Origin of the sequence: Enterobacter sp. JH25 (genome assembly GCF_021725435.1) — a bacterium.
GTDB lineage: Bacteria > Pseudomonadota > Gammaproteobacteria > Enterobacterales > Enterobacteriaceae > Enterobacter > Enterobacter intestinihominis.
In genome coordinates this window covers 518000-630693 of sequence record NZ_CP091319.1, presented here as the reverse complement: position 1 = coordinate 630693, position 112694 = coordinate 518000, and the positions used below count along the sequence as shown (strand labels likewise).

The window sequence follows — 112694 nt, the reverse complement described above, 5'->3', positions numbered from 1 at the left end:
TTTACCGCAAACGTCCACGCGTATAATAAAATCGCTTGCAATTGTATCGTGCACTATCTATATTCATTTCATGGACGCAAAAACGAACGACACCACCAACGCGCTTCTGCTGGATAACCAGCTCTGTTTTGCCCTCTATTCGGCAAATCTGGCGCTTAACAAGCTGTACCGGCAACTGCTGGCGCCGCTTAACCTGACCTACCCGCAATACCTGGTGATGCTGGTGCTCTGGGAACAGGATGATATTACGGTGTCAGACATTGGCGAGCGGCTGTTCCTGGATTCCGCCACGCTGACTCCCCTGCTGAAACGCCTGGAAAGCGCAGGATTGATCCTCCGCCAGCGTTCCCGTCAGGATGAGCGTCAGGTCGCCGTCACCCTGAGCGACGCGGGTCGGGCGCTGCAACAACAGGCCGTGACGATACCCCACGCCGTGGGCTGTGCAGCGCAGTGTGATACCGACACCATGCTGGCGCTCAAGCAACAGCTCGAAAGTTTGCGCCAACAGCTGCATCGCGCGTAAGGCTGTACTTTACGCGTCTAATTTTAACTTAAAACATCGCGCGCTATTTAATAGCGAATATAAACGTAAGATGAGGAACCTGCCATGTCTTTAGAAAAAGTTGTCTACACTGCCAAAGCCAAAGCAACCGGAGGCCGTGATGGCCGCGCCACGTCTTCCGATGGCGTTCTGGATGTCAAACTGGGTGTGCCAAAAGAGATGGGCGGCATGGGGGGTGAAGTAACCAACCCTGAACAGCTGTTCGCTGCGGGCTACTCCGCCTGCTTCCTGGGCGCAATGAAGTTCGTTGCGGCACGCGATAAATTCGCTCTGCCAAAAGACGCCTTTATTGAAGGCGAAGTAGGGATCGGCCCGCTGCCAACCGGTTTTGGTATCGAAGCGAAGCTGAACATCCACGTTGAAGGGATGGACGCAGCGGAAGCCAAAAAACTGGTGGATGCGGCGCACATCGTCTGTCCGTACTCTAACGCGACGCGCGGCAATATCGACGTGACGCTGAACATCATCGCGTAACCAGCCCCTGTGATTTTAGCCCCGGTAAGCGTAACGCCACCGGGGAAATCCTCTCCTCTCCTTTCCTCCCCTCTCTCTGTGCTACCATAACCCTCAATCACGCCCGTAGTAATCAGTTGAGAAAGTGTTATGTCCTCCAGAATTCTGACCACCAGCATTGCTGGCATTGATGCCTTTATGCGCGATCCTCGCGGTGTGTTGACGCACGCCGAAGGCGGCACGCTCGCGGTATTTGCCGACAACGCCCCGGCGTTTTATGCGGTCACGCCGGAACGTCTGGCGCAGCTTCTGGAAATTGAAGCGAAGCTGTCGCGCCCGGCGAGCGATGTCATGCTGGATAATCAGTTTTTTGACGAACCCGCCAGCGCCCCGGTGGCCGTTCCAATGGGGAAATTTCCCATGTACGCCGGTTGGCAGCCGGACGCCGATTTTCAGCGGCAGGCGGCCTTATGGGGAATAGCCCTCTCGCAGCCCGCAACACCGGAAGAGCTGGCAGCCTTTACCGCATACTGGCAAGCTGAAGGAAAAGTCTTCCACCATGTTCAGTGGCAGCAAAAATTCGCGCGCAGTCTGCAAATCAACCGCGCCAGCAACAACGGCCAGCCAAAACGTGATATCAATGCTTTTTCAGAACCGGACAAAAAAATCCCTGATGGATTCCGAGGTGCGAAATGAAAAACGTCGGCGACCTGATGAAACGTTTGCAGAAGATGATGCCTGCCAACGTGAAGCCCGCCTTCACCACCGGTGAAGAGCTGCTGGCATGGCAAAAAGAGCAGGGTAAAATTCGCGCGGCTGCCCTCGCCCGCGAAAACCGCGCGATGAAAATGCAGCGCACCTTTAACCGCTCGGGCATTCGCCCTCTGCACCAGAACTGCTCCTTCGAGAATTATAAGGTCGAGTCTCAGGGGCAGATGAACGCCCTTAACCAGGCACGCCAGTACGTGGATGAATTTGACGGCAACATCGCCAGCTTCATCTTTAGCGGAAAACCCGGCACCGGGAAAAATCACCTCGCCGCCGCTATCTGCAACGAGCTGCTGCTGCGCGGGAAGTCAGTGCTGATTATCACCGTGGCCGATATTATGTCCGCCATGAAAGACACCTTCAGTAATCGCGAAACCAGCGAAGAACAGTTGCTGAATGATTTAAGTAACGTGGATTTGCTGGTCATCGACGAGATCGGTGTCCAGACGGAGTCCCGCTACGAAAAAGTGATCATCAACCAGATTGTCGATCGCCGTTCGTCGTCAAAACGCCCAACCGGTATGTTGACGAACCACAATATCGACGAGATGACCCGACTTCTTGGCGAGCGGGTGATGGATCGCATGAAGCTGGGTAACAGCCTGTACGTCATCTTCGACTGGGACAGCTACCGCAGCCGCGTCACCGGCAAAGAGTATTAAGATATTTCCAGGGAGCGCCGGAAGAGCAGAGGTATATACTGAACCCACTTCTGGCCCAAAACGGACCTTGTTGAGTAAATCATTATGAAAAAACAATTTCTTATCAGCATCCTTACTGGCGCCCTGCTGGTGACTGGCGCAGCGCAGGCCGCATCATGGCAGGAGTCGCTCTCCAGCGCAGCAAGTGAGTTAACCAAAGAGAGCGGCACGTCCCAGGGCGGGCTGTCAGCCTCGTCCCTCACCGGCCTGCTGGGCAACAGCTCCCAAAGCCTGAGTGCCGGAACGATGAACAACGCCGCGGGTATTCTGGAATACTGCGCGAAGCAGAAACTGGCTTCCGTCACCGATACCGAAAACATCAAAAACCAGGTGTTGGGTAAACTGGGTCTGGACACCCAGGAGCAGAAAGCGGACACCAACTATATGGACGGTATTCAGGGCCTGCTGAACGCGCAAAATGGTCAGCAGCTGAACCTCAGCACCCTTGGAAATTCATCTCTGGCGAAACAGGTGAAAACGAAAGCCTGCGATCTGGTGCTGAAACAAGGCGTTAATTTCCTCTCCTGATCGTCCCCCTTTTTCTGCCAAAACACGCCGCGTTTATTACATTAGTCTTATACCGCGGCGTGAAGTGCGTTTTTTTACCCCCTGACACCACCTCAGCCTCCGTATGCCACGATGCGACTGTATTCAAAAATCCGATTTTATAAACCAAATCCTAACAACAGCACACTTTCGTGACACTAAAATTGCAGCTAAGCGACATCGCAATTACATTGTATTACCCAAAAAATAAGCAATTAGCCGGCTAAGCGTCCGGCATGATGAGGATCTGCTGTTGTCAGAGTTAATGTCCCTTGTCCTTTTCCTGGCTTCCATCGGCGTTTATGCCTGGAAAGCCGGTCGTCACACCTGGTGGTTTGTGGCCACCCTGGTGGTGCTCGGTATTTTTATTGTTTTAAACATTACGTTATATGCCAGCGATTACTTTACCGGCGACGGTATTAACGACGCGGTGCTCTACACATTGACCAACAGTCTGACCGGCGCAGGTGTGGGTAAGTACATCCTTCCGGGTCTGGGGCTGGTGGTCGCCCTGGTGGGCATCTTCGCCGCGCTGGCCTGGGTTCTGCGCCGTCGCCGTCACCGTCCGCATCATCATGGCTACAGCCTGCTGGCGCTGTGCCTGGCGCTGGCCTCCGTGGATGCCAGCCCCGCATTCCATCAAATTACCGAGCTGGTAAAATCCCAGTCGCGCGATGGCGACCCGGACTTTGCGGCCTATTACAAAGAACCCTCGAAGAAGATCGACAATCCCAGACTCAACCTGGTCTATATCTACGGCGAAAGTCTGGAACGCACCTGGTTTGATAACGATGCTTTCCCGAACCTGACGCCAGAGCTTGGCGCGCTGAAAAACCAGGGCCTCGACTTCAGCCACACCATGCAGCTCCCTGGCACGGATTACACCATCGCCGGGATGGTGGCTTCCCAGTGCGGCATTCCCCTGTTCGCCCCGTTTGAAGGCAACGCCTCCGCCTCGATGTCGAGCTTCTTCCCGCAGAACATTTGCCTCGGCGATATCCTGAAAAACTCGGGCTATGAAAACTACTTTATGCAGGGCGCTAACCTGCGCTTTGCCGGGAAAGATGTGTTCCTGAGATCCCACGGTTTCGATCACTTATATGGTTCCGAAGAGCTGAAAACCACGGTCGCCGATCCGGCCTACCGCAACGACTGGGGCTTTTACGACGATACCGTTCTGGATGAAACCTGGAAGAAATTCGAGGAGCTTTCCCGCGCCGGTAAACGCTTCTCGCTGTTTGCGTTGACCGTCGACACGCATCATCCGGATGGTTTCGTCTCACGCACCTGTAAACGTCAGGGCTACGACATTGACGGTAAAAACAACAAGTCGTTCAGCGCTGTGACCTGTAGCCAGGAACATATCGCGGCGTTAATCGAGAAAATCAAAGCGTCGCCGTATTTCAAAAATACGGTCATCGTCGTTTCATCTGACCATCTGGCGATGAAAAACAGCGCCTGGGATGAGCTGAATAAGTTGGATCGCAGCAACCTGTTCTTTGTGCTGCGCGGCGATAAACCGCAGCAGGAGATCATTGCCGCTAAACGTAACTCGATGGATAACGGCGCTACCGTGCTGGATATTCTGGGTGGCGATAACTTCATTGGCCTGGGCCGCAGTACGTTGTCGGGCCAGTCCCTGTCGGAAATCTTCCTCAATATGAAGGAAAAAATCCTCGCCTGGAAGCCGGATATCATTCGCCTGTGGAACTTCCCGAAAGAGATAAACGACTTCACCATCGATCAGGATAAAAAAATGATCGCGTTCTCCGGCAGCCATTTCCGCCTGCCTCTGCTGCTGCGCGTGTCGGATAACCGCGTCGAGCCGCTGCCGGAAAGCGAATACTCCGCGCCACTGCGCTTCCAGCTGGCGGAATTCGCCCCGCGAGATAATTTCGTCTGGGTCGATAAATGCTACAAAATGGGCCAGCTCTGGTCACAAGAGCTGTCACTGTCCACCGACTGGTGCGTCTCACAGGGGCAACTCGGTGGCGAGCAGACCGTGCAACACGTTGATAAACCGCAGTGGCAGGGGAAAACCGCGTTTAAAGATACGGTTATTGATACCGCACGCTATCAGCGCAACGTAGACCTGCTGAAAATCGTCGACAACGACATTCGTTATAAAGCTGACAGCTTTATTTTTAACGTTGCCGGCGCGCCTGAAGAGGTGAAGCAGTTCAGCGGTATTTCACGTCCCGAATCGTGGGGGCGCTGGTCTAACGCGCAGTTAGGTGATGAGGTGAAAATTGAGTATACCCATCCGCTGCCGGAGAAATTCGATCTGGTGATCACCGCCAGGGCATTTGGTCCCAACGCAAACCGTCCTGTGCCGGTGCGCGTCGGCGATAAAGAACAGATGCTGACGCTGAGCAATGATGTCACCACCAGCACGCTGCATTTCGTTAACCCCACGCGCAGCAATACGCTGGTCATTGTGCCGCCCGAGCCGCAGTCCACTAACGAAGGGAATATTCTCGGTCACGCTCCGCGCAAGCTGGGGATCGGCATGGTGGAGATTAAAATTGTGAGCAGCGCTGGCTGATGACGGCGTTCACCCTTCGCCCGACGCGCATCGACGACGTCGCTGCCCTGCCCGCCATTGAACGCGCGGCGGGGCAGCGATTTCGCGACGTTCCTGAGCTGGCCTGGCTGGCAGACAGCGAGGTTATTTCCGTTGAAGATCACCTCGGTTACGCCGGACGCGGATTAAGCTGGCTGGCGCTGGCTGATGACAGGCCCGTGGGCTTTATTCTCGCCGAAGCCGAGCCATCTTCGCTGTTTATTGTGGAACTTTCCGTTCATCTGGACTGGCAGGGACGAGGTCTCGGACGCCGGTTGATTAACCGTGTCGCAGAGCATGCCCGCACGCTGGGGCTAACCTCGCTGACGTTAACGACGTTTCGTGATGTCCCGTGGAACGCGCCCTACTACAGGCGATTAGGGTTTGAAATGATGACGACGCTGACGCCGGAAATGCGCCAGAAACGTGAAGAAGAGACGGCGCACGGTTTAGCGTATGGTTCCCGCTGCGCCATGCGCCTGTCTCTGTAAAATCGCCCGGTGGCGCTGCGCTTACCGGGCCTACAAAACCCAATTCCGCAGGCCGGGTAAAGCGAAGCCACCCGGCAAATTGCACAATACGTAGGCTGGGTAAGGCGCAGCCTCCACCCGGCAAAACGCACATCCCGTAGGCCGGGTAAGGCGTAGCCGCCACCCGGCGAAACGCACATCCCGTAGGCCGGGTAAGGCGCAGCCGCCACCCGGCAAAACGCACATCCCGTAGGCCGGGTAAGGCGTAGCCGCCACCCGGCAAAACGCACATCCCGTAGGCCGGGTAAGGCGTAGCCGCCACCCGGCGAAACGCACATCCCGTAGGCCGGGTAAGGCGTAGCCGCCACCCGGCGAAACGCACAACGTCAGAACGTTTCCCAGTTATCGCCCGCATCTGCGGTCGCCGGTTTACGCGCCACTACCGGTGCGACAACGCTTTTCGCGGAGGCGAACTCGCGCGCCTTCATCTGTTCCTGCTGAATACGGAACACCGCAACGGCCTGCGTCAGACGGCTCGCCTGCTCTTCCAGTGCCGCCGCGGCCGCCGCAGACTCTTCCACCAGCGAGGCGTTCTGCTGGGTCACGCGATCCATCTCCGCCACCGCCAGCCCCACCTGGTCGATACCGCGGCTCTGCTCATCAGACGCAGACGCGATTTCGCCCATGATGTCCGTCACGCGCGTTACCGCATTCACGATCTCACCCATGGTTTCACCGGCGCTTTCTACCAGCGTTGAACCCAATTCCACGCGCCCCACGGAGTCTTCAATCAGGCTCTTGATCTCGCGAGCCGCCTGGGCGCTGCGCTGCGCCAGGTTTCGTACTTCACCTGCAACCACCGCAAAGCCGCGGCCCTGCTCGCCCGCACGTGCCGCTTCTACCGCCGCGTTCAGCGCCAGAATATTGGTCTGGAAAGCAATCCCGTCGATCACGCTGATAATATCGGCGATTTTCTGCGAACTGCCGGCGATGTCGCGCATGGTCTGCACCACGTTATCCACCACTTTCCCGCCTTTCTGCGCGGTTTCGGATGCGCTCAGGGCCAGGTTGCTCGCCTGACGGGCATTCTCGGCGTTCTGCTTCACGGTGGCGGTCAGCTGTTCCATACTGGCGGCGGTCTCTTCCAGAGAGGCAGCCTGCTGCTCGGTACGGGATGAGAGATCGTTATTGCCCATCGAGATTTCGCTCGCACCGCTGTAAATGGCGTTTGCGCCGTTACGCACGTCACCCACGGTACGCACCAGCTCGCCCTGCATATGGCGCAGGGAGTCAGCCAGTTCACCCATCTCGTTGGAGCCTTCCACGTCGATGCGCTTCACCAGGTCGCCGCTGGCGATATGACGAATGCTGTCAATCAGACGGTTCAGCGGCGAAATCAGTGCCTGACGAATACCCAGCCAGACGGCAACAATCACCACCAGCACCGCAGCCAGCACGCTAATCAGCACCCAGATAGCCTGGCGGTAAGAGCTGTTGCTGTCTTCAACCGCGGTCTGATAGAGCGCGTCGTTTTGTTGCAGATAGCTGACGTACTGCTTCTCAAAGCCATCCTGATAGCTCTGGGTCGGCTGGTCGAAGAACTCGTTGATCTTGCCCGCCCCCAGCAGCTGGATCAGCTCGGCCAGCGCGCCGTGGTAGATATCGTAATTACGTTTGATTTCCAGTGCCGCAGCGTCGCTCTGACGCGGGTCACGCGGAAGTGCTTCGTAATCCGCCCAGTTTTTTTCCGCCTGTTTCAGAGACGCAGAGGCAATCTGCATCAGCTCGGCGACGGTTGAGCCGCTGCCGATATTGTTCTGATCCATCATATAGCGGATACCCGCACGGTTCAGGGTGTTACGGGTTTGCAGCAGCGCCACCCAGCTACCGTTCAGGGTGGATTGTTGCTGGCGAATGGTTTGCAGAATGGTGAAATTCTCTTTGTCATGCTTCAGGGCATTGAAGAAAAGACCACCGGATGTGAGTTGTAAAAGGCCAAATATCGCTAAAACCAGCAGTAAGCTGGTGACAATCTTGATACGATTTAACATGTTTTCTCTTTCCTCAGACAGATACAGAATTTTCGGCCTGGAAAGGGAAAACTTTACGAAAATCATCCTGGATTTTAGGGTTTTTACTCTTCGTCCCGCGCGGCAATATGTCGGTTTCCGAGTTCAATAAACTCTTCCAGCAGCGCCGTGAGCTGCTTCATCTTCTCCGGGGTATATTCCGCCTCAATCTGCTGGTACGCCTCTTCCACCTGAGCCTGAGCACGCTGGTACAGCGCGTTGCCTTCTTTCGTCAGCGATACGTACAGCTTGCGCTGGTCATTCACCGGCTTTAAGCGCAGCACCAGACCGTCGCGCTCCATCCGCGTCAGAATGCCGGTCAGGCTTGGGCGCAAAATGCAGGTGCGGAACGCCAGATCGTGAAAATCCATGGAGGGATGCTCGGCCAGCACGCGGACGATACGCCACTGCTGTTCGGTCAGATTATGCCGTTTCACTATCGGGCGGAAGTAGCCCATCGCCGCTTCACGCGCCTGCAACAGCGCGATGGTTAATGAGTCATGCATCACCTTCCCCTTACATCATTAACAAGTAAACAATTTAAAACAGATGCTTTTATAGACAACACGTTGTAACCCAAAAAGTCTAACAGAAACAACGTCATTTTTTTAATGCATTGATTTTAATGATAATTAACCCATTGGTGTAAATTTATTGTTATTCATATCACAAATTATTCACTTCTGATTGCGAAACGAACAGCAAAAGCATAAAACCAGATCATTAACATATTAATGAAATCAAAACTGGACAGTCGGTTTGAGGAGTATGGGAATGAAAGGTACTGTTTTTGCCGTAGCGCTAAACCACCAAAGCCAGCGTGCGGCCTGGGCTGAGGCGTTTGAAAAAGCCCCCTATAACGCGCCGCCAAAAACGGCGGTGTGGTTTATCAAGCCACATAACACCGTTATTCGCGCAGGCGAGCCGATTCCCTTCCCGCAGGGAGAAACCGTGTTAAGCGGCGCAACGGTGGCGCTGGTGGTGGGCAAAACCGCTAGCAAAATCCGCGTTGAAGAGGCGGCGGCGTACATCGCCGGCTACGCGCTGGCCAACGAAATCAGCCTGCCGGAAGAGAGCTTCTACCGCCCGGCTATTAAAGCCAAATGCCGGGATGGATTTTGCCCGCTCGGCGAACCTGTCGCCGTTGATAACGTGGACAACCTGACCATCATCACCGAGATCAACGGTCGCGAAGCGGACCACTGGAACACGGCCGATCTGCACCGCAACGCCGCCAAACTGCTGAGCGCCTTGAGCGAATTTGCCACCCTGAACCCCGGCGATGCGATATTGCTCGGTACCCCGCAAAGCCGCGTCGAAATTCGCCCGGGCGATCGGGTACGCATTCTGGCAGAGGGATTTCCGCCGCTGGAAAACCCGGTGGTGGAGGAACGCGACGTTGCCATCGCTTCGCGCACGCCGCCGCACGCCACGCTGTTCGCCCTCGGCCTGAACTACGCCGATCACGCCAGCGAGCTGGACTTCAAACCGCCCACCGAGCCGCTGGTGTTTATCAAAGCGCCGAACACCTTTAACGGCGACAACCAGACCTCGGTGCGCCCAAACAACATTGAATACATGCATTACGAAGCCGAGCTGGTGGTGGTCATCGGTAAAACCACGCGTAAGGTCAGCGAAGCCGAGGCGATGGACTATGTTGCGGGCTACACGGTGTGCAACGACTACGCCATCCGCGATTATCTCGAAAACTACTATCGCCCGAACCTGCGGGTGAAAAGCCGCGACGGGCTGACCCCCATCAGCCCGAACGTAGTGCCAAAAGAAGCCATCCCTGACCCGCACAACCTTCGTCTTCGCACCTACGTCAACGGTGAACTGCGTCAGGAAGGCACCACCGCCGATCTCATTTTCAGCATCCCATTCCTGATTGCGTATCTGAGCGATTTCATGACCCTGCAACCGGGCGACATGATTGCCACCGGCACGCCGAAGGGGCTGTCCGACGTGGTACCGGGCGATGAGGTGGTAGTGGAAGTGGAAGGCGTAGGCCGTCTGGTAAACCGAATTGTCAGTGAGGAGACTGCAAAATGAAAAAGATTAACCACTGGATCAACGGGAAAAACGTCGCCGGAAGTGAGTACTTCCAAACCACTAACCCGGCCTCCGGCGAGGTGCTGGCAGAAGTGGCCTCTGGCGGCGAAGCCGAAATCCATCAGGCCGTTGCCGCCGCCAAAGAGGCGTTCCCGAAATGGGCCAACCTGCCGATGAAGGAGCGTGCGCGCCTGATGCGTCGCCTGGGGGATCTGATTGACCAGAACGTGCCGGACATTGCCGCGATGGAGACCGCCGACACCGGCCTGCCGATCCACCAGACCAAAAACGTGCTCATTCCACGCGCCTCGCACAACTTTGAGTTCTTCGCCGAGGTGTGCCAGCAGATGAACGGCAAAACCTACCCGGTCGATGACAAGATGCTCAACTACACCCTCGTGCAACCGGTAGGCGTTTGTGCGCTGGTGTCGCCGTGGAACGTGCCGTTTATGACCGCCACCTGGAAGGTCGCGCCGTGCCTGGCGCTGGGTAACACCGCGGTGCTAAAGATGTCCGAGCTCTCCCCGCTTACCGCCGACCGTCTGGGCGAGCTGGCGCTGGAGGCGGGCATTCCGGCGGGCGTGCTGAACGTAGTGCAGGGCTATGGCGCCACGGCGGGCGACGCGCTGGTGCGTCATCATGACGTGCGCGCCGTCTCCTTCACCGGCGGCACCGCCACCGGGCGTAACATCATGAAAAACGCCGGGCTGAAGAAGTATTCCATGGAGCTGGGCGGCAAATCTCCGGTGCTGATTTTTGAAGACGCGGACATTGAGCGCGCGCTGGACGCCGCCCTGTTCACCATCTTCTCCATCAACGGCGAACGCTGCACCGCCGGCTCGCGCATCTTCATCCAGCAGAGCATCTACCCGGAGTTCGTCAAACGCTTTGCCGAGCGCGCCAGCCGCCTGCGCGTGGGCGACCCGACCGATCCGAACACCCAGATTGGCGCGCTGATCAGCAAGCAGCACTGGGAGAAGGTCTCCGGCTACATCCGCCTCGGCATTGAAGAGGGGGCAACCCTGCTGGCGGGCGGCCCGGACAAACCGACCGATCTGCCTGCGCACCTGAAAGGCGGCAATTTCCTGCGCCCGACCGTGCTGGCCGATGTCGATAACCGCATGCGCGTGGCGCAGGAGGAGATCTTCGGGCCGGTGGCCTGCCTGCTGCCGTTTAAGGATGAAGCGGAAGGCCTGCGCCTGGCAAACGACGTGGAGTATGGCCTGGCGTCGTACATCTGGACGCAGGACGTCAGCAAAGTGCTGCGTCTGGCGCGCAACATCGAAGCGGGCATGGTGTTCGTCAACACCCAGAACGTGCGCGACCTGCGCCAGCCGTTTGGCGGCGTGAAGGCCTCAGGCACCGGGCGTGAGGGCGGCGAGTACAGCTTTGAGGTCTTCGCGGAGATGAAAAACGTCTGTATCTCCATGGGCGACCATCCGATTCCAAAATGGGGGATCTGATCATGGGAAAATTAGCGTTAGCGGCAAAAATCACCCACGTGCCGTCAATGTATCTCTCTGAACTGCCGGGCAAAAACCACGGCTGCCGCCAGTCAGCCATCGACGGGCATAAAGAGATCAGCAAGCGCTGCCGCGAGCTGGGCGTCGATACCATTATCGTCTTCGACACCCACTGGCTGGTGAACAGCGCGTATCACATCAACTGTGCGGACCATTTTTCAGGCGTCTACACCAGCAACGAGCTGCCGCATTTTATTCGCGACATGACCTACGACTACGACGGCAACCCGGAACTCGGCCAGCTGATCGCCGACGAAGCGGTGAAGCTTGGCGTGCGCGCCAAGGCGCACAACATCCCAAGCCTGAAGCTGGAGTACGGCACGCTGGTGCCGATGCGCTACATGAACGCGGATAAGCACTTCAAAGTGGTCTCCATCTCGGCGTTCTGTACGGTTCACGACTTCGCCGACAGCCGCAGGCTGGGCGAGGCCATCGTCAGCGCCATCGAAAAATACGACGGCACCGTGGCGGTGCTCGCCAGCGGCTCGCTGTCGCACCGCTTTATCGACGACCAGCGCGCGGAGGAAGGGATGAACAGCTACACCCGCGAGTTTGACCGCCAGATGGATGAGCGGGTAGTGAAGCTGTGGCGCGAGGGGCAGTTCAAAGAGTTTTGCAGCATGCTGCCGGAGTACGCCGACTACTGCTACGGCGAGGGCAACATGCACGACACGGTGATGCTGCTGGGGATGCTCGGCTGGGACAACTACGACGGTAAGGTGGAGTTTCTCACCGAGCTGTTCGCCAGCTCCGGCACTGGCCAGGTCAACGCCGTTTTCCCGCTGCCCGCGTAAGGAGCCACCATGCCGCACTTTATTGCTGAATGTACCGACAACATCCGCGAGCAGGCCGGCCTGCCGGGGCTGTTTGCCAAAGTGAACGAGGCGCTCGCCGCCACGGGTATTTTCCCGCTCGGCGGTATCCGCAGCCGCGCCCACTGGCTGGACACCTGGCAGATGGCCGACGGCAAGCACGATTACGCCTTTGTGCATATGACGCTCAAAATCGGCGCCGGGCGCAGTCTGGAGAGCCGGGAAGAGGTCGGTGAAATGCTGTTTGCGCTGATCAAAACGCATTTTGCAGAGCTAATGGCGGGCCGTTATCTGGCGCTCTCTTTCGCCATGGAAGAACTCGATCCGACGCTGAACTACAAACAAAACAACGTGCACGCGTTGTTTAAGTAGACATCTTTTTCGCCCGGTGGCGCTTCGCTTACCGGGCCTACAACGGCTCGAACGTAGGCCGGGTAAGCGAAGCGCCACCCGGCAACAGCCGCACAAAGGATACGCCATGCTCGACAAACACACCCATACCCTGATCGCCCACCGCCTGCATCAGGCGGAACAATCCCGGGAGCAGATCCGCGCGATCTCGCTTGAGTATCCGGAGATCACCATTGAAGACGCCTACGCCGTCCAGCGCGAATGGGTGAGCCTGAAAATTGCCGAAGGCCGCGTGCTGAAAGGCCACAAGATCGGCCTCACCTCCAAAGCGATGCAGGCCAGCTCGCAGATCAGCGAGCCAGACTACGGCGCGCTGCTGGACGATATGTTCTTCCACGACGGCAGCGACATTCCCGTGGATCGCTTTATCGTCCCGCGCATCGAAGTGGAGCTGGCCTTTGTGCTGGCAAAACCGCTGCGCGGCCCGAACTGCACGATCTTCGACGTTTACAACGCCACGGATTACGTCATCCCTGCCCTGGAGCTGATCGACGCCCGCTGCCACAACGTTGACCCGGAAACCCAGCGCCCGCGCAAGGTATTCGACACTATCTCCGATAACGCCGCCAACGCGGGCGTGATCCTCGGCGGCCGCCCGATTAAACCCGACGAGCTGGATCTGCGCTGGATCTCCGCCCTGCTCTACCGCAACGGCGTGATCGAAGAGACCGGCGTGGCCGCAGGCGTCCTTAATCATCCGGCGAACGGCGTGGCGTGGCTGGCGAACAAACTCGCGCCACATGACGTGCAGCTTGAGCCAGGCCAGATCATCCTCGGCGGCTCGTTTACCCGCCCGGTTGCCGCCAGCAGAGGCGACACCTTCCACGTCGACTACGGCAACATGGGCTCCATCAGCTGCCGCTTTGTGTAAGGAGATGATCATGCAAAACGCATTCAAAGCGGCGCTGAAAGCGGGCCGACCACAAATCGGGTTATGGCTGGGGCTAACCAGCAGCTACAGCGCTGAGCTATTGGCCGGGGCCGGTTTTGACTGGCTTCTGATCGACGGGGAGCACGCGCCGAACAGCGTACAGACCGTTCTGACTCAGCTACAGGCCATCGCCCCTTATCCCAGCCAGCCGGTGGTGCGCCCGTCGTGGAACGATCCGGTGCAGATCAAGCAGCTGCTGGACGTGGGGGTGCAAACCCTGCTGGTGCCGATGGTGCAAAACGCCGACGAAGCGCGGCTGGCGGTCAGCGCCACCCGCTATCCGCCCGCGGGCATTCGCGGCGTCGGCAGCGCGCTGGCGCGGGCGTCGCGCTGGAACCGTATCCCGGACTATCTGCATCAGGCTAACGACGCCATGTGCGTGCTGGTGCAAATCGAAACCCTAAGAGCGCTGAAAAACCTGCCGCAGATCCTGGACGTGGACGGCGTCGACGGCGTGTTTATCGGCCCGGCGGATCTGAGTGCCGACATGGGCTTTGCCGGTAATCCGCAGCACCCGGAGGTGCAGGCCGCCATTGAGCAGGCGATCGCGCAGATACGCGCCGCCGGTAAAGCGCCCGGCATCCTGATGGCGAACGAGCAGCTGGCGAAACGTTACCTTGCACTCGGCGCGCTGTTTGTCGCCGTCGGCGTCGACACCACCCTGCTCGCCCGCGGCGCGGAAGCGCTGGCGGCACGTTTTATCGAACAACCAGTTACGTCAGTTAATAACAATAAATCCGTCTACTAAACGTAAGATCTGGAGCGCAGCATGACGACCTCTACCCTGCAAGATAAGAAAGCTATAGAACATCGCGTTATCAACAAGCTGTTCCGTCGTTTGATCGTGTTTCTCTTTATCCTGTTTGTCTTTTCGTTTCTCGATCGCATCAACATCGGCTTTGCCGGGCTAACGATGGGCAAAGATCTGGGCCTCACGTCGACCATGTTTGGCCTGGCCGCGACCCTGTTTTACGTCACCTACGTGCTGTGCGGGATCCCCAGCAACATCATGCTGGCGAAAATCGGCGCGCGGCGCTGGATCGCCGGGATCATGGTGGTGTGGGGCATCGCCTCTACCTGCACCATGTTCGCCACCAGCCCCGAAACGCTCTACGTCCTGCGCATGCTGGTGGGCATTGCCGAAGCCGGTTTCCTGCCGGGGATCCTGGTCTATCTCACCTGGTGGTTCCCGGCCTATCACCGCGCCCGCGCCAACGCGTTGTTTATGATCGCCATGCCGGTGACCATGATGCTCGGCTCGATCCTCTCCGGGTACATTCTGGCGATGGACGGGCTGTGGAACCTGAAGGGCTGGCAGTGGCTGTTCCTGCTGGAGGGGCTGCCGTCGGTGGTGCTAGGCGTGGTGACCTGGTTCTACCTTAACGACACCCCGGATCAGGCCACCTGGCTGGATGATGACGAAAAGCAGGCACTCAAAACGATGATCGCCCGCGAGCAGGAGCTGGCCATTGCGCATGCCGCCACGCCGCGATCGACGCTGCGCGAGGTGCTGACGCCCGCCGTACTGCTCTACACGCTGGCCTACTTCTGCCTGACGAATACGCTGAGCGCGATCAACATCTGGACGCCGCAGATCCTGCAAAGCTTCAACACCGGCAGCAGCAATATCGTGATTGGCCTGCTGGCGGCGATCCCGCAGTTTTGCACCATCCTCGGAATGATCTGGTGGAGCCGCCGCTCCGACAGGCTGAAAGAGCGAAAAAAGCACACCATCCTGCCGTATCTGTTTGCGGCGGCGGGATGGATGCTGGCCTCGGCGACCGATCACAGCCTGATCCAGCTGCTTGGCATCATCATGGCCTCAACCGGATCGTTTACCGCCATGGCGATATTCTGGACCACGCCGGACCAGGTGATTAGCCTGCAATCCCGCGCGGTGGCGCTGGCGGTGATCAACGCCATCGGCAACGTCGGGTCTGCCGTCAGCCCATTGCTGATTGGTATTCTGCGCGACGCGACCGGCAGCTTCAGCTCGGGGCTGTGGTTCGTGGCGGGTCTGCTGGTAGTGGGCGCGCTGGTGCTGACGCGCATTCCGATGACGCAGCGGGTTCAAAAGAGGAACGATCATGTGCCAGAGCCCTATCGCCAACATTGATATCAGCAAGGAGTACGACGAAAGTCTGGGCACCGACGATGTGCACTACCAGTCGTTCGCCCGCATGGCGGCCTTTTTTGGCCGCGACATGCAGGCGCACCGCCACGACCAGTATTTTCAGATGCATTTTCTCGACACCGGGCAGATTGAGCTGCAGCTCGACGACCACCGCTACTCGGTGCAGGCACCGCTGTTCGTTCTGACGCCGCCGTCGGTGCCGCACGCGTTTATCACTGAATCCGACAGCGACGGCCACGTGCTGACGGTGCGCGAGGATCTTATCTGGCCGTTGTTAGAAGTGCTCTACCCCGGCACGCGGGAGGCGTTCGGCCTGCCGGGGATCTGCCTGTCGCTTGCCGACAGGCCTGACGAGCTGGCGGCGCTGAAGCATTACTGGCAGCTCATTGCCCGGGAATCCACGGAACAGCTGCCGGGCCGTGAGCATACGCTGGTCCTGCTGGCGCAGGCCGTATTTACCCTGCTGCTGCGCAACGCGAAGCTCGACGACCACGCTTCAGGCGGCATGCGCGGCGAGCTGAAGCTGTTTCAGCGCTTTAACCAGCTGACAGATGCGCATTACCACGAGCACTGGACGGTGCCGGAATACGCCAGCGAACTGCATCTTACCGAATCCCGCCTGACCGATATCTGCCGCCGCTTTGCCAACCGCTCGCCGAAACGGCTGATCTTCGACCGCCAGCTGCGGGAAGCCAGGCGCTTGCTGCTGTTTTCCGACAGCACAGTGAGCGAAATTGCCTGGCAACTGGGGTTTAAAGATCCGGCCTATTTCGCCCGTTTTTTCAACCGACTGACGGGGTGCTCACCCAGCGCATACCGGGCGCAGAAAGTACCGGTTTCCTGAACGCATCACGGTTCGTAGGGCGGGTAAGCGCAGCGCCACCCGCCGAAAAGCCGCACAGATCACAAAACAACATCCCACCCGAAAAGTACCTGCCGTTGTCCCAATCGTCCCTTCACGTTCCGCCCCTCTCACGCTTCAATTAAACAACAAAAACAAAACATAAATTTAACAACCATCTTCCGATACGAGGTCCCTATGAAGCCTGAAGATTTCCGCGCTGATGCCAAACGTCCGTTAACCGGTGAAGAGTATTTAAAAAGCCTGCAAGATGGCCGTGAGATTTATATCTACGGCGAGCGCGTTAAGGACGTCACTACCCACCCGGCATTTCGCAATGCGGCGGCGTCCATCGCCCAGATGTACGATGCCCTGCACAAGCCAGACATGCAGGATACCCTCTGCTGGGGCACCGACACCGGCAGCGGCGGCTACACCCATAAATTCTTCCGCGTGGCGAAAAGCGCCGACGATCTGCGCCAGCAGCGCGACGCCATCGCCGAGTGGTCGCGCCTGAGCTACGGCTGGATGGGCCGCACACCAGACTACAAAGCCGCGTTCGGCTGCGCGCTGGGGGCTAACCCTGCCTTCTACGGTCAGTTCGAGCAGAACGCCCGCAACTGGTACACCCGTATTCAGGAAACCGGCCTGTACTTTAACCACGCCATCGTCAACCCGCCTATCGACCGCCATAAACCGGCGGACGAGGTGAAAGACGTTTACATCAAGCTGGAGAAAGAGACCGATGCCGGGATCATCGTCAGCGGCGCGAAAGTGGTGGCCACCAACTCTGCGCTGACCCACTACAACATGATTGGTTTTGGCTCTGCGCAGGTGATGGGCGAAAACCCGGACTTCGCGCTAATGTTCGTCGCGCCGATGGATGCCGAAGGGGTGAAACTGATCTCCCGCGCCTCTTACGAGATGGTGGCAGGGGCGACCGGCTCCCCGTACGATTACCCGCTCTCCAGCCGCTTTGACGAGAACGACGCCATTCTGGTGATGGATCATGTGCTGATCCCGTGGGAAAACGTGCTGATCTACCGCGATTTCGACCGCTGCCGTCGCTGGACGATGGAAGGTGGCTTCGCCCGCATGTACCCGCTTCAGGCCTGCGTGCGTCTGGCAGTGAAGCTCGACTTCATCACCGCTCTGCTGAAGAAGTCACTGGAGTGTACCGGCACCCTCGAGTTCCGCGGCGTGCAGGCGGATCTCGGCGAAGTGGTGGCGTGGCGCAACATGTTCTGGGCGCTGAGCGACTCCATGTGCTCCGAAGCCACGCCTTGGGTAAACGGCGCGTACCTGCCTGACCACGCGGCGTTACAGACCTACCGCGTGATGGCGCCAATGGCCTACGCGAAAATCAAGAACATTATCGAACGCAACGTGACCTCCGGGCTGATCTACCTGCCGTCCAGCGCGCGGGACCTGAACAACCCGCAGATCGACCAGTATCTGGCGAAGTATGTGCGCGGCTCCAACGGGATGGATCACGTCGAACGCATCAAGATTCTGAAACTGATGTGGGATGCCATCGGTAGCGAGTTTGGCGGACGTCACGAGCTGTACGAAATCAACTACTCCGGTAGCCAGGATGAGATCCGCCTGCAATGCCTGCGTCAGGCGCAAAGCTCCGGCAACATGGACAAGATGATGGCGATGGTTGACCGCTGCATGTCCGAGTACGACCAGCACGGCTGGACTGTACCGCACCTGCACAACAACACTGATATCAACATGCTGGATAAGCTGCTGAAATAACGCAGCGGGAGGTTTCAATGCAATCTGAAGAACGCCTGCGTTTTCGCGACGCGATGGCCAGCCTGTCGGCGGCGGTGAATGTGGTCACCACCGAGGGCGATGCGGGCCGCTGCGGCATTACCGCCACCGCCGTCTGTTCGGTCACGGATACCCCGCCCTCGGTCATGGTCTGCATCAACGCCAACAGCGCCATGAACCCGGTCTTCCAGGGCAACGGTAAACTGTGCGTCAACGTGCTGAACCACGAGCAGGAGATCATGGCCCGCCACTTTGCCGGGATGACCGGCATGGCCATGGAGAAGCGCTTTGCTCTCTCCTGCTGGCAGAAAGGACCGCTGGGGCAGCCGGTGCTGAAAGGCGCCCTGGCAAGCCTGGAAGGCGAGATAACCCAGGTGCAAACCATCGGTACCCATCTGGTCTACCTGGTGGAGATTAAGAACATCATCCTCAGCAGCGAGGGGCACGGCCTGATCTACTTCAAACGCCGTTTCCACCCGGTGATAATGGAGATGGAAGCCGCGGTTTGATCCCGTTGCACAAAAAAACGCTAAGGTTTCCGCAAAGGTGCGCCGTTAACTATCCATAAGATAAATTTTTCGGGGCGGCTGACGACGTCGTCAGCCGCCCCCTTAACGCTGGAAAGTCTTATGGCCCCTTCACCCCGAAGCCGCTCGGCTGAACGTCTGGTTGACATCATTATTGCCCTGCACCGCAACGGAAGCGTTAATCGCCGCGATCTGATGCAAAAATTTGGCATTACCGAACGTACGGTGTACCGCGATCTACAGGCCCTTTCCCCAATTATCGAACACGACGGCAAAGGACGCTATCAGCTGCTGCCCGCATATCAGCCCTGCCGCTGCACGCAATGCCCTGATGCGAACGACGAAACCCCGCAGGGCTAGATTATTCTCAGTGATCTCAATCACATATTTTCTCCCGCCGGGGGTGAGCCTTAACCACTCACCCTCGCTTTTGACCGCTCACGCATCGCTTTCAACCACTCACCCATTTACCGTGCTTTACACGCGCGAGGATCTGGCACGATCGCTCCAGCATTAATCAATACCTCCTCACAACGAACCCTGACCCTTTTTTCTTTACATAAAAAACCAGGTCTTACTATGGATACTAAAAAACTACTTAAGCACGTGCCCTGGGCCATCCTCGGGATCATCGGCGCTTTCTGTCTGGCGGTTGTCGCATTACGCCGGGGCGAGCACGTCAGCGCCCTGTGGATCGTGGTCGCGTCGGTTTCCGTCTATCTTGTGGCTTATCGCTACTACAGCTTGTACATCGCGCAGAAGGTCATGAAGCTCGACCCGACGCGCGCCACCCCGGCGGTCATTAACAATGACGGCCTGAACTATGTGCCAACCAACCGTTACGTGCTGTTTGGTCACCACTTCGCCGCCATTGCAGGCGCGGGTCCGCTGGTCGGTCCGGTGCTGGCTGCGCAGATGGGCTACCTGCCGGGTACGCTCTGGCTGCTCGCGGGCGTAGTGCTGGCGGGAGCGGTGCAGGACTTTATGGTGCTGTTTATCTCCTCGCGCCGTAATGGTTCGTCGCTGGGCGAGATGATCAAAGAGGAGATGGGCCGCGTGCCGGGCACGATCGCCCTCTTCGGCTGCTTCCTGATCATGATCATCATCCTGGCAGTGCTGGCCCTGATCGTGGTGAAAGCGCTGGCCGAAAGTCCGTGGGGCGTCTTCACCGTCTGCTCTACCGTGCCGATTGCGCTGTTCATGGGCATCTACATGCGCTTCCTGCGCCCTGGCCGCGTTGGCGAGGTGTCGGTCATCGGTATCGTGCTGCTGGTCGCCTCCATCTACTTCGGCGGTGTGATTGCGCACGACCCGTACTGGGGCCCGGCGCTGACCTTTAAAGACACCACCATCACCTTCGCGCTGATCGGTTACGCGTTCATCTCAGCGCTGCTGCCGGTGTGGCTGATTCTGGCTCCGCGTGACTACCTGGCGACCTTCCTGAAAATCGGCGTGATCGTCGGGCTGGCAATCGGGATTGTGATCATCAACCCGGAGCTGAAAATGCCGGCGGTGACGCAGTACATTGACGGTACCGGTCCGCTGTGGAAAGGCGCCCTGTTCCCGTTCCTGTTTATCACCATTGCCTGCGGTGCCGTGTCTGGCTTCCACGCACTGATCGCCTCCGGCACCACGCCGAAGCTGATGGCCAACGAAACCGACGCACGCTTCATCGGTTACGGCGCAATGCTGATGGAATCCTTCGTGGCGATCATGGCGCTGGTTGCGGCGTCGATTATCGAGCCTGGCCTGTACTTCGCGATGAACACCCCACCAGCGGGTCTCGGCATCACCATGCCAAACCTGCATGAGATGGGCGGCGAAAATACCGCGCTGATCATGGCGCAGCTGAAAGACGCCAGCGCACACGCGGCGGCGACCGTCAGCTCCTGGGGCTTCGTGATTTCGCCTGAGCAGATTATGCAGACCGCGAAAGACATCGGCGAACCATCCGTGCTGAACCGCGCAGGTGGCGCACCGACGCTGGCGGTGGGTATCGCACACGTGTTCCACAAAGTGCTGCCGTGGGCGGACATGGGCTTCTGGTACCACTTCGGTATTCTGTTTGAAGCGCTGTTCATCCTCACCGCGCTGGATGCCGGTACGCGTGCAGGCCGCTTCATGTTGCAGGATCTGCTGGGTAACTTCGTGCCGTTCCTGAAGAAAACCGACTCTCTGGTAGCAGGTGTTCTGGGTACTGCGGGCTGCGTAGGCCTGTGGGGTTACCTGCTGTATCAGGGCGTTGTAGACCCGCTGGGCGGCGTGAAGAGCCTGTGGCCGCTGTTCGGCATCTCTAACCAGATGCTGGCGGCTGTGGCCCTGGTGCTGGGCACCGTTGTCCTGGTGAAGATGAAACGCACCAAATACATCTGGGTAACCGTGGTGCCTGCGCTGTGGCTGCTGCTCTGCACTACCTGGGCGCTGGGTCTGAAACTGTTCAGCACCAACCCGCAGCTGGAAGGCTTCTTCTTCATGGCTAACCAGTACAAAGAGAAGATTGCCGCAGGCGGCGCGGATCTGACTGCGCAGCAGATTGCCAACATGAACCATATCGTGGTGAACAACTACACCAACGCGGGTCTGAGCATTCTGTTCCTGGTGGTGGTGTACAGCATTATCTTCTACGGCATTAAAACCTGGATGAAAGTGCGTAATGCCGATGGCCGTACGGACAAAGAAACCCCGTACGTGCCGGTGCCGGAAGGCGGCGTGAAGACGTCTTCACACCATTAATAAAATGGCGGGTGGCGCTGCGCTGACCCGCCCTACAACGTTACTGTAGGCCCGGTAAGCGTAGCGCCACCGGGCTTTTTCTTATCAGGACACGTTATGTTTGGTAACTTAGGCGAAGCAAAAAAATACCTCGGTCAGGCGGCGAAAATGCTGATTGGCATTCCGGACTATGACAACTACGTTGAGCATATGAAGACCAACCATCCGGATAAGCCGTACATGACCTACACTGAATTCTTCCGCGAGCGTCAGGAAGCGCGCTACGGCGGAAGTAGAGAAGGCGGCGTCCGCTGCTGCTAAAGGAGAAACCATGACCCCGATTGCCGTTACACTTCTGACCGGTTTTCTCGGCGCCGGTAAAACCACCCTGCTGCGCCACATCCTGAATGAACAGCACGGCTTCAAAATCGCCGTCATTGAAAACGAATTTGGCGAAGTCTCCGTTGACGATCAGCTGATTGGCGACCGCGCCACGCAGATCAAAACCCTGACCAACGGCTGCATCTGCTGCACCCGCTCCAGTGAATTAGAAGACGCCCTGCTGGACCTGCTCGACAGCCGCGATCGCGGTGACATCCACTTCGACCGTCTGGTGATCGAGTGCACCGGCATGGCCGATCCCGGCCCAATTATTCAGACCTTTTTCTCCCACGATATTCTGTGCCAGCGCTACCTGCTGGACGGCGTCGTCGCGCTGGTGGATGCGGTACACGCCGACGAGCAGATGAACCAGTTCACCATCGCCCAGTCTCAGATTGGCTACGCCGACCGCATTCTGCTGACCAAAACCGACGTGGCGGGTGAAAGCGAAAAACTGCGTGAGCGCCTGACGCGCATCAACTCGCGCGCACCCATTTATACCGTGACGCACGGCGATATCGACCTGTCTCAGCTGTTCAACACCAACGGCTTTATGCTGGAGGAGAACGTCACCGCGAAACCGCGCTTCCACTTTATGGCAGACAAGCAAAACGACGTAGCGTCGATTGTGGTGGAGCTGGACTACCCGGTGGACATCAGCGAGGTCTCGCGCGTGATGGAGAACCTGCTGCTGTCGTTTGCCGACAAGCTGCTGCGCTATAAAGGAATGCTGTGGATCGACGGCGAGCCGAACCGCCTGCTGTTCCAGGGCGTGCAGCGCCTGTACAGCGCCGACTGGGATCGTCCGTGGGGCGATGAACCGCCGCACAGCGTGATGGTGTTTATTGGAATACAGCTGCCGGAAGAGGAAATTCGGGCAGCGTTTACGGGACTGAAAAAGTAAATCGTCGCTCCCCTTTAAACAGTAAAGGGGGCGTATTTCATTAAGGCAAAATGCGGGTTTCGCCCTTTCTGTTTGCAATATTGTCTGTTAATGTTCTTATCATGAATGAAATCATGCTTTGATTAATATTGGTTACAATATTAATTAATTGGATTCATATAATTTTCATGAATTGGTAGGCGTAATATGGCAATCATTATTCCCACGGTTAGCAGCTGTAGCGAGAAAATTACGGCAGGAGAAAAAAGACTGGCAAGGCTTCTGGAGGGTGGGCTCAGCGAACAATGTACCTGCTGGTATGATACCCGAATGGGAGACAAAGACGATCATCCTGATTTTGTGATTCTGGCCCCCGATAAAGGGCTGCTGTTTATAGAAGTGAAAGACTGGTATATCACAAAAATAAAATCGGCTAATAAAACCCATATTAATTATGAAACCAAAAACGGCATAGAGCCGTTGAAGAACCCACTCGAACAAGTTCGAGAATATACCTTTCATATCATCAATAGCCTGAAAAAAGATCCCCTGCTTCGCCAGAAACAGGGAGAGCATGAGGGCGGTTTTATTATGCCGTATGGATACGGTGTTTATTTGAGCAACATCACTCGGGCACAGCTGGAAAAGAGTTTTACACCTGAGGAGTTGAATGAAATATTGCCCGCCAGCCAGGTGATATGCAAAGACGAACTCAACGAGTTTATGACTCGAGAACAAATCTCTGGCCGGCTCGAATCCCTTATCAAACATCACTTTGTTCATAACACAACACCACAGCAGCTCGACCGCATCCGGTGGCATCTTTATCCCGATGTCCGCATTAACCCATCCGTTACGCGGGTTGACCTGGATAATTTTACTTTCCACACCCCTGATGTGGTATGCATGATGGACAGGAACCAGGAACAACTCGCCAGAAGTATGGGGGCGGGACACAGGGTAATTCATGGCGTGGCAGGTTCGGGCAAAACGCTCATTTTGCACCACCGATGTATTGAGCTTGCCAACAACATTGAAAACACCAAACCGATACTGGTGATTTGCTACAACATTACGCTGGCTAAAAAACTCAAAGCGCAGCTCGAACAGCATAGCCTCAGACTTCCCGTCGAAGTTATCCATTTCCACGCCTGGTGTTATCAGCAATTAAACGCGCATCGGCGTCTTCCCCCCAGGAGCAAAAACTTTATTGAGCTGATGGAAAATGCGCTGACGGTGGCATTTGAAGAGGGAGCAATCAAACCGGAGCAGTACAGCGCCGTTTTGATAGATGAAGGACACGATTTTAAACCGGAATGGCTAAGAATCCTCGCCAAAATGCCGGACAATAAAGATAGCTCCCTGCTGTTTCTGTACGATGACGCTCAGTCAATTTATCAGAAAAAGAAAGCTCTCGATTTTACCCTGTCCAGCGTCGATATAAAGGCTCAGGGCCGTACAACTATTTTGGATACCAATTATCGCAACACCCGGCAAATACTCCATTTTGCCAGCAGCGTAGCATTTAATTATCTCAATAATCACATAGAAGCTTCTCTCAAATACCAGCAGCCTGCCGCAGGTGGCCTGTCCGGGAAGTATCCCGCGCTGGCCAGCTTTGATAATCAGGACGAGGAGATTACGCGCGTCCTCGATTGGGTCACAGAGCAGCGACAGGAAGGTGTTGCGTGGTCAGAAATCGCCATACTGTGCCCCTCAACCTACAGCATTTCAGGCATGCTCGCGCCAAGGCTTGAAGCCCGCAAGATCCCATACCAGATGATTGTCTCCAGCGATGATAAAAAGCACTGGTCCCCGCAGAATGATTACCTCTGCGTCATGCCGCTGCCCAGCAGCAAGGGGCTTGAGTTTAATTCGGTCGCCATTATGGATGCGGCAAAGGAAAGGGACAGTGAAGATCTGAGTGACGATATCAAGCGCCTTTACGTCGGCATTACCCGCGCACGACAGAATCTTCTGGTGACAATGCACGGAACCGGAAGCCTGCGAGATCATCTGGTCGAGACCTGGGAAAAGAGCGTTAAGTCGATCTAACTATTCCGCGTTGAAAAGTATCTGCACCGAACAATCCCCTCTCCCCTGTGGGGAGAGGGCCAGGGTGAGGGGTAAAGTCCAATATTATTTCAACGCCTCCGGCAGCGTCACAATCCATAGCTCGCTGTCGGAATCCGGCTTCTTCAGCGGCTTGACGCTGAGGGTAGTTTCAACCGCTTTGTCATCCAGCGTCAGCTTGCCTTCCGCGTTCACCCGATAATCCTTGAGCTTCTTGCCCTCGGCCGGGTTGTGCATCGCCACCTTCACGCCAAAGTCATTATCGTTCGCCACCGCCAGCGTTTTGTCGTCAATCAGCGCCAGCCCTTCGGCCTTTTCCTGCTGCCAGCCCAGCGCACGCAGATCGACCACCTGCGTTTTTTCCGCAAGTGAAATGCCGCGCTGCGCCAGCGTTTTCTCATCGTCAAATTCCGGGTATTCGCCCGGCTTGTCGAAGGCGGCCAGATCGCTCGCCTTGCTCAGATCCACCCTGTAGATGAGGTTACGCATTACGTCGTTTTTATCTTCGCCCTGTTCAATCAGCAGGATAGTGTGGTTATCCAGCGCCACGATATCGCCGATTTTGGCGTCGCTGTTTTTGCTGTAGGCCGCGCTGTCGACAGGGTAGCCGTACATCGCGGTTTTTCCGGTCGCCGGATCGAAGCTGACCAGTCGCGTAAACAGCGCCTGCTTTTTGCTCTTCCCGTCGATATCCAACGTACTCTGGACAGCGGCGATAATACGTCCGTCCGGCATGCGGGTCAGGCCTTCAAATCCCCGGTTTGCCTGGCGCCATTTGATAACATTTGGCAGACCGCCGGCGATGGATTTCTCCCCTTCCGCCGCCTGTGGGCCGTGGATCGCGAGGATTTTCCCTTTACTGTCAATATTAATCAGGAACGGACCATACTCATCGCACAGCCAGTAGCCGCCCTTCCCGTCCGGCGTGATGCCTTCCGTATCCAGCCCGCGGTTATCGCCTTTCAGCACTTTTAAGGTGTCGCTTAGCGCGATTTCATTGGTGGAACCAATCACGCCACTTTGCAGCGGCAGACCGTTGATTTCGCCTTTATCGTCATGCAAAGGACGCGCGTCCACGGCCTCCGCTTTACCGTTTTGCACGCGGATCGTCATTAGCAGCGGGGCGAAATCCGGGGTAACAAAGATTTTAGCGTCATTTTTCCCCATTTTTGGCGAATCCGCGTTAGGACCGCGATCGGTCACGGTCGTAAACGTCAAGGCATCGCCCTGCTTGCCCGTAAACAGCAGGCCAGAGCCAGTCCCCACAGGCAGCCCGTTCGGAAACGCGCTGGCAAACGCACCGCTGTATTTGACATGCGCGCCTTCGGGAAAACTGAGGACGTAACGCTCCGCGGTTGGCTGTGCCGCCAGGCCAGAGAAAGAGAGCGCACAACCAATTAGCACAGGAATGATTTTTCTTTTCATAGTGTTAGCACCCAGTAAGTGAAGCCAACAACGTAATGAAGAAACGTGTCAGAAAAATGACATGGTGAAAGCGGTTCGGCACAACGGGGCGTATAGCCACCTCCAGAAATGTAAACCTGTGTCTTTATCTGTGACAACTGAAACACTTTTGGAAATTATTAGAAACTCAATTAATTCATCCTGAACTAATTTTTCCGACCCGTTCAGCGTACGTTTAATGAGAATCCTGAACCCTTCCTAAACGCGAATGCATTACGTATTGACTCCTTGCCGGGTCAACATTCGAACAACATTTAAAATTCAAAAACCAAACAAAATCAGCATAAAAACGTGACAAGCATCGCATTTGCAGAGATAAACAGCTCTTGTTAAGGTGCCCTCAGATTAATTTGATGACGAGGAAAAACTCATGAAAAAGCTCAACGTTCTCCTTCTTTCCGCTCTGACTGCCGTATCGGGCTCCGCACTGGCCATGGGCGGCAGCATTGAGCAGGGTAAAAACTTTACCAACCTGAATGTGGAAATGGGGAAATCAACCTCCGGTCTGTACACCGAAGGTAGCTGGCTGAAAAACACCGATGACGGCACCACAACCGGTGGCGTAGGAGCAGGCTACAACTTTGAAGTCGGCCCGGTGATGCTGAACGCAGGCGCTAAGGCCCTCTACGTTGGCCCGAAAAAAGGCGATAACGGCGTGGCGTTCCCGGTCGGCGGCGGTGTGAACGTTGCCCTGACCGACAGCATCAGGGTATTCGGTGAAGGCTACGTTGCGCCAGACGGCCTGAACAACAGCGTGAAAACTACGTTGAAGCGAATGGTGGCGTAAGCTGGACGCCAGTGAAGCCGGTGACGCTGAAGGTGGGTTATCGTCACGTGAGCGTTGATGGTAAAGACGGTCGTCCTAACCACACGCTGATTGACGGCGCATATGTTGGCGGTGGCGTGTCCTTCTAAGCCTGTTTGCCCGTTTCGCCCGGCGGCGCTACGCTTGCACGGGCCTACAATGAAGGGTGCAATTTATGAATATTATTGCACCTTGTAGGCCGGGTAAGCGCAGCGCCACACGGCAAAAAAGGCGATGAGACTGTTAATAAAAAAACCTGCCGGATGGCAGGTTTTTTTATGTCCGACATTACTTGCGAACGACCACCAGCTTCTGGTTCACAAACTCTTTGATCCCCAGGTCCGACAGCTCGCGTCCGTAACCCGAACGTTTTACGCCGCCGAACGGCAGTTCTGCCGCCGTATCGGTGAGCCAGTTGATGTACACCATCCCGGTCTCAATACGCGATGCCATCTTCTTCGCGCGCTCAATATCCTGGCTGAACACCGCTCCGCCCAGGCCGTAGTGAGAGTCGTTCGCCAGCGCGACCGCCTCGTCGTCGTTTTTCACCACGTAAATCTGCGCTACCGGGCCAAAGAACTCTTCAAAGTACGCCGGGTTGTCGCGTGAGATGTTGGTCAGGATGGTCGGCTCAAAGAAGCTCCCGTCTCGCTGCACAGGTTTGCCGCCATAGTGCAGCGTAGCGCCGTTTTTCACCGCCTCGTTAACCTGTTTGGTCAACGTGTCGAGCGCGTCTTTAGAGGACAGCGGCCCCAGCGTGGTGCTTTCGTCCAGCGGATCGCCAATCTTCACCTGCTTAAATGCCTCGGTGAATTTGCTCAGGAAGGCATCAGCAATCTTTTCATGCAGGATAAAGCGCTTCGCCGCGGTACAGACCTGCCCGGCGTTGTTGAGCCGCGCGTTAACGCCGATCTTCACCGCTTTATCCAGGTCCGCATCGTCGAGCACCACGAATACGTCGTTACCGCCAAGCTCCAGCGTGGATTTCTTAATGTGCTTCGCCGCCTGGGCCGCTACCACGCTGCCCGCTTTTTCTGAACCGGTTAGCGCCGCGCCCTGTACGCGATCGTCAGCGATGATGTTCGCCACCTGATCGGACGAGATAAACAGGTTGGTCCACGCCCCTTCCGGCGCGCCCGCCTCACGCACCAGATGGGCGAAGGTTTCCGCACAGTGCGGCACAATGCTGGCGTGTTTAGCGATGACAGGGTTACCCGCCGCCAGGTTTGGCGCCAGAACGCGCATCAGCTGATAGTACGGGAAGTTCCATGGTTCGACGGCCATCAGCACGCCGATGGGGTGATGTTCAACCCATGCTTCCCCGAGTTCAGAGTCATACTTCACCGGGGTCAGGAACTGCTTCGCGTTGTCCGCATAGTAGCGGGCGATTTGCGCGCACAGCTTCACCTCGCCGCGGCTCTGTTCGATGAGCTTACCCATCTCCTGGCTGGCGATTTTCGCCAGCTCCTCCACGCGTTCGTCGATCAGGTCCGCCAGCTTATGCAGTACCGGCAGGCGCTGGCTTATGTCGCCTTTCGCCCAGTCGGAGTGATAGAGCGCATCGGCTGCCTTCAGCGCCGCTTCAACATCTGCGTCAGTGTGGGAGGGATATTCTTTGATGAGCTGGTTAGTGGCAGGATTTACTGTCTGATAAGCCATATCGAATCTCCATGTTTTACCGCTTAGGGTATTAAGGGTAGTCAACATGACTGGCTATGGACGTAAAGTTGGGTATATCCGGAAGGTTCTGAGTAAAGCGATGCCATACCGTGGCTGGCGTGGTATAAAAAACCTTCATAAGGAGTTGCTATGACCGATACCCGCCACATCCGTCAGACCTTTCACCGCGCCTCGGGCCTTGAACTACGCAGCACGTGGCAGAGCATGCAGGCGTACAAACGCCATTGCCACCCTCAGCTCTCCATCGGCGCAATTGTGGAAGGCCAGACATGCTGCGTGTGTAATGGCAGAGAATACATCCTCCAGCCCGGGGACCTGATTGTGATCCCGGCTTATGTCCCACACAGCTGCAACCCTGTTGCCGGGCAGCCGCGTAGTTATCATATGCTTTATATCGATACGGACCTTCCCCTTGCGGTTCAGGTGATTCGCAACGCTACGCTGTTTATGTATTACCGGGAAGTTGTTGAGAGGATGTCCCCTGCGTCCGTAGACAGGCTGCTTACTGCCCTTCCCCATTGCATGGATGAGGCAGAAAAGCCTGGATCAACCAGCCAGCAGGTTCAGCAGGCATTTCTTTCCAGTCTTTCCAGCCCGCCTTCCCTCGACGCACTTGCGCAACGATTCTCGCTGCGAAAGGAGACGCTGATCCGTACCTTCAAGAAGGACACGGGCCTGACGCCTGGCAGCTTCCTCAATATCTCCCGCGTTGAGTACGCCAAAGCGCGGCTGCGTGCCGGGGATGATATCGCCGATGTCGGCTACCAGAGCGGGTTTGCCGACCAGAGCCATTTTCATAAGACCTTTGTGCGCTACACCGCCGCCACACCGCGCCAGTACGCTACGGGCCGATCAATATCAGACAATAAATAGGTTCTGTGTTTTCGTAGTCTGGCCCCAGTTTTGCATTCTGAGGTCGCTATGGAACTGTTCTTCCCTTCCGCTTTTCTCGCCCTGGCGCTGGCGCATTTTGTTGCCCTGTTAAGCCCGGGCCCGGATTTTTTCCTGCTGATGGGCTACGCCGCCCGCTACCGACTGCGCGGCAGCGCCGGATTGTGCATCGGGATAGCGGCAGGAAATGGGCTTTACATTTTGCTGGTCATTATGGGATGGAGCGCGCTGCGTCAGTTCGCGTGGCTGTTCACGTTGATTGAATTATCCGGCGCACTGTATTTGCTCTGGATCGGCTCGCATCTTGTACGCAGCCGACCGCAGACGCTGGCGCTAAATGAAACACATGAGCGCTGCCCCTCGCTGCGTAAGCAGATCCTGCTGGGGCTGGGTTCGGCGCTGTTGAATCCCAAAAACGCGTTGTTCTACCTGGCGCTGATGACGGCGTTACTCGGGCCGGACGTCACGCTGCTTCAGCAGGCGACCTGCGGCGTCTGGATGGTGATGGTAGTACTGGTATGGGATTTTGCGCTGGTGTCGCTGATGGGGTTACCGGCGGTTCAGCGAAAGCTCAGCCGTTCGCTCTGGCTGATAGAGCGCACGGCGGGGGTGGTATTGATGGGGTTTGGTGGGTGGGTGCTGTGGCGGTTTTTGCACTTTTCCCCCGTATCCCTCTATCCTTAACCCATGGAAAAACATACCGAACTCAAACGCGCCAAGCTTCTCGCGCTGTCGCTGCTGCTGATTGCCGCTGCGGCCTTTATCACTACCCTGTTCCTGCCGCAAACCTTCTGGGTACGCGGCGCAAAAGCTATTGCCGAGGCGGCGATGGTCGGCGCGCTGGCGGACTGGTTTGCCGTTGTCGCGCTGTTCCGCCGGGTGCCAATTCCCTTTATCTCGCGCCATACGGCGATTATCCCGCGCAATAAGGACCGCATCGGCGACAATCTTGGCCAGTTCGTGCAGGAAAAGTTTCTGGATACCCAGTCGCTGGTCGCATTAATTCGCCGCTACGAGCCGGCCCAGATGATTGGTGCCTGGTTCAGCAAGCCCGACAACGCCCAGCGCGTCGGGCTGCATCTGATGCAGGTGATGAGCGGTTTTCTTGAGCTGACTGACGACGGGCGCATTCAGCGCCTGCTCAAACGCGCGGTGCATAAGGCTATCGACAAGGTCGATTTAACCGAGACCAGCGCCGTCATGCTGGAAAGCATGACCAAAAACAACCGTCACCAGGTGCTGCTGGACGCCATCATCAACCGTCTGATAACCCTGATTCAGCGAGAGAGCACGCGGGAATTTATCTCTGACCAGATCGTCCACTGGCTGAAGACCGAGCATCCGCGCAAGGCGATGGTGCTGCCCACCGAGTGGCTGGGCGATCAGAGCGCAGAGATGGTGTCGAACGCGGTGAACACGCTGCTGGATGATATCAGCCACGACCGCACGCACCAGATCCGTCGGGCATTTGACCGCGCCACGCTGAAGTTTATCGACAACCTGAAAAACGACCCGGAGATGACGGCCAAAGCCGACAACATCAAGCACTATCTGAAGAATGATGAAGCATTTAACCGCTACCTGGGTGAAATGTGGGCTGACCTGCGCCAGTGGCTGAAAAATGACATGCAGAGCGACGATTCCCGCGTGAAGCAACGTATCGCCAACGCCGGGCTGTGGTTTGGTGAGACGCTGTCGAATGATGCCAGCCTGCGTGCGTCGCTGAACGAGCATCTGGAGCAGGCCGCGCACCGCGTCGCGCCGGATTTTGCGGCATTCCTGACGCGCCATATCAGCGACACGGTGAAAAGCTGGGACGCCAAAGATATGTCACGCCAGATAGAACTCAATATCGGTAAAGATCTTCAGTTCATTCGCGTAAACGGTACCCTGGTAGGCGGAACGATTGGCCTGATCCTGTTTTTACTTTCTCAGTTGCCCGCCGTGCTGGGGCATTAATCCGCTTTTGGCGGCGCGATAACGTAGCGCGTCGCCTCGAAGCGGTTCAGGATCAGGTGCACCAGAAAGACCATCGTCAGCGTGACCACCAGCGCGAAGGTAACGGAGGTGATACGGTACAGATCGCTGAACACCAGATCGCTGTCCGGATGCATGTTTTGCCCGAACATAATGCCGATGGTGGTAATGCTGGAAAATCCCACCCCGGCCCCGACCTTCTCCATCACGTGCAGGCGCGCGCCAAATGCCAGCCCGAGGCCGATCAGCGGCATCATCAGCAGCATATGGCTGCTGTGATCGTACAGAATAAGCTGAACGACGAGGATATAGAGACAGCCCAGCACCACGCCGACCACGCGCCAGATGGAGCTCATGACCGCGCCGCGGTAGTGCATCGGGAACAGGATCAGAATGCCCGCCATCAGTGCCGAGAGCGAATCGCTTAAGTCGCTCATCTGAAATACCACGAAAATCAGCGTCGCCACGGTGCCGGAGAGCAGCGACTCGTGGCGCACGCGGGCATCGTCTTTCTCTATCAGCGGCGGCGGTTTACGTGGCTCCACGTCCGGCAGCAGGTAATTCATCAGCGCGCTCAGACACACCGCCATCACACTCGCTTCAATGTTGGAGAACAAAAGCGTGTGCCAGTTGGTGGTGGGGTAGCTCATAAAGTTGAGCATTACGCTCTGGCACACCACGCCCATCGAACCGAACAGAAACAGCGGCCCCTTGCTCATAAAGCGAAAGCGCATCACGTACAGGGCAAAGACCACCAGCGTCATAATGACCGGCCATTGCGACAGAAAGCCGATGATGATCACCATTTCGACGCAGTTGAGCGATGCGCTGAAGATAAACTGCTTCGCCACGTGGCGGTTAAACACCGGCACCAGCGACAGCAGCATGATCGGATAGACCACAAAAAACACGCCGTAGCTGGTGTTGTAGAAGCTCGAAATACTGAGCGCAATCATCCCGGCAAAGACAATGCGCAGAGTCTGGCGGAAGTCGTTTGCCGTGTAGACGATGTTGCCGTGCGGGGTAAATACCCGCGCCAGGGTGCTAATAGACATAGTGAAGCAGGCTCACCAGATGGATTTGCATCCCGGAGAAGAAGCGCGCAAAGGGCCCTTCGCTGTTGTAGAGCTGCACGGTGGCGCGCGCGCCGGTCGGCAGCGACTTCGGTAAGGCTTCGTCCAGCGCCACGTGAATGCGCATTCGCTGGGCATCGCGCACCCAGCGGTTAGAGGTTTCCGGTTCAGAAAGTTGACCGTTAACGGCTTCCTGACCGGCGAGGATCCCCGCGTCACTGCTGGTCACGTGGGCGCGGAAAACCCGTCCCGGAAAGGCGTCAAACACCACGGCGGCGTCGGTCCCCTGGTGGGTATGACGCAGGCTCTTCTCGCGGAAATCCGCCACAATATCCGTCTGCGTATTCACCAGCGCCAGCGCTGCCGAACCGGACGAGGCGTAAAAACCGGGGCTTAATTGCAGATTACTCACCGTGCCGTCCGCCTCGGCGTAGACCTTCGTCCAGCCAAGATTCAGCTCCGCTTCATCCAGCGCGTTACGGTATTTTTGCAGCGTCACGTTACGGTGTTCATTCCGCTCGCCGCGCTGAATGCGCAGGTTATGAATATTCGCCTGAATCGAGCTGACGGACTGCTCGCTGCTCTGCCAGGTAGTGCGGACCTTATCCAGATCCGCCTGCGACACGTTCTGCAGGGTGCTCAGTTTCTGGTAGCGGTCGAAAGTCACTTTGTCGTTACGCGCGGTCAGCACGGCGGTCTTCAGGCTGGCCTGCGCGGCGGCGATCTGCGCGTCCAGTTGTTCGTTGGAAAGGCGAGCCTGCTCAAACGCGATCTGCGCCGCTTCCACTTTATTGCGAAACGGGGTGTCGTCGAGCTCAAACAGCAGATCGCCTTTCTTCACCTGGCTATTGTTGTGGACATGGACGGCCGCCACATAGCCGGAGACACGGGCAGACACCGGCGTCACCACGCGCATCACGGTGGAATCCGGCGTCAGCGGGATCCAGATATCCGCGACGATAAAGTAGACAAACATCAGCAGGAAAGAGGCAATACTTACCCTTACCCAGCGGGCAAACTTTTGTTCAGGAGTCATTATTTTTCGGTCTTGTTATCTTCTTCGCGGATTGTCCGCAAATTGCAGGCGATTTGATTCAAGGTGGCGCTGAAAATGTCGAGATGTTCAGGCGCGATGTTTTGCGATACGCGCGTCTGAAGCGTCTCAATTACCTGGGTGAGCCTGTTAAGTACAGCTTTTCCCTCAGGCGTCAGCGTCAGAAGCCGGATGCGCTTGTCATACGGCGAGACGGTGCGCAGCAGGTAACCCTGTTTTTCCAGCTGTGTCAGGGTGCGCATTAGCGGCGGCAGTTCAATGCCCTGCACCTCCGCCAGCTCACTTACCGAGACGTTATCCCCGAGCTGATGCAGCTGCATCATCACCGTCCAGCTCGACTGGGTTAACCCGGTATCGAGAATGGCGTCGTCAATGACGGCACGCCACTGGCGCACGATCATCGCCATCCGCATGCCCATCGGCCTGCGGCTAAACAGTTCTTCTTCACTCATGGGGAAACCTCTCGTCACACGCGGTCACGATAATAGTTATCAGGGTAAGTATCAAGAAACGAGAAGTTAAAGCGCAGGAATTGCGAAATGAGATTCTCCCTCTCCCTGTGGGAGAGGGCCAGAGTGAGGGCACAGCCCGCAGCGGAGTTTAGCGGCTAAAATGTCTGGAGATGGCGCCCTGTCCTGAAGCCGTCACAACCACCTCCCTGTACCCCGCCACCCGCTGGATCCACCCTTTGCTTTCCAGATAAAGAAGCAGCGCTGCGCCGGCTTCGCCTCCGAGATGAAACCGCCGCTCGCTCCAGTCCAGGCAGGCGCAGCACGCTTTTCGGCGCGGATGAGCGCTTAACGAAACGCCGAGCTTCAGAAACTGCTCCCGACCATACGGCGTGAGCGCTGAACCGTCTGCCTCCAGCCAGCCTGCTGCCTGCATGAAATCGTAGATCTGCACCGCCACCGCGCCCGCCAGATGGTCATAGCAGGTCCGCGCCTCCCGCATGGCTTTCGGCGCGGTAGTTTCCGGCGGGGTAATGCGGCTCCACGAAAGCCCCATCATCTGTTCCACCAGCGCCGCCACGTCGTGCCCGGCAAGACGATAATAACGATGCCGCCCTTGCGACAGGCAGGTAATTAACTGCCCTTCAACCAGCCGGGCAAGATGCCCGCTGGCGGTCGACGGCGCAACGTCTGCCGCCGCACTCAGTTCGGTGGCCGTCCACGCCCGCCCGTCCATTAGTGCACAGAGCATTTTCACGCGCGACGGATCGGCCATTGCAGCCGCTACAGCGGCAATGGCCTTTTCCAGCATCGCGCTGTTATCAGAGGGTAAGCTCGTCTTTAACATTTGTCGCCCAGGGTGTGGTGATCTCAGCGGCCAGCTTATCATCATCCGTCAGCAGAATAAGGTGATTCGCGTGGTCGCTGTACTGAGTCAGGATAGACACGCCCTTTGCGGCCAGCGCCGCCGCTATCTCGCCCAGCTCGCCAGGACGCTCCTGCTTAAGCTTTCTGATCACCGGCTTTCGCAGCGCCTGCACGGTAAACCCGGCGTCGAGCAGCACACGGCGGGCTTTTTCCCCGTCCTCCACCAGGAAATGGGCATCCGTACCGAAAACGCCGCCCCCCTCCAGCCCCACGCCGTTGCGGCCTAACAGCTGTCCAAAGCGCGCCAGCTCGCCGGGCCTGTCGCTAAAAATCACGTGAACGTCATACATCCGCGTGCCCTCCCGTTTCGGAGCTGTACTCCCGCACCAGCTGCGCCACGCGAATACGGTAGAAAGAAAAAATCGACTCCCGGCCTTCGGCCTGCGCGGTCTGATGGAAGACATTCTGCTTCCAGCGGCGGACGGCCTCTTCATCCCGCCACCAGGAAAGGGACAGGATTTTGCCGTCGATGCTCAGGCTCTGAAAACGTTCTATATCAATAAAGCCGTCGATGTCCGCCAGCAAAGGCTTGAGTTCAGCGGCAAGCTGCAGATAGCGCGCCTGATGATGAGGCTCCGCTTTGGCTTCAAAAAGGACTGCGATCATGGGTGTCTCTCCGTTGTGAGGGTGTGGAGAGAATGCAGGAGGAAAAACCACAATGCTTCGGTATGGAGCGAAGTGTTTGCCGGATGGCGCTGCGCTTATCCGGCCTACGGGCTCATGTAGGCCCGGTAAGCGTAGCGCCACAGGGCAGGGTTTAACCCACCATCGACTTCGACTCCATAAACGCCCCAATCCCCCACTCGCCTGGATTACGGGCGCTGGTGGCGATGATCCGCGAGCGCAGAATTATTCCAGGTTAGCCTTGTTCAGACCGTAAGCCGCATCCAGCGCGCCCGGCTCCATGCGGGAGGTAATGCCCAGGCGATTCCAGGCGTTGATCGCTACGATGGCGAAGTTCAGCTCTGAAATCTCGACATCCGAGAAGTGCTCCGCCACGCTGCGGTACAGCGCATCGCTCACGCCATGTACGCCAATCTGGGTCAGCGCTTCGGTGAAGGCCAGCGCCGCTTTTTCACGGGCGCTAAACAGCGGGGACTCGCGCCAGGCCGCCAGATGGTACAGGCGCAGCTCGCGCTCACCGGCGATTTTAGCCTCTTTCGAGTGCATATCCAGACAGAAGGTGCAGCCGTTCAGCTGCGATACGCGAATGTCGATAAGGTGCTTAAGCGCCGGGTCGATGGAGGTTTTCGCCACCTCCATGCTCAGGGCAGAAAGCGCGTTGGCAAGTGCAGGTGTGGCTTTGTGGTGGTTTACGCGGGTGCTCATTGTCTTTCCTCTTTTTGTGCCGTTTTTTTCATGCGATAAGGCAAATCTACGCCGTTAATGACATAGTAAAAAGACACAAAAATCGTGAAATGAGGTAGGACATGAAGCCGGGCTATCATGAGATTTATTCCCGCTATCGCGACAACATCACGAGTGGCGTGCTGAAGCCGGGCGATAAAGTGCCTGCCATCCGCGTGCTGGCGGAAGAGCTTAAGGTCGCGCGAAAAACCGTCGAGACGGCGTATGCCATTCTGACGGGCGAAGGGTATCTGGTAAGCCAGGGCGCGCGCGGGACGCGGGTGAACCCGGATCTTCTGCTGCCCGCGCAACACGCCCCCGCAGAACAAGCGACCGGCACGCTGCCGGCGTCGTTGATTAGCCAGCGCGAACGGGCCGGTTTTCTGCGCCCCGGCATTCCGGCGCTCGACAGCTTCCCCTATAAAAAATGGCTGCTGCTGGCGGGCCAGGCGACGCGCGCCATGCGTCAGGATGAAATGCTCAACCCGCCGGTGATGGGCTGGTATCCGCTGCGCGAGGCGATTGCCCGCTATCTTAATATCTCGCGCGGGTTATCCTGCACCGCCGAACAGGTACTGATCACCAGCGGCTACAGCGGCAGCCTGCGCCTGATCCTCGACACGCTTGCCAGCCGCAGCGACAAGGTGGTGTTTGAGGATCCGGGCTATTTTATGGGCCAGCAGCTGCTCAAGCGGATCGTGCCCCGCCTGCACACCGTGCCGGTTGATCGCTGCGGCATCGATACGGACTACCTGCTCCGTCATCATCGCGACGCGCGTTTTGCCATCGTGACCCCGTCGCATCAGAGCCCGCTGGCGGTGACGCTCTCACTGCCGCGCAAGCAGCAGCTGCTCGACTGGTCGTCACAAAACGAGGCGTGGATTATCGAAGACGATTACGACGGGGAATTTCACTACACCCGCAAAGTGCTGCCGTCGATGAAAAGCCTCGACCAGCATGACAGGGTGATCTTTATGGGCACCTTCAGCAAAACCATCATGCCTTCACTGCGCATGGGCTACGTGGTGATGCCCGCCAGCACCGTCGGGGCCTTTACCGACTGCGCGGACATTACCACCAGCGGCCAGCCGGTGCTGACGCAAAAAATCCTCACCGCATTTCTCAACGAAGGGCATTTTTTTCGTCATCTGAAAAAGATGCGCGCGCTCTATCAGACCCGCCGCGACTGGATGATTGCCGCCCTGCGTGAGGTCTATGGCGATCTGTTTTTCACCGAGCAAAACGACGGCGGGATGCATATTGTCGCGTTCCTCGCAAAGGGAAGCGCTGACCGGGAGATTGCCCGCTGCTGGCAGGAACAGCAACTACAGGTTAATGCGCTGTCGGAGTGGTATCGCGGGTCGGGCAAACGCTACGGGCTGGTGATGGGCTATAACAACGTGCGGTCATATCAGGAGGCGGTTGAGCTGCTGGAAAGGCCGAAACGGCAGACGCTTGCGCTGTTGAGTTGAAAATAGCCCGGTGTCGCTACGCTTACCGGGCCTACGGGCTCGGAGTAGGCCGGGTAAGGCGTAGCCGCCACCCGGCGACGACGTGGCTTACACATCATATCGCGATAACCCAACGTCCTTGAGCTGCTCGTCGCTCATCTGGCTCAGAATGCGGCGGGTACGGTTGATGCGATACCAGTTACGCAGCGTTTTCGCTACCCAGACAAACGCGATAAACGGACGTTTTGAACGATTCTCGTAGAATTCCATGATGCTCTCCTCGCTGTGCCAGTGGGGTTATCATCATGGAAAACGGCCAATACAATACAGATTCAAAAACTGCTTTTGTTTACCATACAGATCCGCTAAAACGGTATCTGCATGGCGTTTCACCCACCAATCTGTACTGGTTTAATAATCTGTATGGTGAAAACAAAGGATACAGCATGACGCGCTATCAACATCTGGCCAACCTACTGGCGGAACGTATCGAACAAGGGCTGTATCGCAGCGGCGAACGTCTGCCGTCGGTACGCACGCTGAGCCAGGAACACGGCGTGAGTATCAGCACCATACAGCAGGCCTACCAGATCCTCGAAAATCTCCAGCTGATCACGCCCCAGCCGCGCTCCGGCTATTTTGTCTCGAAACGCAAAGCGCAGCCGCCCGTACCGGCGATGACGCGCCCGGTGCAGCGCCCCGTGGACGTCACCCAGTGGGATGAGGTGATGATGCTGCTGGACGCCCGCGCCGACAAAGAGATGATCTCCTTTGGCGGCGGCTCGCCGGACATCAACCAGCCGAGCCTGAAGCCGCTGTGGCGCGAGATGAGCCGCATTGCGCAGCATAACCCTGGCGAAATGCTGAGCTATGACGTGCTCGATGGTCGTCTGGAGCTGCGCGAGCAGATCGCCCGCCTGATGCTGGACGGCGGCTCCACCGTGGCGGCAAACGAGATTGTGATCACCAACGGCTGCCACGGCGCGCTGTCGATCGCCCTGCTCTCGGTGTGCAAGCCGGGGGACATCGTGGCGGTCGAGTCGCCGTCGTTTCACGGCACCATGCAGATGCTGCGCGGATTCGACATCAAGGCGATTGAAATACCTACCGATCCCGAGACCGGGATCAGCATCGAGGCGTTAGAGCTGGCGCTGGAGCAGTGGCCGATCAAAGCGGTGATCCTGGTCCCCAACTGCAATAACCCGCTCGGGTTTATCATGCCGGAAGCGCGTAAAAAGCAGGTGCTGGCGCTCGCCCAGCGGCACGATATTGTGATTGTGGAGGATGATATCTACGGCGAGCTGGCCGCAGAGTACCCGCGCCCGCGCACCATTCACTCGATGGACATTGATGGCCGCGTGATCCTCTGCAGCTCCTTTACCAAAACCGTGGCGCCCGGGCTGCGCGTCGGCTGGATTGTGCCGGGGCGCTATTACGACCGGGTGATGCACATGAAATACGCCGCGGGCGGGTTTAACGTACCGGGCACGCAGATGGCGGTGGCGGCGTTTATTCGCGACGGCCATTACCATCGCCACGTGCGGCGCATGCGCCAGATTTATCAGCAGAATATGGAGACCTACACCTGCTGGGTGCGGCAGTATTTTCCGGCAGAGATATGCGTTACCCGCCCGCAGGGCAGCTTCCTGCTGTGGGTCGAGCTGCCGGAGACGGTCGACATGGTGTGCGTCAGCAAGCAGCTGTGCCGTCTCAAAATCCAGGCTGCGGCCGGGTCGCTGTTTTCCGCCTCCGGTAAGTACCGCAACTGTCTGCGGATCAACGTGGCGCTGCCGCCGACGGATAAACATCGCGAGGCGTTGAAAAAGATGGGTGAGGCGATTGTGATTGCGATGGAGGGGTAGTGCGGCCTGTTGCCCTCACCCCGGCCCTCTCCCACAGGGAGAGGGTGAAAACCGATCCCGTAGGCCCGGTAAGCGCAGCGCCACCGGGCATTGGCTAACGACTCAGAACGTCCACGAAACGCTGCCGACAATGCTGCGCTCTGCACCGAAGTAGCAGTAAGAGAGCGAGTTACACGCCGCAACGTAGCTTTTGTCCGTCAGGTTATTGACGTTCAACTGCGCGCTCACGCCCGTGAGCCCCACTTTCGACAGGTCATACCCCACGACCATATCCACCAGGGTGTATGACGGTAGCGTATGGGTGTTCTGACGATCGCTGGCGATCCCGTTGACATAGCGCACGCCGGAGCCGACGGTCAGGCCGTCCAGCGGGCCGCTTTTGACGTCGTAGCTCAGCCAGGCGCTGGCCATGTTACGCGGGGCATAGACGGCGCGCTTGCCCTCCTCTTCCGGGCTGCTCTTCTTGTAGCGAATATCCGTATAGGTGTAGGCCGCCTGCATGCGCAGGCTGTCGGTCAGCTGTCCAATCGCCTCCAGCTCAACGCCTTCGGATTCGATTTCACCGATGGAACGGTACGGATCGGTCGGCTCCTCTTTAGTGGCAATGTTCTTCTGGTTGATGCGGAACACCGAGGCGCTGAACTGGCTGTTCATCCCCTCCGGCTCATACTTCACGCCCGCTTCCCACTGCTTGCCCTTCATCGGATCCAGGATATTCCCCTGCTCGTCGGCAAAGCTGGTCGGCGTAAAGGCGGTGGAGTAACTGACGTACGGCGCGACGCCGTTATCAAACAGATACAACAGCGCCGCGCGGCTGCTGAAGTTGTTTTTATCCAGATCGCTGCGGGTATGGTTGAAGTTGTCGACGTTCGACACGCTCACCTGGTCGTAACGCCCACCCAGCGTGAGGCGCCAGCGGTCAATGGACATCTGATCCTGCAGGTAGTAGCCGGTCTGGCGCAGCTTATGCTTTTCCCGGCTGTACTGGGTGATATAGTCCGGCTTCGCGCCATAAGCAGGATGGAAAGCGTCAATCGGCGGGAAGCCGCCGTAGTAGCCGGTGACGTTGTTGGTGCGGTCCTGGTAGTCCATGCCGATCAGCACGCGGTGGTTCACCTCGCCGGTATCGAAGCTGCCGTCGACCTGGTTATCCAGGGTGATGGCGTTCATCTTCTCGTCGGAGCCGGAATAGCCGCGGTTCAGCTCGGTGTCGTTCAGCCAGCCTGCGGCATACACCTGGTTCAGCTCGACTTTGGTGTGCAGGTAGCGCAGCTTCTGACGCACGGCCCAGCCGCTGTCAAACAAGTGCTCGATGTTATAACCGACCATGTTTTCCCGACGATCGTACTTGTCGTAATCGTCTTCACCTTCAAAAAAGGTGTTGGAGATTTTCTTACCGCTGTGCGGCACGACGGTGCCCTCATACGGCAGGCCGGAGTGGCTGCCGCCTTCCGGATCGCGGTGCAGGTAGGCCATCAGATCCAGACGGGTATTATCGGTGATACGCCAGGTCAGGCTCGGCATCAGCGCGTAACGCTCTTCTTTGAGCGGATCGAACTGGGAATCGGCATAGCGGGTCATCCCGCTGAGGCGCACCGCCACGCGGTCGTTATCATCAACCGGGCCGGTCACGTCGAACATCGCCCCGCGCTGGTTATTGTTACCGGCGAAGAGCTTGATCTCCCCGCCCGGATCGAACGATGGCTTACGGGAGGTGAGCGCCACGATGCCGCCCGGCGATGAGCGACCGTACAGCACGGAGGCCGGGCCGCGCACGACTTCGATACTGTCCAGGAACCACGGATCAACCACCAGCGAGCTGTGGGAATTGGTGTCGCCCATCATCTTCAGGCCGTCGAGGTAGACGTTGTCCAGGCTGCCGTCCGAGAAGCCGCGCAGCACCATGTAGTCGAAGCGGTTTGATGCCCCAATCTGGTTGCTGTAGACCCCCGGCGTGTAGCTCACGGCCTGACGCACGCTGGTTGCGCCCTGCTCTTCGAACTGCTCGCGGGTGACGATAGAGACCGATTGCGGGGTTTCAATATCCGGCGTTTCAAGCTTGGTGGCCGCAGACTGCATCTGCGAGGTCACCACCACGGTGTCAGTTTTTTGGGCATCCTGCGCCAGTAAAGGAAAAGCGACGCTACCGGTAACCCATCCCACCAGCAGTGCCAGACGCGATTTAGCAAACATAACCCTCTCCAGAGATATTTCTTATTGTTAATAAGAATTATTACCTTTTTGAGGGTGCAAACAGCTATGCGCGCCGCCAGGTTATGTATGCGCGATGCTAAACCGCACGGGATACGTTCGCGCGATGGACAAAATTACGTTAGCGGAGTTTGCGCACGTCACCCGGTGAAATCCCGTAATGACGACGAAACGCGGTGGCGAAGTTGGTGGCATGCTGATACCCGCACATCCAGGCGGCCTGCTGTACGCTATGGCCTTCCAGCAGATAGCGACGCGCCAGCGCAAGGCGACAGTCGCGGAGATAATCGAAGAGTGTGCAGCCGTAGCGTTGACGGAACTTGCTGCGCAGGCTGCTTGGGCTCATGGCAGCAAGGGCTGCCAGCTGCGCGAGTGTATGGTCACGTTCAGGAGACTGTTCCAGCAGGCACCGGACGCGTTCCAGACGCGCATGCTCAGGGCGGCTCGGGCAGGGCAGCTGGCACTGGTTCAGGCCGTGGCCGAGCAGCTGGTACATGAGCCCCTCCAGCAACAGCTTACGCGAGAGCACGCTTCCCCCCTGCCGCTGTGCATGCTGAATGCCTGACATCACAAACTCGGGAACGTGCCAGACAAACGCGGGGGTATTCAGGCTTTGCCATTCCAGCAGCAGCGACTCAAGCAGGGCTTCACGTCCGGCATCGTGCGGGTACACGCCAAACGAGAGCGTTTTCAGCGTGCTGTCAGCATCGTGACGCGCGCTCATCACCTGATCTTCACTCAGACGGGAGCTGAACGCCATGCCCGGGCGGACGGGATAATCGATACCATTGAGCGTGAGCGTCACGCACCCTTCCAGCACCACCAGCATATAAAGCGGGCTGCTGTGGCGAGAGGTGGTTTCATAGGGCTGTAATACACGTACGTCGGAATGGGTCAGTGAAATGCCGGACGAGAGCGTCATCTCTTCAACATTCCCCTGCAACACGGGGCTGCCGCTGACCTGCTCATCTTTTAGCTGCGGGAAACGGTAGTCGATGCCGTAGCGCTCGCCGAATATTTGAAAATCCTCAACAAAAAATATGCGCTTCGCTGATGTATTTTCACTCTGGAGCATAATTCGGAGCCTGCATCGGGGAAAGGACAGGCAAAACAGTACCATTCATTTGCCATGGCAGCAATCACCGGGCGCAGACACTATTACGCTCCGGACGAAGCCGGAGCGAAGGCGTATATTTCTTTACGAGAAATATATTTATGCTTCCTGCCACTCAGCAAAAACCTCTTTATGGTTTTTGGTCAGGACAACTTTATTATCTTCGACCTTATCGACCCAGCCGAGAGGAATAAAGTGGTGCTTGCCGCCTGATTCCGGGTCGCTCTTTGCAAGCTTGATACGCTCACCATCAAGATGGTCCACAACCCCGACATGCGTTCCGCAGCTGGCGACAACCTGAGTGTGATCCTTAATTGCGCTTTTATCTACCATATTAATTCTCCTGTTTCGGTTATTTGCCTGTTGCACGAAATTAACTGTAGCGCATAAATTCGGACCTGAAATGCGTATTAGCATTTTGAAACATCATTGACAGAACCGAATATTATGTCTATTTAGCGCCGAAATGAAAAAATAAGAATGAGATGAATTATTAGCGACTGATTATTTTCCGTTCATAATTAAAGTATCGCAACCAACGAGGAGGTATTTATGACGATTCGCAACAATCGGACAGAAATTTCGCTGGCTCTTGGTGAAGCGGTCTTAGACATCGTGCAAAAAGGCCATGAGGTATCGCGAGAAAATCTCGCCCAGGCGATGAAAATCAAAGCGGAAAAAGAGCGCGACGATGAGCGGCTTCTGAACTACTGGAAGGCCTGTAATATGCTGGTTTGAACGTAGCGGCGTTTAGTCTGACTAAACGCCGCAGTCTGTTACTCGTCGAAGTACCAGTATCCCTGGTTAATCAATCCGGTCAACTCTTCCACAAACGCCGGATTATTCAGCGCTACACCCAGCTCGGCCTGGCCGAGCTGGGTGTAGCGGGACAGCGCGTCCGCCCCGTTCACATCCGCCGTCTCCAGCTGTTCGCTGTTGATAAAGAAGCTGCCGTTGACGTTCAGCACGCGCAGCCCGCTCAGGCGTGAAAGCGTTTCGCCCCCTTGCAGCGCGTCGAGCACCTCGTCTGCGGAATACGGCGGCTCGGCGGCGGCAATATCCAGCTCGTGACGCGGCGTGGAGACGAAGCTGCCGAACCATTTTGTAAAATCATCCGGCTTGCTAATCATGTCGATCATCATCTGGCGAATGCGATCGAGCTCGTACTGCTCCACGCGGCCCGGGTGTTCGCGGCAGGTCAGATCCGGATCGCTGTAGTGCTCGCCACCCAGATCGTTTTCCAGCGCGTAATCGGCAAAGCTGCTAATCAGATCGCGACCGTTCGGCCCGCGGAAACCGACAGAGTAGTTGAGCGCGGTTTCATGGGTGAAGCCGTCATGCGGGAATCCAGGCGGAATATAGAGGATATCGCCCGGGGCCAGATCTTCGTCAATGATTGGCTCAAACGGATCGACGTGCAGCAGGGCCGGATGCGGACAGAACTGACGCATCGGCAGCTTGTCACCCACGCGCCAGCGACGGCTACCCATCCCCTGAATAATAAACACATCGTACTGATCGATATGCGGCCCAACGCCGCCGCCCGGGACGGAGAAGGAGATCATCAGGTCATCGAGACGCCAGTCCGGCAGGACGCGGAACGGACGCACCAGCTCTGCGGCGGGCATATGCCAGTGGTTCACCGCCTGCGCCAGCAGAGACCAGCCGGTTTCACCGAGGTTATCGAAATGCTCAAACGGGCCATTGCTCGCCTGCCACTTGCCGTTAGCATGGCTTACCAGGCGGCTGTCGACTTCCGGCTCCATCGCCAGACCCGCCAGTTCATCAGGGGTAATGGGGTCGACAAAATTCGGGAAGGCATTTTTCAGCACAACGGGTTGTTTTTGCCAGTATTTCTCAAGAAATTCCGGCCAGTCGAGGTTCAGTTGATACGCCATGGTTAGCACCAGTGAGAGGGGAGACAGGCGCGATTATAGAAGAGACAGCCAGGGGGGAACTTGTCATGGGTCAATCGAGCGCGCGTAGGTCGGGTAAGGCGAAGCCGTCACCCGACGCACGCGCGGGCTAAAACTTAATCCAGGTTCAGCTCGTCATAATGGGTGATCAGTTTGCCCACGATGCCGTAGTCCAGCGCTTCCGCCGGTGACATCCAGAAGTTACGGTCGGTGTCCTTCTTCACTTTCTCCAGCGGCTGGCCGGTGGCGTCAGCAATCAGTTTGTTCACGCGTTCCAGCATGCGGATAATCTCGCGCGCTTCGATTTCGATATCCGTTGCCTGACCGCGCACGCCGCCCAGCGGCTGGTGGATCATAAAGCGGGTATTCGGCAGCGAGTAGCGGTGCTCTTTTTTCGCCGCCAGGAAGATGGTGATCCCGGCGCTTGCCACCCAGCCGGTGCCAATGACGTGCACTTCCGGTCGGATAAACTTAATGAAGTCGTGGATGGTGTCGCCCGCTTCCACGTGGCCGCCCTGGCTGTTGATGTACAGCTTGATCGGATCGTTGCTGACGCTTTGCAGCAGGATCATCTGAGTGATGACTTTCTGGGCCAGCTCCTGGTTGATCTCACCGGAGATGACAATCGAACGGGATTCCAGCAGTTTTTGCTGTAGAGCGCCCGCGCCGCTTGTTCCTTCCGCTTTTTCTTTATCGTCACTGCTTTTCAGTGTGTAGTGCATCGTTATGTCCTCAGCTTGTCGCGCTCAAAATCAGAGTGTAGCCTGTTTTACCCGTCGGCGTCCTCACACAAAACATCGTGGCTCAGGATGAATATCGCCTGTGTCACGCTCTGGCTTCGCAGCCGGAAAGGTCTCTAAAAACAGCGCTCCGATCCTAACCAATTCGCCACATTTTTATTACACTTTCATATCATCTTCATATTGCCGAATGATAATAATTATTAATGTGTTAGTATGAATGAGGATAGCAAACAGTCGCTTACGTTCAAAAAGGCGCATTTTATTCTCGATGGTTTACTGATCACACCGGGGCGGTGAATGGAACACATTGTTTATGTGGTTGATGACGATGACGCTGTCAGGCAGTCCGTTGTTGGGCTGCTGGAATCAGCGGATATACACGCCCTTGGCTTTTCCTCAGCAGAAGCCTTTCTCAGCCATCCCTTTGAGGATCTGCCCTCCTGCGTGATTCTCGATATGCAGATGCCCACGATCACCGGGTTTGATGTCGCAGATGCGCTGAAAGCCAACGGGCGAGAAATACCGATCATTTTTCTCACCGGTCACGGCACCATCCCTATGTCCGTCCGGGCGATCAAAGGCGGGGCCTACGAATTTCTCACTAAACCCGTTGAATCCAGCGCCCTCATTGGCTCTATCGAATCCGCGCTCAGGCTGGCACAGCACAACGCCGCCCGCGTCAAAGAGCACTACGCCCTGAAACAGCGCCACATGTCCCTCACGCCGCGCGAGCATGAGGTGCTTGAGCTTGCCATCAGCGGCAAGCTCAACAAGCAGATCGCCGCCGAGTTGGGCGTCAGTGAGATTACGGTGAAAGTACACCGCCGCCGGGTGATGGAGAAAATGCAGGTCCGCTCCGTGGCCGAGCTGGTCAGGGCCGTCGAGCGCCTGACAAAACATCAGCCAGCGGAATAACCGTTACGCCTCCTGTTCGGCAAGCGGCAGCGCGAAGGTAAACACCGTGCCGTACGGCTCTCTGCGGCGCGCGCTCAGTTTTCCCCGGTGCCGTTCAATGATGCTGGCGCTGATGGTCAGCCCCATCCCCATTCCCTGCGCTTTGGTCGAATAGAACGAGTCAAAGATCCGCTCGGTGAGCTCCGGCTCAATGCCGCTGCCGGTATCGGCGATCTCAAAGATCACCTTCCCTTCGGCGCAGTTCGCGGTGGCGATCGTGATGCAGCACGGGCGATCCGTCACTTCCGCCATCGCTTCCATCGCATTCATCACCAGGTTAAGCAGCACCTGCTGGATCTGCACGCTGTCGCCGATGATAAAGCTGTCGTCAGCGTTCAGGAGATAATCAACGCTTATGTGTCGCAGCTCAAGTTCGCTGCGGGAGAGCATAATGATGTGGTGGATCAGGAAGTGCAGATCGATGCGCGTAAACGTGGGGTCCTGTTTGCGCGTCAGAGATTGAATGCTGCGGATGATCTCCCCTGCCCGCTCGCCCTCGGCGGCGATCTCCTCCAGCCCCTCTCGCACTTTGTCCAGCCGCGCCGGATCGCGGTTGAGCCAGCGCAGGCTCGCGCCGGCGTTCGAAACAATCGACATCAGCGGCTGGTTGATCTCGTGCGCGATCGAGGAGGTGAGTTGCCCGACGGTGGTGGCCCGTGAGACTCGCGCCAGATCCGCCTGCGCCACCCGCATCGCATCTTCCGCCGCCCGCTGGCTGGTGATGTCGGTAATGATGCCGTAATACTCATTCACCTCGCTGCCCACGCCCACCGGATCGCCAATCCCGAGGATGTAGCGAACGGAGCCGTCGGTGCGGATAATGCGAAACTCCGCGCGCATCGACAGCCCGTCACGCACGCTCTGATTAACGAGGTTACCGATCCGGCCATAATCATCCTCATGCACGAAGGTCAAAAACTCCGCCATTGAGATCATCTTTTGCTGCTCCGGCAGGCCAAGAATACGGGCGTACTCTTCGGACATAAACATCAGATCCTGCACCAGCTCCCAGCGCCAGCTGCCGGTATGACTGATCTGCTCACCCAGCATCAGCGAGGTCTGGCTGGCGCGCAGCTCTTTCTCCACCCGTCGGCGGTGGATGTTTTCCGCCAGCAGCTCGGCGTAAAGCCGCGCCGTCTCCAGCGAAACCGCCGCCTGCGCGCCCAGCAGGCTGACCACGCGCGAATGTTCGGCGGTAAACACTTCCGGCATCAGGCGGTTTTCCAGATACAGCACCCCCACCAGTCGCGCCTGTTTGAACATCGGGACACACATCACGGCGGCGCCGGACGTCACCAGATAAGGATCCTGGCTGAACGGGTGAAATTCCTCCGGTTTGCCGGTGCGGATCTCCTGCCCGGTGCGGATCACCGCGGCCAGCACCGACAGCGGCATGTCCGTCGCCATCGGTGTCTCTTTCAGGATGCGAACCCGCACCCCGTCGGTGCTGGTCCTGGCGCTGGCTTCGATCTCCGGGATGTGATTATCGCTGACGCGAAGCAGCAGGCCACGCTGCGCCCCGGCCCGTTCAAGCAGCAGCGTCATCAGGTTTTCAATTAAACGCTCGAGGTTGATTTCTTCGGACAAGGCGCGTGAGGCTTTGATGACGCTCTGTAAATCGCGGATCACCTCGTTCTGAGCAAATGCCACGGTGTCGTACGCGCGGCTCTGCCCGGAGGCCAGCAGATGCGGGAAATCCTGCTCCAGCTGACGCACCTTGGCCTGCGCCCCGGCGCGGCCCCAGGCGGCAATCGAACCGCGGAAATGGGCGTCGGAGGCGGTCGGGTAGCCGCAGGCCAGCGAGAAACGCCCTGCCAGCTCGTGGGCCAGGGCATTGATCGGGTTAAACCCGCCCTCCCGCGAGAGCCGCACCGCCTTTTCATACTGCTCCAGCGCGATGCTGTTCATGCCGTCCAGACGGACGATTTCGGCATAAATCAGCGCCTCTTTATCGGCAAACGTGCCCGGATTGATCCGCGCCCAGAGGGCAATTTTGTCGTAATGGTGATGAATACTGCGGCGATAATCCGCCGAGAAGGTCTCCGGCGTAAGCTGGCGGGAGAGCGCCAGCGCGCTGTAAAAATGGTAATCCAGCAGATGGATATGGCCCGGTGCGGACCACGCATACCAGCCCGCCCTCTCTAAATCCGCCTGCGCGTCGGCGTATTCGCCGCAGGTAAAGTGCGCCATCCCGCGATAGAGCCAGTACCAGAACAGCATGGTCGAGGTCTGCTCGGGCGCCTGCTCCGGCGGTGCGGGCAGCAGATCGTCAGGCAGCGCCTGGGCGGCGCTCCATGTGCCCGTCACCGGCGTGCGTAAAAACTCCACGTAGCGGCGCTGAATGTGCAGAACGGTTTCAATGTCCTGATAATCCGTTTTACGCACAAAGGCCAGACCGCGATCAATGCTGGTCAACACGCCGTCCAGATGATCGCCCCGGGAGAGGAAGTTAATGATCTGATGACAAGCCGCGAAGCAGGCCATCGTCATGTCGCCGTGGGTCACCGCCGAGGTAAAGCAGGCCTTGGCGCACTCGATAGTGTACGACAGCGGCTGGGTCCAGACGCTGAGCTGGTCGAGCGGCAGCAGAGTTTTAGCTTCATAGGCATCATAGCCGTGGCGGTTCACCAGCTCGCGAGCCAGCGTGCCGTACTCAAACCCGAGACGGTATTCGGCGTAGCGGTGGCCAATCAGCACGCCAAACCAGGCCATCGCCGTGGTGGATGCGCCGGTTATGCCGCGATCGAGCGTGAGGTGCATCATCCGGCACAGGAGTAAAAAGTGCAGGCGCGGGCAGGTAAAGCTGGCGAAAATACTGGCGCTGTAAAGCAGGTTCATTACCGCTTCGGTCTCCGCGCTCTCCATCAGCTTAAGCTGAGTAAACGGGTTCTGCGGCGCGTCGGCGGTGCGTTGACAGAACTGCTGCCAGGCCTCGTCACATTCGGCATTTTCCGGGTAGCGGCTGATCTGGATCCCGAACACGCCCAGCCAGCATAACGACGCCTCCAGCGCCAGGCGGATCTCCGACTGGCGCATATAGACTTCCGCCAGCAGGTTAGCGGCCAGCGCTTTCTCCGTCAGCCCGCCCGGTGAGCCGAGGATCGTATCGCACAGCGCGCGCGTGCGCTCCAGGTGCCCGAGCGCGAACTCACAGCCCGCCTCTTCGATATCCAGCATAAAGTCCGAGACCGGACCCGCGTTCCCCAGCGCTCTGGCGGTCTGGATGTAACTTAAGGCGGAAAGGTAATCGCCGGTACGCTTCGCACGCCGCGCGGCCTGGAGGCTCAGCTCACGGAATCTCTGGCGCTGCGGCGCAGGCTGGATGCAGTCCAGCGCGGCGCTGACGTGGTGAACCGCGCGGAACAGTAGTTCGTTACCCGCCGTCTGCCGCGCGGCATCCGCCAGCAGGCTGGCGGTGGTCAGGTGCAGATGGCTTTTCTCGCCCTCATCCAGCAGGGCAAAGGCGGCTTCCTGCACCCGATCGTGGGTAAAAGCGTACTCTTTCTCCGTCAACACAATCAGCTGAGCGGTAACCGCCGGGTGAAGGGCGTAGCGGATTTCCGCCGCCGACTGCCCCACCACGCGGCACAGCATCTCCAGCTCGCCCGTGCAGCCGAGGCAGGCGATGCTGCCCAGCAGGCGGCGCGTCTCGTCGGGCATCTCTTTGAGCTGTTCAAGCACCAGCGTCACCACGTTCTCGGTGTAATGCCGGGCGCGGATGGCCTGGAGATCGTAATGCCATTTCCCCTGATATTTGTTGTGCACCACCAGTCCGTCATCGACGATGCGGCGGAAAAATTCCTGAACGAACAGCGGGTTGCCGCCGGTTTTTTCATGGATCAGCGTGGCAAGATCGGAGGTGCCGGTACTGCGGGCATGAAAAATCCCCCCGAGCCAGCGTGCCACGGCCTTCACCGACAGCGGCTGCGGCACGATCGTCATGGCATGCTGCGCCGCCTCCGGCAGGCTCGCCAGCGCGGTCTGCAAGCTGGGATCAGAAAGCGAACTGAGATCGCGGTGCGCCACCACCACCAGCAGCGGGATGGCGCCGCAGGCGCGCAGCAGGTGATCGAGCGTTTGCAGGCTGGCGGCGTCGATCCACTGCACATCATCCAGCAGCAGCACCAGCGGCGCGCCCTGGGTGGCGAAGGTTTTCACCAGCGCCAGCACCATATGGCTGAAGCGCGCCCGCGCGTCGATGGAAAATGTATCCGCAGAGAAACGCGGTTTGTTCTCAAGAAATAAATTCAGCTCCGGCACCAGGCTGACAGCCAGCTCCTCGAAGCCTTCCAGCGCGCGCGACAGGCGGGTTTTCCACGTCGCCACCTCCCCGGCTGGGAGCCCGAGCAGGTGCAGCGTGAGCGTCCGAAACGCCGAACTCAGCACGCCGTAGGGCAGCGTGGGAGAGTATTGATCGACCTTGCCCACCGCCAGCAGCACCTTGCGCTGTTGCAGCGATTTCAGCGTGGTGGCGATCACGGAAGATTTGCCGATCCCCGACGGACCGCCAATCGTCACCAGTTCCGGCGCACCGCTCTGGCTGACCCGCTCAAACGCGGCGATGACGTCGCTGCCCTGCGGATGCGCAGAGAAAAGCGAATCGGCAAGATGGATCGCCGGAGAGCGGTCCTGCTGGCCGGGAATAAAGTCGACGATCTCACCTTCGGCGGTCAGCGTCGCCTGGCAGCGCCTGAGGTCGGCAATCAGCCCGTCGACGGTCTGATAGCGATTCTCCGGATTCTTCTCCAGCAGCTTAAGGATAATGGTCGACAGCATGCCGGGTACGTCCGGACGCACCCGGCCCGGCGCAAGCGGCTCAGAGGCAATGTGGTAATGCGCCCAGTTAGTCTGGTCATCAGCGCTCAGTTCAAACGGCAATCGCCCGGTCAGAAGTTCATAAAGCACGATACCCAGACTGTAGAGATCGCTCCTGCTGTCGACGGCGCGCCGGGTACGCGTGGTGTGTTCCGGTGACATGTAGGCGGGCGTGCCGCCAGACGCGGCAAGCCGGGACTGGGAGAATGCGTCGGAGGTGGCGCAGGAAAGACCAAAGCTGCACAGACGGCTGGTGGCGTCGTGATGAACGAAGATCGACCCGGGTTTGATATCGCCGTGGATCAGGTTGTGCAGATGCATCTGGCGCAGGGGACCGCAGATGCGGATCGCCATCTCGATAAAGCGAGCGATCCCGGAAATCGCCTTACCTGCCCGGCACGCCAGCAGTTCAAAGCAGAACGGCGCGTAGACCAGCGCAAAACGTCCGCGGTACTGGGTTGAAGCGACGGGCCGGATAGCCCAGCCGTCATGAAGTCGATCGCGCAGGGCAAACTCGTTTTTAAGCAGCCGCGTTGCCCGCTCCTCTTCTTCATCGCTGACCGCGGTGGCAATAATAAACGAACCGCCTGACTGGGGATGCCGCCCGTTCATCCAGGAGATGCCGCCCTCCTGCGCCAGCACGGTAAAAATAACATCCTCTTTCAGAACAAAAGCCCGCCCTTCATGGAGACTTCCCCGGGCGGGCCAAAATGCAGGCGACGTTTGTTCGTTCATCCGCGATCCTTATTGTCGGCGGGTCAGCTCCCGCTGAATATGATCCAGCAGAATATCGATGTTAATCGGCTTACGCAAAAATGCAGCGGCGCCCAGGCTGAGTGCATACCGCTGCATATTTTCATCCGCATGGCCGGAGATAAACAGTATTGGCGGCGGCGGCGAGGCCAGCAACCGCAGCTTCTCAAACAGCTCGATCCCGTTCATGCCGCGCAGCTTGATGTCGGTGATCACCAGCGACGCGCCTGACAGGGCGAGAGGGTGGCTCAAAAACACCTCTGCCGAATCGAAGGTATCGGTAGCATACCCTTCCGATTGCAGCAGGTTACTGAGCCCGCTGCGAACAGAGCGTTCGTCATCAATGATGGCAATGCGCCACGGCAGCGTCATGCTGTCTTTCCTCAAACAATTCGTTACGCGTCGCGGCTTTCCTTCGCGGGCGCTGGGGGCGCGGTACCGCTGATTTTCGGTACGCATTCATGACGAAACCAGGCCAGGGTCAGCGGTTCGCGGCTCACCAGACGCCGTCCGATGGGGATCAGTTGTTCACCCACCAGCATGCCGAACAGGCCAAGCAGCGCGACGACCGGCGGCGCCGGGGAATGCACGTCGAGCAGGGCGTAAATTACCCCAGCCGCGACCCCGCACACCAGCGAAATAATCCAGGCCTTCATGATGACGCTCCGGTCAGGTGCTGAACGTGGGGAACCGTCACCTGCACGCCAGCGGGATTATCGCGGGATAAAAGATGACGCATCGCCTGTTCCCCTGCCAGCATACCCAGCAGGCCAATCAGCGCCAGCGCGGGCGGCGCGGGGGAACGCACCTTCAGCACGGCATACATCAGGCCAATCAGCACGCCTGCCGCGAGGGATATCAACCCTGTACTCATTGTGAACTCCAGAGAAAAAGGCAGTGACGAGCCGGATGAGGGACCAGCCCGCCGCCGGGATTTAGCGTGCCGGAACCGGCGCTAAGGTACGGTGCTCGCTCTTCTGGCGAGACGGCGCTTTGTGCACCATGGTGTAGGCATAATCCACGCCCATGCCGTAGGCGCCGGAGTGCTCGCGCACGATATCCATCACCGCGGTATAGGTCTCTTTATGTGCCCAGTCACGCTGCCACTCCAGCATCACCTGCTGCCAGGTCACCGGGATCACGCCCGCCTGGATCATGCGCTGCATCGCGAAGTCGTGGGCTTCTTTGGAGGTGCCGCCGGACGCGTCCGCTACCATATAAATTTCGTAGTCCCCTTCCAGCATCGCGCACAGGGCAAAGCTGTTGTTGCACACTTCGGTCCACAGGCCCGCGACAACCACCTTCTTCTTGCCGTTAGCCTTCAGCGCGTCACGCACCTTCTGGTCGTCCCAGGAGTTCATGGAGGTACGCTCCAGAATGTCCTGACCCGGGAACACGTCCAGCAGCTCCGGATAGGTGTTACCGGAGAAGCTTTCGGTCTCTACGGTGGTGATGATGGTCGGGATGTTGAACACTTTTGCCGCTTTCGCCAGCGCCACGGTGTTGTTTTTCAGCACCTGGCGGTCAATAGACTGCACGCCAAACGCCATCTGCGGCTGGTGGTCGATGAAGATGATCTGACAGTTGGCTGGGGTTAAGACTTCGAGTTTTGTAGTGGTCATAAGATTATCCAGTGAGGTTAAAGGTTAAAATCGCCGCGAACAGCACGCCGATAAAATCGCATTCATCCTATGACCCACGCCGCTGGCGCGTAATTATCTCTTCGTATAGTTAACCTTAGGTATAGTTATACTTTGGTATACCTATCCTATTGTATAACTGGATCTTTCCCGAAACCGGTTCCCATAATCCTGACCATTCCCCTCTCAGTCTGGAGCAGTTATGGTTACCCTCGGTAAAGCCGATCTCATTCTGGTTAACGGCCAGTTTCACACCGTCGATCGCGAGAACCCTCTCGCGGAAGCCGTTGCCGTGCGCGACGGGAAATTCCTGGAAGTGGGCACCGTCGCCGAGGTGATGCAACACCACTGCGACGGCACTAAGATGGTCGACTTAAAAGGCCACACCGCCATCCCCGGCCTGAACGACTCGCACCTGCACCTGATCCGCGGCGGGCTGAATTACAACCTCGAGCTGCGCTGGGAAGGCGTACCGTCCCTGGCAGATGCCCTGCGCATGCTGAAAGAGCAGGCCCTGCGCACGCCGTCGCCCCAGTGGGTGCGCGTGGTGGGCGGCTGGAGCGAGTTCCAGTTTGCCGAGCGCCGTATGCCAACTTTAGACGAGATCAACGACGCCGCGCCGGATACGCCGGTTTTCATCCTGCACCTGTACGACCGCGCCCTGCTCAACCGCGCCGCGCTGAAGGTGGTCGGCTACACCAGGGACACGCCGAATCCGCCGGGCGGGGAGATCCAGCGCGACGCCAACGGCAACCCGACCGGGATGCTGATCGCCCGCCCGAACGCCATGATCCTGTACTCAACCCTCGCCAAAGGGCCGAAGCTGCCGCTGGAGCAGCAGGTCAACTCCACGCGCCAGTTCATGCGCGAGCTGAACCGCCTGGGGCTGACCAGTGCCATCGACGCGGGCGGCGGCTTCCAGAACTACCCGGAAGATTACGAGGTAATTGCCGAGCTGCACGAGAAAAAGCAGATGACCATCCGCATCGCCTACAACCTGTTTACCCAGCGTCCGGGCCACGAGCTGGAAGACTTTGAAAAATGGACCGACATGCTCACGCCGGGCCAGGGCAGCGACTTCTTCCGCCACAACGGCGCGGGCGAGATGCTGGTATTCTCCGCCGCCGATTTTGAAGATTTCCTCGAACCGCGCCCTGACCTCGCGCCGGGCATGGAGGACGAGCTGGAGCGCGTGGTGCGCCATCTGGTGGAGCACCGCTGGCCGTTCCGCCTGCACGCCACCTACAACGAATCCATCAGCCGCATGCTGGACGTCTTCGAGAAGGTGAACCGCGACATTCCGTTCAACGGGCTGCACTGGTTCTTCGACCACGCCGAAACCGTGTCACAGGCCAACATCGACCGCATCAAAGAACTGGGCGGCGGCATTGCCGTGCAGCACCGCATGGCCTTCCAGGGGGAATACTTCGCCGAGCGCTACGGCATCGAAGCCACCCGCCACACGCCGCCGGTGGCGAAAATGCTGGAGACCGGCGTGCCGGTGGGCTTAGGCACCGACGCCACCCGCGTGGCGAGCTATAACCCGTGGACCGCGCTCTACTGGCTGGTCTCCGGCCGCACCGTTGGCGGGATGCAGATGTACGATCACAGCGCCCGTCTGGATCGCGATACCGCCCTGATGCTCTGGACCCAGGGCAGCGCGTGGTTCTCCAGCGAGCAGAACCAGAAGGGGCAGATCAAAACGGGCCAGCTCGCGGATCTGGCGGTGCTCAGCAAAGATTACTTCCGTGTGCCGGAAGAGGAGATCAAGGGCATCGAGTCCGTCCTCACCGTGGTCAACGGCGATATCGTCTACGCCGCTGGCAGCTTTGGCCCGCTCGCACCGCCCGCCATTCCGGTCCTGCCCGAGTGGTCCCCGGTGGTGAAGGTGCCGGGCCACTACCGCAGCGCGCCGCCGCAGGCCGCACGCGTCGGCATGAGCGCCGTCCACCACTGCAGCGGCCCGTGCGGGGTTCATAGCCACCAGCATGATTTCGCCCGCACGTCAGAGATGCCGGTGTCCGACGATAACGCTTTCTGGGGGGCGCTGGGCTGCAGCTGCTTTGCATTCTGATGAAACAAAATGATGCTTCGCCCCGGATCGATCCGGGGCTGTTCTTCCTGCGCCTGACCGGCAGCCTGCTGCTGCTGTACGTGCACGGCCTGCCTAAGGTGCTCCACTTCAGCGAAGAGCTGACGCGCATCGAAGATCCGTTTGGCTTCGGACCTTACGCGAGCCTGATCCCGGCGATCGTCGCCGAGGTCATCTGCCCGCTGTTTATCATTGCAGGGGTTTACACCCGCCTGGCGTGCCTGCCGATTATCGCCGTACTGCTGGTGGCGATGCTGGCGGTCCACCCGAACTGGTCGATTGCCGAAGGGCAGTTTGGCTGGCTGCTGCTGATTATCTTCACCACCCTTGCCCTCACCGGGCCGGGCCAGTGGCGGCTGCAGCGTAAGGCAGCGGAGAGGTTCGCATGACCCAGGTTAACGACGTTCGCGACGCACACGTCGAGACGACGCCCGCATCGGCGGCTTCGCCCTGGCAGCCGCTGAGCCAGCCGGTATTCCGCATGCTGTGGATCGCCACGGTGGTCTCTAACGTCGGCTCATGGATGAGCGACGTCGGCATCAACTGGAGCATGCTGACGCTCAGCGCCGATCCGCTGGATATCGCGCTGGTGCAGGCGGCCAGCAGCCTGCCGATGTTCCTCTTCGCCCTGCCGTCCGGGGTGATGGCGGACATCGTTGACCGACGAAAATACCTGCTCTTCTCCCAGCTATGGGTATTCATCGCCGCTGCCGGGCTGACGCTGCTCTCTTTTACCGGACACGTCACCCCCACCGTTCTGCTGGCGGCAACGTTTCTGCTGAGCGTGGGCGCGGCCATGAGCTCGCCGCCGTTTCAGGCGATTGTGCCTGACCTGGTGAGCAAGCCCGAGCTGGGTTCCGCCGTGGCGCTTAACTCGCTCGGGGTCAACATCAGCCGGGCGATTGGCCCGGCGCTGGGCGGTTTTCTGCTCTCGCTGGCCGGGCCGTGGATGGTGTTTGCGCTTAACGCGCTATCCGTGGTCGGCGTGGCGTGGGTGCTGTGGCGCTGGCGTCCGGCGCCTTCCGTGCAGCGGCTGCCGCCGGAGCACTTCTTCTCGGCGGTGCGGTCCGGCATTCGCTACGTGCACGCCGCCCCGGTGCTGCGCAACGTGCTGGTGCGTACCGTGGCGTTCTTCGTTTTCGGCAGCGCGGGCTGGGCGTTACTGCCGCTGGTGGCGCGCCACGAGCTGGGCTTAGGCCCGGCGGGCTACGGCGTGATGCTGGCGTGTATCGGCCTGGGGGCGATTGCCGGGGCGATCCTGCTGCCGCGCCTGCGCCAGCGGCTGAATGCCGATCGGCTGATGGTGGCCGCCAGCCTGACGTTTGCCCTCACCATGCTGGCGCTGGCGTTCGTGCGCCACGTCTGGCTGCTGAACCTGTTTGAGTTTTTTACCGGCTTCGCGTGGATTGCGGTGCTCTCCACCCTCAACCTTGGCGCACAGCGCAGCGCCGCCCGCTGGGTAAAAGCCCGGGCGCTGGCTGTGTATCTGACGGTGTTCTTCGGCTCGATGACCGCAGGCAGCGCCGTCTGGGGGCAGATCGCCTCGCAGTTCGGCACCCCGACCTCGCTGGTGGTTGCCACGCTGGGGATGGTGCTGGCAAGCGCGACGGCGTTCCGCTGGAAGCTGGAGAAAGATCCGAATTTAAATCTCGACCTGAGCGGGCAGCCGCTGGACGGCGTGGAGATTGAACTCCCGAACGAGCGCGGCCCGGTGCTGGTGTCGCACGAGTACATCATCGACCCACAGAACGCGAAAGCGTTTTTGCAGGCCGTGCACGAGCTACGCCGGGTGCGCCGCCGCGCCGGAGCGATGAGCTGGGCGGTGTACGAGGATATCGAACGTCCAGGGCTGTTTATCGAGACCTTCCTGATGGGTTCCTGGATTGAGCATTTGCGCCAGCAGGAACGCCACACCATGAATGACCTCCTGTTGCAGAGCCGCGTTCTGGCTTTTCATCAGGGCACAACATCACCGGCAATTCGCTATCTGGTCGCGCCGGTATAACCATAACAATCACCTGCACAGGAACACACTATGGCACTGTTTAAGGCAAAAGACGGCACGCAGATTTACTACAAAGACTGCGGCGCGGGCAAACCGATCCTCTTCAGCCACGGCTGGCCGCTGGACGGCGACATGTGGGACAGCCAGCTGAACTACCTGGCCGAGCGCGGCTTCCGCGCCATCGCCTTTGACCGTCGCGGCTTTGGGCGTTCGGATCAGCCGTGGAACGGCTATGACTACGACACCTTTGCGTCCGACATTAACGACCTGATTACTACCCTGGATCTGCGCGACGTAACGCTGGTGGGCTTCTCCATGGGCGGCGGCGACGTGACCCGCTACATCAACAACTACGGCAGCGAACGCGTGGCTGGTCTGGCGCTGCTGGGCGCGGTGACGCCAATCTTCGGCAAATCCGACTCCTTCCCGCAGGGTGTGGATCAGAGCGTGTTCGACGGCATCCGTGACGGACTGCGTAAAGATCGCGCCCAGTTCATCAGCGACTTCGCCACCCCGTTCTACGGCACCAACGCCGGGCAGACCGTTTCCGCGGGTGCCCTGACGCAGACGCTGAACATCGCTCTGCTGGCGTCCCTCAAGGGCACCATCGACTGCGTGACCGCCTTCGCCGAAACCGACTTCCGTCCGGATATGGCGAAAATCGACGTGCCGACGCTGGTGATCCACGGCAGCAACGACCAGATCGTGCCGTTTGAAAGTACCGGCAAGCTGGCGGCGGAGATGATCAAAAACGCCACGCTGAAGGTGTACGACAACGCGCCGCACGGCTTCGCGCTGACCCACCAGGATCAGCTCAACGAAGATCTGCTGGCGTTTGTGAAGTCGCTGTAAGTCATTACGCGAAGCCTGATGGCGCTTCGCTTATCAGGCCTACAAGGGCTGGTCCTGTAGGCCTGGTAAGGCGCAGCCACCACCCGGCGCTTTCGCAGACGCATTCCGCTCCGCCAGCAGCCGACAAATCTCCGCATGCCTCTCTTCGGTAAAGGTAAAGCGCGACATAAAGCCCATGCGAATCAGCGACCCTATCGCCGGTAACAAACAAATGCCGAAGAACAGCCCCGACAGCACGCTGTCGCTCTGTGACTGCGCTTGCGGCACATAGTTGATCATCGTCAGAAACACGCCGATTAACCCGCCGCCCACCGCCACCGACATCTTGCCGGTAAAGGTCTGCCCGGAGAAGGTGATCGCTGCGCAGCGCTTGTTAGTGTGGTACTCCGCGTACTCGATGGTGTCGGCAATCATCGACGAGGTGAGGATGTTGGTCATCATCACGAACAGCGTGCTCAGGCCGAGCAGGATAAACAGCAGCGCCGTGTGCTGATAGCCCGTGAACCACATCACCACGCGCACCGCCACGTCCAGCCCGCAGAGGATCATAAACAGCTTCCGCTTCTGCATCCGGCGCGTCAGCAGCGGGGCGACCAGGCACAGCACCGCCGCCACTATCCCCATCACGCCAATTGCCATTTGCAGGCTGCCGTCGCCCATGTTGTTGATAAAGAAGTAGATATAGAGTCCGCCCGCCACGTTATGGAACACGCAGAAAAAGAACGACAGCAGGACGATAAACAGCGGCTTGTTCTGGCGCAGGTTGTGGAAGGTGTCGCGCATCGTCACCTTTTCCGGGCTGGGCGGGACGCGCTCTTTGATCTGCATAAAGCCGTTGAGCATCAGCGGCAGGCCCACCAGCATCATCACCAGCGCCGCCATAAAGTAGCCTTTATCGTTGCTGTACTGGGCGAAGAACGCCGCCAGTTTCGGGAAGAAGATGTTGGCGCAGGCAATCCCGGCGTTTACCCCGAGCATTGCCGCCGTCACCGCGCGGGTGCGCTGGCCGGAGTCATTGGTCATCACCGACGACATCGACCAGAACGGGATATCGGAGATGGCGTACAGCGTCCCCCACAGGATATACGTCACCCCGGCGTAGAGGATTTTGGTGGTCATGTCCGCTTCGATTTTATAGAACGCCAGCAGGGTGACGCCGGTAATCAGCAGCGGCGCAATCAGTAAAAAGTGGCGAAACTTGCCAAACCGGCTGTTAATGGTGTCCATAATGCTGGCAAACAGCGGATCGTGAACCGCGTCCCACGCGCGGGCAATCAGGAAGATGGTACTTGCCGCCAGCGCCGAGATCCCCAGCACGTCGGTGTAAAAATAGTTTATAAACGAACCCACTAAACCAAAGCTAAAACACTGACCTAAACCATAGCCAAAGTAGGACCATAACTCGCGAGACGGTATTTTCATTGTCATTGCCATAGTGCGTACCTGGTTGCCCGGCGACAGCGCGCCGGGTCGTTATTATTAGCCCTGCGGATCCGGGGCGATATTGCGCAGCTTCTTCATCAGCGCGATTTCAGCGCGTGAAAACGGGATACCGTTCTCCTCGAACACGTCGTGGAACCACAGGCGGCAGTAGTCCGTGGACTCCTTCATCACCACCGGCCACGGCAGCCAGGTCTGGGTTTTACCGCGCACCAGCCCCCACTGATACGGCGCGACCTTTGCCATGTACATCAGCGGGAGCTGCTCTTCGATGGTGCCGCCCACGTGACGCGCCAGCCATTCGGTGCAGAAGATTGGGCGGCCCAGCGCCTGAAGTTGCTGGATAATCGCCGTCATGCGCCCGGTATTGGTGTAGGCGTGATAGCTCACCACGTCCGACAGTTCCAGCGCGGTCTGGTCCAGCGGGTGCTGATAAAACGTCTCGCCCTCCTCTTCCGCCGGCAGACGCCAGGCGCAGACGGTAAGCGGCTGGGTCGGGTCTTCCTCACGCACCCAGCGGAACGCCAGCTTCATCAACTCGTGCGCGCAGGTCTCCAGCTTCTCGTCGTACAACACCTCTTCCGTGCCCGTCGCGAAAATGCCGCGGTTTCCCGGCTCGTTATACAGATCCCACAGCAATACGCGCTTATCCTCGCGGAACTGGCGCACAACGTCGCGGATATAGCGCTCAATCTGTGGCCAGCAGTCTCGATCGCACACCTTGTCGCGCCCCGGGCTCGCCGCCGCCTGGCTGTTGTGTTTGCCCGGTACGGGCGGCTTTTGCGAGCCGAGGTACGGCTCGTCGCCGGAGAAACCGCAGTCGTCCATCAGGGTCAGCATGGTGCTGAAGCCGTTGTCGTCGGCAATCGTCAAAAAGCGGTCGATGCGCGCCATCAGCCCGTCGCGGTCGTGCTCCCATACGATGAACGGCAGGTTGATGCGCAGGGTGTTATAGCCCGCGTCCGCCGCCCAGCCCAGCTCGCGGTCGATAGTGGCGGCATCGAAGGTCTCTTCCTGCCAGATATCGGTCCAGTTCACCGCTGTCGACGGCAGATAGTTGAACCCGCACAGCCAGCCTTTTTGCTGATACCACGCCTGTGCCTGTTCTTTACTCCACTGCTCTTTCATTACGCATCCTCTTGCTGATAATGTTTAGCTAATAAATATTAGCTGCGGGATAAATGCGCAAATCACGGCGTTTAGAAAAGCGACGCCTCTCACAAAGTTCACGCTTCGATGAATGAGAAACGTGATCGGCGGCGCTAAAGCGTGCGGTTAGGGTATGATGCAAATTCGCGAAAGGGAGAGGACGGATGAAGCGAAAAACGAAAGTGACGATGAACGATATTGCGCGGGCGGCGGGCGTGTCGCAGGCGACGGTATCGCTGGTGCTTAACCAGTCCCGCAACATCAAGCTCAGCGACGACACCCGTCAGCGGGTGATCAACGTCGCTACCGAGCTCGGCTACGACCGTCTTCCTGCCATTCACGCTCCGCGCAATCAGGAGGAGATCGCCCTGCTGGTCAGCTCGTTGCAGAGCTTCGACCCGTTTATCGACGCCATCAGCCAGGCGCGTGAAGCGGCGTGGCGCAACGAGACGCTGCTCACCGTCTACGACTACGGCGACGACGTGGAGCTGGCCCTGAACATCATCCGCCAGCTGGACAAGCGCAACTGCATTGGCATTATTCTTGCTTCTCCGGTCACGAACGTCGTCGATATGACGCCATTTCAGGACTGTACCCGCATCCCGCTGGTGCTGCTCAACCAGCGCGACCCTGGCTCGCCGCTGCTGCCGTCGTTTATCCCGGACGACTACGCCAACGCTTTCCAGGTGACTAAACACCTCATCGCCTGCGGCGCCAGCCGTATCGCCCACATCACCGGCGAGAGCTGGATGGAGGCCTCGCGCCAGCGTCTGGCGGGCTACCAGGCGGCATTGAAGCAGGCCGGTTTAACGTGTGACGAGAGCCTGGTGCGCCAGACCAACTGGCAGTTCAGCGAGTCCTTTACCGCCACCACGTCCCTGCTGGAACTGACCGAACGCCCGGACGCCATTTTCTGTGCCAGCGACTGGCTGGCGATTGGCTGCTACCAGGCGCTGGCGGTGAATGGCGTGCGTATCCCGCAGGACATGCTGCTGGCGGGCTACGACGACCAGAAGATTTCCGAACAGCTCACCCCGCCGCTGACCAGTATCCAGTTGCCCTACAGCGAGCTGGGACGGCTGGCGGTGGAGTACCTGTGCAATCAGGAAGATGCCGCCACGCACGTAACGCTGGCGGGCAGGCTGAAGGTACGCGCCTCAAGCCTCGTCTGAGGTAAACACCATGCCCGCATAGGGCTTCTCGCGACACGCCGCCAGCCGCGCGGCGAGGCTGCCCACGTGCAGCTCCAGCTTGTGCCCGTCCGGGTCGAGAAAGTAAAACGACGCCCCCTCGCTTTTATTCTGCTTCCAGACGGTGACGCCCGCCTGCTCCAGCCTGTGCGAGAACGGTTCAAAATCCTCTTCCGCCACGGTAAACGCGTAGTGGGTATAGTCGCTCTTCTGCGGCGGCACATACTGGCGCGCCTCGTCGTAGGACAGGCAGACCCAGAGATCGCCACAGGTGAGATAGGCCCCGGTATTCCAGCGGGCGTGCAGCGTCAGCCCCAGCAGCTCGTGCCAGAAGGTGACGCTTTTTTGCAGGTCGCTGACCGCGAGGGTCAGATGATTGAGAGATTGCAGCATGACGTGCCCTTTTGTTTTTCGCGCCGGACGTGGTACGGTAAAGAGATGAACATAAACCACGCCGTGCTCACCGTAAACCGCTGGTGGCTGCCTTCTTAAAGGCGGCACGGAGTAGTTTTCCCCATTTTCAGATAGCCGCCGAAAGGCGGCTTTCACATTTCTAAGACCCCTTTCGGCAATTGCACATTAAGGAGTCTTTATGAACGCACCAACCATCCTCACCGGCGACCGCCCAACCGGCCCGCTGCACCTCGGCCACTTCGTCGGATCGCTGCGCCAGCGCGTGGCGCTTCAGCAGACGCACAACCAGTTTGTGCTGATTGCTGACCTTCAGGGGCTGACCGACAACGGCAGCAACCCGCAGAAGATCCGCGACAACATCCCCGAAGTGCTGGCCGACTACCTCGCCGCGGGCATCGACCCGAACCTGACCACGATCTGCCTACAATCCGCCCTGCCCGCCCTCGCCGAGCTGACGATGCTGTATATGAACATCGTCACCGTCGCCCGCGTGGAGCGTAACCCGACGGTGAAAAATGAGATTGCGCAGAAGGGCTTCGCCCGCTCGCTGCCGGTCGGGTTTATGGCCTACCCCATCAGCCAGGCGGCGGACATCACCGCGTTTAAGGCCGAGTGCGTGCCCGTCGGCGACGACCAGCTGCCGATGATTGAGCAGACCAACGAGATTGTGCACAAGATGAACAGCCTGCTGCCCGCCCCGGTGCTGCGCCGCTGCAAGGCGATGCTGAGCGACACCAGCCGCCTGCCCGGCATCGACGGCAGCGCCAAGATGTCGAAATCGCTCGGCAACACGCTGCACCTTTCGGCCAGCGAAGAGACGATTCACCGTGCGGTCAGCGCCATGTACACCGACCCGACCCACCTGAAGGTGAGCAACCCGGGGCAGATTGAGGGGAACGTGGTGTTTACGTATCTCGACGCGTTTCATCCGGACAAGGATAAAGTGGCGGCGATGAAGGCGCACTATCAGGCGGGCGGGCTGGGTGACCGGGCGTGTAAGAACGAACTGGAGGCGTGTTTGCAGGAGCTGATTGGGCCGATGCGGGAGCGGAGGGCGATGTATATGCAGGACAGGGGGGAGCTGATGGCGATGCTGAAGCGCGGGACCGAACGGGCGCAGGGGGTGACACAGGAGACGTTGAGGGAGGTGAAGGTGGGGCTGGGGGTGCCGGTGTTTAGTTAAAGTAGGTTTAGCGGTGGAGTGCGGGGGATTGGCATGAAGCCGCTAACTTGATTATTTCGGAAATCAGCGAGGCGCAATAAATTCTGAAATGCATTATTAGCCATTGTTGTTTGTCATCCTACTGAGAGCACGATATTCATAGACTCTTTATATTTTAAACGTCGCGGCAACTGTTATGAGCAAGTTTATTATTTCCATGCTAAATACGTTACTTTGTGTTTTAGTGATCACGCTATGTCTCATTTGCGTGGGCGTCACTGACAACTGGAAAGAATGCACTATAGCAATAATCATCACTTTAGGATGCGCACATTTCATGGCCGTTTTACTGAATCGTGTATTGCCTCATAAGTTATCGATCTTAGAAGGAATAGTGGAATTATTGGGAGGACCATTATTAGTTATAGGCGCAATTGTGTGCTTTGATGTATTCGAACCTTGGCCGCTAAAAATCATTGGGATGTTTGCGTGGACTGTTTTGATTTTCTTTGTACCTTCAATAATAAATCCCAGACGTTAATTCGGTCTATTAATCAATGTCTACGTCATTACTTCACCCACGGAATCCAACATAATGTACCCCACTCTTTCGCAGGTCATTGAGGTTGTACGTCAGTCCTCGGGACATCATCGCAAGCGCATTGATGAGAACACCCTAATCGAAGCCGACCTCGATATATGCGGCATGGATGGCGATGCCCTGATTGAAGACTGCGAGGAAGCGTTTGGCGTTACGCTCGTCACTGAAGAAGATGGTTATGAGAAAATTTTTTCCCTCGCTGAAAACGAGTTTCTTTTTAGCACCGAGGGCATAGATTACTTTGGTATCTGCCGCTTGATTCGCAGGCTACGAGGCATTCCCGAACCTGTGATACGCGATTTAACCGTTGGCGAACTCCATGCTGTGCTGGTTAAGGCTGTGAAAGAGCAGATAAAGCACGAGTGGTTTTTTCTTAATACGGGCATGAGATGACATGCCCGTTACCTATCACTTTGGTCAGTTCAATATCACCCGTAGCGGTATTAAAGTACAGATAGAAAAAATCTGCGTTTAACCGTTCGGGTTTCGACCAGACCTCCTTCACTTTCAGGCTACGCTTTTCCTTCACATACCCTAACGTTTCGAGATAAGCGCGCAACGGTGCAGCACTGGTAGCGCCTTTAAAAATGATACTGTTTGAAGGTTCGTAACCATCGCCCGAATGCGCCTCAAAATAATAGTCGTCCGTTACTTTTGGGGCGTTCTTAATATCCTTGTCTGTCAGTATCCGGTAGTGGAAAAAATCGTTTTCCGTATAAACGGTCGTCGCATCAGAATCAGATGCCACAAGCCATACAAACAACCATCCGAGGATACATACAGTGGCAACCGTGAGCGCTGACCACTTCAAGGCGTTTAAAAGGATTGTCATAGAAAATGCCCATGAAATGTCTTATCCCTGCCTCAGATTGCATATCTTCCGAATGGCGAACATCAGTAGCGCGGTAACGACGGCCATCATCCCACCCAACACCCACAGGAATGATGGGTCTGCTTCACCATCAGCAAACCCCAGACCGGTACGATTTAAAAAATCATTGCTGGCTTGAGACAAGTAATCGAGCAAGCCTCCCAGAGGAAACAGGACGATAAAGAAGGAAGCAATGAGGCATGCCAGACCAATCAGGATATTATTTTTTAACTTTGCATGAAGCATAATCAGCCCTTCCTGTCACATCAATACGTCCATATGCCATCAACCCTTTACCACCAGGAACACGAATCTTCTTACGTGCAAGCAAAGATTGTCTGACCAGTTGAAAATCAGGGATATTATAGAACGTTATGCATCCCCACGACTCTCCCTCACCATTCGGCCTCAATGGATGAAGTCGAAATGAGCCTCTGTCGACCCCAGTCACAAATACGTTATCAGCCATGGTCGAAGCATTAAACAAGCCGAACTATTCAGAATGATCGGTCCCGTTCTTGAAGTCTTTTACAAACCGTTCAACCCGATTAGCAATACTGCCTTCCGGTGCATCAACGATCCAGTACGTACCCAAAGGTAATGCTGCATTCCTGATAAAGGCGCACTCTGCAATACTGGTTACGGGTTCTATTCCTGAAAAAACGGGAAACGTCCCAACGCCATAAACGTGTAGTTTCAGCTTTCTTCCATCGGCGGAGACATCATTATAATCCATCCTACAAATCTGCATAGCAATCCTCCCTGTCGCTTTGCGGAGAATGTTACAACCGATTTATTGAGTGCACCAGCGGAGTTAGATAATGCATCTAAAAAAGGAAAAATACGGGCATGCGTATTCAAGCCCGTATTAACTTATCCTTTTACATGATTAATGAAGGGATATTTTAGATATTATTCTTACTTTGCCAGACCATTTCCGCGCTTCACCATAGGTATATCTCCCGTATCATTCAGCGCCCCCGGAAACGTTTTTAACCACTGGGCGACTTTCTGCTTATTTATATTCACCACGCTCATACCTTCCAGGCATCCCCATAATTCTCTTGTATGCTGTGGCGTAATCACGATGCAGTCTTTCATGGCGCGGATTTTCACAGGCATACCGTTGATAAAGCCTGCACGGGTTAACCAGTCGCCGCCTAGGAGAAGGTATTTCATGTCTATGCGTGCATACAGTTCGCAGCAAGCGGCACTGTCCTGCGGCGTTTCCGCGCGAGGGTGGACGGGCGCCGCGTTGGTCTGGTTGCCGTGAAGTCGGCGGGCGCTGTTTTTGCGTACCAGCTCGCGGTTTTCAATCATGCCGGTGAAAGCGTCTGATTCTGTTTTGCAAACGGTAAACTCTGGCTTAAAATTCGTCGCAGCCATATACAACTCCATATTAGTTGGTTGTGGTTAGCGGTATGGGGGTGTTGCAGCACCTTCATATCGCGAATTCTTCGTTAAATTCTCTTTGATACTTCCTTTGCCGTTCGGCGTAATTTCTTGTGCTCATTATACAGGGCTGAATATAAATACAGCGGTTTGGTGTGGGGAAATTTGGAATTTGCGAGGGGGATTCAGGAAATAATGTTATGTACGATAAGGTCATGTTTTTCTTGTTTGCGGGTTGATTGGTCTAGGTTTTGCGAGCATCATCGCAATTATTTACCTTCTACCGTAACGCGATGACTTCCAGCAAAACTCTCGAACAGGCAATTGCCGACATCACCATCTGGCGCAAAGGCGAACAGCGTGCGCCGCATAAGCCTTTATTGCTTCTGTACGTGCTGGCGAACTATCTGCAGGGGCATGCGCGACTGTTTGATTACGGTACTGAGGTCCACGAACAGTTGCTTAGCCTGCTAGAACGCTTTGGCCCACAGAGGAAGGCGCATTACCCAAATATGCCCTTCTGGCGGCTCAAAGGGGACGGTTTTTGGGATCTGAAGAATACTGAGTTCTGTTCGACCACTGGCAGTAAGCAACCGCCTGTTAAAGAACTTGTGGAACATAACGTCGCAGGCGGGTTTGATGAAGAACACTTTGCGCTCCTGAGTAAGAACAAAAACCTAATCGGCTCGCTAGCGCAGCAGATCCTTGAAGCGCACTTTCCTGATAGCATTCAGGAGGAGATCGCGGATGAGATGGGATTTGATATCCAGCAAATCCGTAAGGTTCGCGATCCGCTGTTCCGCCAGCAGGTGCTTCGCGCTTATAACTATGAATGTGCCATCTGCGGATTCAACATGCGGCATGATAACGCCTCCGTTGGACTCGAAGCCGCGCATATCAAGTGGAAGCAGTTTGGCGGACCGTGTGAGATCCCGAACGGACTAGCGTTGTGCGCAATTCATCATAAAGCGTTTGATAAGGGATCGATTGGGCTGGATGAGAGTATGCGGGTGCTGGTGTCCGAGGCGGTGAATGGGGGCGGGATTGTTGGGCGGCTGTTCTGGGATTTTGCTGGTAAGCAGATTGCGCTGCCGGTGGTGAAAGGGAACTATCCAAAGGAGGGATATGTGGAGTGGCATCGTAGGGAGGTGTTTAGAGGATGAGTGCGAAGGCCGGACTCGAACATCGCAGCTATCCTTATGATCTTAAGAGAGTAAAACTTATCATGTTGGGCATGATACCATCATTGATACCATCAGTCCCGATTGGTGATAATCGAACAAAGAGTATATCAATCTTGTTTGCTTACACTAACTTCGACTTTATCTATATCATAAACACTTACATTGCCTCCAGTCGCATTTAACGGCTCAAAAAGAGCAAGATTGATTCCTTCACTTACAGAACTGCTATAAAGTACTCCATGAAAGCCAGTTTTCTTAATAAATTCGCATATATATTGACTTGGAATATAATCAAGGGCTGCACTTTTAGGTAATACAGGTCTTGTTAGTTCATAACCAAGTCGTTCAAGAAAAGGTATATCTGCAAGCATTTTACCCATTTCACCTGGATCGGTTAATAAAAACGGTGAAACGGTTTCACGAGGGTTTCTTAGGTCTATTAGAGTCAAGTTATCTTTTAGAGTAAAATCTGCGACACAAGCTCTGTCACCTGTATGAGGTCGAATTTCAGACAAAGCTGTATCTGGTTTAGATCCAAGATATAAATACGGTATACCAGTAGGATTCGCTCTCCCATGACTAACTAATCTCTTGGGGGGAGCCCCCATTTTGTCTATCGTAAAAGCCGCATCGTCTGCATAAATACGGGCTCGATACCAAGTTTTAGAAAAATCATCTAAAGCAAGGAAACTTAATAACTCGCCAAGCCTATCTGTATCAAGTGATTTATTCAGAAAATATCTATTTTCATACATGAGTTCCTGACAAAGATGATCCCATAATGCGAGAGATTCACTCTTATAATCATCAGAAAGTACGAAGGTTTTTCTAACAATATTCCCATCATCAAGTATATCACCTAATAACTCTTTGGCATGAGCCTCATCTAAAAGAGGATGTGAAAATAGCTTCCAATCCTCTTTCAAATGTGCAACTAGACTCATACCATCCGGATGATTTTCGTAGATGTTTATCAATGAACTAAAATGATCAAATAAAGCATGAGGCTCAATAATCTCAATACCTTTGGTACCACAATACGAACAATCGCCAAAATCTGGGGAAAGTGAAGGTATGATATTTTTCTTTAAACCATTATCCCCAAAACAGCTCGCACAGCAGTATTTGACCATATTATTTACCATCCATGAAATCGGCTAGGGTTTCTATATGGTGAATCATAGACAATTTTTTAACTGTGCCTAAACCAGGGAAGTGACTCGGATTATGTAATCGTCTAAATTCTTTGATAGCCGACGTTTCAAGCAACATGGATTTGCCTGAATTTAAAGCAGCCATTAATTTATCAAGGGACTGTGCGAACTTACCTGCTGGATCTGTCGGTGTATCACGTGTTGTCGAAACAAAATGATAGATGTACATTTCATCTTCATGCTTCGTATTAATATAAGTAAGATGAATAGCAACAGCATACGCAGGACCACCGGACTCAGTAAATTCATCACCAACAATTAAGAAATCACCAAAACCATTCATACCCTCCTCTTCATAATTAAGATGAAGATCTGAAAAGAACTCAGAATCGGGATGGTCAGCATTTCGTCTTTTTTCAAAGCCATCTTTAATTAAAATTCTTTCTGAACCAGAAAAATGTTTTCGATAAGCTTTAGAACAATAGTTGGAAAAAAATACATGTTTGTATCCATCCCCAAATCTTTCATGTAAAGCTTTTGGCTCATCAAACCCGGCATGAATAAAGGTGACTTCATGAACAAGATCTGAATGAAGGAGGTTATCAACCTTAGCAATAGTCATACTCTTATCAAGAAGTATTCCTACAGAAATCTTTTCATACTTACTAAATTCTTTTTTTAATAATTGAGTTATACTTTGTCCATCGGTAGAGTGATCACCACATGCCGGATTAATGATAACAATAGCCTTACCATCATTTTCTTTTATTGTTTTCAGTGTTCGCTCAAGACCATTGAGAGCCTCTCTCACAGGCTCTATTATTGGAGTAAAACCTGCCTCAGCCATTACATTAGCAGTGTCTCTAATAGCTAACAGTTCAAATTGTTTCCCACGAAAATAAGGATAATACATAGTTTGTTACTCCCATAACAATGCCTCATTAAGAGGAAGCTGCATAGTATTAATTAATCGCTCATGATCCTTAGAGCGAAGCTGAATAGAAAGTGCCGCTGGTTGTAAAGACCTTGGTAAGTTGAGAATCAACTCCCTTAAAGAAAGTAAGCTTCTACTTTTCTTAAGAGTTTTTAGCATTAAATTATATACAGAAACAGGTGGTAGGCCACTAAATTCTTCTTTCAAGAAGCCATGCATTTGAGTATTCGGTAAGTCGGGGATTTTTATACCTAACTCGGAAGCAATAATTTTTGCCTCATTAATTCTCAATGACTCAAAGATTGTTACAGGGCATATAAAGTCTAAGACTTCTTCAGCTTCTCTTATAGTAGATATTCTATTCCATCGGGTTAAACTCAATACCCCAATGGTAGATTCAGTAGTTTTCAGCACATCATCTATATGTTCTGAACCTGCTATCACATAGATTTTCCCAAATGCTTTACGGTAGTTTGTTATTTGGTTTTGTAGACGGCTTAAGGAATCCCTTTCGGATTTTATTTCGTAAACCGTTCCAGTTCCGTTCAGTATGATGAGATCAGCTTTGCAAGAGCCAATTCTGAATTCATTAAGCATACAGGCAGTTCTTAATGAATGCTTCCCAAGCAAAAGATTGTGTGTGAGTGCAGAACGATAAACATACTCATTCCGCAAGCCTGTTTGTCTAAGTAAGGCAAATGCCTCATTGAAGGCTTCACCAACGGTAATCCCAAGTGTATCTGCATGGTCAAAAATCTCGGTCTCTCGGAGAGAACGAGCAAACATAGGAGACTGCCCTTTTTTCGCTATCTCGCTGAAAACGGAAGCGGAAAAAAGTCTACTTAAAGCAGTCAATTGAAAAGAGTTAAGTTCGTTACTTCTCATCATGGTGAATCACATAGTCCATCGTTCAGGATCTTGTTTGGTTACTGTCAAAATCCTTAGCAAAACCCACCTAAACGTCGTTCATCGGTATAGGAAAGCTATGAAAAAATCTTCACCTTAGGTTACCAAACCAGCAGTGTCCTGCATAGAAAAGTCGATAGCCTAACTGTATGCACCAATTCTAGTAGTCTGCAATAACTATGTTTGTGAGATCTAACACAATCTATTGATCATAAACGATAAAAAACACTGAAAGATGCAACTCTATAGGTGCATACGAAATGTTTTTCTTTAACATAGGGTAAAGTACCATTTTTTGGCAAAGTCAAATGGGTTGTATGAATATTAATATACCCTTAAGGAATATGCCTTCCCTATTTATTCCCTATTGTTATATGCGTTTTAACTTTCGAACACTATCTAACCCCTTGTTCAACGTGAGGGTTTATCATATCATTGAAGAAAAAATGACCTCTGGAAACTATTGTGGAAGATAAAATTAATTTTCTATATCAGTCCTTGAACGACACACAAGCAACAATTAAAGCTATTGATGTAAAAATTGGGTTCCTCTTTGTAATTGCATTTATGCCTATCACTGTATTACAAACATTGAATAGCACCGTGATGACAATATGGTCTGCAAATGCAATTTATAAATTATGCTTGATTTCAATATGTGTAAGTTGGCTATTATCTGTAGTATATCTTTTTCTGGCTTTAACAAGTATCTCAGATCCTAACAAACACATGCATGGAGCTAAACCAAGCGGATTATTTTATGGCAAAGGTATTTTCAAGATTGAAACGGAAAATTTTGGTTTTAAAGTAAAAGTAACATCTAATCTTACAGTAGATGAGGTAGTTAGCAATTTACCTGACCAGAATGGAATCCTTAAAGAATTAACATATGAGAAAATGAAAATAACATATATTAGAGAAATTAAGTTAGGATATTATTCTAGATCTACTAAACTTATGTCTTTTTGGCTACTACTAAGTACAGCCATTTATTTAATAAATAATTTCATTAAGATCTAAATATGAATAACGAACAAAAAGCCGCAATAGAACAAATAATTAATAGCTCGCTTGATCAAGCGGAAGCCCATTGGAGAAATGGTGGTTATAAAATAGCCCTTGAAATGAGGAAAAGCCATGCTCAAGATAGCCGAGATTTTGCTATTAACGAATCTCTGATGCCTGGTCTTCCACCTATTTATGAGGGTCAAACCATTATTGGTGAGTTCATAGCATTAGTCGCAGATATGAGAGACTCGACCAATCATTTGTTACAAGCAATTTCACCAAAGAAAGCGGATATTTCAGACTTACAACGAGTATTTTACGAAACGTCAGCTTTATTGCCATCTTTAGCAAAAGTTGTTTCATTCCATGATGGGAAAACCACAGAATATTTAGGAGATGGTATCTTGGCATTTTTTTTAGTCGATGAGGAAGACAAAACTGATGCTATGTATAGGGCTCGCAGGGCTGCAAATGATATTATCGGTGAATTAAGACCTTTACTTAACCGTATTATATTTGAAAGATATAGATTGCCAGAAATTGATCTAGGGGTGGGAATGGGGATCAGTAAAGCAATAGTTTCTTTAGTTGGACTTCCAAAGGAAAGACAAGTTAAAGCATTTGGTGAATGTGTATTTAGAGCAACGAAACTATCTTCAGGAAGAAACGAAATTTGTGTGGATACTAATCTACATGCCCAATGGCCGACATCTAAAAATGGAACACTTCGTTTCAGATTAAAATCATTTGGATCAGGAGACAAAGCCGTTTCTGGATATTTATTAGAACCGTCTAAAAAATAGGTAATGATAATATGAAAACTTATAATCTTTTTATTAGCCATTCATGGAAGTATACTGATAGTTATGACCGACTATTGAACATTCTTCATAATAGAGGGTATTTTTATTTTAAAAATTACTCTGTGCCAAGAATAGATCCTATAATAGGGGCACAAGGTGACATTGCGCTTTACTCAGCAATTAAGAGTCAAATGTCACCGAGCAGTGTCGTTCTCATTTTAGCTGGCGTTTATGCTACTTATAGTAAATGGATAGATGCAGAAATAAGAATAGCTAAAGAATATGGAAAACCTATTATAGCAATAGAACCATGGGGTTCTGAAAGAACTTCTACTGTAGTAAAAAATGCTGCAGATAGAATCGTTAAGTGGAATGCTGATAGCATTGTCGCTGCTATAAGAGAAATATCATGAGGCACCTATGAGAAAAGCTCTATTCATTGGTATAAACGAATATGAAAGCATTCAAGATCTCAAAGGATGCGAAGATGATGCCATATCTATGTCAGAAGTGTTAAGCCGACACTCTGATGGAAGACCAAATTTTGGTGCAAAAAAGTTAATAAACTCCCCAGCGAAACCGGTAACACGCGAATTACTTGAAAAAGAAATTCAGATGCTATTTAACGGCGATGCCGATATTGCTCTATTATTTTTTGCAGGACATGGATACTTTGATCAAAATATAGATGAAGGAGTCATTCTACCTTTTGATTATAATCAAAGTAAAAATAATGGAGTGAGGATAAGTGATATATTAAATTGGGCAAATAATGCAGATAAAATACGAAATAAAATTATAATACTTGACTGCTGTCAATCAGGTGCTGCCGGACAAATCAGGAATTTAAGAGGTGGTGAATCTCTAATTTCAGATGGAAGCACAATTTTAACCGCATGTCAAAGAGATGAGTTTGCCATGGAGGAAAATGGCCATGGTATATTTACTACATTAATGTTAGAAGCCTTGTACGGTGCGGGGGCTAATATATTAGGATATGTTACTCCGGGGAGTTTATACAGCTTTGTTGACCAAGCTTTGGGTGAGTGGGAGCAACGACCTGTATTTAAAACTAATGTTTCTAGGTTTGTCATCTTAAGGGAAACAGGTCCACGGATTTCCTTAGACACCCTAAGAATGTTACCAGTCTGGTTCAAAGAAGACTCATCTGTTTTCAACTTGAATCCTAGCTTTGAACCTGAATCTAACATACCTGATGAAAATAATATAAATACATTTAAGCAATTGCAGGCATGTAATAGACACGGTTTAGTTGAACCTGTAGATGCGGAACATATGTATTTCGCAGCTATGAATTCTACAGGATGCAGATTAACAGCACTTGGTGTTTATTATAAAAAACTTGCACAAAAGCAAAGAATATAAATTAACATAGTTTAGAGGTCATAAATGAATCCAGTTAATTCGTATTACATTATAGTAGAAGTATTTTTAACAGACATTGATGGCAATTCTCCTTCACATGATGGAATTATATATTTTATCATTGATGTAGTTAATGGTATATGTATTGATACATTTTCTTCATTTGACGATGCGGTAAATGAGCTACTAAATATTTTAGGAAATGCAGAGGTAGTTGAAGACTTTAAAGAAAAATTGCGAGATTCAAAATTTCAATTTTACTCTTTATGTGTTCTAAATAATTCATCTCAACTTCAGTCACATCATGCATTGTTAGCCAAAAATGACATTGCAAACTCATTAGTTTCCAGCTCAAAACTTAATAAAAAACATGATGTAAAAAAGCTTATTAATACCAGCATTGAGAAACACATAATTAAATCTCAATTAAAGCCTTCCGTTCCTTAATTCTAATAACACATATTTTAACTAATAAATATGTGTTATTATTTTTTCTTGATTATAGTCAATGCGATCAAATACTATATCCTTACCGATGAGTGTAAGAATTTTATCATCTGGATAGAAATAATGTTCATATGATATTCCACTTGGATATCTAACCTCCAGAATATAGTATGCAGTAAGTGCTCCATTATTCTTTCGATCAACAACTTTTTTGGCATCTAATAAAACACCTAACTGAGTAACTGACTCATTATATAGATTAACATCAATCATTATATTTTCTCCTTTTTGTTTATAAATAACCTAAACATTTAAATTGTCAATAGACACAAGCAAGGGCTAACTCTGCGAAGCCGCTGCGCTTGCTTCTTCGAGTTCCCCTTGCTTTTCTGCCCTTCGGTTAGAAAAGAAGCCAAACTGCTACCAACCTTGAATCTCTATATTTTTGAATAGACAAACATTACCCGCTCCCTTAATCACCACTATCAAAAATAAAAAATCATCTTACAAATAACCCCATACACATCATTTTAGATTGCGACCTTATTAAATTAAAAATTCAACCTTAGATGGAATTTAATGTACAAGGAATGTCCTACTGTAACGGAGAATTTTAAACATTAAAAATTACAACTATGGTTTGTCATAGCCTGTACATCTATTCACCTCATGCATATGCACTAAGAAAGCTTTTTTGAATACTGGAGTTGTCCCTGCTAAAACGGACACGGCTAATTAACTGCTAATATGGCATCACGATATTCGCGTGGCGATTTCATGTTCAACCCCTTGTGTGGATGCAGATTATTATAATCCTCTATCTATTCTGCCATTGTTTCCATCATTTAGACTGCATCCAGCAGATCATCTACGTACACATAATCCCGCTTGAACGTCTTTACAAACGATTCTGCCATGCCGTTACTTCCCGGACTGCGTACTGGTGTAGTACACACGATGAACCACAGTGAACTAGCGAATGTGCGCGTGGCATCGGCTGTGCAGCAATTATGCCAATGACACTGGCTCCATTGACGGCAATGACCTGACATCTACAATCCCGCTACAAAGCATTTACTCCATGAGTCATTGCACTTGCTGAGCTACACGAACACACTAAAACCAGATAATAATTAATCGCTGTATAAGCTCGTAACAAGCGGAACTTTAAGGCAAAATAGGGCCATCTTCCCCCTTCATAAGGTTACGCTAATGGCCAGAAAACCTAAAGAAATCAAAACAGACCCGTTAGAGGTCATCCTGTGGAAAGCGGCAGACAAACTGCGTAAAAACATTGATGCAGCCGAGTACAAGCACGTCGTACTAGGCCTCATTTTCCTTAAGTACATTTCTGATTCTTTTGAATCTCATTATGAGTTGCTGAAAGCCGGTAAAGGCGAGTTCGCAGGTGCTGATCCGGAAGACAAAGACGAGTACACCGCTTACAACGTTTTCTTTGTCCCTGAGCTTGCACGTTGGAACTATCTGATTTCTAAGGCCAAGCTTCCTGAAATCGGTAAGATGGTTGATGATGCGATGGAGCTTATCGAAGCGGGCAATCCACAGTTAAAAGGTGTGTTGCCGAAAGTCTATGCCCGACAAAACCTCGACGCCACTGTTCTGGGTGAGCTAATAGATCTGATTGGCAACATTGCACTAGGAGATGCCAAAGCACGCTCTGCTGACGTTTTAGGTCACGTATTCGAATACTTCCTAGGTGAATTTGCACTGGCAGAAGGCAAACAAGGCGGCCAGTTCTATACGCCAAAATCTATTGTAAGCCTGCTGGTTAACATGCTGGAACCCTATAAAGGCCGTGTCTTTGATCCCTGCTGTGGTTCTGGTGGTATGTTCGTTCAGTCAGAAAAATTTGTAGAAGCACATCAGGGAAATATTGACGATATTTCGATCTATGGGCAGGAGTCCAACCAGACCACTTGGCGTCTGGCAAAAATGAACCTGGCAATTCGTGGGATTAATTCTGAACACGTTCGCTGGAATAATGAAGGTTCATTTCTTAACGATGCTCACAAAGATTTGAAATCTGATTTTATCATAGCTAACCCACCGTTTAACGTTTCCGACTGGTCTGGTGAGCAGCTTCGTGGTGATGCCCGCTGGCAATATGGCATTCCACCTGCTGGCAACGCTAACTTTGCATGGATGCAACATTTTTTGTATCACTTGTCTCCTAAAGGGCAAGCGGGTGTTGTTCTGGCAAAAGGGGCATTAACTTCTAAAAGCTCTGGTGAAGGTGATATTCGTGCTGCACTGGTAAAAGATGCCAATGTGATTGACTGTATCGTCAACTTACCGGCAAAGCTGTTCCTGAATACTCAGATCCCTGCTGCATTATGGTTTATGCGCCGTGACCGTCATAACAGCAACCAGTATCGTGATCGTAGTAAAGAAATTCTGTTTATTGATGCCCGTAATCTCGGTCATTTAATTAATCGTCGTACCAAAGTGCTTTCCGACGACGATATCAATACCATTGCCGATACCTACCATAACTGGCGCAATAAAGGTGGTGAATATGAAGATATCCCTGGATTCTGTGCGTCCGTAGACATTAATGAAGTTGCTAAACTTGATTATGTGCTGACGCCTGGCCGTTATGTTGGTCTTGCTGATGAAGAAGACGATTTCGACTTTAAAGAACGGTTTACGGCTCTTAAAGCGGAGTTTGAGGCGCAACTGGAAGAAGAAGCGCGTCTAAATAAATCTATCGCTGAAAATCTGGCGAAGGTGGTACTATGAGTGAATGGGTGGTTAAAAATTTAGATGAAGTTGTTGAATACTTCATTGATTACAGAGGGAAAACACCTGTTAAAACAGGTTCAGGCATACCACTTATCACGGCCAAAATTGTCAAAGATGGATGTTTACAAACACCTACTGAATTTATTTCGGTCGAGGATTACCCACTATGGATGACTCGTGGCTATCCAGAAGTAAACGATGTTGTTTTAACCACAGAAGCTCCATTGGGTGAAGTTGCACTTATCAAGAATAAAAATGTCGCCCTTGCTCAACGAATTATTACCCTAAGAGGGTATAAAAACATCCTGGATAATAAATTTCTAAAATATTGGTTGCAATCAGAACAAGGCCAATATGAACTTGAATCACGAGCGTCCGGCACAACCGTTTTTGGTATTAAATCATCTATCCTTAAAAAAATTCCAATATCTCTGCCACCTTATAATGAGCAAGTTGCTATAAGTTCTGTATTGTATTCTATTGATGAAAAAATAGACCTGCTTCATCGCCAGAATAAAACACTGGAATCCATGGCCGAAACCCTGTTTAGGCAGTGGTTTGATGTAGATAGTAATGAAAAATGGCAAGAGAAAAATGTTCTGGATATTTTTACATTAGTTGGCGGCGGAACGCCAAAAACTTCAGTTGCTGAATATTGGACTGATGAGATCCCTTGGATTTCCGGAGGAGATATTTCATCCGCCCATCAAGGCTATCTGTATCGCACAGAAAAGTCTATAAGCTTAGCGGGACTTCAAAACAGTTCAGCTAAATTACTGCCTAAAAACTCAACCGTTATAAGTGCTCGTGGTACAGTGGGAAAGTATGCTCTTTTAGCAAGGGATATGGCTTTTAGTCAATCCAATTATGGCATTGTTTCAAAAATTGGAAGTTATCCTTTCTTCATATATCTTCTGGTTGGATTTATTGTCGACGATTTGCTAGCGGCGGCATATGGTAGCGTTTTTGATACTATTACGACAAGAACTTTCGAATCTGTAAACTTGAAGTTTCCTTCTTTAAATTCAATTGAAAAATTCAATAAAGAAGTAGCTTCGCTCTTTAACAAAAAAGAAATAAATACTTCTCAAATCAAAATATTGGAAAAACTCCGCGATACCCTACTTCCCAAGCTGATGAGTGGTGAAGTTCGGGTTCGGTATGCAGAAGAAGAAATCTCAGCAGTAGCATAAAATAATTAAGCGGGTGCACAACCCACTCTCTGGTTAAGCAGCAATAAGGACAGTACGCATGGCAAAGATGACCGAATCCGATATTGAAGTAATGGCGATTGAGCACCTGCAAGGGCTGGGCTATGAGTATGTTTATGGCCCGGACATTGAACCCAGTGGAATCAATCCGTTACGTAGCTATCAGCAGGTTATCCTTGAAGACAAAGTGCGTACAGCTCTACAACGACTGAACCCACACCTCAGTGAGCAGAAGTGTAAGGAAGCCCTGAAACAGGTGATGCAGATCAGCACACCTGATCTGATGGCAAACAATCTGGCCTTTCATCGCCTGTTGACCGAAGGCATAAACATTGAAGTCAGTAAGGAGGGTAATACTCAGGGAGAACTTGCCTGCCTGATCGACTTTAACGATCCCACTAATAATGAATTTCTGGTCATTAATCAGCTCACCATCAAAGAAGGCAATCATATCCGCCGACCGGACATTATTTTATTCATCAACGGTCTACCATTAGTCGTTATCGAACTTAAAAATGCCGTTGACGAAAACGCTACGGTATCAGGTGCTTATAACCAGATAAAAACCTATCAGAACCAAATCCCCGGCCTGTTTACCTACAATACCTTTAATGTGATATCTGACGGGCTGGAAGCCAAGGCGGGGACAGTTTCGGCTGATTTCAGTCGTTATATGACATGGAAAACCGCTAACGGCAAAATGCAAGCCACCAGTACCCAGCCACAGCTTGAAGTTTTATTACAGGGGTTGCTTAATCCAGTAACGTTGCTGGATATGATCCGCCACTTTATCGTGTTTGAATCCAGCAAACATGAAGACAGCAAAGGGATTATCAGCATCCGTACTGTTAAAAAAATGGCAGCTTATCACCAGTACTACGCAGTCAATGCAGCAGTACTTTCCACTATTCGTGCATCGGCGGTAAATGCTGACTCCCCCTCTGCCGAAGTGGCATTGCGCCAGCAGGGACGTAACAGTAAAGATCTTGTTAATGCGCAAAAAACCGGAGATCGCAAAGCGGGCGTAGTCTGGCATACCCAGGGTTCCGGTAAATCGCTTTCAATGGTGTTTTATACCGGGAAAATTGTGCTGGCACTGGATAATCCGACTGTTGTTGTGATTACTGACCGTAACGACCTGGATGATCAGCTATTCGGTACGTTCTCTTCCGCGACCCAGCTACTTCGTCAGACACCGAAACAGGCTGATAACCGGGAAGAACTCAAAGAATATTTGCGCGTCGCGTCTGGTGGTGTGGTGTTTACCACTATTCAAAAGTTTCAGCCTGATGATGGCAGCAATATCTATGAGTTGCTGTCTGACAGAACTAATATTGTCGTTATTGCAGATGAAGCTCACCGTTCACAATACGGTTTCAGCGCCAAAGAAGTTGACGTGAAAGACAGCGAAGGCAACGTAACAGGTAAACGTACTGTTTATGGCTTTGCCAAATATATGCGTGATGCCCTGCCCAATGCTACCTATCTGGGTTTTACCGGAACCCCCATAGAAAAAACGGACGTTAACACACCTGCTGTTTTCGGTAACTACGTTGATATCTACGATATCTCACAGGCCGTTGAAGACGGTGCAACCGTGCGTATTTTCTATGAAAGCCGTCTGGCGAAAATTGCCATCAGTGATGAAGGCCGACAGCTTATTGAAGAGTTTGACGATGAGTTTAACGAAGACGAACTGACGCTTACCCAGAAAGAACGTTCTAAATGGGCCAGAATCGAAGGTCTGATTGGCAGTTCAAAACGTATTAAAGCCATTGCGGCGGATATGGTTCAACACTTTGAACAGCGCTTAAAATCTAATGCCTATCATGGCAAGGGCATGATTGTTACCATGTCCCGACGTATTGCTGCTGAACTATATAAAGAAATCATAGCCTTAAAGCCTGAATGGCACAGCGATGATTTAAATGACGGTATAATAAAAGTCGTCATGACCTCTTCTGCTGCTGACGGGCCAGAAATCGCTAAACACCACACCACAAAAAAAGAACGTCAGGTTCTGGCTAACCGCATGAAGGATGACGACGACAAGCTGAAACTGGTGATAGTGCGTGATATGTGGTTAACCGGCTTCGACGCTCCCAGCATGCATACGCTGTATATCGACAAACCAATGAAAGGCCACAACCTCATGCAGGCAATTGCCCGTGTGAACCGTGTGTATAAAGATAAGATAGGCGGTCTGGTTGTTGACTATCTGGGCATTGCCTCTGATTTAAAAGAAGCCCTCTCCTTTTACTCTGATGCAGGTGGACGTGGAGATCCTGCTGAGGTTCAGGAAGAAGCCGTAACGCTCATGCAGGAAAAGCTGGAAATCCTGGAAGGCATGATGCATGGCTACGATTACAAAGCTTACTTTGCCGCAACTACCTCACAACGCCTGACAATTATTCTTGAATCAGAAAACCATGTTTTAGGGCTGGATAACGGTAAAGGTAAAATGCGTTTCCTCGCTGCGGTTGCAGCCTTATCGCAGGCATTTGCATTGGCGACACCGTACGATAAAGCAATGGAAGCGGCACCCGAAGTAGCATTCTTCCAGGCAGTAAAAGCCAGACTGAATAAATTTACTGAAAACTCAGACGGATCAGAAGAAGAACACAATGACAGTCTCGAAGTTCGGGTAAAACAGACTATCGATCAGGCTCTGGTTACCGATAAAGTTGTTGATATTTTTGACGCTGCTGGGATACAAAAACCTGATATTTCCGTTCTTTCTGAAGAATTCCTTCAGGAAATGAAGGATTACCAACACAAAAATATTGCTTTGGAAACGCTTAAAAAACTGCTTTCTGACGAGATCAAGGTTCGCTCGAATCAAAGTATCACCCAAGGCAAAAAACTGATTGATATGCTGACCTCTGCAATCAATGGCTACCAGAACAAGGTACTGACCGCAGCGGAGGTAATTGATGAGCTAATCAAGCTTGCCAAGACTATCCAGGAATCTGACAGCCTTGCCAGCCAGTTAAACCTCAGCGCTTATGAATATGCCTTCTATTCTGCTGTTGCAGATAACGACAGTGCTCGCGAGTTAATGGAAAAGGAAAAACTACGAGAACTGGCAGTCGTACTTACGGAGGCTATCCGCAACAATGTCAGTCTTGACTGGACAGTGAAAGAAGCAGCAAGAGCAAAAATTCGCGTGGTGGTAAAACGTCTGCTCAAAAAATATGGTTATCCGCCTGATATGTCATTGCTCGCCACAGAGACTGTTTTGAAGCAGGCTGAACTTTTAGCTGGAGAATTAGGAAAATGATTCCCTAAATTTTTAGCATATAAACTATTTGGTAATGGTCCCAACTTATTGATAGTGTTTTATGTTCAGATAATGCCCGATTACTTTGTCATGCAGCTCCACCGATTTTGAGAACGACAGCGACTTCCGTCCCAGCCGTGCCAGGTGCTGCCTCAGATTCAGGTTATGCCGCTCAATTCGCTGCGTATATCGCTTGCTGATTACGTGCAGCTTTCCCTTCAGGCGGGATTCATACAGCGGCCAGCCATCCGTCATCCATATCACCACGTCAAAGGGTGACAGCAGGCTCATAAGACGCCCCAGCGTCGCCATAGTGCGTTCACCGAATACGTGCGCAACAACCGTCTTCCGGAGCCTGTCATACGCGTAAAACAGCCAGCGCTGCCGCGATTTAGCCCCGACGTAGCCCCACTGTTCGTCCATTTCCGCGCAGACGATGATGTCACTGCCCGGCTGTATGCGCGAGGTTACCGACTGCGGCCTGAGTTTTTTAAGTGACGTAAAATCGTGTTGAGGCCAACGCCATTCATGGCCATATCAATGATTTTCTGGTGCGTACCGGGTTGAGAAGCGATGTAAGTGAACTGCAGTTGCCATGTTTTACGGCAGTGAGAGCAGAGATAGCGCTGATGTCCGGCAGTACTTTTACCGTTACGCACCACCCCGTCAGTAGCTGAACAGGAGGGACAGCTGATATAAACAGAAGCCACTGGAGCCCCTCAAAAACACCATCATACACTAAATCAGTAAGTTGGCAGCATCACCCCTTCCTGGCTGTTGAAAAAGACTACGCTGCTTAAATTTTAAATGAGCATCCTCAAGCCGAATAACTTAAAGGATGCTCTTCAAATTTTAATAAGAATTATCAACAGCAAAAAACCTCATAAAAAACACTACTCATTTAATTTCCAAAATTAAGATGAACATTAATAACCACCATTATATTACATGATCTTTTCCATATCCTATAGCATTACTCTCTATAGTATTAATATCTGAGCCTCTAATTATCTCCTTTATACAGATTAGCTCCAATATGGATAAATATTCTTGTGAAAATGGTTAATCCACATCACATAGGATAACCTTAACGTCCCTATGTTCCATTAAGTTAAGAATAACCTTAAGCAAACCAAATCAGATACCCCCTAATAAAACAAAAATAAATTTGAATACCGTAAAATCTGGTGTCATTAATATCTTGAAAACAACAAAAAAGGAGATAAACAATGATATCAAGAGAAAATAATAAAAATAACCTATTCCGTGTAAAGTCTAAAAATGGTGTCCTTCGTTGCCTTAAGGCTGGCATGGATATAAATATGTGCAATAGTAAAGGTCAAACTGCTCTTTTTACCTGTAATGTACCTGAAGCTATACAGGCAATGATTGACGCTGACATTGACATTCACCACTTGGATAATGACGGTAATAATGCATTATTCTATGCTCAAAATGTTGAAACAGTGGAACTTCTTGTCAGCAATGGTATTAATGTTAACCACCGGAATAAGTCAGGCACCCTTGCGATTCAACATATTGATGTTTCACCAGGGTTAGTAAAATATCTTATCAAAGCAGGACTAGATATCCATACCAAAGATAGCTATGGCAATTCCTTTCTTTTCATTCCATTTGAAGGATATGTGTACGATGCACTAATTGAGGCTGGTTGCGACATTAATCATAAAAATATAAGTGGACAGACAGCATTCGATCACTGGCAGTCAGAAAATAATAGCATAGTTGGTAAATATACGCACTGGGAATCTAAAAATGATAACTACATGCGCTTCCTTATCCGTAATATTCACCTTACAAATAGTTCAAAAATTGTATTCAAGAACATTACATTTAAATCAATTGAGCTGTTGTCATTGCTTATAAAACAAAAAAATGAATTTGAGATAAGTGATAAATGTATCATAACACCAACAAATGCCGACGCTAAAAAATTAATTTTACAACTAAAGAAGCTGACAGACATTAGTCATGTTTGGTTTTACATAAGCAGTACATATCTACTGACGCACTATGCAGGAAGACTGCTAATTAAATGGTTAATACGTAATGATATAAAAGTTGATATAGAATCGCTAAAAGAACGCTACTTTTATGAAGAAATCCTCCAGGACAAATTACAGAGAGAGCAAAAGGTTTTACGAACAACGCTTCAACCAGTTACCTGTAAAGCAATTACAAAAAAAAGATTATGAATTGAATCTGCCTGAACACTCTCCCCTTGGCTTTAACCTTTAGTTAGATAGCCAAGGGGCGCTAACATCATTAATTTAATACAAAGCCCCACATTGCACCTTTGCACTTTGATAAATTTATTTTTTAAAACACCCTCATCGCCAATTCATACTATATCAATCACTACTCTCAAACCAAATCAATCAAATAAAACACAGCACTTTTTGATAAAAATAAAATAACAATGAAAAACAACACCTTATATGAAACATAATAAAAATATAACTATTTAATTAAATAAATATAAAAATATATTTGCATTTTGTTTATTTAATAATATATATTTCCTTTGTTAATTAAATAAAGGAGAACTAAAATGAATAAAACAAAATATCCAAGCCTGACTAACTATCTCGCCAAAACAAAAAAGAACGCAGATCTTTATAGATTATATAATCCACAATTTTCTTTTTTCTGCAAAAGTGACACTCAGGAGCAAAGATTTTATTTCGATTATTTCTCAAGACATATGGTCTCGAAGAGAAATATTTTAACCGTATTCTCTATCTATACATTCACCTCTTATAACATGAACAAAAAAGAGACAATAAAAAATTTCATTCGATTTCTCAAAACGACGAATGAAAGTACATTCCATAATGCTTTTTCATTTCGCGGTGGTAACATTTTGTATGTAAGCAACAAAAACATGTTGAAAGAGATCTCATGGTTTTCACTCGCTCGAATTTACGAAGACATTAAAAAAATAAAGGAATATAAAACCAACCATGACAACTATATCAGATTAGTCGCTTAACAGAGGAGAAAAATTATGAATAACAACGCAATAAATACATTACTCTCTTGTAAAACTCCAAAAGACATTCAGGCTTGCATTAATGCAGGCTCCGATATTAATACACTGGATTCGTTTGGAAGAAATATACTGTTTTACTGTAAAAACCCAAGAATGATTGACACTCTGGTTAAAGCAGGAATAGATTTTAACCATGCTGACAACTATGGTCACAATGTTTTGTTTAACCAGCGAAATCCTCACATACTGAAAAAATTGATTGATTCCGGCGTAGATATACACCACAAAAATGGTCTCGGCCAAACCTGTTTATGCTCGTTAGCTGATAATATATCCTGTTGCAAAACCCTGATCAATGCTGGAGTTAATGTCAACAATGTGGATAAATGCGGAAGAACAATACTTTTTTACGTAAAAAATCACTCTATCTTTGATTTGATGGTACAGGCCGGTTGCGATATAAACCACAGAGATAACCAGGGTCACGGTATTTTTGAAATTTGCTATTCATTAGGCGATTTCAAAGCCAAAATGCTCATTCGTCATATTAGTATGAAGGATAGCAGTCCAGTAATTTTCAACTACCTCAACAGCGAAAGTCTGCAGATAATGGATTTGCTTCAGAAGAAAAACCTTAACTTTACTATCTCTGATAACTGCCAGGTTTATCTAAGTGCCAATGAAAATGAAATGAGCTCTTTCTTCAGTGAACTAAAGAAGAAGACAGATATCAGCAACACACATTTTCGCCATATTGTACTGCGAGGTTATGATTTACGCGAGGACATTGAAACCATTAAATGGTTTATCCGCAATGACATCAAAATGGATAAAAAACAACTGGAACAGCATATTCGACATGATGAGATTTGTAAATATATAGCAGAACATGAGAAAAAGAAACTTAGCGAAATTATGAAACAAACAATCTCTTTAATGCCAGTAAAACGTAGATTGTAACCTCCGCCCCTCCTCACTGTCATAATGAATTTAATATGAACCCTATTTTTACCCAGAGCAGATTACCTAATTAGCAATCTGCTCCACCTCTCTTATTTATAAATTTCGACACTGCCTTGACTTATTTTACCAATGCGCTAACTGTAGATCATGAACACATTTTAAAAAGGTTAGATATGCATAAAAATGAAAGTAAAGAAGATCTATCAAGAAGCTCAAGAAGAGGTAAATTCCATACAGCAAAATATTCACCTAATGAAGTTCGAACTCACTGCGTCAGCGTTCGGTTAAACGAAGAAGAATTATCTATTCTCGATAGTAAAAGAGGCCCTTATAAAAAAGGGGAATGGCTAAGAATGGCATCCCTCAACAAACTCCCACCGGTATTACCTGAAATCAATCGTGAAGCATGGATTAAACTCGGCAACCTTTCACAGGATTTAAACCGCCTGCTGAATCATCTCGACAGCAAAAGCCCTGACAGCGAACTGACCCGTACAGAACTCTTCGCCCTGCGCAGACAAATCAAAACTCTCAGGGATCACCTTATTCCATCAACCTTTCTGGAGCAAGACCAGTGAAAGGCATGCAGAAAATAAAGCGGGGTAAACAGTTTGCAGGTGTGGTTCTCTATAGCCTTAAGTCAGGATCTCACCACAAAATCACGCCTTATATTATCGGTGGCAACATGACGGGAAGCACTGCTGCTGAACTTATCAGTGAATTTGAAGGCACAAGACTACTGCGCCCCGGTGTCGCCAAACCTGTCTGGCATAATTCGCTTCGCCTGCCAAAGGGAGAAACACTGTCAGTCAGACAATGGGCGGCATTCGCTGACGATTATATGACCCGGATGGGATTCACTGAAACCCATCTTCGCTGCTATATCATGCACGATGATTCGGACGGGCAGCATATCCATATAATAGCTAACAGAATTAACATGGTCGGTGGGAAGCTGTACCTTGGGAAAAATGAAAATCTTATCAGTACCCGGATTATCAGCGAGCTGGAGAAAGTCCACAAACTCACTCAAACCACATCTGCAATCAGTAGTCATAGTCAGGAGAAAAGAAAGCCTTCCCGCAACGAGCTGATGATGGCTGAAAGAACGACAACTCCCTGCCCCAGGTCCACTCTGCAGAGCCTGATTGATAATGCGTTAACCGGCCGCCCTGATTTGCTGACTTTTATCACTATGCTGGAAAAGGAAGGCGTGAACTGTAAACCCAATATCGCCTCAACGGGAAAAATGAACGGCTTTTCATTTCAGTACCAGGGCATTGCCTTTAAAGCGTCTCAGCTTGGAAAAAAGTATGGCTGGTCTTCTCTGCAAACACAGATTGATTTTACACCAGAGCACCTGGCTTTACTGAAAAAAGAGCAACAGCAGACTGTGCCAGTGCCAGTGCCAGTGCCAGTGCCAGTGCCAGTGCCAGTGCCAGTGCCAGTGCCAGTGCCAGTGCCAGTGCCAGTGCCAGTGCCATCATGCGAGCCTGAAGAACAGGCTGCAAACCGGGAAACGATTCTGGAGAAAATCCTTCAGCTTGAAGAAAAAATTCGTCTGGAAAGACAACAGGAAACAGTGGGTGTCATTCAACTCAGGAGCAAACTGCACAATACAGCTCGTCAGATACCCCGCCAGCGTCGTCTGCATTCGTGGCTTGTATTGCTCGGCCATATTGTGGCACTTCTCAGGCGCAGGGGCATGTCTCTGTTACATGCCACTGCACATCCTTTCCACCAAATCCTGCACCTGCATCTTCTGACACCCTGTCATTCCATGACAACAAATCCCATTAAAGAACAATTAGTTAAATACAACCCCCATCCTGCACCATAAGTTAAACAGTCCATACTTTAGTAATAGTCAACAAAATATTGATCGTTTATATAGATCGATAAACTATTTATGATAGTTACAACCTATCAACCAAGATCCATCGATCGGTACAAGCAATTTTACTAAAGCGGATCATTCATCGAAAATGTTCAAAAATACATCACCTTAAATCAGGCCACGGAGTCATGATGGATAGTAAAACGATTAGCTGCCCCTTCTGCTTTACACAAAGCCCGCACGGCGTGCGGATTTGCAAAGGTTGCCATGCAAAAGTGGCCTATGGTGAAAGTCCGCTCAGTGTGGCATTCCTGTTTCAATTCGTGGCATTCGGTCTCGCCTGGTTAGTATTTTCATTGACCGGTAGCACTCCTGTCTCAGTCATTACATTTTTTGCCAGCGTCATTATTCTTATCTGCATAATTAAAAAGAAATATGCAGACAGAGTTGTTTTTATACGGTGATATTAATTTCGCACCACCGCAAACATAAAAAATTAATATGGGAGAACTTATGAACAGATTCATGATTTCTGTTTTTTTTATTTCTGCATTCCTTATTTCTGGTTGTTCAATATCAGGCAACCAGCATCTAAAAAAAGAAACATCACAAAGTCTGCAGTCGAAGATTATCAAAAATAAAACAACGAAATCAGAAATCATTACCGCATTAGGTGAGCCGGAAACCAAAACTACACTTGATAGTGGCAATGAAGAATGGACTTATTCCATGGATAACAATCAGTTTGATGCCACCACATTTATTCCCGTGATTGGACTGCTGACAGGGGGGTCACAGACTCAGGCCAAAACGCTGGAAATCGAATTTAAAGGCGAAACGGTCAGCAAGTGGACGTTCTCTGAAAACAACAGCAAGATGAAAACCGGTCTTATTCAATAACGTACTCTACAGTCTGGGATTATTTTATGAAAACATATGCATTTACCACACTCATTGCGTCCATTTTTTTGCTGAGCGGCTGTACCGGTGAACCGTCTGAGCAGGATATTTACACTGCGATGAATAAGGTCGTGGAGCAGACGAATGCCATCGTTAAATCCATAGCAGGTAAAGATGTCCCGAAAGACGCACTGCGGGAATTAAAATCTGTCAAAAAGCATGACTGCGTGAAAGTATCGGATAAAAGCTATAAATGCAATGTAACAGCTGTTGTCGATAACGAAAAACGCACAGCGGCAGTCACGCTGGTCAAAACGGATGATGGCTGGCAGGTCGTTGACAAGTAAGACCACAGTAAAACAATCCCGCCAGGCAGGACACCAAACCGGTGGCTCCTGCCTTTTTAATGCCCGGTAATGTCTTGCGGGAAACGACTGCTTTTATGTCACTCTGCCATCCCCTGTCCAGTACGTATCCGCTGCCTCACAGCCTTTTCCTGACCACGGATCCTGGTGGTGTATAAGCCAGAGAACGTGCAATGCGTTTCTTTTCATACTGTGCCAGTAAATCAGCATAAATGTGCTCTGCTTCATCCAGATTGCCTGAAATATAATTCACGAGCGAATTCAGGCAATGCAGTAATGTGTCACTGTTTGCGAGTTGCCTGAGCAGAGGGGCCTTTAGGGTAGAAACGACACCCATAAACATCTGCATGATATTATCAACGTGATAACACGAATTGCGATATTGCGCCCGTGAATAGAAATACTTCAGATGGTATCCAGCGAAAAGCACATAAAGTTTTCTGTAAAAATTATTGTTATTAACACTGTCGCGATGGTGTGTTATATATTTATCAACAACAAATATAAACTTTTCTTCCTGAGATGAAACACAAATATTACTCATAACCCTCTCCTTTTTTGTTTTTATAATTAAGTACTATCAGCTTTAAAATTTAAATCAATACAAAATTGAAAATATTTTATTTTAAAATGACAACTATTTATTCTTTTAATACTGGAAACAGCTTTCGCTGTAGCAATGTTGAGTCCGATCGATTGCATTACCACTTCCTTTTTTCAAAAGCCAGGTAGTTTCCAGATTTCAGATAAAACCCCTTCAGGAATTTTTTTGAGAGAGTGCTACGCACCGGCTCACGCCCCCGACGACAGATATATGTAGATTATTTTTACCCGTCAGATGAAAACCCAACATTTAATCCCTCTTGCAGCGCCGCTGAGTGCCCACAGCACTCACTCGCTGAAGCAGAAAGGATTTTTCCGAATGGGTTCCGGCGTGGGCCGTATTAAGTTAACGGGTAAATCATGTAGTCGGGTCCACTCTATCGCTAAACTCAGCAGTCTGAATCTCTGCGCGAAGCGTATTTGTGCTGAGAGCTAAACCCAACTGTCTGAACTCCTGCGCGAAGCGTATTTCTACTGACAGTTAAACACTATAGCAATGTTCTGAAGCCCAGTGGCGCAACACACAGGTGCGCGGGCTTCACTTAAGGAATAATATTACGAAGGAAAATCAGCAATAGCAGTGTTTATCAAACTGTGTACAATGGAATTTTGTGTCAGTCTAAAGCTAAATTTCGGTTTCTTGTTTCTTTATCACTCTTTTATCTTGCAAATACAAAAAGAAAATTAATAAATTACATCAACAAGTTAAGATAGAATATTGGTTGTATCTTTCAGAACCAAAAATTATTAATAACATAACAGGTGATGGTGAAATTTAACACCCTTCGTAATAACTCTGACAACCCTTAATATTTCACTAAAAAATAATCACAGAGCAATAAATATAATATTTTTAAACTTTATTACTAATAATATTGACAAACAAATTTAATATGCCATATCTGTTATCACAATAATAAAAAAGGAGCCATTATGTCAAACACAAGTGTTATGTTAACTAAAGAACAAAAAGCAATTATTGCAGAAGCATTAGATGTTATGCCCGAAGATCTGGAAGAAATAAAAGTTAAAGCAAGTGCCTGTAAAAAGACATCCTTTCGTGACGATTTTTCGATGGTCTTTAAAGATAATACGGCCACGCTCGCCAGAATGGATCTGACACCAACGGCATTCAGAATTGTTATTTATCTCTTCTCAGTCATTGATTATGGAAATATTATCCCTGACTTTTCACAGTCACGTACCGCCAGAGAGTTAGGACTGAATAAATCGAATGTTTCACGTGCATTCAGGGAATTATTTGAGAGGAAAATACTGATCCGTAATGCTGAAGATGGTCAGGTTTACCTGAATTCTAATTTATGCGTAAAAGGTATTCCTCATCGTTTCAATGAAGATCTGATGGATAAATTCAGTAAATCCAGACTTGAGACTGAAGATTTTGCCACTTCATTCAACTTTTATCGCGCAGGGCGCAAAACAAAGCCTGTAAAAAAATCCAGAAACAGATATCCAACTGACGGCATTCCCTTTTAAAAGATATAACAGCGCGGTGATTTTACGCCCCACACCAGCGAAAAACTTAACAAAATAAAGGATATCTTTATGAAGCAAAGACTCCCTGCTTACCTTTACCAGAATAAATTATCAGATGAACAACGCAATCTGAATAATACTGCTCACAATGTGTTTTGGCTTCTCACATTAATCGCTTCATACACACCAGATAAAAACACTGTTTACCTGAACTTTCACCGTGCAACATCCATCGCACAACAGGAAGATATACATATTACGCCAGCCCGATTTTATCAGGCCATCGATAAACTGATTGATACAAATGTTATTATTTGTACTGAGTTTAAATACCAGTATCGTTTAAATCCTGAATTTTTCAGTTTTCTTTAATTTAACCTAATACACGTATTTAATATACAACACAAAATTATCAATATAGCACTAATTTAAATGCTCACCACTATCTGATTCATAACGTAAAGTTTAAGACTCCTTTCCTAAACTTTACCCTACTAAACTCACACAGGCATACCGATACTGTAATAAATAATTGTTTTTGCCAGAGACTCAAGGTAATCTCGTGACTTTATTATTTCAAACCACAAATCAAAGATATCTGCCTGGGCAAGCATATTCATCTCACGTATTTCACCCAGTACTTCACGCATATCTTCCGCAAAGAAGTAGCTCAGCAATTCGATTGCCTTAAGAACCTTTTCTGTTGGCTCTAACTTCTCAATACATTCCATATAAAAGATGTCTTCGAAAAGATCATCATCAATAATATCCCAATAACCTTCATACGCCTCAAAATCACTTATATTCATTTTATTTTCCTCTTGTTACGCTGCATGAGATCTTGAGTTACTAATGACTGCCTTAATCCATTCATCAATCTCACTCTCGACAAAAGCCACCGCGCGTGTGCCAATCTTTACAGGTGCGGGAAAACGACCTTCACTGATCAGACGATAAATCCAGGCCTTGCCGAAACCAGTTCGTTTCAAGACTTCTGGTAAACGAATTAAGCTTTGATTTGTTGTATTCATTTGGCTGTCTCCTCCGCTTCCGTTATGGATATATTAACCACATAAGTTTCTGTCTATGAAGAGAGTGCTGATAACTGAAATCTTAGATGAGGGAAGAATGAAAGGAAATTCCGGGGAAGAAAAATATTTACGCCCTCCCCTTGACAATTAACATTATGATTTACAACTAGAAAGAGCCGAGTTCAGAAATCGGTATGTTGAGGAGATGGCTGTTTTTGCTAATAAAGTATTCGAGACTACGGGTTGTTTCTCCATTCAATGACTTCTCTGCAACAGGCCTGTCTGTATCTTTAATGTGATCTTCTCCTCTGATCTCACTTGTAAAGTCGGGATACAAGACACGAGACAAGACCATATTTGAGATTTTTACTTTTTTAAATTTTGCCCAAATCAATAGATCCATCATTGGGATAATATTGTAATCGACAAGTTTTCTTATCTTTGCCAGTCCAATTTTTTCTGTTTTTACTGGCTCAATTTCATAATCTTTCCTGAGAATGGGTAGCATCGTTTGTAAGGCTGTTATAATTTCTTCATCGCTAGACATTCCTAAATCAAATGAAACATACATCTTGCTGCTATTTTGGTTAAGAAAAAAGTCTCTCATAGTTTTTGTTATTGGTTTATTTTTCAACTCTTTTTTGAAATCACCATTTTCTTCAAAAAAATCCATGCTAAACATTATTAACTTGTTCTCTAATTTTTTTATATCACCAAAGCTAACCTGAGCAACATGTCTTTGTCCCTTGCCAAAATGGCCATGATTATTATCTTGTCTGCTTAAAATAGGATTACCTTCAAGGATAGACCTTAAATTTTGATTATCATCTTCCCATCCAAAATTTACACTGTCGAAAATCGCTTCTCTAAAGGCAAGCTCGGTATGCAGTTCTTTGATTGTAAGTGATTTTAACTGCTCATAGCTTTCGAGACTAAACCAGATTTTTAATTCTTCATAAGGGCTTACTACTTTCATTAATCCCTCCTCTGTATTCGAAGCTTGAATGAGTTAACACTGCTTATTTGAATTAATTCTCCCTTAACAAGGTTGATAAGGGAGAACGATTAATTAACTACTTATTCATAGTTAAGTATTTTTAAAATCAAATGGTGAAACTTGTCGTATTCTAAGGAGGTCAAGGTAATCGGCCCACCACTGCAACATAAGCTTTCTCTCATCAAGGTGCTCTGCTTTATGTATGTAGGCAGCACGAACTGAGTTCCGCTCCTGATGGCTCATTTGCCGTTCAACAGCATCTTTCGACCACAAGCCGGATTCAATCAAGGCACTACAAGCCATAGCCCTGAATCCATGTCCACAGACCTCCACGGTTGTGTCATAGCCCATAGACCTCAAAGCCTTGTTTACCGTATTTTCACTCATAGGCTTTCTGAAATCATGGTCGCCAATGAACACAAGTTCATGGTCACCGCTGATCTCTTTAATTTCCATCAACACAGCCAATGCCTGACAACTCAAAGGAACAAGGTGTGGAGTTCGCATTTTCGAACCACGGTGCGAATGTTTCACTCCGGGTAATGGCTCTCGCTCTGCAGGAATAGTCCACATAGCATTCTCTAAATCGATTTCCGACCATCTTGCGAATCTGAGTTCACTGGAACGAATGAAAATGAGCAATGTCAGCTTTACGGCTAACTTCGTGAGTTTTCTACCCTTGAAACTATCAATTCGTTCTAAAAGTTCTGAGAATCGTTCGAATGGCAAAGCTGGCCTGTGGACTCTTTTAGCTACCGCAATAGCTCCTGCCATCTCCTGGGCAGGGTTGTAATCTATCAGACCATTCTGGACAGCATATCTCATTACTGCCGTTGTTCTTTGCTGTAATCGGGAAGCAACTTCCAGTCGCCCAGAAGCTTCAACAGCTTTGATAGGGGCAAGAAGATCTCTGGTATTAAGTTCGGATATTTTTCTTTTACCAATAGCAGTAAAGAGACCATCTTCCATGCTTTTTAGAACTCTTTCGCTGTGGGAATCTGACCATTTCCTTTTACAGGCAGTATGCCAGTCTCTCGCAACAGCTTCGAATGTCAGGGCTTCGCTTTGCTCAATCTTATCTGCTTTTTTCTTCTCTGAAGGGTCGATACCATCAGATACCAACTTTTTGGCTTCATCTCGCTTCCTGCGGGCTTCACCAAGAGAGACCATTGGATAAACACCTAATGCTAAAACTTTCTGCTTGCCCCCGAAACGGTATTGGAGTCGCCAGTATTTTGAACCATTGGGGTTGATCAGCAGGTGCATACCCTGCCCATCTGTAAGTTTGAAGGGTTTGTCGGAAGGCTTAGTAGTCCTAACTTTGATATCGGTAAGGGCCATCAGTTGATACCTCCAGTGTTGGTACCAAAATCAATCGAACTGGGAATACCATCAGTTATACCATCATCAGTTGGTATATGTTCAAGGAATTGAGTAGACGTTGAGAGACTAAGAAAAGCCAGAAACCTGCTTAACTTACTGTTTTTATGGACTAAAGTAGACGTTAGTAGACTTGAAAAAAGCTTTGTATGGTGCCGAAGGCCGGACTCGAACCGGCACGTATTTCTACGGTTGATTTTGAATCAACTGCGTCTACCGATTTCGCCACTTCGGCACTGAAGGGGAGGGGATGCGGAAACGTTGTGGATTATACCTGTCGCGCGCCGCCATGCAAGCGACGACGCGCTAAACCCGCGCTAAGTGCCCAAAAAACCAGCGCCCTTCGTCACTCCAGCTCAGTCACCGCCAGCCGAATCACCCCTGCCGCCTTCTGCTCCGGCAGCGCCAGCACCTTGGCCCACATCTCCTGCACCATATCGCAGGAGAGCTTCTCTTTGCCCGCCGCCTTCTCCGGCATCTGCAGCAGTTGGATGTCCTCGCCGTACTGATCGGCAAGTTGCTTCATAATCGGTCGGACATCCTCGACGGCCGCCTCACGCTCGGCCTGGGTCACGGTGTGGCGGTTTTTGCCGTAGGCCGCGCGCATCATGTCCGCATCGGCCTGCATGCGCCGCGCCATCAAATCTTTATCCAGCATGCGCATCGGGTTGATGCCGCCCTTCACCATCGGGTAGAGGAAGCGGAAGCAGGCGTCGTCGCTCACCTTCTGGATGGCGGCGGTCTGCTCCATGTTGATGGTCATGTAGTTCACCACGTTGGCGTCCGGGGCGTTTTGCAGGCGCGACATCTGCAGATGCAGGATCTGCGGCTGGATGGTGTCGATAATCTGCTGCTCCGGCTCGCCCGCTTTTTGCAGGGCGGCCATCTGGTCGAGGATGCGCTGATGCAGCGCGGGCTCCTGCTCCTTAATCACCTGCCAGGCGGGCATCTCGTTGAGGGCGTTATCCATCTGCCGTTCCGGAGCGCGCTGCCTGTCGAAAAACACCCAGAACGCCACGGAGGCAGCCGCAATGACGATAATCACAATACGGGTCCACTTTTTATTCATCTCGCATCCTTATCCTTGAGTTATGCCGGGTTACACCGGCACGCCGCTGTGGAAGCGAAACTCGTGGTCCGGTGTCGAGATAAGTGTGGCTTCAATTTCGCCAAAAAGCTGTATGCGCGGTGAGATATCGTCGTCGCTCACCTGCTGAGCCAGCGTCAGGTAGTCCTGATAATGGCGCGCTTCCGAGCGCAGCAGCGAGAGATAGAACTTTTGTAAGTCGTCGTCGAGGAACGGGGCCAGCGCGGCGAAGCGTTCGCAGGAGCGGGCTTCGATGTAGGCGCCGCAGATGAGCTTGTCGATCAGCGTCAGCGGTTCGTGGGTGCGCACTTCCTTAAGCATCCCTTTGGCATAGCGGCTGGCGGTGATTTTGACGTAGGGAATGTCGCGGGCCAGCATCGCCTCGCGCACCTGCCAGAAGTGGTGCAGCTCCTCTTTAATCAGCAGCACCATGCTGTCGATGAGCGCCTGTCCCCACGGGTCGTCGGTTTTGGGCATCACGCTTTTGCCAATCTGCCTGTGCAGGGCGATGAAGTCCGGCTCCGGGCCGTCGCGGAAGGTGAACTGTTCGTAGGGTTTGAGCCAGTCGAGCAGCGCGTCGGCACCGCTTTCGTCGGCGACGTATTTACGCACCAGCAGCAGCGCGGTCTGGGCGGCCTTGAGCTCGCACACCATGTGGTCGGTGAGCAGCAGCGGCAGGTTCGCCGGGTCGCGGGCTTTATCAATCCATGCTTGCGGGGTCGGGCACTGGAGGAAGTTGAGTACGGGGGCGAGTATCTGCGGGTAATCCATGGTTCTGCCTTGAAAAAGCGGTGGCGTGCGCCACCGCCTGAAACGCTTAGTGACGCACGCCGTCGTCGTCTTCGTCGACGTAATCTTCGTCGTCGCCTTCTTCGCCGTCTTCACCGTTCGGATCTTCGAAGTAGGTTCCCCAGCCGTCGTATTCCACTTCAAACTTCTCGGCCAGGTTCATCAGCTGTTCTACCTGCGCGTCGATCAGCTCCGCCTTCAGCGCGCCTTCGCTCAGGATATCGCAGCAGATGACGGTGTCGCCCTCTTCCACTTCCAGCTCTTCCGGCTCGGTCACTTCGTAACCCAGCTTGAAGGCTTCCACGGCCATTTTTTCCAGCGCTTCAAAGTCGTCCGCAGAGAAATGGTGTTCGATGGTGTACAGCGCGTCCGGATCGCTACCGTCTTCCAGCAGTTCTTCAATAATCAGACGCGTCTCTTCGCGTTGCTCTTCCAGTAATTCCGGGTTTGCCATGGGTCAATCCTCTTTAAAGTGCGGCAGATACTTCTATTTTCACACACGGACGGGTTTGCCTCCACCTTTGTTGGAAAGATTTGTGAAACGGGGTTGCAAATGAATAATTACACATATAAAGTGAATTTTAATTCAATAAGTGGCGTTCGCCATGCGAGGATAAAATGTCTGATCTGTACAAGAAACACTTTCTGAAATTGCTCGACTTTACCCCTGCACAGTTCACTTCTCTGCTGACTCTTGCCGCACAGCTCAAAGCCGATAAAAAAAATGGCAAGGAAGTACAAAAGCTTACTGGAAAAAACATCGCGCTCATCTTCGAAAAAGACTCAACCCGTACACGTTGCTCTTTCGAAGTTGCCGCATTTGACCAGGGCGCGCGCGTTACCTATTTAGGGCCGAGCGGCAGCCAGATTGGGCATAAAGAGTCAATTAAGGATACCGCACGCGTGCTCGGGCGGATGTACGATGGCATTCAGTATCGCGGTCACGGCCAGGAAGTCGTCGAAACGCTGGCGCAGTATGCGGGCGTGCCGGTGTGGAACGGGCTGACCAACGAGTTCCACCCGACGCAGCTGCTGGCGGACCTGCTGACCATGCAGGAGCACCTGCCGGGCAAGGCGTTTAACGAGATGACGCTGGTCTACGCGGGCGACGCGCGCAACAACATGGGCAACTCGATGCTGGAGGCGGCGGCACTGACCGGGCTGGATCTGCGTCTGGTGGCACCGAAAGCCTGCTGGCCGGAAGAGAGCCTGGTGGCGGAGTGCATTGCGCTAGCGGAAAAGCACGGCGGGAAAATCACCCTGACGGAAGACGTGGCGGCGGGCGTGAAGGGCGCGGACTTTATCTATACCGACGTGTGGGTGTCGATGGGCGAAGCCAAAGAGAAGTGGGCGGAGCGGATTGCGCTGCTGAGGGGGTATCAGGTGAACGCGCAAATGATGGCGCTGACCGGCAACCCGAACGTGAAGTTCCTGCACTGTCTGCCCGCGTTCCATGACGACCAGACCACGCTTGGCAAGCAGATGGCGAAGGAGTTCGACCTGCACGGCGGGATGGAAGTGACGGACGAGGTGTTTGAGTCGGCGGCGAGTATCGTCTTCGACCAGGCGGAAAACCGGATGCATACGATTAAGGCGGTGATGGTGGCGACGCTTGGGGAGTGATTGACTCCTCTGCGGTCTGGTGCCCTCACCCCGGCCCTCTCCCACAGGGAGAGGGAGAACACCCAGCCCGTAGGCCCGTGCAAGCGCAGCGCCGCCGGGCGAATCAGGCGACGATGCGGCCTGATGCCCTCACCCCGGCCCTCTCCCACGGGGAGAGGGAGAACACCCAGCCCGTAGGCCCGTGCAAGCGCAGCGCCGCCGGGCGAATCAGGCGACGATGCGGCCTGGTGCCCTCACCCCGGCCCTCTCCCACAGGGAGAGGGAGAAAACACAACCCGTAGGCCCGTGCAAGCGTAGCGCCGCCGGGCGAATCAGGCAACGCTGCGGCCTGATGCCCTCACCCCGTCCCTCTCCCACGGGGAGAGGGAGCAAACCGGCGCCATTTCATTGATTTTTCACCCTGAAAAAGGTACGTTTTCGCCTTCATTCCAGCGTGGACATGCCACTATTATGCCGATTATTCAGTCTGTTGAACGTGCGTTGCAGATCCTCGACCTGTTCAACGAGCAGGCCACCGAGCTTAAGATCACCGACATCAGCAAACTGATGGGGCTGAGCAAGAGTACCCTCCACTCGCTGCTGAAAACCCTCCAGCTTCACGGCTATATCGATCAGAACCCGGAGAACGGCAAATATCGCCTCGGCATGAAGCTGGTTGAGCGCGGTCATTTCGTCGTGGGCTCCATCGATATTCGCCAGAAGGCGAAAGGTTGGCTGACGGAGCTGTCCCAGCGGACCGGGCAGACCACCCATCTGGGGATCCTGGACGGTCGTGAAGGGGTCTATATCGAGAAGATTGAAGGCAAGCTGGCCGCCATAGCCTATTCGCGCATCGGCCGCCGCCTGCCGGTTCACGCAACCGCCATCGGCAAAGTGTTGATTGCCTGGCTGGGCGAGGCCGAGCTGAACGCCCTGCTGGAGGGCTATCAGTACACCACCTATACCCCTTCCACCCTCGCCTCTCGCGAAGCGTTAATGACTGCCCTGACGCAGACCCGCGAACAAGGCTACGCCCTGGACAGCGAAGAGAACGAGCAGGGCGTGCGCTGCGTGGCGGTGCCGGTGTGGAACCACGAATCCCGCGTGATTGCCGCCCTGAGCCTGTCGACCTTGACCTCGCGCGTGGACGACGCCGAGCTGGCTAATTTCCGCGAGCAGCTTCAGCAGGCCGGGCTCGAGCTCTCACGCGCACTGGGCTATGCCGGCTCGTAGGTGAAGTAGTCGAAGTCCGCGTGGCAGCCGTCGCCGCTGATGTCCTCGCAGTGCAGCCCCACAAACGCGCCGGTAAAGAAGCCGCGCCCGCCGATGTAGTCATCCGACAGCTTCCACGCTTCATAGGTGACCGGCACGGCGTGCCACGTCTCGCCGTCGAACGAGTAGCTGTAGCGGTAGACCAGCTTATCCACGTCCACCCGCAGCCAGACGCTCTCTGCATGTTCCGGCACCGGAATCGGCTGCTCGTGCAGCGGCCATGACGGCACGTTGTGGTCGAGCTGAATAACCTTGATGGTTCTCCCCTGTTCCTCCTCGTAGTCCACAAAGCAGTAGCTCCAGTTTTTGCTGTTGTAGTAGCAGGTCAGCCCCGCGCTCTGCTGGAAGTGAACCGGCGAGAACTGCATCCGCGTCTCCGCCCGGAAAGCGAAGTGCTGCCAGCGGCGCGCCACGGTCGACTGGGTGAAGGTCGAGTTGAGCGAGTCGTTGCCGTAGAGCCGTAAATAGCCCGGGCGCGCGGTGAGTGAGCCGAGAGTGTCGCCGAACGGAATGCGCAGGGTCTGCAATTCAGGGTCAAGCGTGCTGCCGTCGAAGTCCTCTCGCCAGCTACCCTGAGCGGCGCCAGGCTGCTCGGCCACCTGCGGGCCTTTCACGGTCAGCTGCGCGTGCCTGCCGCCTTCCACGTACGGCCAGCCGTCGCGCCATTCAATGCGGGCGATGCCGGTCTCGCGTCCCAGCGGGCAGTAGCCGCGTCCGCCGGAGGCCAGCAGCGGCACGCCGGGCAGACGCAGCGGGCGGCTGGTGAGGTAGGCCATATACCATTCTCCCGTATGGGTTTGCAGCAGCGAGCCGTGGCCGCTCTTCTGCAGCGGGTTCTCCGGCAGGTGCCAGCTGGTCATCATCGTTACGTCAGGGTGAAGCTCGTAGGGCCCGTCGATATTTTTGGAACGCAGCACCACGACGGCGTGCTCGTAGCTGGTGCCGCCCTCGGCAACCATCAGGTAGTACCAGCCCGCGTGGCGATAAAGATGCGCCCCTTCGGTGTAGCAGAGCGGCGTGCCGGTAAACAGCGTTTTGCGCTCGGGCGAGAGCGTGCCGGTCTGCGGATCAAACTCCTGCATCACGATAGTGTTGTGCGGGTTGCTGTGGTGGCGCGGCCCCCACGGGCGGTAGAGGTAGTATTTGCGGCCATCGTCGTCGTGGAACAGGGAGGGATCGAACCCGCCGTTGCCCATCGGGATCGGCTCGCTCCACGGCCCCTCAATGGACGGCGCGGTGACGAGGAAGTTACGGCCGTTTTTCCACGGCGAGTCGACAATCTTCACGTCGGTATAGAGCAGCCAGAATTTGCCGTCGGCGTAGCTCAGGCACGGTGCCCAGATGCCGCCGGAGTCCGGGTTGCCCTTCATGTCCAGCATCGACACGCGGTCCAGCGGGGTGCTGACCAGCGACCAGTTTTTCAGATCGCGGGAGTGGTAGATGCGCACGCCCGGGAACCACTCGAAGGTCGAGGTGGCGATGTAGTAGTCCTCGCCCTGACGGCACAGGGACGGGTCCGGGTTGAAGCCGGTGAGTATCGGGTTAGTGATTTCCATAATGCCTCCGGTTAATGGGATGCGGCTGTCGCAGCGTCGGGAACGGCCTCGCCCTGCGACGCGCGGTGCTTGATCAGCTGCTGGCTGATGGCCTCCACGCGGGTGTCGGTGAGCTTGTAGAACGACAGCATGATGAACATGCCCGCGTAGAGCACCACCGGCACCACGCAGAACAGAATTTTGATGGTGGTCAGCACCTCGACCGGCTGCACGCTGCTGCTGGCGGAGTAGTTGACGTACGCCAGGATCCAGCCCACCACCGCCCCACCAATCGCCAGGCCAATCTTCAGGCTGAACAGGTAGGTGGAGAACACCAGCCCGTCGAGGCGGCGACCGCTACGGCTCTCCTCGTAATCCACCACGTCAGAGGCCATCAGCCACTGCAGCGGCGTGGTGGTGTTAAAGACGAACAGGAACAGAATGTTGAGGGCAAAAATCAGCGCGATGTGCTCCGCCGGGGTGACGAAAATCAGCAGGCTAATCAGCGAGTAAGCGACGATGATCCACTTGAAGGCGGTAACGCGGTCGAAGCGGCCCAGCAGGCGGGAGGAGCAGAGCGAGCCGAACATGGTGGCGAGGCTGCCGTAGAGTAAGAACTGGGTCGCCATCTCCGGGTGATCCATCACGTATTTCACGAAGTAGAGCGTCGCCCCGCCGCGCACCACGTTGGAGCAGGTCGCCATCATCTTGAAGGCACACATGATGCGCCACTGGCTGTTGCCCAGCAGCAGCTTAAGATCTTTCGCCACCGACGAGCCAGGCTGCACTTCAAAGGTGTAGCGCTCTTTGGTGGTAAAGAAGCAGACGTAGAGCAGCACCACGCCGCTCAGCCCCAGCACGCACATGGCGCCGAAATACCCCACCTGCTCGTTGCCTTTGCCAATGATGCTGACCAGCGGCAGCGCGATGCCGCTGATGGCGAGCGACCCCGCCGCCGCCAGGAAGAAGCGCCAGGACTGCAGGGCGTGACGCTCTTTCGGGTCGGCGGTAATGACGCCGGGCATGGCGCAGTACGGGACGTTAACGAAGGTGTAGACCAGAGTCAGCAGAATATAGGTCACGCAGGCGTAGATGATTTTGCCCTGCGCGGAGAAGTCCGGCGTGTAGAAGGTCAGCATGCAGACGATGCCGAACGGGATGGCGCCCCACAGCAGGAACGGGCGAAACTGGCCATGCCGCGTGCGGGTGCGGTCTACCAGCAGCCCCATCAGCGGGTCGGTCACGGCGTCGAGCACGCGGGAAACTAAAAACAGCGTCCCCATAATGCCCGCGGAGAGGCCGAAGACGTCGGTGTAGAAATAGGCCAGCAGGAACATCGTGGCCTGCCAGACGAAGCCGCAGGCGGTGTCACCCAGCCCGTAGCCAATTTTGTCTTTCATGGTTAATTGCGTCATCAGAATTACACCCTTATGTAGTGTGCTGAATTACAACATCGTGTTAATGGAGTGTAATGAGCTGTTCAATTAACCAGCAATGGTCATATCTTATTTCTGAATTACGTTATTTCGCTTTTGTGACGTCAACGATATATCGCAACTTATTGTTTAAATTAGTAAATTGCAGACACGTAAAAACCGCCCGCGGACTATTTTCCGCAGACGATTTTCTCTCACAAAATAATTAAATACCGAGCGCTTTTTTACCGGCGTTAATTACCTCAATGATTTTATCGGTGTCATAAATACAGCCTTTCCAGGTGCCGCCGCTCACGGACTGTAATGCCGCCCACAGCCGGGTATCGTCCGGCAAAAAGTCGTGAGCGTGCAGGTCCGGATGCACCTGCCGCCATGCCAGCTCGCGCGCGCCCTCTTCCGGCGTCAGCGGGTTGTCCGCGGTACCGATAAAGTTTACGCTGCCTGTTAATGTCAGGCGGTCCACCGCTATCTCAATGATGTCGTTATCGCGCAGCTTGCCTATCGGCCCGCCCGCCAGCGCCTCCGGCGACACGTGGCCGAAGCAGGCGCCCGTCGACACGCCCGAGAAGCGCGCATCGGTGATTAACGACACCGTTTTGCCCCACGAGATATGCTTCAGCGCGGAGGTGAGCTGGTAGGTCTCCTCCATGCCGGTGCCGGACGGTCCACCGCCGATCACCACCATGATATCGCCCTGCTCAATCTCTTCCCGCTTGATGGCCCTGATCGCCTGCGCCTCCGAGACAAACACCCGCACCCGGCCGGTGTGGCGGTAAACGCCATCTTCACCGACGACCGACGGGTCGATCGCCGTGGCCTTGATTACCGATCCTTCCGGCGCAATGTTGCCCGTCGGGAAGCAGACCGTCGAGGTCAGCCCTTTCGCTTTTGCTTTTTCCGGCGGCAGGATCACGTCATCCGGCTCCACGCCGTCCTGCTCGCGCAGGCACTGGCGGAAGCGCTTACGGCGCTCCGAGCTCTGCCACCAGTCGAGGTTCTCGCCCACCGTCTGGCCGGTTACGGTCATGGCATCCAGGTGCAGCAGGCCGAGATCGCGCAGGTGGAGCATGACTTCCGGCACGCCGCCCGCGAGGAACGCACGCACGGTCGGGTGATAGTCCGGGCCGTTGGGCAGCACGCTCACCAGGCGCGGCACCCTGCGGTTGACGCGCGTCCAGTGTTCAACGTCCGGGATCGTGCAGCCCGCCGCGTGTGCGATGGCCGGAATGTGCAGCAGTAAATTGGTGGAGCCGCCGAACGCTGCGTGGATCACCATCGCGTTTTCAATAGCTTTATCGGTAAGGATATCGCGCGTGGTAATGCCGCGGTTATCCAGCTCGCTCACCGCCCGCGCCGACTGGCGGGCGATCTCCAGCCACACCGCCTGTCCGGACGGGGCCAGCGCGGAGTGCGGCAACGCCAGACCCAGCGCTTCGGCGACCACCTGCGAGGTGCCCGCCGTGCCGAGGAACTGACACCCACCGCCCGGCGACGCGCAGGCGCGACAGCCCAGCTCGGCGGCCTCCTGCAGGGAGAGTTCATGGTTGGCGAAGCGCGCGCCGATGGTCTGCACCTTGCCCGCATCTTCCCCCACGGTCGGCGGCAGCGTCGCTCCGCCTGGCACCAGAATGGTCGGCAGGTCGTGCATCGCGGCCAGCGCAATCATGGTGGCGGGCAGCCCTTTATCGCAGGTTGCCACGCCGATCACCGCCCGCCGCGTCGGAAGAGAGCGGATAAGACGACGAAACACGATCGCCGCGTCGTTACGATACGGCAGGGAGTCGAACATGCCGTGCGTGCCCTGCGAGCGCCCGTCACACGGATCGCTGACGAAGGCCGCGAACGGGATCCCCCCGTTGCGTGTGATCTCCTTCGCTGCCGCCTGCATCTGCATGCCGATTTCCCAGTGGCCGGTGTGGTAGCCCAGCGCAACCGGGCGTCCGTCTCCGGCGCGGATGCCGCCCTGAGTACCGATAATCAGCACCTCTTTGCCGGTCAGCTTGTTGGCGTCCCAGCCCATCCCGGCGTTCTGCGTCATGCCGAACAGGTTGCCGCTGGGGGATTCCATCAGCATCTGCGGAGTCAGCGGCAGCGCGCCCTGCGGCCCCGCCGCGTGGGTGATCACCGCATAAAACGCGTCGTCCTGTGGGGTGAAAATTTTCTCAATGGTCATCGTTATCGTCCGGCTCAGCAGAGCTTGAGCTGTTGTAGCAGGGCTTTCAGCTGCGCCTTACGCGGCTCGTCCAGCGGCGAGGCTGGTGGCAGGACGTGCGTAGAAATTGGACGACCGCAGAGCACGATCGCCTCTTTAATGACGTTCACAAACGGCGTATCCAGCTGATACATCTGCGGGATTTGCAGCAGGGTCTGATGATACTCAGCCGCTTTCGCCACGTCTTTATCCCGCCAGGCTTTCAGAAGATTTACCGACATCTGCGGAGCAAAGTTACCGCTGGCCGAGATCGCCCCGTCACCGCCGAGCAGCAGGGTATTGAACAGATGATCGTCGTAGCCGCAGAGCACGGTGAAGTGTGGATGGGCCGCTTTAACGGTGTGGATCATGCTGCGCAGGTGGGCGACGGAGTCGATGGTGTCTTTGATGCCGACGATGTTACTGCGCGAGTCGGCGAGGGTTTTCACCAGCGCCGGGGTCAGATCCTGCCCGGTCAGCGCCGGGAAGTTATAGAGCATCACCGGCAGCGTGACGCTGTCGGCCACCTGTTCGAAATAGCGGATCAGGTTCGCTTCCGACACTTTCCAGTAGTAAGGGTTGATCACCACGATGCCGTCCGCGCCCGCCAACTGCGCGTGCTGGCTCAGCTCAATGGTTTCCCGGGCGTTGGTGCCGCCGGTGCCGATCAGGACCGGCACACGACGATCGACATGATCGATAGCAAAGCGGGCAATGGTTTTACGCTCTTCGGCGCTGAGCTGGGAGAACTCGCCGCCGCTGCCCAGGAAGAACAGGCCGTCAACGCCTGCCGCGATCAGATCGTCGATCAGCGCGGCGGTGCCCGGTTTATCGAGCTGGCCATCGGCGGTAAAAATGGTGGAGACAGGGGGAATGATACCCGTGAACAACGCGGACTGCGGCATGTGATCTCCTTGCTGAATCATTTTGTTCTACATTATAGAACAGTGTTCATTAATTTAACGATCATACTATGACGGAGAAAAAGCACAGGTAAATGGGAGATGAGGAGGGAGTGCGGGAAGTTGAAGCTGGATCACATATTGTCCGCTAACCCCTCACCCCGGCCCTCTCCCCAAAGGGGCGAGGGTGGTAAAGTCCCCTCTCCCCTTTGGGGAGAGGGTTAGGGTGAGGGGTAAGGGTTACTCCACCAGCATCTTAACAACCACTTTCCTGACCTTAGCAGGTGCACCCACCGCGCACAGCGGCTTATGCACTTCGCCCGGGTAAAACACCACGAAATCTCCTTCGCTCAGCACCACGGTTTTCTCCTGCTCGCCTTCCGGCAGGAACGCGATGTCTTTGTCCGCCAGCCAGTCGGTGTCCGGTGTGCCGTGCGGCAGGGTGCTGAAGGTCATCCCTTCCTGCCCCTTCAGCACAATCTGAATATCCAGGTAGCGTGCATGGTATTCAGCGCGACGCTCAGCGAACGGCTGGGTCATGTCCTCCGATACCAGATAAAACAGGCTGTTGCCGCTGATGTCGTGCTTGCCGGTCGGCGTCGCGTCGGTGACGTGGGCCTTGACGTGCTCAATGGCCTGGCGCAGCTCTTCTGGTAGCCAGGACTGGAGATGATGAATATTGCCAATAATCATGATACAACCCTCAAATTAAAACATTGTTTCATTTTTATCTTTTATACGAGAATCGCCTCTCCCATACCAGCCCTTTTTAGACAAGATTTGCGCCAGCGCATGTTTATCGGAAAATGTGTTAATTCACTGTTAATTACATAAAGGCATTTATGCAGTCGTTATGCATAACCTCATTTCATAAGCTTTACGCAACTTATCTAACTCGCTGAATTTAAAACGTAACTCACAAAACCTGTTGTTGCATCACACTTTATCACTTCGGTTATTTCCTTTAAAAATCCATAATTATTTATCGATTTCTCTTAAGTGAAAAATAGTTAACTGTCATTATTGCATAGCTATTCTCGAGGCAAAATTTTATTCATTAAAATCAACAGCATAACTAAATATTTCAAAGCATGTAATTCTACAAAACAATAACAACCTCAAATATTGCCACCCGTTCCTGCTTAGCTATTCATCCCGTAATAATATGAAATTAATCATTATCTGATACGAATCATGCAATTGAAAATAAACTGCTCAATATCGGTTTTCGCGTGAGCAGCGTCACAATAACCATTATTTAAGCGCCTACTATGAATCACGAAATCAATTGAGCTTAGCCGCCATGAAATTAAACACATCACATGGCGCATGCCCTTTTTATTCTGAAAAACAGTTAAAGGAATAATTATGGAAAAGCATTACGTCGGTTCTGAAATTGGTCAATTGCGTAGCGTTATGCTGCACCGTCCTAATTTAAGTCTTAAACGTTTAACGCCATCGAATTGTCAGGAGTTGTTATTTGATGACGTGCTCTCGGTTGAGCGGGCGGGAGAGGAGCATGATATCTTCGCAAACACGCTGCGCGAGCAGGGTGTGGAAGTCCTGCTATTGACCGACCTTCTTACGCAAACGATTGATATTGCGGAAGCAAAAGCCTGGCTTCTTGAAACACAAATCTCCGACTACCGCCTCGGCCCAGCCTTTGCCGGCGACGTCCGCGGCTGGCTGGCGGATATGCCGCACCGCGAACTGGCGCGCAGATTAAGCGGCGGATTAACCTACGGTGAAATTCCGGCGGCTATTAAAAATATGGTGGTCGATACCCACACGGCGAATGATTTTATTATGAAGCCGCTGCCGAACCACTTATTTACCCGCGATACCTCCTGCTGGATTTATAACGGCGTGTCCATTAATCCGATGGCGAAACCGGCCCGTCAGCGCGAAACCAATAATCTGCGCGCAATATATCGCTGGCACCCCGCATTTGCCGATGGCGAGTTTATTAAGTATTTCGGCGACGAGAATATTAATTACGACCACGCCACCCTGGAAGGCGGCGACGTATTAGTGATTGGCCGCGGGGCGGTATTGATCGGCATGTCAGAGCGCACGACGCCGCAGGGCGTGGAGTTCCTCGCCAACAGCTTGTTTAAACATCGTCAGGCCGAGCGCGTGATCGCCGTTGAGCTGCCGAAACATCGCTCCTGCATGCACCTCGACACCGTGATGACCCACATCGACGTGGACACCTTCTCCGTTTACCCGGAAGTGGTGCGCAAGGACGCTCAGTGCTGGACGCTCACCCCGGACGGACGCGGCGGCCTGCTGCGTACCCAGGAAACCGACCTGCTGCACGCCATCGAGAAAGCCCTTGGCATTAACCAGGTGCGCCTGATCACCACCGGCGGCGATGCCTTTGAAGCCGAACGCGAGCAGTGGAACGACGCCAACAACGTCCTGACCATCCGTCCGGGCGTGGTGATCGGCTACGAGCGCAACGTCTGGACCAACGAGAAATACGACAAGGCGGGCATCACCGTGCTGCCGATCCCGGGCGACGAGCTGGGGCGCGGTCGCGGCGGCGCACGCTGCATGAGCTGCCCACTGGAACGCGACGGAATTTAAAGGAGCCATCATGGAACGAAAACCCACTCTGGTTGTGGCCCTTGGCGGCAACGCGCTGCTCAAGCGCGGCGAGCCGCTGGAAGCGGACATCCAGCGTCAGAACATCGAGCAGGCCGCCCGCACCATCGCAGGCTTAACGGAGCAATGGCGCGTGGTGCTGGTGCACGGCAACGGCCCGCAGGTCGGGCTGCTGGCGCTGCAAAACAGCGCCTACGACAAAGTCACCCCCTACCCGCTGGACGTTCTTGGTGCAGAAAGCCAGGGAATGATCGGCTACATGCTCCAGCAGGCGCTGAAAAACAATCTGCCCCAGCGCGAGGTGAGCGTCCTGCTCACGCAGGTGGAAGTGGACGCCGCCGACCCGGCGTTCAGCAACCCGACCAAGTACATCGGCCCGGTCTACAGCGAAGCCCAGGCGAAAGCGCTGGCCGCGGAAAAAGGCTGGGTGTTCAAGGTCGACGGGGCCTATTTCCGCCGCGTTGTGCCCTCTCCGCAGCCGAAGCGCATCGTGGAGAGCGACGCCATTACGGCGCTTATTCAGCGCGACCACCTGGTCATCTGCAACGGCGGCGGCGGCGTGCCGGTGGTGGAAAACGCCAACGGTTATCGCGGCATTGAGGCGGTGATCGACAAAGACCTCTCCGCCGCTCTGCTGGCGCGGCAGATCGAGGCCGATGCCCTGCTGATCCTCACCGATGCCGACGCAGTGTACCTCGACTGGGGCAAGCCAACCCAGCGCCCGCTGGCGCAGGTCACGCCGGAACTGCTCAGAGGCATGCAGTTCGACGCCGGATCGATGGGGCCAAAAGTGGCCGCCTGCCGCGAGTTTGTTGAAGCCTGCAACGGCATTGCCGGGATCGGCGCGCTGGCCGACGGCGCGGAGATCCTGGCGGGCGAGAAAGGCACGTTGATTCGTAACTGAGCACCCATTTCCCCTCACCCTAACCCTCTCCCCAAAAGGGAGAGGGGACGATTACACCCTCTCCCCTTTGGGGAGAGGGCTGGGGTGAGGGGTAAGGTCTTAGACATTAATTTTAAAAAGGATTTACCCATGACCATCAACCTGAAAAACCGCAACTTCCTGAAACTGCTGGACTACACCCCGGCGGAGATCCAGTACCTGATCGACCTCGCCATCGAGCTGAAGGCGGCCAAAAAAGCCGGGCGCGAAAAGCAAACCCTGGTCGGGAAAAACATCGCCCTGATCTTTGAAAAAACATCCACCCGCACCCGCTGCGCCTTTGAAGTGGGCGCGTTCGACCAGGGCGCGCAGGTCACCTACCTCGGCCCAAGCGGCTCGCAGATTGGCCACAAAGAGTCGATGAAGGACACCGCGCGCGTGCTGGGCCGCATGTATGACGGCATCGAGTACCGCGGCTACGGCCAGGCCATCGTTGAGGAGCTGGGCGAATACGCGGAAGTGCCGGTGTGGAACGGCCTGACCGACGAGTTCCACCCCACACAAATCCTTGCCGACCTGATGACTATGCTGGAGCACTCTCCGGGCAAAACCCTGCCGGAGCTGAGCTTTGCCTACCTCGGCGACGCGCGCAACAACATGGGTAATTCGCTGATGGTCGGCGCAGCCAAAATGGGGATGGATATCCGCCTTGTGGCGCCGAAATCCTTCTGGCCGGAGGCCGGGCTGGTTGAGCAGTGCCGCGCCATCGCCAAAGAGACCGGCGCGCGCATCACCCTCACCGACGATGTGGAAGAAGGCGTGCAGGGCACCGATTTCCTCTACACCGACGTGTGGGTTTCCATGGGCGAGCCGAAGGAGGCGTGGGCCGAGCGCGTTAGCCTGATGAAGCCGTATCAGATTAATGCGGACGTGATGAAGGCCACCGGTAATCCGAACGTCAAGTTCATGCACTGCCTGCCGGCGTTCCACAACGAACATACCAAAGTGGGCCGCGAAATCGAGATGGCGTACGGCCTGAAGGGGCTGGAGGTGACGGAAGAGGTCTTTGAATCCCCGAACTCCATCGTCTTCGACGAAGCAGAGAACCGCATGCACACCATTAAAGCGGTCATGGTGGCGACACTCGGCGACTAATCACCGCCCGGCGCGCCGCGGGGTGCGCCGGGTTCAGGAGAACATCATGGGCAAGTTCAAATTTCCCTCCGCTTATACCATTCTCTTTTTTCTGATTGCCGTGGTTGCCGTGCTGACGTGGATTGTTCCGGCCGGGCAGTACCATATGGCGATGAACGAGGCGCTCGGCAAAGAAGTGCCGGTTGCTGGCACTTACGCGCACGTGGCAGCGCACCCGCAGGGGCTCGTCTCCGTGCTGATGGCGCCGATTGCCGGGCTGTACGATCCGGAGTCCGGCCAGGCCGGGGCGATCGACGTGGCGCTGTTTATTCTGATCATCGGGGGATTCCTCGGGATCGTCACTAAAACCGGGGCGATAGACGCCGGGATCGAGCGCGTCACCACCCGACTGCGCGGCCGCGAAGAGTGGATGATCCCGATCCTGATGGCGCTGTTTGCCGCAGGCGGCACGATTTACGGCATGGCCGAAGAGTCGCTACCCTTCTATACCTTACTGGTGCCGGTGATGCTGGCAGCGCGGTTCGATCCAGTGGTTGCGGCCTCTACCGTGCTGCTCGGCGCGGGGATCGGCACGCTCGGATCCACCATCAACCCGTTCGCCACGGTGATCGCCGCCAACGCCGCCGGGATCCCCTTCACCAACGGCATCATGCTACGCATCGCGCTGCTGGTGATCGGCTGGATCATCTGCGTGGCGTGGGTAATGCGCTACGCCCGCAAGGTGCGCAAGGATCCGTCGCTGTCGATCGTGGCGGATAAGCAGGAAGAAAATCTCGCCCACTTTCTCGGTAACAAGGGCGAGCAGTCGCTGGAATTTACCCCGGTGCGCAAACTCATCCTGGTGATCTTCGCCCTCGCCTTCGCGGTGATGATCTACGGCGTGGCGGTGCTGGGCTGGTGGATGGCGGAGATTTCGGCGGTGTTCCTCGCCAGTGCCATTATCGTCGGGCTGATCGCCCGCATGAGCGAAGAGGAGCTGACCTCAACCTTTATCAACGGCGCGCGAGATTTGCTGGGCGTCGCGCTGATAATCGGCATCGCGCGCGGTATCGTAGTGATCATGGATAAGGGCATGATTACCCACACCATTTTGCACAGCGCCGAGGGAATGGTCACCGGATTGTCGACGGTGGCGTTCATCAACGTGATGTACTGGCTGGAAGTGGTGCTGTCGTTTCTTGTGCCTTCTTCGTCCGGCCTGGCCGTTCTGACGATGCCGATCATGGCGCCCCTTGCCGATTTCGCTAACGTCAACCGCGACCTGGTGGTTACGGCTTACCAGTCGGCGTCCGGCATCGTCAACCTGATCACTCCCACCTCTGCCGTCGTGATGGGCGGGCTGGCTATCGCCCGCGTGCCCTACGTGCGTTATCTGAAATGGGTCGCGCCGCTGCTGGGGATTTTAACGGTGGTGATTATGGTGGCGTTAAGCCTGGGCGCTTTGTTGTGATTTGCCGGATGGCGCTGCGCTTATCCGGCCTACGGATCGGTGCGGTGCCACCGGTTATTTCGGGAACTGATATGGGAACTATGATGGATTACGAAGAGTACTCTCCCAAAGAGCAACTACAGCTAACGGTCTGCCAGCGTCTGATCGCGGAAAAGAGCTATCTCTCCCAGGAAGAGATCCGCCGTGACTTACAGGAGCGTGGTTTTGAGACCATCAGCCAGTCCACCGTTTCACGTCTGCTCAAGTTGCTTGGTGTCATAAAAATTCGCAATGCCAAAGGGCTAAAGATTTATTCGCTGAATCCCCAGCTGCGCCCGGCCCCCGACGCGGCGCGTACGGTCTCTGAAATGGTGGTGAGCGTGGAGCACAACAGCGAATTTATCCTTATCCATACCGTCGCCGGATATGGCCGCGCGGTGGCGCGTATTCTGGATTATCACCAGTTACCGGAAATTTTAGGTGTAGTGGCCGGGAGCAGTATTGTCTGGGTCGCGCCCCGCGTAGTGAAGCGCACCGCGCTGGTGCATAAGCAAATTAATTATTTACTCAGAACGCATTAATATTCACAAAGAACCGTTTGCATTGAGTAAAGCGTGCATTAAATCGCTTGATCCCAAAAGCGAGCTGCGTATAATGCC

General features: G+C 53.5%; 112 protein-coding genes, 1 tRNA gene and 3 pseudogenes (2 of these 116 running past the window's edge). 65 read left to right on the top strand and 51 right to left on the bottom strand.

The features are described from left to right. The 8 genes from L2Y28_RS03050 to L2Y28_RS03015 form a co-directional block, all read left to right on the top strand. On the top strand, window positions 1-26 hold the 3' portion of the coding sequence (locus L2Y28_RS03050; RefSeq protein ID WP_032621429.1) for a threonine/serine exporter. Its footprint begins 448 nt before the window's first position; only the last 26 of its 474 coding nucleotides appear in the window; its start codon lies beyond the left edge, outside the window; it ends in the stop codon at window positions 24-26. 44 nt (window positions 27-70) lie between these two features. Then, on the top strand, window positions 71-523 hold the full coding sequence (locus L2Y28_RS03045; protein WP_022646966.1) for a MarR family winged helix-turn-helix transcriptional regulator: 453 nt from the start codon (window positions 71-73) through the stop codon (window positions 521-523). 84 nt (window positions 524-607) lie between these two features. Then, window positions 608-1036 carry an organic hydroperoxide resistance protein gene (locus L2Y28_RS03040; protein ID WP_003856578.1) on the top strand — a complete coding sequence of 143 codons (429 nt, stop codon included), beginning with the start codon at window positions 608-610 and terminating at the stop codon, window positions 1034-1036. A 129-nt stretch (window positions 1037-1165) separates the two neighbouring features. Next, window positions 1166-1711 (top strand): primosomal protein DnaT, encoded by a 546-nt coding sequence (gene dnaT, locus L2Y28_RS03035; protein ID WP_022646965.1) that lies wholly within the window; start codon window positions 1166-1168, stop codon window positions 1709-1711. Then, window positions 1708-2445 carry a DNA replication protein DnaC gene (dnaC, locus tag L2Y28_RS03030; protein ID WP_003856580.1) on the top strand — a complete coding sequence of 246 codons (738 nt, stop codon included), beginning with the start codon at window positions 1708-1710 and terminating at the stop codon, window positions 2443-2445. Before dnaT ends, dnaC begins: the two co-directional genes overlap by 4 nt. A gap of 84 nt (window positions 2446-2529) precedes the next feature. Continuing rightward, the gene (locus L2Y28_RS03025) at window positions 2530-3012 is read left to right on the top strand and encodes a DUF2501 domain-containing protein (protein ID WP_022646964.1); all 483 of its coding nucleotides are present in this window, start codon (window positions 2530-2532) and stop codon (window positions 3010-3012) included. A 271-nt stretch (window positions 3013-3283) separates the two neighbouring features. After that, window positions 3284-5575, top strand: a complete 2292-nt coding sequence (gene opgB / locus L2Y28_RS03020; RefSeq protein WP_022646963.1) for a phosphatidylglycerol--membrane-oligosaccharide glycerophosphotransferase — start codon at window positions 3284-3286, stop codon at window positions 5573-5575. Beyond that, window positions 5575-6084 carry a GNAT family N-acetyltransferase gene (locus L2Y28_RS03015; protein ID WP_022646962.1) on the top strand — a complete coding sequence of 170 codons (510 nt, stop codon included), beginning with the start codon at window positions 5575-5577 and terminating at the stop codon, window positions 6082-6084. Before opgB ends, L2Y28_RS03015 begins: the two co-directional genes overlap by 1 nt. 365 nt (window positions 6085-6449) lie before the next feature. Here L2Y28_RS03015 and tsr read toward each other — a convergent pair whose 3' ends face one another. Both tsr and hpaR read right to left on the bottom strand, forming a co-directional pair. Next, on the bottom strand, window positions 6450-8114 hold the full coding sequence (gene tsr, locus L2Y28_RS03010; RefSeq protein ID WP_022646961.1) for a methyl-accepting chemotaxis protein: 1665 nt from the start codon (window positions 8112-8114) through the stop codon (window positions 6450-6452). An 83-nt stretch (window positions 8115-8197) separates the two neighbouring features. Continuing rightward, window positions 8198-8638 (bottom strand): homoprotocatechuate degradation operon regulator HpaR, encoded by a 441-nt coding sequence (gene hpaR, locus L2Y28_RS03005; protein WP_006810239.1) that lies wholly within the window; start codon window positions 8636-8638, stop codon window positions 8198-8200. Window positions 8639-8906: 268 nt separating this feature from the next. On the opposite strand from hpaR, the gene hpaG reads away from it, so the two are divergent. The 15 genes from hpaG to L2Y28_RS02930 all read left to right on the top strand — a co-directional run bounded on the left by hpaG (window position 8907) and on the right by L2Y28_RS02930 (window position 25173). Then, complete coding sequence (gene hpaG, locus L2Y28_RS03000) at window positions 8907-10184, top strand: 4-hydroxyphenylacetate degradation bifunctional isomerase/decarboxylase (RefSeq protein ID WP_022646960.1); 1278 nt, start codon at window positions 8907-8909, stop codon at window positions 10182-10184. Then, the gene (gene hpaE, locus L2Y28_RS02995; protein WP_022646959.1) at window positions 10181-11647 is read left to right on the top strand and encodes a 5-carboxymethyl-2-hydroxymuconate semialdehyde dehydrogenase; all 1467 of its coding nucleotides are present in this window, start codon (window positions 10181-10183) and stop codon (window positions 11645-11647) included. The genes hpaG and hpaE overlap by 4 nt, the downstream gene beginning before the upstream one ends. Before the next feature lie 2 nt (window positions 11648-11649). Next, entirely contained in the window at window positions 11650-12501 is an 852-nt protein-coding gene (gene hpaD, locus L2Y28_RS02990; protein WP_022646958.1) for a 3,4-dihydroxyphenylacetate 2,3-dioxygenase, read from the top strand. Between the two features lie 9 nt (window positions 12502-12510). After that, complete coding sequence (locus tag L2Y28_RS02985) at window positions 12511-12891, top strand: 5-carboxymethyl-2-hydroxymuconate Delta-isomerase (RefSeq protein ID WP_022646957.1); 381 nt, start codon at window positions 12511-12513, stop codon at window positions 12889-12891. 106 nt (window positions 12892-12997) lie between these two features. Next, window positions 12998-13801, top strand: a complete 804-nt coding sequence (gene hpaH / locus L2Y28_RS02980; protein ID WP_022646956.1) for a 2-oxo-hept-4-ene-1,7-dioate hydratase — start codon at window positions 12998-13000, stop codon at window positions 13799-13801. 10 nt (window positions 13802-13811) lie between these two features. After that, the gene (gene hpaI / locus L2Y28_RS02975) at window positions 13812-14609 is read left to right on the top strand and encodes a 4-hydroxy-2-oxoheptanedioate aldolase (protein ID WP_022646955.1); all 798 of its coding nucleotides are present in this window, start codon (window positions 13812-13814) and stop codon (window positions 14607-14609) included. Between the two features lie 21 nt (window positions 14610-14630). Next, entirely contained in the window at window positions 14631-15977 is a 1347-nt protein-coding gene (gene hpaX, locus L2Y28_RS02970; RefSeq protein ID WP_022646954.1) for a 4-hydroxyphenylacetate permease, read from the top strand. Continuing rightward, window positions 15949-16839 (top strand): 4-hydroxyphenylacetate catabolism regulatory protein HpaA, encoded by an 891-nt coding sequence (gene hpaA, locus L2Y28_RS02965; RefSeq protein ID WP_022646953.1) that lies wholly within the window; start codon window positions 15949-15951, stop codon window positions 16837-16839. Before hpaX ends, hpaA begins: the two co-directional genes overlap by 29 nt. Before the next feature lie 195 nt (window positions 16840-17034). After that, window positions 17035-18597, top strand: coding sequence for a 4-hydroxyphenylacetate 3-monooxygenase, oxygenase component (gene hpaB / locus L2Y28_RS02960; protein WP_010427196.1), 1563 nt, complete (start codon window positions 17035-17037; stop codon window positions 18595-18597). A 17-nt stretch (window positions 18598-18614) separates the two neighbouring features. Continuing rightward, a complete protein-coding gene (locus tag L2Y28_RS02955) occupies window positions 18615-19124 on the top strand; it encodes a 4-hydroxyphenylacetate 3-monooxygenase reductase subunit (protein ID WP_022646952.1) in 510 nt (169 codons plus the stop codon). A 120-nt stretch (window positions 19125-19244) separates the two neighbouring features. Continuing rightward, window positions 19245-19502 (top strand): HTH domain-containing protein, encoded by a 258-nt coding sequence (locus L2Y28_RS02950; protein WP_022646951.1) that lies wholly within the window; start codon window positions 19245-19247, stop codon window positions 19500-19502. 219 nt (window positions 19503-19721) lie between these two features. Beyond that, a complete protein-coding gene (locus L2Y28_RS02945) occupies window positions 19722-21875 on the top strand; it encodes a carbon starvation CstA family protein (protein ID WP_022646950.1) in 2154 nt (717 codons plus the stop codon). A 96-nt stretch (window positions 21876-21971) separates the two neighbouring features. After that, window positions 21972-22175, top strand: a complete 204-nt coding sequence (locus tag L2Y28_RS02940; RefSeq protein WP_022646949.1) for a YbdD/YjiX family protein — start codon at window positions 21972-21974, stop codon at window positions 22173-22175. Between the two features lie 10 nt (window positions 22176-22185). Next, on the top strand, window positions 22186-23139 hold the full coding sequence (yjiA, locus tag L2Y28_RS02935) for a GTPase (RefSeq protein WP_022646948.1): 954 nt from the start codon (window positions 22186-22188) through the stop codon (window positions 23137-23139). A gap of 186 nt (window positions 23140-23325) precedes the next feature. Then, on the top strand, window positions 23326-25173 hold the full coding sequence (locus L2Y28_RS02930; RefSeq protein WP_022646947.1) for a 3'-5' exonuclease: 1848 nt from the start codon (window positions 23326-23328) through the stop codon (window positions 25171-25173). 84 nt (window positions 25174-25257) lie between these two features. On the opposite strand, the gene L2Y28_RS02925 is transcribed toward L2Y28_RS02930, so the two are convergent. Next, window positions 25258-26616, bottom strand: coding sequence for an esterase-like activity of phytase family protein (locus L2Y28_RS02925; protein ID WP_022646946.1), 1359 nt, complete (start codon window positions 26614-26616; stop codon window positions 25258-25260). 409 nt (window positions 26617-27025) lie between these two features. Between L2Y28_RS02925 and L2Y28_RS02920 the strand changes: the two are divergent. Beyond that, window positions 27026-27570, top strand: a pseudogene (locus tag L2Y28_RS02920) (YfaZ family outer membrane protein). A gap of 178 nt (window positions 27571-27748) precedes the next feature. Here L2Y28_RS02920 and L2Y28_RS02915 read toward each other — a convergent pair. Continuing rightward, window positions 27749-29119 (bottom strand): NAD-dependent succinate-semialdehyde dehydrogenase, encoded by a 1371-nt coding sequence (locus tag L2Y28_RS02915; RefSeq protein ID WP_022646944.1) that lies wholly within the window; start codon window positions 29117-29119, stop codon window positions 27749-27751. A gap of 150 nt (window positions 29120-29269) precedes the next feature. Between L2Y28_RS02915 and L2Y28_RS02910 the strand changes: the two genes are divergently transcribed. From L2Y28_RS02910 to L2Y28_RS02900, 3 genes are read left to right on the top strand one after another with little or no spacing between them, the layout of a single operon-like run. After that, entirely contained in the window at window positions 29270-30013 is a 744-nt protein-coding gene (locus tag L2Y28_RS02910; RefSeq protein WP_022646943.1) for an AraC family transcriptional regulator, read from the top strand. Between the two features lie 48 nt (window positions 30014-30061). After that, entirely contained in the window at window positions 30062-30715 is a 654-nt protein-coding gene (locus L2Y28_RS02905; RefSeq protein WP_022646942.1) for a LysE family translocator, read from the top strand. Between the two features lie 3 nt (window positions 30716-30718). Continuing rightward, a complete protein-coding gene (locus L2Y28_RS02900; RefSeq protein WP_022646941.1) occupies window positions 30719-31990 on the top strand; it encodes a DUF445 domain-containing protein in 1272 nt (423 codons plus the stop codon). Here L2Y28_RS02900 and L2Y28_RS02895 read toward each other — a convergent pair. From L2Y28_RS02895 to L2Y28_RS02865, 7 genes are all read right to left on the bottom strand, one after another. Beyond that, on the bottom strand, window positions 31987-33063 hold the full coding sequence (locus L2Y28_RS02895) for a DUF2955 domain-containing protein (RefSeq protein WP_022646940.1): 1077 nt from the start codon (window positions 33061-33063) through the stop codon (window positions 31987-31989). The genes L2Y28_RS02900 and L2Y28_RS02895 overlap by 4 nt on opposite strands. Next, window positions 33053-34120 carry an HlyD family secretion protein gene (locus tag L2Y28_RS02890; protein ID WP_087878470.1) on the bottom strand — a complete coding sequence of 356 codons (1068 nt, stop codon included), beginning with the start codon at window positions 34118-34120 and terminating at the stop codon, window positions 33053-33055. The genes L2Y28_RS02895 and L2Y28_RS02890 overlap by 11 nt, the downstream gene beginning before the upstream one ends. Continuing rightward, entirely contained in the window at window positions 34117-34587 is a 471-nt protein-coding gene (locus L2Y28_RS02885) for a MarR family winged helix-turn-helix transcriptional regulator (protein ID WP_022646938.1), read from the bottom strand. Before L2Y28_RS02885 ends, L2Y28_RS02890 begins: the two co-directional genes overlap by 4 nt. 148 nt (window positions 34588-34735) lie before the next feature. Beyond that, window positions 34736-35431 (bottom strand): helix-turn-helix transcriptional regulator, encoded by a 696-nt coding sequence (locus L2Y28_RS02880; protein WP_032621437.1) that lies wholly within the window; start codon window positions 35429-35431, stop codon window positions 34736-34738. Further along, window positions 35406-35801: an amino acid-binding ACT protein gene (locus L2Y28_RS02875; protein WP_022646936.1), complete on the bottom strand. Its 396-nt coding sequence runs from the start codon at window positions 35799-35801 to the stop codon at window positions 35406-35408. The genes L2Y28_RS02880 and L2Y28_RS02875 overlap by 26 nt, the downstream gene beginning before the upstream one ends. Continuing rightward, on the bottom strand, window positions 35794-36117 hold the full coding sequence (locus L2Y28_RS02870) for an antibiotic biosynthesis monooxygenase (RefSeq protein WP_022646935.1): 324 nt from the start codon (window positions 36115-36117) through the stop codon (window positions 35794-35796). The genes L2Y28_RS02875 and L2Y28_RS02870 overlap by 8 nt, the downstream gene beginning before the upstream one ends. A gap of 243 nt (window positions 36118-36360) precedes the next feature. Then, a complete protein-coding gene (locus L2Y28_RS02865; protein WP_022646934.1) occupies window positions 36361-36840 on the bottom strand; it encodes a carboxymuconolactone decarboxylase family protein in 480 nt (159 codons plus the stop codon). Window positions 36841-36941: 101 nt separating this feature from the next. On the opposite strand from L2Y28_RS02865, the gene L2Y28_RS02860 reads away from it, so the two are divergent. Further along, window positions 36942-38330, top strand: coding sequence for a PLP-dependent aminotransferase family protein (locus L2Y28_RS02860; RefSeq protein ID WP_022646933.1), 1389 nt, complete (start codon window positions 36942-36944; stop codon window positions 38328-38330). Window positions 38331-38417: 87 nt separating this feature from the next. Here the strand turns inward: L2Y28_RS02860 and L2Y28_RS02855 are convergent, their stop codons facing one another. Next, the gene (locus L2Y28_RS02855; protein ID WP_003863073.1) at window positions 38418-38579 is read right to left on the bottom strand and encodes a DUF1127 domain-containing protein; all 162 of its coding nucleotides are present in this window, start codon (window positions 38577-38579) and stop codon (window positions 38418-38420) included. A gap of 176 nt (window positions 38580-38755) precedes the next feature. Here L2Y28_RS02855 and L2Y28_RS02850 point away from each other — a divergent pair, with 176 nt between their 5' ends. Further along, window positions 38756-40171, top strand: coding sequence for a PLP-dependent aminotransferase family protein (locus L2Y28_RS02850; RefSeq protein WP_022646932.1), 1416 nt, complete (start codon window positions 38756-38758; stop codon window positions 40169-40171). Window positions 40172-40273: 102 nt separating this feature from the next. On the opposite strand, the gene foxA is transcribed toward L2Y28_RS02850, so the two are convergent. From foxA to L2Y28_RS02835, 3 genes are all read right to left on the bottom strand, one after another. Next, entirely contained in the window at window positions 40274-42382 is a 2109-nt protein-coding gene (gene foxA, locus L2Y28_RS02845) for a ferrioxamine B receptor FoxA (protein WP_103891573.1), read from the bottom strand. Window positions 42383-42503: 121 nt separating this feature from the next. After that, on the bottom strand, window positions 42504-43457 hold the full coding sequence (locus L2Y28_RS02840) for an AraC family transcriptional regulator (RefSeq protein WP_022646930.1): 954 nt from the start codon (window positions 43455-43457) through the stop codon (window positions 42504-42506). Between the two features lie 138 nt (window positions 43458-43595). Then, the gene (locus L2Y28_RS02835) at window positions 43596-43829 is read right to left on the bottom strand and encodes a DUF2171 domain-containing protein (RefSeq protein ID WP_003863067.1); all 234 of its coding nucleotides are present in this window, start codon (window positions 43827-43829) and stop codon (window positions 43596-43598) included. Between the two features lie 219 nt (window positions 43830-44048). Between L2Y28_RS02835 and L2Y28_RS02830 the strand changes: the two genes are divergently transcribed. Then, complete coding sequence (locus L2Y28_RS02830) at window positions 44049-44234, top strand: hypothetical protein (RefSeq protein ID WP_010427252.1); 186 nt, start codon at window positions 44049-44051, stop codon at window positions 44232-44234. A 38-nt stretch (window positions 44235-44272) separates the two neighbouring features. Here the strand turns inward: L2Y28_RS02830 and L2Y28_RS02825 are convergent, their stop codons facing one another. Together L2Y28_RS02825 and L2Y28_RS02820 are read right to left on the bottom strand one after the other, a co-directional pair. Next, window positions 44273-45394 carry a cupin domain-containing protein gene (locus L2Y28_RS02825; RefSeq protein WP_022646929.1) on the bottom strand — a complete coding sequence of 374 codons (1122 nt, stop codon included), beginning with the start codon at window positions 45392-45394 and terminating at the stop codon, window positions 44273-44275. Window positions 45395-45528: 134 nt separating this feature from the next. Continuing rightward, window positions 45529-46134: an ATP-dependent Clp protease proteolytic subunit gene (locus L2Y28_RS02820; RefSeq protein ID WP_022646928.1), complete on the bottom strand. Its 606-nt coding sequence runs from the start codon at window positions 46132-46134 to the stop codon at window positions 45529-45531. 318 nt (window positions 46135-46452) lie between these two features. Between L2Y28_RS02820 and L2Y28_RS02815 the strand changes: the two genes are divergently transcribed. Then, a complete protein-coding gene (locus L2Y28_RS02815; protein WP_022646926.1) occupies window positions 46453-47070 on the top strand; it encodes a response regulator transcription factor in 618 nt (205 codons plus the stop codon). A 3-nt stretch (window positions 47071-47073) separates the two neighbouring features. Here the strand turns inward: L2Y28_RS02815 and L2Y28_RS02810 are convergent, their stop codons facing one another. The 5 genes from L2Y28_RS02810 to L2Y28_RS02790 all read right to left on the bottom strand — a co-directional run bounded on the left by L2Y28_RS02810 (window position 47074) and on the right by L2Y28_RS02790 (window position 54299). Then, window positions 47074-52659 carry an ATP-binding sensor histidine kinase gene (locus L2Y28_RS02810; protein WP_022646925.1) on the bottom strand — a complete coding sequence of 1862 codons (5586 nt, stop codon included), beginning with the start codon at window positions 52657-52659 and terminating at the stop codon, window positions 47074-47076. A 9-nt stretch (window positions 52660-52668) separates the two neighbouring features. Next, window positions 52669-53049 (bottom strand): response regulator transcription factor, encoded by a 381-nt coding sequence (locus L2Y28_RS02805; RefSeq protein WP_022646924.1) that lies wholly within the window; start codon window positions 53047-53049, stop codon window positions 52669-52671. A gap of 23 nt (window positions 53050-53072) precedes the next feature. Further along, a complete protein-coding gene (locus tag L2Y28_RS02800; RefSeq protein WP_006810276.1) occupies window positions 53073-53333 on the bottom strand; it encodes a XapX domain-containing protein in 261 nt (86 codons plus the stop codon). Continuing rightward, window positions 53330-53551, bottom strand: a complete 222-nt coding sequence (locus L2Y28_RS02795; RefSeq protein ID WP_022646923.1) for a DUF1427 family protein — start codon at window positions 53549-53551, stop codon at window positions 53330-53332. The genes L2Y28_RS02800 and L2Y28_RS02795 overlap by 4 nt, the downstream gene beginning before the upstream one ends. Window positions 53552-53612: 61 nt before the next feature. Further along, a complete protein-coding gene (locus L2Y28_RS02790) occupies window positions 53613-54299 on the bottom strand; it encodes a hydrolase (protein ID WP_022646922.1) in 687 nt (228 codons plus the stop codon). Window positions 54300-54519: 220 nt separating this feature from the next. On the opposite strand from L2Y28_RS02790, the gene L2Y28_RS02785 reads away from it, so the two are divergent. Genes L2Y28_RS02785 through L2Y28_RS02770 form a run of 4 tightly spaced genes read left to right on the top strand, consistent with a single transcriptional unit; the run spans window position 54520 to window position 59266 of the window. Beyond that, on the top strand, window positions 54520-56391 hold the full coding sequence (locus L2Y28_RS02785) for an amidohydrolase (RefSeq protein WP_022646921.1): 1872 nt from the start codon (window positions 54520-54522) through the stop codon (window positions 56389-56391). Then, the gene (locus tag L2Y28_RS02780) at window positions 56391-56798 is read left to right on the top strand and encodes a DoxX family protein (protein WP_022646920.1); all 408 of its coding nucleotides are present in this window, start codon (window positions 56391-56393) and stop codon (window positions 56796-56798) included. Before L2Y28_RS02785 ends, L2Y28_RS02780 begins: the two co-directional genes overlap by 1 nt. After that, window positions 56795-58414: an MFS transporter gene (locus tag L2Y28_RS02775; RefSeq protein WP_022646919.1), complete on the top strand. Its 1620-nt coding sequence runs from the start codon at window positions 56795-56797 to the stop codon at window positions 58412-58414. Before L2Y28_RS02780 ends, L2Y28_RS02775 begins: the two co-directional genes overlap by 4 nt. Window positions 58415-58444: 30 nt before the next feature. Then, the gene (locus tag L2Y28_RS02770) at window positions 58445-59266 is read left to right on the top strand and encodes an alpha/beta fold hydrolase (RefSeq protein ID WP_022646918.1); all 822 of its coding nucleotides are present in this window, start codon (window positions 58445-58447) and stop codon (window positions 59264-59266) included. Between the two features lie 39 nt (window positions 59267-59305). Here the strand turns inward: L2Y28_RS02770 and L2Y28_RS02765 are convergent, their stop codons facing one another. Both L2Y28_RS02765 and L2Y28_RS02760 read right to left on the bottom strand, forming a co-directional pair. Next, window positions 59306-60700 (bottom strand): MFS transporter, encoded by a 1395-nt coding sequence (locus tag L2Y28_RS02765; protein WP_022646917.1) that lies wholly within the window; start codon window positions 60698-60700, stop codon window positions 59306-59308. Window positions 60701-60745: 45 nt separating this feature from the next. Further along, window positions 60746-61834: a cellulase family glycosylhydrolase gene (locus L2Y28_RS02760; RefSeq protein ID WP_022646916.1), complete on the bottom strand. Its 1089-nt coding sequence runs from the start codon at window positions 61832-61834 to the stop codon at window positions 60746-60748. A gap of 185 nt (window positions 61835-62019) precedes the next feature. On the opposite strand from L2Y28_RS02760, the gene L2Y28_RS02755 reads away from it, so the two are divergent. After that, window positions 62020-63027, top strand: coding sequence for a LacI family DNA-binding transcriptional regulator (locus L2Y28_RS02755; protein WP_022646915.1), 1008 nt, complete (start codon window positions 62020-62022; stop codon window positions 63025-63027). On the opposite strand, the gene fosA is transcribed toward L2Y28_RS02755, so the two are convergent. Further along, window positions 63013-63438, bottom strand: coding sequence for a FosA/FosA2 family fosfomycin resistance glutathione transferase (gene fosA / locus L2Y28_RS02750; RefSeq protein ID WP_022646914.1), 426 nt, complete (start codon window positions 63436-63438; stop codon window positions 63013-63015). The genes L2Y28_RS02755 and fosA overlap by 15 nt on opposite strands. A gap of 199 nt (window positions 63439-63637) precedes the next feature. On the opposite strand from fosA, the gene trpS reads away from it, so the two are divergent. Together trpS and L2Y28_RS02740 are read left to right on the top strand one after the other, a co-directional pair. Then, window positions 63638-64642, top strand: a complete 1005-nt coding sequence (gene trpS / locus L2Y28_RS02745; protein WP_022646913.1) for a tryptophan--tRNA ligase — start codon at window positions 63638-63640, stop codon at window positions 64640-64642. A 574-nt stretch (window positions 64643-65216) separates the two neighbouring features. Then, window positions 65217-65615: a hypothetical protein gene (locus L2Y28_RS02740; protein ID WP_022646912.1), complete on the top strand. Its 399-nt coding sequence runs from the start codon at window positions 65217-65219 to the stop codon at window positions 65613-65615. Here L2Y28_RS02740 and L2Y28_RS02735 read toward each other — a convergent pair. The 5 genes from L2Y28_RS02735 to L2Y28_RS02720 form a co-directional block, all read right to left on the bottom strand. Then, on the bottom strand, window positions 65596-66054 hold the full coding sequence (locus L2Y28_RS02735; protein ID WP_022646911.1) for a hypothetical protein: 459 nt from the start codon (window positions 66052-66054) through the stop codon (window positions 65596-65598). The two genes, L2Y28_RS02740 and L2Y28_RS02735, sit on opposite strands and share 20 nt — an antisense overlap. A gap of 21 nt (window positions 66055-66075) precedes the next feature. After that, window positions 66076-66339: a hypothetical protein gene (locus tag L2Y28_RS02730; RefSeq protein ID WP_022646910.1), complete on the bottom strand. Its 264-nt coding sequence runs from the start codon at window positions 66337-66339 to the stop codon at window positions 66076-66078. Then, complete coding sequence (locus L2Y28_RS25540; protein ID WP_306694107.1) at window positions 66314-66562, bottom strand: tlde1 domain-containing protein; 249 nt, start codon at window positions 66560-66562, stop codon at window positions 66314-66316. Before L2Y28_RS25540 ends, L2Y28_RS02730 begins: the two co-directional genes overlap by 26 nt. A 24-nt stretch (window positions 66563-66586) precedes the next feature. Continuing rightward, window positions 66587-66829, bottom strand: coding sequence for a DUF2778 domain-containing protein (locus L2Y28_RS25535; RefSeq protein WP_232926242.1), 243 nt, complete (start codon window positions 66827-66829; stop codon window positions 66587-66589). Window positions 66830-67011: 182 nt separating this feature from the next. After that, window positions 67012-67479, bottom strand: coding sequence for a SymE family type I addiction module toxin (locus tag L2Y28_RS02720; RefSeq protein WP_022646908.1), 468 nt, complete (start codon window positions 67477-67479; stop codon window positions 67012-67014). Between the two features lie 299 nt (window positions 67480-67778). Between L2Y28_RS02720 and L2Y28_RS02715 the strand changes: the two genes are divergently transcribed. Continuing rightward, entirely contained in the window at window positions 67779-68648 is an 870-nt protein-coding gene (locus L2Y28_RS02715; RefSeq protein WP_022646907.1) for a phosphorothioated DNA-binding restriction endonuclease, read from the top strand. Between the two features lie 128 nt (window positions 68649-68776). Here L2Y28_RS02715 and L2Y28_RS02710 read toward each other — a convergent pair whose 3' ends face one another. From L2Y28_RS02710 to L2Y28_RS02700, 3 genes are read right to left on the bottom strand one after another with little or no spacing between them, the layout of a single operon-like run. Next, window positions 68777-69802 carry an RES domain-containing protein gene (locus tag L2Y28_RS02710; protein ID WP_022646905.1) on the bottom strand — a complete coding sequence of 342 codons (1026 nt, stop codon included), beginning with the start codon at window positions 69800-69802 and terminating at the stop codon, window positions 68777-68779. A gap of 1 nt (window position 69803) precedes the next feature. Further along, a complete protein-coding gene (locus tag L2Y28_RS02705; protein ID WP_016239405.1) occupies window positions 69804-70736 on the bottom strand; it encodes a sce7725 family protein in 933 nt (310 codons plus the stop codon). Between the two features lie 6 nt (window positions 70737-70742). Next, window positions 70743-71645 carry a sce7726 family protein gene (locus tag L2Y28_RS02700; protein WP_024195727.1) on the bottom strand — a complete coding sequence of 301 codons (903 nt, stop codon included), beginning with the start codon at window positions 71643-71645 and terminating at the stop codon, window positions 70743-70745. 483 nt (window positions 71646-72128) lie between these two features. Here L2Y28_RS02700 and L2Y28_RS02695 point away from each other — a divergent pair, with 483 nt between their 5' ends. Genes L2Y28_RS02695 through L2Y28_RS02675 form a run of 5 tightly spaced genes read left to right on the top strand, consistent with a single transcriptional unit; the run spans window position 72129 to window position 75307 of the window. Further along, window positions 72129-72683, top strand: coding sequence for a hypothetical protein (locus L2Y28_RS02695; RefSeq protein ID WP_016239403.1), 555 nt, complete (start codon window positions 72129-72131; stop codon window positions 72681-72683). 2 nt (window positions 72684-72685) lie between these two features. Then, window positions 72686-73474, top strand: a complete 789-nt coding sequence (locus L2Y28_RS02690) for a hypothetical protein (RefSeq protein WP_001058485.1) — start codon at window positions 72686-72688, stop codon at window positions 73472-73474. 11 nt (window positions 73475-73485) lie between these two features. Then, window positions 73486-73887 (top strand): TIR domain-containing protein, encoded by a 402-nt coding sequence (locus L2Y28_RS02685; protein WP_016239402.1) that lies wholly within the window; start codon window positions 73486-73488, stop codon window positions 73885-73887. Between the two features lie 7 nt (window positions 73888-73894). Then, window positions 73895-74860: a caspase family protein gene (locus L2Y28_RS02680; RefSeq protein WP_009485084.1), complete on the top strand. Its 966-nt coding sequence runs from the start codon at window positions 73895-73897 to the stop codon at window positions 74858-74860. Between the two features lie 24 nt (window positions 74861-74884). Next, window positions 74885-75307 carry a hypothetical protein gene (locus L2Y28_RS02675; protein ID WP_022646903.1) on the top strand — a complete coding sequence of 141 codons (423 nt, stop codon included), beginning with the start codon at window positions 74885-74887 and terminating at the stop codon, window positions 75305-75307. Window positions 75308-75328: 21 nt separating this feature from the next. Here the strand turns inward: L2Y28_RS02675 and L2Y28_RS02670 are convergent, their stop codons facing one another. Further along, a complete protein-coding gene (locus L2Y28_RS02670) occupies window positions 75329-75580 on the bottom strand; it encodes a hypothetical protein (protein WP_016239400.1) in 252 nt (83 codons plus the stop codon). A gap of 458 nt (window positions 75581-76038) precedes the next feature. After that, a pseudogene (locus L2Y28_RS02665) lies at window positions 76039-76305 on the bottom strand (integrase core domain-containing protein); the annotation flags it as partial. 214 nt (window positions 76306-76519) lie between these two features. Here L2Y28_RS02665 and L2Y28_RS02660 point away from each other — a divergent pair. Genes L2Y28_RS02660 through L2Y28_RS02650 form a run of 3 tightly spaced genes read left to right on the top strand, consistent with a single transcriptional unit; the run spans window position 76520 to window position 82561 of the window. Beyond that, complete coding sequence (locus L2Y28_RS02660; protein ID WP_022646902.1) at window positions 76520-78067, top strand: class I SAM-dependent DNA methyltransferase; 1548 nt, start codon at window positions 76520-76522, stop codon at window positions 78065-78067. Continuing rightward, window positions 78064-79263 carry a restriction endonuclease subunit S gene (locus L2Y28_RS02655; RefSeq protein WP_022646901.1) on the top strand — a complete coding sequence of 400 codons (1200 nt, stop codon included), beginning with the start codon at window positions 78064-78066 and terminating at the stop codon, window positions 79261-79263. The genes L2Y28_RS02660 and L2Y28_RS02655 overlap by 4 nt, the downstream gene beginning before the upstream one ends. A 58-nt stretch (window positions 79264-79321) precedes the next feature. After that, window positions 79322-82561: a type I restriction endonuclease subunit R gene (locus L2Y28_RS02650; RefSeq protein WP_022646900.1), complete on the top strand. Its 3240-nt coding sequence runs from the start codon at window positions 79322-79324 to the stop codon at window positions 82559-82561. 45 nt (window positions 82562-82606) lie between these two features. On the opposite strand, the gene L2Y28_RS02645 is transcribed toward L2Y28_RS02650, so the two are convergent. Next, window positions 82607-83271 (bottom strand): IS1 family transposase gene (locus L2Y28_RS02645; protein ID WP_227526295.1). Its coding sequence is split into 2 segments (ribosomal slippage): window positions 82607-83055 and window positions 83055-83271, totalling 666 coding nucleotides; the frame shifts between segments, so codons are not numbered across the junction. Window positions 83272-83790: 519 nt separating this feature from the next. Between L2Y28_RS02645 and L2Y28_RS02640 the strand changes: the two genes are divergently transcribed. The 8 genes from L2Y28_RS02640 (at window position 83791) to L2Y28_RS02605 (ending at window position 89621) form a co-directional block, all read left to right on the top strand. After that, the gene (locus L2Y28_RS02640) at window positions 83791-84777 is read left to right on the top strand and encodes an ankyrin repeat domain-containing protein (protein WP_016246253.1); all 987 of its coding nucleotides are present in this window, start codon (window positions 83791-83793) and stop codon (window positions 84775-84777) included. Between the two features lie 356 nt (window positions 84778-85133). Beyond that, on the top strand, window positions 85134-85574 hold the full coding sequence (locus L2Y28_RS02635; RefSeq protein WP_016246254.1) for a hypothetical protein: 441 nt from the start codon (window positions 85134-85136) through the stop codon (window positions 85572-85574). A gap of 15 nt (window positions 85575-85589) precedes the next feature. Next, entirely contained in the window at window positions 85590-86534 is a 945-nt protein-coding gene (locus L2Y28_RS02630; protein ID WP_022646898.1) for an ankyrin repeat domain-containing protein, read from the top strand. A 176-nt stretch (window positions 86535-86710) separates the two neighbouring features. Beyond that, window positions 86711-87115, top strand: a complete 405-nt coding sequence (locus L2Y28_RS02625; RefSeq protein WP_001594377.1) for a hypothetical protein — start codon at window positions 86711-86713, stop codon at window positions 87113-87115. Further along, a complete protein-coding gene (locus tag L2Y28_RS02620) occupies window positions 87112-88377 on the top strand; it encodes a relaxase/mobilization nuclease domain-containing protein (RefSeq protein WP_042889684.1) in 1266 nt (421 codons plus the stop codon). The genes L2Y28_RS02625 and L2Y28_RS02620 overlap by 4 nt, the downstream gene beginning before the upstream one ends. A 188-nt stretch (window positions 88378-88565) precedes the next feature. Further along, a complete protein-coding gene (locus L2Y28_RS02615; protein ID WP_000377562.1) occupies window positions 88566-88838 on the top strand; it encodes a hypothetical protein in 273 nt (90 codons plus the stop codon). Window positions 88839-88887: 49 nt separating this feature from the next. Next, window positions 88888-89274 (top strand): hypothetical protein, encoded by a 387-nt coding sequence (locus L2Y28_RS02610; protein ID WP_016239769.1) that lies wholly within the window; start codon window positions 88888-88890, stop codon window positions 89272-89274. Between the two features lie 26 nt (window positions 89275-89300). Continuing rightward, on the top strand, window positions 89301-89621 hold the full coding sequence (locus L2Y28_RS02605) for a hypothetical protein (RefSeq protein ID WP_016239768.1): 321 nt from the start codon (window positions 89301-89303) through the stop codon (window positions 89619-89621). Between the two features lie 136 nt (window positions 89622-89757). On the opposite strand, the gene L2Y28_RS02600 is transcribed toward L2Y28_RS02605, so the two are convergent. Beyond that, window positions 89758-90183, bottom strand: a complete 426-nt coding sequence (locus L2Y28_RS02600; protein ID WP_022646896.1) for a hypothetical protein — start codon at window positions 90181-90183, stop codon at window positions 89758-89760. Window positions 90184-91175: 992 nt separating this feature from the next. Between L2Y28_RS02600 and L2Y28_RS02595 the strand changes: the two genes are divergently transcribed. Both L2Y28_RS02595 and L2Y28_RS02590 read left to right on the top strand, forming a co-directional pair. Continuing rightward, entirely contained in the window at window positions 91176-91739 is a 564-nt protein-coding gene (locus tag L2Y28_RS02595) for a helix-turn-helix domain-containing protein (protein ID WP_000072653.1), read from the top strand. 69 nt (window positions 91740-91808) lie between these two features. After that, window positions 91809-92111, top strand: a complete 303-nt coding sequence (locus L2Y28_RS02590) for a hypothetical protein (RefSeq protein WP_016239766.1) — start codon at window positions 91809-91811, stop codon at window positions 92109-92111. A 128-nt stretch (window positions 92112-92239) separates the two neighbouring features. On the opposite strand, the gene L2Y28_RS02585 is transcribed toward L2Y28_RS02590, so the two are convergent. From L2Y28_RS02585 to rraB, 8 genes are all read right to left on the bottom strand, one after another. Beyond that, window positions 92240-92548: a hypothetical protein gene (locus L2Y28_RS02585; RefSeq protein ID WP_016239765.1), complete on the bottom strand. Its 309-nt coding sequence runs from the start codon at window positions 92546-92548 to the stop codon at window positions 92240-92242. A gap of 15 nt (window positions 92549-92563) precedes the next feature. Further along, a complete protein-coding gene (locus tag L2Y28_RS02580) occupies window positions 92564-92770 on the bottom strand; it encodes an AlpA family transcriptional regulator (RefSeq protein ID WP_001098485.1) in 207 nt (68 codons plus the stop codon). 166 nt (window positions 92771-92936) lie between these two features. Next, window positions 92937-93746, bottom strand: coding sequence for a DUF6387 family protein (locus L2Y28_RS02575; protein WP_016239764.1), 810 nt, complete (start codon window positions 93744-93746; stop codon window positions 92937-92939). A 111-nt stretch (window positions 93747-93857) separates the two neighbouring features. Next, window positions 93858-95108 (bottom strand): integrase arm-type DNA-binding domain-containing protein, encoded by a 1251-nt coding sequence (locus L2Y28_RS02570; protein WP_022646895.1) that lies wholly within the window; start codon window positions 95106-95108, stop codon window positions 93858-93860. A gap of 189 nt (window positions 95109-95297) precedes the next feature. Then, window positions 95298-95382, bottom strand: a tRNA-Leu gene (locus L2Y28_RS02565). A gap of 111 nt (window positions 95383-95493) precedes the next feature. After that, the gene (locus L2Y28_RS02560; RefSeq protein ID WP_022646894.1) at window positions 95494-96216 is read right to left on the bottom strand and encodes a hypothetical protein; all 723 of its coding nucleotides are present in this window, start codon (window positions 96214-96216) and stop codon (window positions 95494-95496) included. A gap of 30 nt (window positions 96217-96246) precedes the next feature. Continuing rightward, window positions 96247-97005 (bottom strand): tRNA isopentenyl-2-thiomethyl-A-37 hydroxylase MiaE, encoded by a 759-nt coding sequence (gene miaE, locus L2Y28_RS02555; protein WP_022646893.1) that lies wholly within the window; start codon window positions 97003-97005, stop codon window positions 96247-96249. Window positions 97006-97051: 46 nt separating this feature from the next. Further along, window positions 97052-97477 (bottom strand): ribonuclease E inhibitor RraB, encoded by a 426-nt coding sequence (gene rraB / locus L2Y28_RS02550; protein WP_017694625.1) that lies wholly within the window; start codon window positions 97475-97477, stop codon window positions 97052-97054. A 99-nt stretch (window positions 97478-97576) separates the two neighbouring features. On the opposite strand from rraB, the gene L2Y28_RS02545 reads away from it, so the two are divergent. The 3 genes from L2Y28_RS02545 to xynR all read left to right on the top strand — a co-directional run bounded on the left by L2Y28_RS02545 (window position 97577) and on the right by xynR (window position 99858). Then, the gene (locus L2Y28_RS02545) at window positions 97577-97672 is read left to right on the top strand and encodes a hypothetical protein (protein WP_213083700.1); all 96 of its coding nucleotides are present in this window, start codon (window positions 97577-97579) and stop codon (window positions 97670-97672) included. After that, window positions 97642-98646, top strand: coding sequence for an ornithine carbamoyltransferase (gene argF / locus L2Y28_RS02540; RefSeq protein ID WP_022646892.1), 1005 nt, complete (start codon window positions 97642-97644; stop codon window positions 98644-98646). Before L2Y28_RS02545 ends, argF (L2Y28_RS02540) begins: the two co-directional genes overlap by 31 nt. Window positions 98647-99096: 450 nt before the next feature. Continuing rightward, complete coding sequence (xynR, locus tag L2Y28_RS02535; RefSeq protein ID WP_022646891.1) at window positions 99097-99858, top strand: DNA-binding transcriptional repressor XynR; 762 nt, start codon at window positions 99097-99099, stop codon at window positions 99856-99858. Here xynR and L2Y28_RS02530 read toward each other — a convergent pair. The 5 genes from L2Y28_RS02530 to L2Y28_RS02510 all read right to left on the bottom strand — a co-directional run bounded on the left by L2Y28_RS02530 (window position 99843) and on the right by L2Y28_RS02510 (window position 106654). After that, window positions 99843-101453, bottom strand: a complete 1611-nt coding sequence (locus L2Y28_RS02530; RefSeq protein WP_022646890.1) for a glycoside hydrolase family 43 protein — start codon at window positions 101451-101453, stop codon at window positions 99843-99845. The two genes, xynR and L2Y28_RS02530, sit on opposite strands and share 16 nt — an antisense overlap. 11 nt (window positions 101454-101464) lie before the next feature. Continuing rightward, the gene (locus tag L2Y28_RS02525) at window positions 101465-102847 is read right to left on the bottom strand and encodes an MFS transporter (RefSeq protein ID WP_022646889.1); all 1383 of its coding nucleotides are present in this window, start codon (window positions 102845-102847) and stop codon (window positions 101465-101467) included. Between the two features lie 226 nt (window positions 102848-103073). Beyond that, on the bottom strand, window positions 103074-105041 hold the full coding sequence (gene yagF, locus L2Y28_RS02520; protein WP_022646888.1) for a xylonate dehydratase YagF: 1968 nt from the start codon (window positions 105039-105041) through the stop codon (window positions 103074-103076). Window positions 105042-105055: 14 nt separating this feature from the next. Continuing rightward, window positions 105056-105964 (bottom strand): 2-keto-3-deoxygluconate aldolase, encoded by a 909-nt coding sequence (yagE, locus tag L2Y28_RS02515; RefSeq protein WP_022646887.1) that lies wholly within the window; start codon window positions 105962-105964, stop codon window positions 105056-105058. A 237-nt stretch (window positions 105965-106201) separates the two neighbouring features. Further along, window positions 106202-106654: a YhcH/YjgK/YiaL family protein gene (locus L2Y28_RS02510; RefSeq protein ID WP_022646886.1), complete on the bottom strand. Its 453-nt coding sequence runs from the start codon at window positions 106652-106654 to the stop codon at window positions 106202-106204. Between the two features lie 675 nt (window positions 106655-107329). Here L2Y28_RS02510 and arcA point away from each other — a divergent pair. From arcA to L2Y28_RS02485, 5 genes are all read left to right on the top strand, one after another. Then, the gene (arcA, locus tag L2Y28_RS02505) at window positions 107330-108550 is read left to right on the top strand and encodes an arginine deiminase (RefSeq protein ID WP_022646885.1); all 1221 of its coding nucleotides are present in this window, start codon (window positions 107330-107332) and stop codon (window positions 108548-108550) included. Between the two features lie 10 nt (window positions 108551-108560). Then, window positions 108561-109472, top strand: coding sequence for a carbamate kinase (arcC, locus tag L2Y28_RS02500; protein ID WP_022646884.1), 912 nt, complete (start codon window positions 108561-108563; stop codon window positions 109470-109472). Window positions 109473-109601: 129 nt separating this feature from the next. Then, on the top strand, window positions 109602-110606 hold the full coding sequence (argF, locus tag L2Y28_RS02495) for an ornithine carbamoyltransferase (protein ID WP_023330109.1): 1005 nt from the start codon (window positions 109602-109604) through the stop codon (window positions 110604-110606). 46 nt (window positions 110607-110652) lie between these two features. Beyond that, window positions 110653-112056 carry a YfcC family protein gene (locus L2Y28_RS02490; RefSeq protein WP_022646882.1) on the top strand — a complete coding sequence of 468 codons (1404 nt, stop codon included), beginning with the start codon at window positions 110653-110655 and terminating at the stop codon, window positions 112054-112056. Between the two features lie 80 nt (window positions 112057-112136). Continuing rightward, the gene (locus tag L2Y28_RS02485) at window positions 112137-112616 is read left to right on the top strand and encodes an arginine repressor (protein ID WP_003863366.1); all 480 of its coding nucleotides are present in this window, start codon (window positions 112137-112139) and stop codon (window positions 112614-112616) included. Between the two features lie 3 nt (window positions 112617-112619). Here L2Y28_RS02485 and L2Y28_RS02480 read toward each other — a convergent pair. Then, window positions 112620-112694 (bottom strand): annotated as a pseudogene (locus tag L2Y28_RS02480) (hypothetical protein); it runs 43 nt beyond the window's last position.

What these genes read in the sequence shown, in the direction of transcription:
- hpaA (WP_022646953.1), top strand. Translation starts at nt 15,949, where the DNA reads ATGTGCCAGAGCCCTATCGCCAACATTGATATCAGCAAGGAGTACGAC.
- L2Y28_RS02815 (WP_022646926.1), top strand. Translation starts at nt 46,453, where the DNA reads ATGGAACACATTGTTTATGTGGTTGATGACGATGACGCTGTCAGGCAG.
- L2Y28_RS02575 (WP_016239764.1), bottom strand. Translation starts at nt 93,746, where the DNA reads ATGAAAGTAGTAAGCCCTTATGAAGAATTAAAAATCTGGTTTAGTCTC.
- L2Y28_RS25540 (WP_306694107.1), bottom strand. Translation starts at nt 66,562, where the DNA reads ATGGCTGATAACGTATTTGTGACTGGGGTCGACAGAGGCTCATTTCGA.
- L2Y28_RS02700 (WP_024195727.1), bottom strand. Translation starts at nt 71,645, where the DNA reads ATGATGAGAAGTAACGAACTTAACTCTTTTCAATTGACTGCTTTAAGT.
- L2Y28_RS02685 (WP_016239402.1), top strand. Translation starts at nt 73,486, where the DNA reads ATGAAAACTTATAATCTTTTTATTAGCCATTCATGGAAGTATACTGAT.
- L2Y28_RS03040 (WP_003856578.1), top strand. Translation starts at nt 608, where the DNA reads ATGTCTTTAGAAAAAGTTGTCTACACTGCCAAAGCCAAAGCAACCGGA.
- miaE (WP_022646893.1), bottom strand. Translation starts at nt 97,005, where the DNA reads ATGGATTACCCGCAGATACTCGCCCCCGTACTCAACTTCCTCCAGTGC.
- L2Y28_RS02810 (WP_022646925.1), bottom strand. Translation starts at nt 52,659, where the DNA reads ATGAACGAACAAACGTCGCCTGCATTTTGGCCCGCCCGGGGAAGTCTC.
- L2Y28_RS02705 (WP_016239405.1), bottom strand. Translation starts at nt 70,736, where the DNA reads ATGTATTATCCTTATTTTCGTGGGAAACAATTTGAACTGTTAGCTATT.
- L2Y28_RS02925 (WP_022646946.1), bottom strand. Translation starts at nt 26,616, where the DNA reads ATGAAAAGAAAAATCATTCCTGTGCTAATTGGTTGTGCGCTCTCTTTC.
- L2Y28_RS02900 (WP_022646941.1), top strand. Translation starts at nt 30,719, where the DNA reads ATGGAAAAACATACCGAACTCAAACGCGCCAAGCTTCTCGCGCTGTCG.
- dnaT (WP_022646965.1), top strand. Translation starts at nt 1,166, where the DNA reads ATGTCCTCCAGAATTCTGACCACCAGCATTGCTGGCATTGATGCCTTT.
- L2Y28_RS02760 (WP_022646916.1), bottom strand. Translation starts at nt 61,834, where the DNA reads ATGAAAGAGCAGTGGAGTAAAGAACAGGCACAGGCGTGGTATCAGCAA.
- L2Y28_RS02885 (WP_022646938.1), bottom strand. Translation starts at nt 34,587, where the DNA reads ATGAGTGAAGAAGAACTGTTTAGCCGCAGGCCGATGGGCATGCGGATG.
- yagF (WP_022646888.1), bottom strand. Translation starts at nt 105,041, where the DNA reads ATGACCATTGAGAAAATTTTCACCCCACAGGACGACGCGTTTTATGCG.
- L2Y28_RS02625 (WP_001594377.1), top strand. Translation starts at nt 86,711, where the DNA reads ATGCATAAAAATGAAAGTAAAGAAGATCTATCAAGAAGCTCAAGAAGA.
- yagE (WP_022646887.1), bottom strand. Translation starts at nt 105,964, where the DNA reads ATGCCGCAGTCCGCGTTGTTCACGGGTATCATTCCCCCTGTCTCCACC.
- L2Y28_RS02755 (WP_022646915.1), top strand. Translation starts at nt 62,020, where the DNA reads ATGAAGCGAAAAACGAAAGTGACGATGAACGATATTGCGCGGGCGGCG.
- L2Y28_RS02820 (WP_022646928.1), bottom strand. Translation starts at nt 46,134, where the DNA reads ATGCACTACACACTGAAAAGCAGTGACGATAAAGAAAAAGCGGAAGGA.
- dnaC (WP_003856580.1), top strand. Translation starts at nt 1,708, where the DNA reads ATGAAAAACGTCGGCGACCTGATGAAACGTTTGCAGAAGATGATGCCT.
- L2Y28_RS02485 (WP_003863366.1), top strand. Translation starts at nt 112,137, where the DNA reads ATGATGGATTACGAAGAGTACTCTCCCAAAGAGCAACTACAGCTAACG.
- hpaI (WP_022646955.1), top strand. Translation starts at nt 13,812, where the DNA reads ATGCAAAACGCATTCAAAGCGGCGCTGAAAGCGGGCCGACCACAAATC.
- argF (WP_023330109.1), top strand. Translation starts at nt 109,602, where the DNA reads ATGACCATCAACCTGAAAAACCGCAACTTCCTGAAACTGCTGGACTAC.
- L2Y28_RS02595 (WP_000072653.1), top strand. Translation starts at nt 91,176, where the DNA reads ATGTCAAACACAAGTGTTATGTTAACTAAAGAACAAAAAGCAATTATT.
- L2Y28_RS02650 (WP_022646900.1), top strand. Translation starts at nt 79,322, where the DNA reads ATGGCAAAGATGACCGAATCCGATATTGAAGTAATGGCGATTGAGCAC.
- L2Y28_RS03045 (WP_022646966.1), top strand. Translation starts at nt 71, where the DNA reads ATGGACGCAAAAACGAACGACACCACCAACGCGCTTCTGCTGGATAAC.
- L2Y28_RS02795 (WP_022646923.1), bottom strand. Translation starts at nt 53,551, where the DNA reads ATGAGTACAGGGTTGATATCCCTCGCGGCAGGCGTGCTGATTGGCCTG.
- L2Y28_RS02580 (WP_001098485.1), bottom strand. Translation starts at nt 92,770, where the DNA reads ATGAATACAACAAATCAAAGCTTAATTCGTTTACCAGAAGTCTTGAAA.
- L2Y28_RS02490 (WP_022646882.1), top strand. Translation starts at nt 110,653, where the DNA reads ATGGGCAAGTTCAAATTTCCCTCCGCTTATACCATTCTCTTTTTTCTG.
- arcC (WP_022646884.1), top strand. Translation starts at nt 108,561, where the DNA reads ATGGAACGAAAACCCACTCTGGTTGTGGCCCTTGGCGGCAACGCGCTG.
- L2Y28_RS02775 (WP_022646919.1), top strand. Translation starts at nt 56,795, where the DNA reads ATGACCCAGGTTAACGACGTTCGCGACGCACACGTCGAGACGACGCCC.
- hpaG (WP_022646960.1), top strand. Translation starts at nt 8,907, where the DNA reads ATGAAAGGTACTGTTTTTGCCGTAGCGCTAAACCACCAAAGCCAGCGT.
- L2Y28_RS02800 (WP_006810276.1), bottom strand. Translation starts at nt 53,333, where the DNA reads ATGAAGGCCTGGATTATTTCGCTGGTGTGCGGGGTCGCGGCTGGGGTA.
- L2Y28_RS02680 (WP_009485084.1), top strand. Translation starts at nt 73,895, where the DNA reads ATGAGAAAAGCTCTATTCATTGGTATAAACGAATATGAAAGCATTCAA.
- L2Y28_RS02735 (WP_022646911.1), bottom strand. Translation starts at nt 66,054, where the DNA reads ATGACAATCCTTTTAAACGCCTTGAAGTGGTCAGCGCTCACGGTTGCC.
- L2Y28_RS02985 (WP_022646957.1), top strand. Translation starts at nt 12,511, where the DNA reads ATGCCGCACTTTATTGCTGAATGTACCGACAACATCCGCGAGCAGGCC.
- L2Y28_RS02590 (WP_016239766.1), top strand. Translation starts at nt 91,809, where the DNA reads ATGAAGCAAAGACTCCCTGCTTACCTTTACCAGAATAAATTATCAGAT.
- L2Y28_RS02530 (WP_022646890.1), bottom strand. Translation starts at nt 101,453, where the DNA reads ATGGAAATCACTAACCCGATACTCACCGGCTTCAACCCGGACCCGTCC.
- L2Y28_RS02670 (WP_016239400.1), bottom strand. Translation starts at nt 75,580, where the DNA reads ATGATTGATGTTAATCTATATAATGAGTCAGTTACTCAGTTAGGTGTT.
- tsr (WP_022646961.1), bottom strand. Translation starts at nt 8,114, where the DNA reads ATGTTAAATCGTATCAAGATTGTCACCAGCTTACTGCTGGTTTTAGCG.
- L2Y28_RS02610 (WP_016239769.1), top strand. Translation starts at nt 88,888, where the DNA reads ATGAACAGATTCATGATTTCTGTTTTTTTTATTTCTGCATTCCTTATT.
- yjiA (WP_022646948.1), top strand. Translation starts at nt 22,186, where the DNA reads ATGACCCCGATTGCCGTTACACTTCTGACCGGTTTTCTCGGCGCCGGT.
- L2Y28_RS02715 (WP_022646907.1), top strand. Translation starts at nt 67,779, where the DNA reads ATGACTTCCAGCAAAACTCTCGAACAGGCAATTGCCGACATCACCATC.
- L2Y28_RS02870 (WP_022646935.1), bottom strand. Translation starts at nt 36,117, where the DNA reads ATGATCGCAGTCCTTTTTGAAGCCAAAGCGGAGCCTCATCATCAGGCG.
- argF (WP_022646892.1), top strand. Translation starts at nt 97,642, where the DNA reads ATGTCTGATCTGTACAAGAAACACTTTCTGAAATTGCTCGACTTTACC.
- L2Y28_RS02690 (WP_001058485.1), top strand. Translation starts at nt 72,686, where the DNA reads ATGAATAACGAACAAAAAGCCGCAATAGAACAAATAATTAATAGCTCG.
- hpaH (WP_022646956.1), top strand. Translation starts at nt 12,998, where the DNA reads ATGCTCGACAAACACACCCATACCCTGATCGCCCACCGCCTGCATCAG.
- L2Y28_RS02600 (WP_022646896.1), bottom strand. Translation starts at nt 90,183, where the DNA reads ATGAGTAATATTTGTGTTTCATCTCAGGAAGAAAAGTTTATATTTGTT.
- L2Y28_RS02790 (WP_022646922.1), bottom strand. Translation starts at nt 54,299, where the DNA reads ATGACCACTACAAAACTCGAAGTCTTAACCCCAGCCAACTGTCAGATC.
- L2Y28_RS02860 (WP_022646933.1), top strand. Translation starts at nt 36,942, where the DNA reads ATGAAGCCGGGCTATCATGAGATTTATTCCCGCTATCGCGACAACATC.
- hpaB (WP_010427196.1), top strand. Translation starts at nt 17,035, where the DNA reads ATGAAGCCTGAAGATTTCCGCGCTGATGCCAAACGTCCGTTAACCGGT.
- L2Y28_RS03015 (WP_022646962.1), top strand. Translation starts at nt 5,575, where the DNA reads ATGACGGCGTTCACCCTTCGCCCGACGCGCATCGACGACGTCGCTGCC.
- L2Y28_RS02835 (WP_003863067.1), bottom strand. Translation starts at nt 43,829, where the DNA reads ATGGTAGATAAAAGCGCAATTAAGGATCACACTCAGGTTGTCGCCAGC.
- L2Y28_RS02950 (WP_022646951.1), top strand. Translation starts at nt 19,245, where the DNA reads ATGGCCCCTTCACCCCGAAGCCGCTCGGCTGAACGTCTGGTTGACATC.
- hpaE (WP_022646959.1), top strand. Translation starts at nt 10,181, where the DNA reads ATGAAAAAGATTAACCACTGGATCAACGGGAAAAACGTCGCCGGAAGT.
- L2Y28_RS02730 (WP_022646910.1), bottom strand. Translation starts at nt 66,339, where the DNA reads ATGCTTCATGCAAAGTTAAAAAATAATATCCTGATTGGTCTGGCATGC.
- L2Y28_RS02630 (WP_022646898.1), top strand. Translation starts at nt 85,590, where the DNA reads ATGAATAACAACGCAATAAATACATTACTCTCTTGTAAAACTCCAAAA.
- L2Y28_RS02905 (WP_022646942.1), top strand. Translation starts at nt 30,062, where the DNA reads ATGGAACTGTTCTTCCCTTCCGCTTTTCTCGCCCTGGCGCTGGCGCAT.
- L2Y28_RS02765 (WP_022646917.1), bottom strand. Translation starts at nt 60,700, where the DNA reads ATGGCAATGACAATGAAAATACCGTCTCGCGAGTTATGGTCCTACTTT.
- L2Y28_RS02740 (WP_022646912.1), top strand. Translation starts at nt 65,217, where the DNA reads ATGTACCCCACTCTTTCGCAGGTCATTGAGGTTGTACGTCAGTCCTCG.
- L2Y28_RS02710 (WP_022646905.1), bottom strand. Translation starts at nt 69,802, where the DNA reads ATGGTCAAATACTGCTGTGCGAGCTGTTTTGGGGATAATGGTTTAAAG.
- L2Y28_RS02910 (WP_022646943.1), top strand. Translation starts at nt 29,270, where the DNA reads ATGACCGATACCCGCCACATCCGTCAGACCTTTCACCGCGCCTCGGGC.
- L2Y28_RS02865 (WP_022646934.1), bottom strand. Translation starts at nt 36,840, where the DNA reads ATGAGCACCCGCGTAAACCACCACAAAGCCACACCTGCACTTGCCAAC.
- arcA (WP_022646885.1), top strand. Translation starts at nt 107,330, where the DNA reads ATGGAAAAGCATTACGTCGGTTCTGAAATTGGTCAATTGCGTAGCGTT.
- hpaD (WP_022646958.1), top strand. Translation starts at nt 11,650, where the DNA reads ATGGGAAAATTAGCGTTAGCGGCAAAAATCACCCACGTGCCGTCAATG.
- L2Y28_RS02615 (WP_000377562.1), top strand. Translation starts at nt 88,566, where the DNA reads ATGGATAGTAAAACGATTAGCTGCCCCTTCTGCTTTACACAAAGCCCG.
- L2Y28_RS02570 (WP_022646895.1), bottom strand. Translation starts at nt 95,108, where the DNA reads ATGGCCCTTACCGATATCAAAGTTAGGACTACTAAGCCTTCCGACAAA.
- L2Y28_RS02660 (WP_022646902.1), top strand. Translation starts at nt 76,520, where the DNA reads ATGGCCAGAAAACCTAAAGAAATCAAAACAGACCCGTTAGAGGTCATC.
- L2Y28_RS02780 (WP_022646920.1), top strand. Translation starts at nt 56,391, where the DNA reads ATGAAACAAAATGATGCTTCGCCCCGGATCGATCCGGGGCTGTTCTTC.
- xynR (WP_022646891.1), top strand. Translation starts at nt 99,097, where the DNA reads ATGCCGATTATTCAGTCTGTTGAACGTGCGTTGCAGATCCTCGACCTG.
- L2Y28_RS02585 (WP_016239765.1), bottom strand. Translation starts at nt 92,548, where the DNA reads ATGAATATAAGTGATTTTGAGGCGTATGAAGGTTATTGGGATATTATT.
- L2Y28_RS02875 (WP_022646936.1), bottom strand. Translation starts at nt 35,801, where the DNA reads ATGTATGACGTTCACGTGATTTTTAGCGACAGGCCCGGCGAGCTGGCG.
- L2Y28_RS02655 (WP_022646901.1), top strand. Translation starts at nt 78,064, where the DNA reads ATGAGTGAATGGGTGGTTAAAAATTTAGATGAAGTTGTTGAATACTTC.
- L2Y28_RS02940 (WP_022646949.1), top strand. Translation starts at nt 21,972, where the DNA reads ATGTTTGGTAACTTAGGCGAAGCAAAAAAATACCTCGGTCAGGCGGCG.
- L2Y28_RS02635 (WP_016246254.1), top strand. Translation starts at nt 85,134, where the DNA reads ATGAATAAAACAAAATATCCAAGCCTGACTAACTATCTCGCCAAAACA.
- hpaR (WP_006810239.1), bottom strand. Translation starts at nt 8,638, where the DNA reads ATGCATGACTCATTAACCATCGCGCTGTTGCAGGCGCGTGAAGCGGCG.
- L2Y28_RS02930 (WP_022646947.1), top strand. Translation starts at nt 23,326, where the DNA reads ATGGCAATCATTATTCCCACGGTTAGCAGCTGTAGCGAGAAAATTACG.
- L2Y28_RS02785 (WP_022646921.1), top strand. Translation starts at nt 54,520, where the DNA reads ATGGTTACCCTCGGTAAAGCCGATCTCATTCTGGTTAACGGCCAGTTT.
- L2Y28_RS02510 (WP_022646886.1), bottom strand. Translation starts at nt 106,654, where the DNA reads ATGATTATTGGCAATATTCATCATCTCCAGTCCTGGCTACCAGAAGAG.
- hpaX (WP_022646954.1), top strand. Translation starts at nt 14,631, where the DNA reads ATGACGACCTCTACCCTGCAAGATAAGAAAGCTATAGAACATCGCGTT.
- L2Y28_RS02840 (WP_022646930.1), bottom strand. Translation starts at nt 43,457, where the DNA reads ATGCTCCAGAGTGAAAATACATCAGCGAAGCGCATATTTTTTGTTGAG.
- L2Y28_RS03025 (WP_022646964.1), top strand. Translation starts at nt 2,530, where the DNA reads ATGAAAAAACAATTTCTTATCAGCATCCTTACTGGCGCCCTGCTGGTG.
- L2Y28_RS02605 (WP_016239768.1), top strand. Translation starts at nt 89,301, where the DNA reads ATGAAAACATATGCATTTACCACACTCATTGCGTCCATTTTTTTGCTG.
- L2Y28_RS02720 (WP_022646908.1), bottom strand. Translation starts at nt 67,479, where the DNA reads ATGGCTGCGACGAATTTTAAGCCAGAGTTTACCGTTTGCAAAACAGAA.
- L2Y28_RS02770 (WP_022646918.1), top strand. Translation starts at nt 58,445, where the DNA reads ATGGCACTGTTTAAGGCAAAAGACGGCACGCAGATTTACTACAAAGAC.
- L2Y28_RS02915 (WP_022646944.1), bottom strand. Translation starts at nt 29,119, where the DNA reads ATGGCTTATCAGACAGTAAATCCTGCCACTAACCAGCTCATCAAAGAA.
- rraB (WP_017694625.1), bottom strand. Translation starts at nt 97,477, where the DNA reads ATGGCAAACCCGGAATTACTGGAAGAGCAACGCGAAGAGACGCGTCTG.
- L2Y28_RS02880 (WP_032621437.1), bottom strand. Translation starts at nt 35,431, where the DNA reads ATGTTAAAGACGAGCTTACCCTCTGATAACAGCGCGATGCTGGAAAAG.
- L2Y28_RS02850 (WP_022646932.1), top strand. Translation starts at nt 38,756, where the DNA reads ATGACGCGCTATCAACATCTGGCCAACCTACTGGCGGAACGTATCGAA.
- L2Y28_RS02855 (WP_003863073.1), bottom strand. Translation starts at nt 38,579, where the DNA reads ATGGAATTCTACGAGAATCGTTCAAAACGTCCGTTTATCGCGTTTGTC.
- fosA (WP_022646914.1), bottom strand. Translation starts at nt 63,438, where the DNA reads ATGCTGCAATCTCTCAATCATCTGACCCTCGCGGTCAGCGACCTGCAA.
- L2Y28_RS02945 (WP_022646950.1), top strand. Translation starts at nt 19,722, where the DNA reads ATGGATACTAAAAAACTACTTAAGCACGTGCCCTGGGCCATCCTCGGG.
- L2Y28_RS02825 (WP_022646929.1), bottom strand. Translation starts at nt 45,394, where the DNA reads ATGGCGTATCAACTGAACCTCGACTGGCCGGAATTTCTTGAGAAATAC.
- L2Y28_RS02895 (WP_022646940.1), bottom strand. Translation starts at nt 33,063, where the DNA reads ATGTCTATTAGCACCCTGGCGCGGGTATTTACCCCGCACGGCAACATC.
- L2Y28_RS02675 (WP_022646903.1), top strand. Translation starts at nt 74,885, where the DNA reads ATGAATCCAGTTAATTCGTATTACATTATAGTAGAAGTATTTTTAACA.
- L2Y28_RS02545 (WP_213083700.1), top strand. Translation starts at nt 97,577, where the DNA reads ATGAATAATTACACATATAAAGTGAATTTTAATTCAATAAGTGGCGTT.
- L2Y28_RS25535 (WP_232926242.1), bottom strand. Translation starts at nt 66,829, where the DNA reads ATGGATTATAATGATGTCTCCGCCGATGGAAGAAAGCTGAAACTACAC.
- L2Y28_RS02560 (WP_022646894.1), bottom strand. Translation starts at nt 96,216, where the DNA reads ATGAATAAAAAGTGGACCCGTATTGTGATTATCGTCATTGCGGCTGCC.
- L2Y28_RS02525 (WP_022646889.1), bottom strand. Translation starts at nt 102,847, where the DNA reads ATGACGCAATTAACCATGAAAGACAAAATTGGCTACGGGCTGGGTGAC.
- L2Y28_RS02805 (WP_022646924.1), bottom strand. Translation starts at nt 53,049, where the DNA reads ATGACGCTGCCGTGGCGCATTGCCATCATTGATGACGAACGCTCTGTT.
- L2Y28_RS02640 (WP_016246253.1), top strand. Translation starts at nt 83,791, where the DNA reads ATGATATCAAGAGAAAATAATAAAAATAACCTATTCCGTGTAAAGTCT.
- L2Y28_RS02830 (WP_010427252.1), top strand. Translation starts at nt 44,049, where the DNA reads ATGACGATTCGCAACAATCGGACAGAAATTTCGCTGGCTCTTGGTGAA.
- trpS (WP_022646913.1), top strand. Translation starts at nt 63,638, where the DNA reads ATGAACGCACCAACCATCCTCACCGGCGACCGCCCAACCGGCCCGCTG.
- L2Y28_RS02955 (WP_022646952.1), top strand. Translation starts at nt 18,615, where the DNA reads ATGCAATCTGAAGAACGCCTGCGTTTTCGCGACGCGATGGCCAGCCTG.